At 36.7% G+C, this 87,427-nt stretch carries 85 protein-coding genes, 1 pseudogene and 1 riboswitch (1 of these 87 running past the window's edge); of the genes and pseudogenes, 24 read left to right on the forward strand and 62 right to left on the reverse strand.

What is annotated here, in order from left to right; all coding sequences use genetic code 11:
• Positions 1-1,007: the 3' portion of a Na+/H+ antiporter NhaC family protein gene (locus ACFSFW_RS05470; protein ID WP_388035850.1), read on the forward strand. The gene continues 409 nt to the left of window position 1, outside the view; 1,007 of the gene's 1,416 nt are visible here — the last part of the coding sequence; its start codon lies off the left edge, out of view; the stop codon is at positions 1,005-1,007.
• Positions 1,008-1,045: 38 nt separating this feature from the next.
• Here ACFSFW_RS05470 and thiW read toward each other — a convergent pair whose 3' ends face one another.
• Both thiW and ACFSFW_RS05480 read right to left on the reverse strand, forming a co-directional pair.
• Positions 1,046-1,549 carry an energy coupling factor transporter S component ThiW gene (gene thiW, locus ACFSFW_RS05475; RefSeq protein ID WP_304214080.1) on the reverse strand — a complete coding sequence of 168 codons (504 nt, stop codon included), beginning with the start codon at positions 1,547-1,549 and terminating at the stop codon, positions 1,046-1,048.
• 21 nt (positions 1,550-1,570) lie between these two features.
• A complete protein-coding gene (locus ACFSFW_RS05480) occupies positions 1,571-2,332 on the reverse strand; it encodes a 3-oxoacyl-ACP reductase (RefSeq protein WP_388035853.1) in 762 nt (253 codons plus the stop codon).
• Positions 2,333-2,423: 91 nt separating this feature from the next.
• Positions 2,424-2,530: riboswitch (TPP riboswitch) on the reverse strand.
• Positions 2,531-2,666: 136 nt separating this feature from the next.
• Here ACFSFW_RS05480 and ACFSFW_RS05485 point away from each other — a divergent pair.
• Positions 2,667-3,065: a hypothetical protein gene (locus ACFSFW_RS05485; protein WP_304214082.1), complete on the forward strand. Its 399-nt coding sequence runs from the start codon at positions 2,667-2,669 to the stop codon at positions 3,063-3,065.
• A 20-nt stretch (positions 3,066-3,085) separates the two neighbouring features.
• On the opposite strand, the gene ACFSFW_RS05490 is transcribed toward ACFSFW_RS05485, so the two are convergent.
• Both ACFSFW_RS05490 and ACFSFW_RS05495 read right to left on the reverse strand, forming a co-directional pair.
• Entirely contained in the window at positions 3,086-3,748 is a 663-nt protein-coding gene (locus ACFSFW_RS05490; RefSeq protein WP_388035855.1) for a DNA alkylation repair protein, read from the reverse strand.
• A gap of 126 nt (positions 3,749-3,874) precedes the next feature.
• The gene (locus tag ACFSFW_RS05495) at positions 3,875-4,006 is read right to left on the reverse strand and encodes a hypothetical protein (RefSeq protein WP_257215736.1); all 132 of its coding nucleotides are present in this window, start codon (positions 4,004-4,006) and stop codon (positions 3,875-3,877) included.
• Between the two features lie 200 nt (positions 4,007-4,206).
• Here ACFSFW_RS05495 and ACFSFW_RS05500 point away from each other — a divergent pair, with 200 nt between their 5' ends.
• Both ACFSFW_RS05500 and ACFSFW_RS05505 read left to right on the forward strand, forming a co-directional pair.
• Entirely contained in the window at positions 4,207-5,259 is a 1,053-nt protein-coding gene (locus ACFSFW_RS05500; RefSeq protein WP_388035858.1) for an alpha/beta fold hydrolase, read from the forward strand.
• Between the two features lie 130 nt (positions 5,260-5,389).
• Positions 5,390-5,533, forward strand: coding sequence for a hypothetical protein (locus ACFSFW_RS05505; protein WP_309099527.1), 144 nt, complete (start codon positions 5,390-5,392; stop codon positions 5,531-5,533).
• A 44-nt stretch (positions 5,534-5,577) separates the two neighbouring features.
• Here ACFSFW_RS05505 and ACFSFW_RS05510 read toward each other — a convergent pair whose 3' ends face one another.
• On the reverse strand, positions 5,578-6,024 hold the full coding sequence (locus ACFSFW_RS05510; RefSeq protein WP_099363315.1) for an RlpA-like double-psi beta-barrel domain-containing protein: 447 nt from the start codon (positions 6,022-6,024) through the stop codon (positions 5,578-5,580).
• Between the two features lie 132 nt (positions 6,025-6,156).
• Positions 6,157-6,612 (reverse strand): RrF2 family transcriptional regulator, encoded by a 456-nt coding sequence (locus tag ACFSFW_RS05515; RefSeq protein ID WP_304214090.1) that lies wholly within the window; start codon positions 6,610-6,612, stop codon positions 6,157-6,159.
• Positions 6,613-6,786: 174 nt separating this feature from the next.
• Between ACFSFW_RS05515 and hmpA the strand changes: the two genes are divergently transcribed.
• The gene (gene hmpA / locus ACFSFW_RS05520) at positions 6,787-8,007 is read left to right on the forward strand and encodes an NO-inducible flavohemoprotein (RefSeq protein WP_388035863.1); all 1,221 of its coding nucleotides are present in this window, start codon (positions 6,787-6,789) and stop codon (positions 8,005-8,007) included.
• A 70-nt stretch (positions 8,008-8,077) separates the two neighbouring features.
• Here the strand turns inward: hmpA and ACFSFW_RS05525 are convergent, their stop codons facing one another.
• Complete coding sequence (locus tag ACFSFW_RS05525; RefSeq protein ID WP_388035865.1) at positions 8,078-9,412, reverse strand: uracil-xanthine permease family protein; 1,335 nt, start codon at positions 9,410-9,412, stop codon at positions 8,078-8,080.
• A gap of 252 nt (positions 9,413-9,664) precedes the next feature.
• Between ACFSFW_RS05525 and ACFSFW_RS05530 the strand changes: the two genes are divergently transcribed.
• Positions 9,665-10,642, forward strand: a complete 978-nt coding sequence (locus ACFSFW_RS05530) for a Rieske 2Fe-2S domain-containing protein (protein WP_388035867.1) — start codon at positions 9,665-9,667, stop codon at positions 10,640-10,642.
• A 56-nt stretch (positions 10,643-10,698) separates the two neighbouring features.
• Here the strand turns inward: ACFSFW_RS05530 and ACFSFW_RS05535 are convergent, their stop codons facing one another.
• A complete protein-coding gene (locus tag ACFSFW_RS05535) occupies positions 10,699-10,965 on the reverse strand; it encodes a phospholipase A2 family protein (RefSeq protein ID WP_388035870.1) in 267 nt (88 codons plus the stop codon).
• Positions 10,966-11,201: 236 nt separating this feature from the next.
• Between ACFSFW_RS05535 and ACFSFW_RS05540 the strand changes: the two genes are divergently transcribed.
• The 3 genes from ACFSFW_RS05540 to ACFSFW_RS05550 all read left to right on the forward strand — a co-directional run bounded on the left by ACFSFW_RS05540 (position 11,202) and on the right by ACFSFW_RS05550 (position 14,674).
• Positions 11,202-12,452, forward strand: coding sequence for an MFS transporter (locus tag ACFSFW_RS05540; protein WP_388035873.1), 1,251 nt, complete (start codon positions 11,202-11,204; stop codon positions 12,450-12,452).
• Between the two features lie 144 nt (positions 12,453-12,596).
• On the forward strand, positions 12,597-13,169 hold the full coding sequence (locus ACFSFW_RS05545; RefSeq protein WP_099363322.1) for a DUF502 domain-containing protein: 573 nt from the start codon (positions 12,597-12,599) through the stop codon (positions 13,167-13,169).
• A gap of 146 nt (positions 13,170-13,315) precedes the next feature.
• Positions 13,316-14,674 (forward strand): IS1182 family transposase, encoded by a 1,359-nt coding sequence (locus ACFSFW_RS05550; RefSeq protein ID WP_304219798.1) that lies wholly within the window; start codon positions 13,316-13,318, stop codon positions 14,672-14,674.
• A gap of 151 nt (positions 14,675-14,825) precedes the next feature.
• On the opposite strand, the gene glnA is transcribed toward ACFSFW_RS05550, so the two are convergent.
• Both glnA and gltB read right to left on the reverse strand, forming a co-directional pair.
• Positions 14,826-16,160: a type I glutamate--ammonia ligase gene (glnA, locus tag ACFSFW_RS05555; RefSeq protein ID WP_388036039.1), complete on the reverse strand. Its 1,335-nt coding sequence runs from the start codon at positions 16,158-16,160 to the stop codon at positions 14,826-14,828.
• A gap of 85 nt (positions 16,161-16,245) precedes the next feature.
• Positions 16,246-20,733, reverse strand: a complete 4,488-nt coding sequence (gene gltB / locus ACFSFW_RS05560; protein WP_388035877.1) for a glutamate synthase large subunit — start codon at positions 20,731-20,733, stop codon at positions 16,246-16,248.
• Between the two features lie 585 nt (positions 20,734-21,318).
• On the opposite strand from gltB, the gene ACFSFW_RS05565 reads away from it, so the two are divergent.
• A complete protein-coding gene (locus ACFSFW_RS05565; protein ID WP_388035881.1) occupies positions 21,319-21,534 on the forward strand; it encodes a hypothetical protein in 216 nt (71 codons plus the stop codon).
• A 29-nt stretch (positions 21,535-21,563) separates the two neighbouring features.
• Here ACFSFW_RS05565 and ACFSFW_RS05570 read toward each other — a convergent pair whose 3' ends face one another.
• The 5 genes from ACFSFW_RS05570 to ACFSFW_RS05590 form a co-directional block, all read right to left on the reverse strand.
• Positions 21,564-22,391, reverse strand: a complete 828-nt coding sequence (locus tag ACFSFW_RS05570; protein ID WP_388035884.1) for a hypothetical protein — start codon at positions 22,389-22,391, stop codon at positions 21,564-21,566.
• Positions 22,378-23,283, reverse strand: a complete 906-nt coding sequence (locus ACFSFW_RS05575; protein WP_388035887.1) for a WD40/YVTN/BNR-like repeat-containing protein — start codon at positions 23,281-23,283, stop codon at positions 22,378-22,380. The genes ACFSFW_RS05570 and ACFSFW_RS05575 overlap by 14 nt, the downstream gene beginning before the upstream one ends.
• Positions 23,284-23,405: 122 nt before the next feature.
• Positions 23,406-24,224: an NAD(+) synthase gene (gene nadE, locus ACFSFW_RS05580; RefSeq protein ID WP_388035890.1), complete on the reverse strand. Its 819-nt coding sequence runs from the start codon at positions 24,222-24,224 to the stop codon at positions 23,406-23,408.
• Between the two features lie 39 nt (positions 24,225-24,263).
• Positions 24,264-25,739 carry a nicotinate phosphoribosyltransferase gene (locus ACFSFW_RS05585; protein WP_388035893.1) on the reverse strand — a complete coding sequence of 492 codons (1,476 nt, stop codon included), beginning with the start codon at positions 25,737-25,739 and terminating at the stop codon, positions 24,264-24,266.
• Between the two features lie 28 nt (positions 25,740-25,767).
• Positions 25,768-26,316 (reverse strand): cysteine hydrolase family protein, encoded by a 549-nt coding sequence (locus tag ACFSFW_RS05590; protein ID WP_304214108.1) that lies wholly within the window; start codon positions 26,314-26,316, stop codon positions 25,768-25,770.
• Between the two features lie 197 nt (positions 26,317-26,513).
• Between ACFSFW_RS05590 and ACFSFW_RS05595 the strand changes: the two genes are divergently transcribed.
• A complete protein-coding gene (locus ACFSFW_RS05595; protein ID WP_304214110.1) occupies positions 26,514-26,801 on the forward strand; it encodes a hypothetical protein in 288 nt (95 codons plus the stop codon).
• Between the two features lie 48 nt (positions 26,802-26,849).
• Here the strand turns inward: ACFSFW_RS05595 and ACFSFW_RS05600 are convergent, their stop codons facing one another.
• Positions 26,850-27,128 carry a DUF1292 domain-containing protein gene (locus tag ACFSFW_RS05600; protein WP_099363330.1) on the reverse strand — a complete coding sequence of 93 codons (279 nt, stop codon included), beginning with the start codon at positions 27,126-27,128 and terminating at the stop codon, positions 26,850-26,852.
• A 418-nt stretch (positions 27,129-27,546) separates the two neighbouring features.
• Here ACFSFW_RS05600 and ACFSFW_RS05605 point away from each other — a divergent pair, with 418 nt between their 5' ends.
• Positions 27,547-28,428, forward strand: a complete 882-nt coding sequence (locus tag ACFSFW_RS05605) for a DMT family transporter (RefSeq protein ID WP_388035898.1) — start codon at positions 27,547-27,549, stop codon at positions 28,426-28,428.
• A 41-nt stretch (positions 28,429-28,469) separates the two neighbouring features.
• Here ACFSFW_RS05605 and ACFSFW_RS05610 read toward each other — a convergent pair whose 3' ends face one another.
• The 3 genes from ACFSFW_RS05610 to ACFSFW_RS05620 form a co-directional block, all read right to left on the reverse strand.
• Complete coding sequence (locus tag ACFSFW_RS05610) at positions 28,470-30,095, reverse strand: long-chain-fatty-acid--CoA ligase (RefSeq protein WP_388035901.1); 1,626 nt, start codon at positions 30,093-30,095, stop codon at positions 28,470-28,472.
• 112 nt (positions 30,096-30,207) lie between these two features.
• On the reverse strand, positions 30,208-30,882 hold the full coding sequence (locus ACFSFW_RS05615) for an N-acetylmuramoyl-L-alanine amidase (protein WP_388035904.1): 675 nt from the start codon (positions 30,880-30,882) through the stop codon (positions 30,208-30,210).
• A 126-nt stretch (positions 30,883-31,008) separates the two neighbouring features.
• The gene (locus ACFSFW_RS05620; RefSeq protein WP_388035907.1) at positions 31,009-31,815 is read right to left on the reverse strand and encodes an RDD family protein; all 807 of its coding nucleotides are present in this window, start codon (positions 31,813-31,815) and stop codon (positions 31,009-31,011) included.
• A gap of 102 nt (positions 31,816-31,917) precedes the next feature.
• Here ACFSFW_RS05620 and ACFSFW_RS05625 point away from each other — a divergent pair, with 102 nt between their 5' ends.
• Positions 31,918-32,898 (forward strand): stage II sporulation protein M, encoded by a 981-nt coding sequence (locus tag ACFSFW_RS05625; RefSeq protein WP_304214121.1) that lies wholly within the window; start codon positions 31,918-31,920, stop codon positions 32,896-32,898.
• On the opposite strand, the gene ACFSFW_RS05630 is transcribed toward ACFSFW_RS05625, so the two are convergent.
• The 6 genes from ACFSFW_RS05630 to ACFSFW_RS05655 all read right to left on the reverse strand — a co-directional run bounded on the left by ACFSFW_RS05630 (position 32,876) and on the right by ACFSFW_RS05655 (position 39,102).
• Positions 32,876-34,234, reverse strand: a complete 1,359-nt coding sequence (locus tag ACFSFW_RS05630; protein ID WP_388035910.1) for a DUF58 domain-containing protein — start codon at positions 34,232-34,234, stop codon at positions 32,876-32,878. The two genes, ACFSFW_RS05625 and ACFSFW_RS05630, sit on opposite strands and share 23 nt — an antisense overlap.
• Positions 34,185-35,114 carry an AAA family ATPase gene (locus ACFSFW_RS05635; protein WP_388035913.1) on the reverse strand — a complete coding sequence of 310 codons (930 nt, stop codon included), beginning with the start codon at positions 35,112-35,114 and terminating at the stop codon, positions 34,185-34,187. The genes ACFSFW_RS05630 and ACFSFW_RS05635 overlap by 50 nt, the downstream gene beginning before the upstream one ends.
• On the reverse strand, positions 35,111-36,238 hold the full coding sequence (locus tag ACFSFW_RS05640) for a DUF4350 domain-containing protein (RefSeq protein ID WP_388035916.1): 1,128 nt from the start codon (positions 36,236-36,238) through the stop codon (positions 35,111-35,113). Before ACFSFW_RS05640 ends, ACFSFW_RS05635 begins: the two co-directional genes overlap by 4 nt.
• Entirely contained in the window at positions 36,225-36,878 is a 654-nt protein-coding gene (locus ACFSFW_RS05645) for a DUF4129 domain-containing protein (RefSeq protein ID WP_388035919.1), read from the reverse strand. The genes ACFSFW_RS05640 and ACFSFW_RS05645 overlap by 14 nt, the downstream gene beginning before the upstream one ends.
• 13 nt (positions 36,879-36,891) lie before the next feature.
• Entirely contained in the window at positions 36,892-37,806 is a 915-nt protein-coding gene (locus tag ACFSFW_RS05650) for a hypothetical protein (RefSeq protein ID WP_388035922.1), read from the reverse strand.
• Positions 37,807-37,983: 177 nt separating this feature from the next.
• Positions 37,984-39,102 (reverse strand): NAD(P)/FAD-dependent oxidoreductase, encoded by a 1,119-nt coding sequence (locus ACFSFW_RS05655; protein ID WP_388035924.1) that lies wholly within the window; start codon positions 39,100-39,102, stop codon positions 37,984-37,986.
• A 187-nt stretch (positions 39,103-39,289) separates the two neighbouring features.
• Here ACFSFW_RS05655 and ACFSFW_RS05660 point away from each other — a divergent pair, with 187 nt between their 5' ends.
• On the forward strand, positions 39,290-39,418 hold the full coding sequence (locus ACFSFW_RS05660) for a hypothetical protein (RefSeq protein ID WP_304214131.1): 129 nt from the start codon (positions 39,290-39,292) through the stop codon (positions 39,416-39,418).
• A gap of 164 nt (positions 39,419-39,582) precedes the next feature.
• On the forward strand, positions 39,583-39,738 hold the full coding sequence (locus tag ACFSFW_RS05665; protein WP_304214134.1) for a hypothetical protein: 156 nt from the start codon (positions 39,583-39,585) through the stop codon (positions 39,736-39,738).
• A gap of 23 nt (positions 39,739-39,761) precedes the next feature.
• Here the strand turns inward: ACFSFW_RS05665 and ACFSFW_RS05670 are convergent, their stop codons facing one another.
• The 9 genes and pseudogenes from ACFSFW_RS05670 to desA form a co-directional block, all read right to left on the reverse strand.
• Complete coding sequence (locus ACFSFW_RS05670) at positions 39,762-40,577, reverse strand: nucleotidyltransferase domain-containing protein (protein ID WP_388035928.1); 816 nt, start codon at positions 40,575-40,577, stop codon at positions 39,762-39,764.
• A 113-nt stretch (positions 40,578-40,690) separates the two neighbouring features.
• Positions 40,691-41,128, reverse strand: coding sequence for a histidine utilization transcription antiterminator HutP (gene hutP / locus ACFSFW_RS05675; protein ID WP_099352951.1), 438 nt, complete (start codon positions 41,126-41,128; stop codon positions 40,691-40,693).
• A 172-nt stretch (positions 41,129-41,300) separates the two neighbouring features.
• Positions 41,301-41,704: pseudogene (locus ACFSFW_RS05680) on the reverse strand (MaoC/PaaZ C-terminal domain-containing protein).
• The gene (locus ACFSFW_RS05685; RefSeq protein WP_388036042.1) at positions 41,701-42,129 is read right to left on the reverse strand and encodes a MaoC family dehydratase N-terminal domain-containing protein; all 429 of its coding nucleotides are present in this window, start codon (positions 42,127-42,129) and stop codon (positions 41,701-41,703) included. The pseudogene ACFSFW_RS05680 and the gene ACFSFW_RS05685 overlap by 4 nt, the downstream one beginning before the upstream one ends.
• 186 nt (positions 42,130-42,315) lie before the next feature.
• Positions 42,316-43,155, reverse strand: a complete 840-nt coding sequence (gene pgoN / locus ACFSFW_RS05690; protein ID WP_388035930.1) for a glyoxal/methylglyoxal reductase — start codon at positions 43,153-43,155, stop codon at positions 42,316-42,318.
• A 423-nt stretch (positions 43,156-43,578) separates the two neighbouring features.
• Positions 43,579-43,752 (reverse strand): twin-arginine translocase TatA/TatE family subunit, encoded by a 174-nt coding sequence (locus tag ACFSFW_RS05695; protein ID WP_304214145.1) that lies wholly within the window; start codon positions 43,750-43,752, stop codon positions 43,579-43,581.
• A 93-nt stretch (positions 43,753-43,845) separates the two neighbouring features.
• Positions 43,846-44,445 carry a response regulator gene (locus tag ACFSFW_RS05700; protein ID WP_388035933.1) on the reverse strand — a complete coding sequence of 200 codons (600 nt, stop codon included), beginning with the start codon at positions 44,443-44,445 and terminating at the stop codon, positions 43,846-43,848.
• The gene (locus ACFSFW_RS05705; protein WP_388035936.1) at positions 44,442-45,575 is read right to left on the reverse strand and encodes a sensor histidine kinase; all 1,134 of its coding nucleotides are present in this window, start codon (positions 45,573-45,575) and stop codon (positions 44,442-44,444) included. The genes ACFSFW_RS05700 and ACFSFW_RS05705 overlap by 4 nt, the downstream gene beginning before the upstream one ends.
• A 254-nt stretch (positions 45,576-45,829) precedes the next feature.
• A complete protein-coding gene (desA, locus tag ACFSFW_RS05710) occupies positions 45,830-46,867 on the reverse strand; it encodes a Delta(5) desaturase DesA (protein WP_388035939.1) in 1,038 nt (345 codons plus the stop codon).
• A 307-nt stretch (positions 46,868-47,174) separates the two neighbouring features.
• Here desA and ACFSFW_RS05715 point away from each other — a divergent pair, with 307 nt between their 5' ends.
• Positions 47,175-47,765 (forward strand): guanylate kinase, encoded by a 591-nt coding sequence (locus ACFSFW_RS05715; protein WP_388035942.1) that lies wholly within the window; start codon positions 47,175-47,177, stop codon positions 47,763-47,765.
• Between the two features lie 46 nt (positions 47,766-47,811).
• On the opposite strand, the gene ACFSFW_RS05720 is transcribed toward ACFSFW_RS05715, so the two are convergent.
• Together ACFSFW_RS05720 and ACFSFW_RS05725 are read right to left on the reverse strand one after the other, a co-directional pair.
• A complete protein-coding gene (locus tag ACFSFW_RS05720; RefSeq protein ID WP_388035944.1) occupies positions 47,812-48,744 on the reverse strand; it encodes a manganese-dependent inorganic pyrophosphatase in 933 nt (310 codons plus the stop codon).
• Positions 48,745-48,833: 89 nt separating this feature from the next.
• On the reverse strand, positions 48,834-49,127 hold the full coding sequence (locus tag ACFSFW_RS05725; protein WP_388035947.1) for a DUF6509 family protein: 294 nt from the start codon (positions 49,125-49,127) through the stop codon (positions 48,834-48,836).
• 304 nt (positions 49,128-49,431) lie between these two features.
• Here ACFSFW_RS05725 and ACFSFW_RS05730 point away from each other — a divergent pair, with 304 nt between their 5' ends.
• A complete protein-coding gene (locus ACFSFW_RS05730; RefSeq protein WP_388035949.1) occupies positions 49,432-49,632 on the forward strand; it encodes a hypothetical protein in 201 nt (66 codons plus the stop codon).
• 35 nt (positions 49,633-49,667) lie between these two features.
• Here ACFSFW_RS05730 and ACFSFW_RS05735 read toward each other — a convergent pair whose 3' ends face one another.
• The 6 genes from ACFSFW_RS05735 to ACFSFW_RS05760 form a co-directional block, all read right to left on the reverse strand.
• A complete protein-coding gene (locus ACFSFW_RS05735) occupies positions 49,668-50,621 on the reverse strand; it encodes an ArsA family ATPase (protein ID WP_388035952.1) in 954 nt (317 codons plus the stop codon).
• Between the two features lie 14 nt (positions 50,622-50,635).
• Positions 50,636-50,899 (reverse strand): cory-CC-star protein, encoded by a 264-nt coding sequence (locus ACFSFW_RS05740; RefSeq protein ID WP_099352965.1) that lies wholly within the window; start codon positions 50,897-50,899, stop codon positions 50,636-50,638.
• Positions 50,900-50,970: 71 nt separating this feature from the next.
• Positions 50,971-52,716, reverse strand: coding sequence for a carbon starvation CstA family protein (locus tag ACFSFW_RS05745; RefSeq protein WP_304214164.1), 1,746 nt, complete (start codon positions 52,714-52,716; stop codon positions 50,971-50,973).
• Between the two features lie 225 nt (positions 52,717-52,941).
• Positions 52,942-53,736: an ABC transporter ATP-binding protein gene (locus ACFSFW_RS05750; protein WP_388035956.1), complete on the reverse strand. Its 795-nt coding sequence runs from the start codon at positions 53,734-53,736 to the stop codon at positions 52,942-52,944.
• The gene (locus ACFSFW_RS05755; RefSeq protein ID WP_304214166.1) at positions 53,711-54,739 is read right to left on the reverse strand and encodes an ABC transporter permease; all 1,029 of its coding nucleotides are present in this window, start codon (positions 54,737-54,739) and stop codon (positions 53,711-53,713) included. The genes ACFSFW_RS05750 and ACFSFW_RS05755 overlap by 26 nt, the downstream gene beginning before the upstream one ends.
• Positions 54,740-54,916: 177 nt before the next feature.
• Positions 54,917-55,936: an ABC transporter substrate-binding protein gene (locus ACFSFW_RS05760; RefSeq protein ID WP_388035959.1), complete on the reverse strand. Its 1,020-nt coding sequence runs from the start codon at positions 55,934-55,936 to the stop codon at positions 54,917-54,919.
• A gap of 311 nt (positions 55,937-56,247) precedes the next feature.
• On the opposite strand from ACFSFW_RS05760, the gene ACFSFW_RS05765 reads away from it, so the two are divergent.
• Positions 56,248-57,591, forward strand: coding sequence for a sodium-dependent transporter (locus tag ACFSFW_RS05765; protein WP_388035962.1), 1,344 nt, complete (start codon positions 56,248-56,250; stop codon positions 57,589-57,591).
• A gap of 36 nt (positions 57,592-57,627) precedes the next feature.
• On the opposite strand, the gene ACFSFW_RS05770 is transcribed toward ACFSFW_RS05765, so the two are convergent.
• Positions 57,628-58,977 carry a hemolysin family protein gene (locus ACFSFW_RS05770; protein ID WP_388035965.1) on the reverse strand — a complete coding sequence of 450 codons (1,350 nt, stop codon included), beginning with the start codon at positions 58,975-58,977 and terminating at the stop codon, positions 57,628-57,630.
• A gap of 221 nt (positions 58,978-59,198) precedes the next feature.
• On the opposite strand from ACFSFW_RS05770, the gene ACFSFW_RS05775 reads away from it, so the two are divergent.
• Complete coding sequence (locus tag ACFSFW_RS05775; protein WP_388035968.1) at positions 59,199-59,732, forward strand: YceI family protein; 534 nt, start codon at positions 59,199-59,201, stop codon at positions 59,730-59,732.
• A gap of 33 nt (positions 59,733-59,765) precedes the next feature.
• On the opposite strand, the gene dacB is transcribed toward ACFSFW_RS05775, so the two are convergent.
• The 5 genes from dacB to ACFSFW_RS05800 form a co-directional block, all read right to left on the reverse strand.
• On the reverse strand, positions 59,766-61,232 hold the full coding sequence (gene dacB, locus ACFSFW_RS05780; protein WP_388035971.1) for a D-alanyl-D-alanine carboxypeptidase/D-alanyl-D-alanine endopeptidase: 1,467 nt from the start codon (positions 61,230-61,232) through the stop codon (positions 59,766-59,768).
• Positions 61,233-61,392: 160 nt separating this feature from the next.
• Positions 61,393-62,223 carry an undecaprenyl-diphosphate phosphatase gene (locus ACFSFW_RS05785; protein WP_099363364.1) on the reverse strand — a complete coding sequence of 277 codons (831 nt, stop codon included), beginning with the start codon at positions 62,221-62,223 and terminating at the stop codon, positions 61,393-61,395.
• A gap of 72 nt (positions 62,224-62,295) precedes the next feature.
• A complete protein-coding gene (locus ACFSFW_RS05790; RefSeq protein WP_304214179.1) occupies positions 62,296-62,910 on the reverse strand; it encodes a DedA family protein in 615 nt (204 codons plus the stop codon).
• Between the two features lie 99 nt (positions 62,911-63,009).
• On the reverse strand, positions 63,010-63,762 hold the full coding sequence (locus ACFSFW_RS05795) for an exodeoxyribonuclease III (RefSeq protein ID WP_304214181.1): 753 nt from the start codon (positions 63,760-63,762) through the stop codon (positions 63,010-63,012).
• Positions 63,763-63,786: 24 nt separating this feature from the next.
• Complete coding sequence (locus ACFSFW_RS05800) at positions 63,787-64,521, reverse strand: glucose 1-dehydrogenase (protein ID WP_304214183.1); 735 nt, start codon at positions 64,519-64,521, stop codon at positions 63,787-63,789.
• A gap of 135 nt (positions 64,522-64,656) precedes the next feature.
• On the opposite strand from ACFSFW_RS05800, the gene ACFSFW_RS05805 reads away from it, so the two are divergent.
• Entirely contained in the window at positions 64,657-65,619 is a 963-nt protein-coding gene (locus ACFSFW_RS05805; RefSeq protein ID WP_388035976.1) for a hypothetical protein, read from the forward strand.
• A 66-nt stretch (positions 65,620-65,685) separates the two neighbouring features.
• Positions 65,686-66,102, forward strand: coding sequence for a transcriptional regulator MntR (mntR, locus tag ACFSFW_RS05810; RefSeq protein ID WP_099353213.1), 417 nt, complete (start codon positions 65,686-65,688; stop codon positions 66,100-66,102).
• A gap of 25 nt (positions 66,103-66,127) precedes the next feature.
• Here the strand turns inward: mntR and ACFSFW_RS05815 are convergent, their stop codons facing one another.
• The 5 genes from ACFSFW_RS05815 to ACFSFW_RS05835 all read right to left on the reverse strand — a co-directional run bounded on the left by ACFSFW_RS05815 (position 66,128) and on the right by ACFSFW_RS05835 (position 73,964).
• The gene (locus ACFSFW_RS05815) at positions 66,128-68,146 is read right to left on the reverse strand and encodes a DUF4179 domain-containing protein (RefSeq protein ID WP_304214186.1); all 2,019 of its coding nucleotides are present in this window, start codon (positions 68,144-68,146) and stop codon (positions 66,128-66,130) included.
• A gap of 118 nt (positions 68,147-68,264) precedes the next feature.
• On the reverse strand, positions 68,265-68,711 hold the full coding sequence (locus ACFSFW_RS05820) for a YndM family protein (protein WP_304214188.1): 447 nt from the start codon (positions 68,709-68,711) through the stop codon (positions 68,265-68,267).
• Between the two features lie 93 nt (positions 68,712-68,804).
• On the reverse strand, positions 68,805-70,601 hold the full coding sequence (locus ACFSFW_RS05825; RefSeq protein ID WP_388035980.1) for an ABC transporter ATP-binding protein: 1,797 nt from the start codon (positions 70,599-70,601) through the stop codon (positions 68,805-68,807).
• A complete protein-coding gene (locus tag ACFSFW_RS05830) occupies positions 70,585-72,324 on the reverse strand; it encodes an ABC transporter ATP-binding protein (protein WP_304214190.1) in 1,740 nt (579 codons plus the stop codon). The genes ACFSFW_RS05825 and ACFSFW_RS05830 overlap by 17 nt, the downstream gene beginning before the upstream one ends.
• A gap of 308 nt (positions 72,325-72,632) precedes the next feature.
• Positions 72,633-73,964 (reverse strand): MDR family MFS transporter, encoded by a 1,332-nt coding sequence (locus tag ACFSFW_RS05835; RefSeq protein ID WP_304214191.1) that lies wholly within the window; start codon positions 73,962-73,964, stop codon positions 72,633-72,635.
• 128 nt (positions 73,965-74,092) lie between these two features.
• Here ACFSFW_RS05835 and corA point away from each other — a divergent pair, with 128 nt between their 5' ends.
• Positions 74,093-75,043 (forward strand): magnesium/cobalt transporter CorA, encoded by a 951-nt coding sequence (gene corA, locus ACFSFW_RS05840; protein ID WP_304214192.1) that lies wholly within the window; start codon positions 74,093-74,095, stop codon positions 75,041-75,043.
• A gap of 81 nt (positions 75,044-75,124) precedes the next feature.
• On the opposite strand, the gene ACFSFW_RS05845 is transcribed toward corA, so the two are convergent.
• Positions 75,125-77,344, reverse strand: a complete 2,220-nt coding sequence (locus ACFSFW_RS05845) for a glycoside hydrolase family 3 protein (protein ID WP_388035987.1) — start codon at positions 77,342-77,344, stop codon at positions 75,125-75,127.
• Positions 77,345-77,815: 471 nt separating this feature from the next.
• Here ACFSFW_RS05845 and pepF point away from each other — a divergent pair, with 471 nt between their 5' ends.
• Positions 77,816-79,630 (forward strand): oligoendopeptidase F, encoded by a 1,815-nt coding sequence (pepF, locus tag ACFSFW_RS05850; RefSeq protein ID WP_304214195.1) that lies wholly within the window; start codon positions 77,816-77,818, stop codon positions 79,628-79,630.
• 47 nt (positions 79,631-79,677) lie between these two features.
• Here pepF and ACFSFW_RS05855 read toward each other — a convergent pair whose 3' ends face one another.
• The 3 genes from ACFSFW_RS05855 to ACFSFW_RS05865 all read right to left on the reverse strand — a co-directional run bounded on the left by ACFSFW_RS05855 (position 79,678) and on the right by ACFSFW_RS05865 (position 81,382).
• Positions 79,678-80,148: an NUDIX hydrolase gene (locus ACFSFW_RS05855; protein WP_388035990.1), complete on the reverse strand. Its 471-nt coding sequence runs from the start codon at positions 80,146-80,148 to the stop codon at positions 79,678-79,680.
• A gap of 73 nt (positions 80,149-80,221) precedes the next feature.
• Positions 80,222-80,611, reverse strand: coding sequence for a VOC family protein (locus ACFSFW_RS05860; RefSeq protein ID WP_304214197.1), 390 nt, complete (start codon positions 80,609-80,611; stop codon positions 80,222-80,224).
• A 15-nt stretch (positions 80,612-80,626) separates the two neighbouring features.
• Complete coding sequence (locus tag ACFSFW_RS05865; RefSeq protein ID WP_388035993.1) at positions 80,627-81,382, reverse strand: class I SAM-dependent methyltransferase; 756 nt, start codon at positions 81,380-81,382, stop codon at positions 80,627-80,629.
• Between the two features lie 150 nt (positions 81,383-81,532).
• Here ACFSFW_RS05865 and ACFSFW_RS05870 point away from each other — a divergent pair, with 150 nt between their 5' ends.
• A complete protein-coding gene (locus ACFSFW_RS05870) occupies positions 81,533-81,973 on the forward strand; it encodes a GNAT family N-acetyltransferase (protein WP_304214201.1) in 441 nt (146 codons plus the stop codon).
• A 57-nt stretch (positions 81,974-82,030) separates the two neighbouring features.
• Here ACFSFW_RS05870 and ACFSFW_RS05875 read toward each other — a convergent pair whose 3' ends face one another.
• The 5 genes from ACFSFW_RS05875 to ACFSFW_RS05895 all read right to left on the reverse strand — a co-directional run bounded on the left by ACFSFW_RS05875 (position 82,031) and on the right by ACFSFW_RS05895 (position 87,199).
• Positions 82,031-82,477 (reverse strand): hypothetical protein, encoded by a 447-nt coding sequence (locus tag ACFSFW_RS05875; protein WP_304214203.1) that lies wholly within the window; start codon positions 82,475-82,477, stop codon positions 82,031-82,033.
• A 159-nt stretch (positions 82,478-82,636) separates the two neighbouring features.
• Positions 82,637-85,009: a polyprenyl synthetase family protein gene (locus ACFSFW_RS05880; protein WP_388035998.1), complete on the reverse strand. Its 2,373-nt coding sequence runs from the start codon at positions 85,007-85,009 to the stop codon at positions 82,637-82,639.
• 86 nt (positions 85,010-85,095) lie between these two features.
• Entirely contained in the window at positions 85,096-85,572 is a 477-nt protein-coding gene (locus tag ACFSFW_RS05885) for a DinB family protein (protein WP_388036001.1), read from the reverse strand.
• An 18-nt stretch (positions 85,573-85,590) separates the two neighbouring features.
• The gene (locus ACFSFW_RS05890) at positions 85,591-86,295 is read right to left on the reverse strand and encodes a class I SAM-dependent methyltransferase (RefSeq protein WP_388036004.1); all 705 of its coding nucleotides are present in this window, start codon (positions 86,293-86,295) and stop codon (positions 85,591-85,593) included.
• Positions 86,296-86,317: 22 nt separating this feature from the next.
• Positions 86,318-87,199, reverse strand: a complete 882-nt coding sequence (locus ACFSFW_RS05895) for an aminoglycoside 6-adenylyltransferase (protein WP_388036006.1) — start codon at positions 87,197-87,199, stop codon at positions 86,318-86,320.
• Between the last annotated feature and the right edge of the window lie 228 nt (positions 87,200-87,427).

Genomic DNA, 87,427 nt, shown 5'->3' on the forward strand with positions numbered 1-87,427 from the left:
ACCTATCAAAACAGAAGGTCGGGATGACATTAGATATTTCAACCGAATCGGTTATTGTTCTATTACCTGTCGCAACTGCATTTGTTGGATTTATGGTTTCACTTGTCGAAGGTGGCATTAAAGGACTTGATTTAGGGATGTCAGCCTATCAAGTATTTTTATTGAGTATTTTGTTTAATTTTTATGCGATTGTGATGCTTCTTATTGGAATCATCCAAACGTTTTGGCCATCAAAAAAAAGCCATAAATCCCAACACCACGCAGATGAGGAAGAACATGATCATGAATTTCACCGAATGGGAATTAAGAAAGAACTTTCTCTTGTAAAAGCGCAACCTTGGCATTTAATTGTACCGGTGTTTTTACTTTTAGGATTATCTCTCTATCTACTATGGGAAAACGGCAGATCACTTGGTGCTCAAACGGTCTTTGAAGCTTTTTCAATGGCCGATGCAACTTTTGTCATGCTGCTGGCTGTATTTATCACACTCATTTTCACTTTTGTGTTTTATGTGATCCGAAAGCAGAAATTACATGAAATTATGTATCATTTTTACGATGGTGGAAACCAAATGATGCAGGCGATTACCCTTCTCATTCTTATTTGGGCTCTTACTTTATCTGCTGAGGAACTCGGATTTTCCGAATTTATTAGTTCCACTTTAGGGTCATTTTTACCAGGATTTTTAACACCTGCGACGATTTTTCTAATCGGGTCAGTTGTTGGGTACTTTATTGGTTCCTCTTGGGGAACTTGGGGGTTATTTATGCCGCTTGGAATTGCTTTGGCCCTATCAACTGGTGCCTCCATCCCACTAACCGTCGGAGCTGTTTTTGCGAGCGGTGCATTTGGAGCTTTGACTTCCCCACTTGGTGACACAACGATAACTACGGCATCAATTTTAGATTTAGATCTAGTTGAGTATGCACAATATAAATTGAAGGTTTCATCAATAGGGGGAATCATCGCTGTTGTGTTATATATCATTGGTGGATTAGTGTTCTAAAAAAGACTAAACATACAAGTTTAGTCTTTTTTTAGGTATTAGAAGTTTCGTTCTTGATATGTTTTGAAGGCGGGATTTTTTAATACGATTCCAACAATGATAAATCCAAAAATAGATCCCACAATTGAGCTGAAAATAAACGAAGGTATGAAACCAAAAATGGCTGCATCCTGTCCAAGAATAAGTGTGGCAATTGGGTAACAAGCTATTGCCCCTAAGAACCCTGTTCCAATTATTTCACCTGTCATTGCCATTGAAGCCTTCCCCGTTTTGGAATATAGGAATGCTGCTAAAAAAGCCCCTATCATACTCCCTGGAAAGGCAAACAAAGAGCCAGTTCCAAGCATGTTTCGAAGTAAGGACACAGAAAAAGCTTGAAGCACGGCATATGCTGGACCTAAGATAACCGCTGACAAGACATTAATAAAGTGCTGCATAGGAAATACCTTTGTGAAGCCTATTGGTATGGCAAATAAATGACTTGTAACTGTTCCGATAGCGACAAGCATTGCTGTTAACGTCATTTTTAGTGTTTTACTCAAGATGAATCCCCCATTACTGATTTAATTCATTACCAAACCGCCGTCAACAATAAGGTTTTGACCTGTTACCCCTTTACCCCAAGGTGATGCAAAGAAAAGAACTGCGTTTGCTACATCTTCTGGTGTTGTTACTTTTTGAAGTGGTGTAGATTCCTTAATCAATTGGAAAACTTCTTCAGATGTTGCAGAACTCGCATCAGTTGTTTGAAGTAATCCTCCAGAAATCATGTTTACGTTTATTCCATATGAACCAAGGTCTTTTGCCATGTTCCGAGTGAATCCTAAAAGTGCTGCCTTGCTTGTGTTGTAATCATGGTAAGCAACAACAGGATTTTGAAAGAGATTCGTACCAATTGTTACAATACGTCCAAAACCAAGTTCCTTCATGTCTGGAAGGGCTGCTTGTGTTGTGTGTAATGCTCCTTTTATTGCTCCTTCGAGTTGTGCGTGAAAATCCTCCCAAGAAATATTTTCTGCGTTCTTTCTTGCGATTGGGTCAAAACGAAAATTGATTAAGGCATTATTTACAACGGTTGTTATAGGTTGATCAAAATAATTTTTCGCTTTAACAAATAGGCTCTTTACTTGTTCACGATTCCTTACATCAGCTTGAATGGCAATCGCATTTTTACCAATTTCTTCTTGTAGAGAACGAGCTTTGTCTTCACTTTGAAAATAGTTAATTACCACCTTTGTCCCTTCATTAGCAAAAGCTTTTACGATTTCCTTTCCTAATCCACGTGCACCACCGGTAACGAGAATAACCTGATTTTGTAGTTTCATTCAAGTAGCCTCCTCATATAGTAAATAAGAACAACGCAAAAAAGCCAGTTCCACATAAATGGACCTGGCTTAAGGTATCAAGAGAAAATGGACATTTTCCACTCTACTTTCCTCCGCCGGTATAATCCGGATCAGGTCCAAAGGGTTAAAAAACGCACGCTTTTCTCTCAGCCCAGTCGGGCACCCCTAGTAGTTTACGAATATTCTTTCTATAAGGATAGTATGTACTTGCAAAAATGTAAAGGTATTTGATGGTTTCAAGATTCTAAGATTCATTATATGGTATAATATGGATAACAGTCTGAATATTCTATTTATAGAAAGGAGTGCTGGGATGTTATTTTACTTAATGATAGCTCTATTTGCAGTAGGAATCGGCGCGGTTGGTTGCGGTATCTTTATGTTTTTTGTGAAAATGGAAAAGAAAAAGGCGTTTATTATAAGTTTAATAGGATTATTCATTATTGTTGTGACCATGAGTTCTGGTAATCTTCGCCCCTCCTATGAGAAAGAAACTTCAATAATTATTCAGGAAGTATCAGTATCATCCGAAAAAAATGGAGATGGAAAGTACAGTTGTAATGTTAGTGATCCTTACTCCGTGTATCAGTTTTATAGCGAAGATAAAAAAGAGGTAGAGGATTTTTGTGCTCAATTTAGTAAAGGTGAAACTTATGAAATCAAATACCAGTTTAAATCTGGTAAGTACACCATTTTAGGAGTGATTAAGTAAAGGCCGGGAAATTCCTGGCCTTAAATATATTTACTACCTTCTCTAACACTTAGCTTTGGCAATGTTGTATCATTTATAAAGTGACGGACTGAATTAGGGTTTGTCTTTGAGTACTCGCGCAAAGCCCAGCCAATTGCTTTTTGGATGAAAAATTCTTTACTATTAGCGTTGGCTTTTATGTATTTGTAGAGGATGGTTTCATTTGTTTCTTCCTTATATTTTAACTGAAAAAGAATGGATGAACGTGTAAGCCATAAGTGTTTCCCAAAAGCCCAACCTTCAATTTTTTCTTCTATTATACTAGGTGTTACTTTAGCTATATTGCCAACTAGATGTGGAGAAAGAACATCGACAGTATCCCACCAGGATTTTGTAATAATGAGATTCTCTATAAAAGGTAAATGGCTACTATCAATCCTTTTAATAGATTTAACTAAGTAATCCTGTGCAGCATATTGGTATTCCCGTTCATCCTTCATCCACAACTGTGTGACAAGTTCAAGATTTAAATCCTGTTTTAAAATACCTGTTTCTTTATAGAAATCACGTGTTAATTGTCTTCTTAAAGGTGTTTTTATCCCAAGGAATGGAAAATGGTTTTTCATATACTTTTGCATCGGTACTGCGTTTTCGGGATTACTATGTTTTTCGAATATCGTAACGAGATGGTTTAAATCGTCCATTGTATTGCTCCTTTAAAAGATTCGATATCCTAATTGTACTTGAAGCTCCTTTTATTACAAAATAAAAAAACTATCTTTTCTATGTAAGAATACGTACGAAAAGACAGTTTTTTGAATTCGTTACTGTTACTGCATTTTAATAGGAGTTACGACTGCAAATAGGTTTTCTGTTGGATTGTTGAGGTTGACTTCAATTACTTTATACCCTTCACTATCCTTGTAATCATTTGTCACTGGTGTTTTAATCTCGTTGCTCATTTTCCGTACTTCCCTTCTAACATTTTTCTCACACAATAAGTAGTATATGATGAGGTTATGAAAATGTGCTTCCTTTTGAAAAAAATTTTTTTCACCTCACAAATTTTATTTAAAGGTTTGTCCATCTAGTAGTTCTTAATAACAGATTTCACCTATATATTGTATTAATAGATTTCATTAAAAGAAAGGTGGTTGCTATATTGATCGAAAATTCATTTTATACACAAGAATTCCATGGACCCTATGAACTATTTAATTTAGGAGATTTCAAACTCGAGGAAGGTGGCATCATTCCAAACTGTCAACTCGCCTATGCTACATTCGGAGAACTTAACGAAGCAAAAGATAATGCTATTGTCATTCCTACTTGGTTTTCTGGTACAAATAAAGCCTATGAACCATATATCGGCGAAGGACGAGCATTGGACCCTTCTAAATACTTTATCGTAATCATTAACCAAATTGGAAATGGTCTTTCAAGCTCACCTCATAACAGCCCTGCTCCAATAAGTATGTCAGATTTCCCAGATGTAAGAATTGCTGATGATGTACGAGCTCAGCATCAATTCCTTACTGAAAAATATGGTATCAATGAAATTGAGTTAGTTGTTGGCGGGTCAATGGGAGCACAACAAACATACGAATGGGCAGTTAGATATCCCGATATGGTTAAACGTGCTGCTCCGATTGCTGGTACTGCCAAGAATACGACACATGATTTCATCTTTACGGATACACTAATCGAAGCGATTACTTCAGATCCCGGCTGGAACCATGGAAACTACAAGTCTTGTACAGAAGTGGTCGACGGATTAAACAGGCATGCTAAAATATGGGCTGTTATGGGACTTAGTACAGAATTTTACAAACAGGAAAAATGGCGTCAATTTGGTGTCAATTCTGTCGATGAATTCGTCAACGGCTTTTTACAGCCACTTTTTGCAGCGATGGATCCAAACGCCCTATTAACAATGGCGTGGAAATGGCAACGAGGTGATGTAAGTCGAATGACAAATGGAAATCTTGAAGTAGCACTTGGAAGAATCCAAGCCAAAACATTTGTTATGCCAATTGATGAAGACATGTTCTTCCCACCGCGTGATTGTGAAGCAGAACAAAAATTGATAGCTAACAGTGAACTTCGTGTAATTAACAGCAATTGTGGTCATTTTGGCTTATTCGGTGCAGATGGTCCTGCCTATTTTGAGCAGATTGATAAACACCTTAATGAACTTTTAGCGACTCCAGTATAACAGAATTTAATTATAGTAAGAGAATCCCGCCATCTACCTGCTAGATGGCTTTTTTTGTTGAGTGCAATGTGTAAAGTAAGCTTAAAAGAGCCATATTAGTATCATAATAAATGGGAAAGGATGGTATTTCATGAAGAAGGATGAACATCTGAAGAATCAGGTACTTTATATCACGAACCCCGCTTATGATGCTTTGCATTCGGAAAATCTGCTTGAGGATCATGATGATGAAATTGATCGTGAACAGTTGTCCCTATTGAATAGAGAATTATAAAATAAAAAAGGAGGACAATTTAGACATTGTTCTCCTTTTGTCATTTAATCAATAGGTGTAATTTCTACATTTAGCACACCGACACTAGGCGCTGCACCCAGTGCTTCAAACGCTTTACGGTGAAGATTGATTCGATTCGCTGGGAACTTCTTCACTTCATCAACAACTGTTACGATGATATCTTGATTCGGGACAAACGAAACATTTCGGATTCGTAAACGTTGGCCACATTTAAAGGGGCTATTTTCTCCTACGGCAACAGTCATGTTGTTATCATAGGACCAACCAATTTCACATTTTGTTGGCGTACCTCCCCATGTCCAAGTGGCCTTACCTAAGATAGTTTCAGGATTTCGATTCCAATCCCACCCATAGTAAGGTGCTGGATACTGTGGTACGTATTGTTGGAAATAATACTCATCATACATATTCCGTGGTTCTAAGTATCCATGACAATAAGGGCAGTAATAACCAGACGTATGTCTTATCATCTCACTTCTACTCCTTTGAAACCATTATTTTACTAATTACTTCGTCTACTTAAATGTATGTTAAACGACTAGTATTGGTTCCTATTAGAGTAATACTTAGGTTTTATCGTTCGAAGTGGTTAAGACACCTTTTTAATTTCCGTCTTCTTGGTTTTGTAAGCGAAACAAATCAAGTAAATCATTCTTATTCGTAACAAGGTCATCTAATGTATATCCATATAGCACATTTATGAAAGCCTGTAATGCTTCGTGTAGGGCTCGTTTTAGTTTACAAGATGGTGAAATGGCGCAATAGCCTCCACCCTCTTTAAAGCATTCAACGATGTTAAAGTCGTCTTCTGTATTCGATACGACTTCCCCGATATTAATCTCCTTTGGATGCTTAGCAAGCTTAAAGCCTCCATTACGCCCTCTAATTGTTTTGATATATTCCAGTTTTCCTAGATGATGAATGATCTTCATTAAATGATTTTTTGATATATTATAAGCTTCCGCAATTTCCTGTATTGTGGTTAATTCTTCGTCTTTTTTCATTGCCAGATACATTAAAACACGAAGTGAATAATCCGTATAATTTGTTAACTTCATTATAAAAAACCCCTTATATTGGTGAGTTCATTATAAGTATAGCATGAAAGTCCTATTTCTACTGTAAATGTGACAACTTTTCAAAAGATGTATTATAAGGGTATCTTTTATTATCACTGTCATTATATTATAAACATGTATTTAAAATATTGGTTTAGGAAAGGACGTTATATCATGCTTAGCCAAAAAACAATTGAAATCGTGAAAAGCACAGTTCCAGTACTAGAAAAATATGGAAAAGATATTACTACTCATTTTTACAAGCGTATGTTCACTAATAACCCTGAATTATTAAATATTTTCAACCATGCAAATCAAAGACAAGGCCGTCAACAAACTGCATTAGCAAACGCAGTTTACGCAGCAGCTGCAAATATTGATAATCTAGCGGCGATTATTCCAGTTGTAAAACAAATTGGTCAAAAACACCGTGCATTAGGAATTCAACCAGAGCATTACCCAATCGTTGGTGAAAATCTTCTTGGCGCAATTAAAGAAGTATTAGGCGATGCGGCAACGGATGAAATCATCAATGCTTGGGCTGAAGCTTATGGTGTAATTGCGGACGCATTCATCGGTGTAGAAAAAGAAATGTATAATGAAGCGAAGGAACAACCTGGTGGCTGGGAAGGTTTCAGAAACTTTGTTGTTGATCGTAAGGTAAAAGAAAGTGAAGTGATTACCTCTTTCTACTTAAAGCCTGAAGATGGAAAAGAAATTGCCTTTTATCAAGCTGGTCAATACTTAACTGTTAAAGTTCAGCCTGAAGGTGATGAATATACTCATATTCGCCATTATAGTCTGTCAGATGCACCTGGAAAAGATTATTACCGTATCTCTGTAAAACGTGAAGAACATGGTGTTGTTTCAAATTTCTTACATCAAGAAATGAATGAGGGCGATGTGATTACTGTAAGTGCACCAGCTGGTGACTTTGTCCTTGAATCAAAAGAAACTCCGGCTATTCTAATTAGTGGTGGTGTTGGATTAACGCCAATGGTCAGCATGTTAAATACGATTGTAGAACAACAACCTGAACGTGAAGTTATGTTCATCCATGGTGCTCTTAACAGTGAAGTTCATGCATTAAAGGATGAGGTTGCAAGCCTTGCGGCAAAACATGATCATGTAAAGAACTTTGTTGCTTACTCTGCTCCTACTGAACAAGATCGTCAGGATATGAATTTCGATAAGGAAGGCTTCATTGACCTTGAGTGGTTAAAAGCAACTGTAGATACAAAGAAAGCAGACTTCTATTTCTGCGGTCCTGTTCCATTCATGAAAATGATGTATCGTTCACTCAAAGAATGGGGAGTTGCATCTGAAAACATTCACTTCGAATTCTTTGGACCAGCAAGTGAATTAGAAGAACCAACTGAAGCAGTAACTGCGTAAGAAAAAATTAGGATCAAGAAGTACACCATATAAAAGGCCATCTAGTATAGTAATCTAGATGGCCTTTTTTTTAGGTCAATGATTCTGTTTTAGACACTTTCTTCTCTTCTGGAATGATCAAATTGAGTATTAATACTGCAATTGCTCCAACAGCTGTACCAGAAGATAGAATGTAGTTTGCAAAATCAGGTACACTGTAAAGAATATCTTTTGGTAGCACAATTGTACCAACCGTTAAAAGAATTGGAACGCCAATTACAATCATATTGCGGTCATCAATTGTAACGTGTTGAATAACTTTAAGACCGTTCATGACAATTGCCACACAGACAACTCCAAAGATACCTTGGATTACTGGTTGAGGAATACAAGTAATGATTGCAGAAAGCTTTGGAATTAAGCCTAAAACAATTAAAATAATCCCTGCTGCAATAATTGCCATACGACTTGCAACACCAGTAATTGCAAGAATACCAGCATTCGAAGAATAACCCGTCACTGGTGTTCCACCAACTAAAGAACCTACAAAACAGCCAATCCCCTCGCCTACAGATCCACGATTCAATCGTTGGTCATCTAACTCTTCACCCGTAACGGTTGAAACAACAAACCATGTACCTGTCGTCTCAATTAGAATAATCATATAAATAAATACCATGGTTAAAATGGCTTGAAGATCAAAAACTGGTTGTCCAAATGGAAAGAAGCTTGGTAATGAGATCCACTTTGCTTCTTTAACAACTGAAAAATCAACATTACCAAAGAATGATGCTGTGATTGTTCCAATTACAATGGCTAAAATAACAGAAACTAAACGGAAAAATGTACCATATCCGGTCTTTTTACGACCGAGTAACATAAAAACCAATAAAACCCCTGCCGAAACAGCAGCAACAATAACATTATGTCCGATATTTCCTGGTGAAGTGTATATGCTGTTGAACGCACTTGGCATTAATGAGATCCCAACAATGACAATTACGGTCCCACCGACTAATGGAGGGATAATTTTTCTAACAGTTTTTGCAAACACTTTTAAAGGATAGCCTAAAATCGCAATTAAAATAGCACCTGGAATTAAGCTTCCAAATACTGCTCCCAACCCAAGCTTACCACCTATTGCAGCAAGGGCACCTATTGGTACATAAGAAGGACCTTGGACAACAGGTAATTTTAAACCACCGATTGTTTGAATGAGCGTAGCAATACCAGCTGCAAGAAAACACATCTGAATAAAGTAAGTTGTATCCATTGTGTTCAATGCGAGTAAGCCAGCAATAATAATTGGTGCAATATAGAGATCCATTGCAAGTACGTGTTGAAAACCTAATAGTAGAGATTTACTTACACTAATCTTGTCATTAACTCCAATGGTTAAGTTTGGATTTTGCTTCGTCTGTTCCACTTTTCTTCCTCCAATATTGAAATAAGTATAAGAGCATAACTCTAGTTAATATTGTTAAACCATGAAATAAATCATTAACACTATTAACATGTTGCATAACATATTTGAATTATAAAGAAGGTTTCTAAAAATGTAAATATAAAATACGAATATTTTTCATAAACGTTTTGTTAATGTTCGGTTTTTGTTGACTTCATAACCACTCCTATATAAAATGTAATGAGGGAATACAAGAAATAAGGAGGATTGGTCATGCTAGTTGAGGACCAAGTATTAAGAAATCAGTGGGTTGTTGCAGCAAGAGCAGAAAATATTAAAGAAGAACCACAACAAGTGATTGTATTAGGTGAAAGAATCGTATTATTTAGAACTGAAGAAGGAATCCATGCGTTTAAAGACCTTTGTATCCACCGCGGTGCTGCTCTTTCACTAGGATGTGTAAAAGACGGACAGCTTGTTTGTCCATACCATGGCTGGGAATATAACTCTGAAGGAGATTGTACAAAGATTCCACAGTTACCTGAAGGAAGAAAGATTCCATTAAAAGCAAAGGCGATTAAGTATTCATGCAGAGAAGAATATGGATATGTTTGGGTGAATTTAAATAATAATAATCCTAAAATGTTTGCGTATCGTCCATTCCTTGATGATAGTTATCATAATGTCATTTGGGGACAAACAGAAATAAATGCGAAGCCACCAAGGGTTGTAGAAAACTTTCTTGATGTTGGTCACCTTGCATTCGTTCACGAGGGCTTTCTAGGTGTTCAAGAAAAACCTATTATCGGTGATTATAATGTCCACGAAGCTGAAGATCGCATCTATTCTGACGAGATTGCCATCTTCCAACCAGATCCAGACGGAACGGGGGTTGCTAAAGATGTGTATTATACGTACGAAATATTCAATCCTCTTGTTGTCCAATTTACAAAACGAGACCCTGAAAGCGATAATAAAATGACAATTGTCCTGATGATTCAACCTGTTACGGAAGAAAAATCAATTGCACATGGAATCATATCATTTAACTATGATACTGGATCAACTGATGAAGAAACCGTTAAATTCCAAGATATGATTTTTGCACAGGACAAGCCGATTGTTGAAAATCAAAAGCCTGAAGATCTTCCTTTGGATTTACAAGTAGAGCTTTCTTTAAAGTCAGACCGTATGAGCATTGCGTATCGTCAATATTTGAAAAAAATAGGTGTTACATTAGGAACAGCTTAAATAAAATAAAAAAGTGCCAATCGTCTACTATATGAAAGAATCGATTGGCCCTTTTTTTATAATCTAAATAGAGTACGAAGTCTCATGACATTATAAAAAAATGCTGCATCCCTGCCCTCTTTTGTATATCGATTTCGCTGTTGTCGTAAGCACTCCATAAAAGCTAAGTCACATTCCCGTGACGGGCCATATACTTGATAACAAAGGTCATGTCTCATACAACATGAATCAACCTGATTTGTCGGTGGACCCGAACCGCCACAACCGGGACCACACCACCTATATCCAGGCATACAAAAACCAATCCCTCTTCTCCTGCTCATGAACACTCCCTCCTTTTATTGTAATGAACTATATTCATAAAATATGTTCTGATTCTATGAAAGGAAGGGCAATTGACATGATTATCTATAAGACAATTAAAAAATAATTGAAATATCTGATAAAAGTTTGATACTATTATTCTAATATATTGACCACTAATCAAGGCCAATGAAATATTCATTTGGCTTTTATTATTTGTTCTATCTAATTTCTACTACCTTAGAAGGAGATTATAATGAAGAAAAACTTTCATTATGCGTGGATGATTGTATTTGTCACATTCCTCGCATTCTTAGCTGTCCAAGGTGGAAGGCTTGCATTCGGGGCATTCGTGGAACCTTGGGAAAAGGATTTACATATGGACCGGGCAACAACTTCACTTATTTCCACACTAAGTTTTGTTATTTATGGATTATCGCAGCCTTTTATTGGTAGATTGATAGATAGGTATGGTGCACGCCTTATTTTATCAATTAGTACCCTACTTGTCGGGGTTAGTTTCTTTTTTATCACTTTTGTTACACAGCCATGGCAATTATTTGTCCTCTACTCCCTTGTATCAGTTGGAGTTGGTGGTGCTTCGAATGTGGCCGGTACCGTTCTTATTACGAATTGGTTTACTAAAAAGCGTGGGCTTGCGCTAGGAATTATGGAAGCAGGCTTTGGTTTTGGACAAATGCTTCTTGTTCCTGGATCATTAATGTTGATTCATTGGTTTGACTGGAGAACAACCATTTTCATATTAGGGGCATTGTTGATTATAATCGTGTTCCCTATTGTTCTACTCTTTTTACGGAATCACCCGAATGAAAAAGCAATGGAGCCTTTAGGCGGAAAAGTTATCGAGGAAGAGGAAACAAAGACAGACTCCTCAAAGAAATCTGTTTCACTTAAGATGCTTTTTAAAATGCGTCAATTTTGGTTCATAATGCTCCCATTTGCTATCTGTGGGTTTACGACAACAGGTTTAATGGATACACATTTAATACCTTTATCCCATCACCATGGCTTTTCACCAACTGTGACGGGTACAGCAGTAAGTATTTTAGCAGCTTGTAATATAGTTGGAATCCTTCTTTCTGGTGTTATCATTGATTATTGGAGTAGCCGTAAATTATTAGTGTTCATTTATTTTACGCGAGCATTATCAATTGGGATTCTAGTCTACTCACATAATACTGTGTTGCTATTACTATTTGCAGCCATTTTTGGATTCGTTGATTTTGCTACAGTTGCACCAACTTCATTATTGGTAACCCAATATTTTACAGATTATTCAATTGGTTTTATTGTTGGGTGTCTGTCTCTCAGTCACCAAATTGGCTCAGCACTGGGTGCTTATATTCCTGGTCTTTTATTTAGTAATTATGGGAATTACAACTTATCTCTATATTTTTCAATCTTTATTGTTCTAATTGCAGCGGTTATGAATCTCTTATTACCTGAACCAAATCAAATAAAAGTAGTTGAAAAAAGGGCAAGCTAACTTCTCAAGCTTTGCCCCTTTTTTATTATTCTACCTATTTATGAAGAAATAGAACCATTTTCATTTGTATTCTTATTTGGCCATGGTGTAAAATCTTTAAGCAGTACTAATTATGTGCGAAAAGGTATACGAGGAGAAAAAGATATGAAAAGCATTTTACGAAACTTCATTAATGGTATTTTGACAATTGTTCCGATTATTTTAGTTGTGTACGTTATTTTTAAAGTGTTTTTGTTTTTAGATGGGATATTGGGAAATTTCCTGAAACCTTATTTAAGAGAAGATTATATTCCTGGAATTGGGCTTTTACTCACGTTTGTAGTCATCACAATCTTGGGATGGTTATCAACGAGAGTATTTGCCGGGGCTATCTTTCGGTTGGTTGACAGACTGTTAGAAAGGATTCCGTTAATCAAAACGCTCTACTCTGTTATAAAAGACACATTTAACTCGTTTCTAGGAGAAAAGAAATCATTCTCAAAAGTCGCACTTGTAACGATACCGGGTACGGATGTAAAAGCAATTGGTTTTATTACGACTGAAGATGTCGAAAGTTTTTATGATCCATTAAAGGATTATGTAGCTGTCTATATTCAACAAACATTCCAAATCGCTGGCTTCACCTTCCTAATACCGAAGGATGAAATCGAAATTATTGATGTCAAACCAGAGGATGCAATGAAATTTGTCGTATCTGGTGGAATGACCTCTAAATAGATATCCCTCATTTTTGAATTCAAGAAAAAGGAACGCATATAAAGTGCGTTCCTTTCAGACTGTAGACAAACTCGAAAAATTTCGAGTTTGCCTACAGTCTTTTTTAATTTACAATATTTATAGAGAAAATTAGGGGTGATGGGAACATGATGTCGAGAAATAATAACTCAGATAGGGAACAATTGGAAATGATTACACTAGATCAAATCGTACCGCAAGAGCACCTTGTGAGAAAGCTTGAAGCAGCTATTGATTTCTCCTTCATATACCCATTGGTTGAAAACCTTTATTCAACTTTAGGTCGTCCAAGTATCGATCCAGTTGTGCTGATTAAAATGACTTTTATTCAGTATGTATTTGGCATACGTTCAATGAGGCAAACAATCAAGGAAATTGAAACGAATGTAGCTTACCGTTGGTTTTTGGGTTTTGGATTTCACACGAATGTTCCCCACTTTTCTACCTTCGGTAAAAATTATGAACGTCGTTTTAAGGATACTGATTTATTTGAACAAATTTTCTACCGTATTTTAAAAGAGATTACCGATAAGGACTTATTAAGCGCTGATCATGTATTTATTGATTCAACACATGTAAAAGCGAGTGCCAATAAACGTAAATTTGAAAAGAAAGTCGTACGAAAGGAAACTCGCGCTTATGAAGCGAAGCTACAAGAAGAGTTAAATCAGGATCGTATAGACAATGGTAAGAAACCATTCTCTCCTGAAAAATTTGAAAAAGAAGAAACTAAGGAGATTAAGGAAAGTACAACCGATCCTGAAAGTGGATATTACGTAAAAGATGAACGAACAAAACAATTTGCCTATTCATTTCATGCAGCTGCAGACCGAAATGGTTTTGTATTAGGGTCGATTGTAACACCAGGGAATGTTCATGATAGTCATATGCTTCAACCGTTGGTCGAATCGATTATGGATAAAGTGATAAAACCCTTTGCTGTTGCTGCCGACGCTGCGTATAAAACACCTGCAATTTGTAATTTCCTTATAGAGAATGGTATTACCCCTGCTCTTCCTTATACACGTCCCAAAACAAAGGAAGGATTCATGCGTAAACATGAGTATGTTTATGATGAGCACTTTGATTGCTATATCTGTCCGCAAGGACAGACATTAGCTTACACTACTACAACGAAGGAAGGATACCGACAGTATAAGTCCGATCCTTTAAAGTGCATAAATTGTCCTTTACTAGAACAGTGTACTCAAAGTAAAAATCACCAGAAGTTAATACAGCGACACATCTGGGAAGGTTATGTGGAAGAAGCTGACCACCTTCGACACACTGAAGAGGTAAAAGAAATATATGCTCGTCGTAAAGAATCTATAGAACGCGTCTTTGCTGATGCAAAAGAAAAGCATGGTATGCGATGGACAACCCTTAGGGGAATTAAAAAAATGTCCATGCAGGCGATGCTAACTTTTGCTGCAATGAATTTAAAGAAACTAGCAACTTGGACTTGGAAAGGTCCAGTACTTGTATAAAATATAAGCAAGTTGGACCGTATATAATCAAAAATGATGGCCATTCTTATGAAAATAGAAAAAAATAAAAGGCATTTGGGAATAAGAGGATTCCCAAATGCCTTTTGTCTACACTCTGAAAGGAACGCATATAAAGTGCGTTCCTTTTATTTTAATAATTCTTCATATATTGTTCCCTTTCCCAAGGGTGAACAGATACTCTAAATTGATCCCATTCTATTTCTTTGGCTTCAATAAAGTGCTCTAGTAGGTGGATCCCTAATGCATTTTTTATGACCTCATCTTGTTTTAGATGTTCCAATGCTTCTGATAAGGTTGCTGGTAAATCTACAATTCCATTTTCAATCCTTTCCCCTTTTGACATCACATAAATATTTGAGTCAACAGGTGCTGGTGGAGTTAATTTATTCTTAATCCCATCTAAACCTGCAGCTAGAAGTACAGCCATTGCCATATAAGGGTTTGCGGATGGATCAACACTACGAACTTCAACGCGAGTACTTAAACCACGGGACGCTGGAATCCGTATTAGTGGACTTCGATTTCTAGCGGACCAAGCAACATAACATGGGGCTTCATAGCCAGGTACTAAGCGCTTGTAGGAATTTACTGTAGGATTTGTAACCGCAGTAAAGCTAATTGCATGCTTCATAATTCCTGCAATAAATTGTCTAGCTGTTTCACTTAGTTCCAAATCTCCATTTTGATCATAAAAAGCATTTTCTCCATTGCTGAATAATGATAGATTACTATGCATTCCTGAACCGTTAACCCCAAACAAAGGTTTTGCCATAAAAGTTGCATGGAGACCGTGCTTTCGAGCAATGGTTTTAACGACTAACTTGAATGTTTGGATGTCATCACACGCTTTTAAAGCATCCTGGTATTTAAAATCAATTTCGTGTTGGCCGGGTGCTACTTCATGATGAGAAGCCTCAATTTCAAATCCCATTTCTTCTAGTTCAAGGACTATGTCCCGACGGCAATTTTCTCCTAAATCAGTAGGTGCTAAGTCAAAATAGCCACCTTGATCATTTAATTCGAGAGTTGGATCGCCGTGTTCATCCAATTTAAATAAGAAAAACTCAGGTTCAGGACCAACATTGAACTCTGTGAAGCCAAGTTCCCTCATTTCATGTAGCATTCTTTTTAAGTTACTACGAGGATCTCCTTCAAATGGAGTTCCATCTGGATGATAAATGTCACAAATGAAACGGGCTACTTTTCCTTTTTCTGCTGTCCATGGGAAAATAACAAATGTATTCAAGTCTGGGTATAAATACATATCAGACTCTTCGATTCGAACAAAGCCTTCGATAGAAGAGCCATCAAACATCATTTTATTATCTAATGCTTTTTCAATCTGACTAACAGGTATTTCAACATTTTTAATCTGACCAAATAAATCAGTAAATTGTAATCGAATAAACCGAACATTTTCCTCTTTCACGATTTGAATAAGTTGTTCTCTTGAATATGAATGTATGGGTGACATTTCAATTCCTCCTTTGAAATCTGGTGTGATAGAAAGATAGAATAGTATAATAATCACTTAAGCCAATGGAAAAGTGTTATTTTATTAATGTTTCATTCGGTAGTTCTTTTTGCTGTAATGCTTTTTTGTATTCTTTTGGAATGATTTTTACCCAATTTTCTAGATGATCATCCCAATGTTTCAGAATAATGGATGCTTTTGTACTTCCTGTGAATGTATAATGGTTCTCTAGAAGTTGTCGAAGCTTGTGCTCATCCTCTTCTCCAATTGATTCTAAATCCACTAGCGTAACATTGCACTGCTTTCGGAAATGATCAAAGTCGTCTGCGAAAACATAAGCCATACCACCGGACATTCCAGCTGCAAAGTTTTTCCCAATCGAGCCAAGAACTGCGACAACTCCGCCAGTCATATACTCGAGACCATGATCGCCAATTCCTTCTACAACAGCTTTCATCCCACTATTTCTAACAGCGAAACGTTCCCCTGCCAGACCGCGAATATAGGCTTCACCTGAAGTTGCTCCGTAGAAGGCGGTATTTCCAATAATCGTATTTTCTTCAGGAACAAAAATTGAGTTTTCAAATGGGTTAACTATGATTTTTCCTCCAGACAATCCCTTTCCAACATAGTCATTCGCATCACCTTCAAGAGCTAATGTCATTCCTTTAGGTATAAATGCACCAAAGCTTTGACCTGCAGATCCTTTGAACGTGAGTCGAATGGTATCCTCAGGAAGGCCTTCACGCCCATACTGCTTGGAGATTTCACTGCCAACTATCGTTCCAACTGCTCGGTCTGTATTTTGGATCGGAAATTGTGCTTCCACTTGTTGCTGCATGTCAAGTGCTGGTTTACATACTTTTAGTAGTTCCTTATAATCAAGAGAATGTTCAAGTCCATGGTCTTGTTTCTTCTTGTTATATTGTGGCCCTTTACCGGAAAATGGTTGAAAAACTATTTTAGATAAATCTAGATATTTTGCTTTCCAATGTGAAGTTGCATGATCACTTGGGACAAGTAAGTCAGTACGACCAACCATCTCGTTAATGGTTCTAAAACCTAGTTGAGCCATAATCTCACGTACATCTTGAGCAATAAATCTCATGAATGCTTCAACATGTTCAGGTTTACCAAGGAATTTCTTCCTAAGTTCTGGATCCTGTGTTGCAATTCCGACTGGACATGTGTCTAAGTGACACTGTCGAACAAGTACGCAACCAAGGACAACCAAAGCAGACGTTGCAAACCCGTATTCTTCTGCTCCTAATAATGTTGCCATTACGATGTCGCGTCCTGTCATCATTTTTCCGTCGGCTTCAAGTACCACACGATCACGAAGCCCATTTAAAACAAGTGTTTGGTGAGTTTCCGCCAGTCCAATCTCCCAAGGCATTCCTGCATGCTTAATACTTGACCTAGGAGCTGCACCGGTTCCTCCGTCTGAACCACTGATTAAAATGACATCGGCTAAACCTTTTGCAACACCGGCTGCAATCGTCCCCACCCCTGCTTTTGAAACAAGTTTCACGCTAATTCTTGCTGATGGATTTGCATTTTTCAAATCATGAATCAGTTGTGCAAGATCCTCAATTGAGTAAATGTCGTGGTGTGGTGGTGGTGAAATTAGGCCGACTCCCGGCGTTGAACCACGAACTTCGGCAATCCAAGGGTACACCTTATTTCCTGGTAGTTGTCCGCCTTCCCCTGGTTTTGCACCCTGTGCCATTTTAATCTGAATTTCATCAGCATTTACTAAGTAATGACTGGATACTCCAAATCTTCCAGAAGCTACTTGTTTAATTGCACTACGTCTGGAATCACCGTTGGAATCAGGGGTAAAACGGTCATAATGTTCGCCGCCTTCTCCACTATTGCTTTTTCCTCCAAGTCGATTCATTGCAATTGCTAACGTTTCATGTGCTTCCTGACTTAATGAACCATAGGACATCGCACCGGTTTTAAAACGGCGAACAATTGATTCCACAGGCTCTACTTCATCAATTGGAATCGGTGTCGTTACGTTAAATTTAAACAAGTCACGAATGAAAATAAGTTGCTCCTGATTTGCTTTTTCTGCATATTTTTTATAAAGTTCATAATCATTTTTTCGGCAAGCCGTTTTTAATGCGTGTGTCGTTGCTGGGTTGAAAGCGTGGAGTTCTCCATCCTTCCGATATTTGAACTCATTTCCTGGTTTTAATTGTATTTCTTCTTCATTAAAGGCGAGTTGATGTCTCATCAGGACTTCTTTTGCCATAATATCTAGGGTAATCCCACCTAAACTTGAAGGTGTTCCTGTAAAATATTGATCGATTACACTTTCTGCTATCCCAACTGCCTCAAATATTTGCGCACCACGGTAGCTCTGAATCGTTGAAATTCCCATTTTTGACATAATTTTCACGATACCTTCTGTTATGGCATTTGTATAATTATGAATCGCTTTATCAAAAATGATTTCTTCTTGTAGATCTCCATTTTTTACTAGTTTCAAAATACTTGCCATTGCAAGATAAGGATTAATTGCATCTGCTCCAAAACCAATTAGCATGGCTAGTTGATGAACGTCTCGTGCTTCACCTGTTTCGACAATAAGGCTAACATTTGTTCTAGTTCCCTGTCGTACGAGGTGGTGATGAAGTCCACTCACTGCAAGGAGTGCTGGAATCGGTGCCCATTCTTGAGTGACATGCCTATCAGATAATTGGATAAGGGTGTGGCCTTTTTGAATCGCCTCATCAACCTGACTAAATAGGTCTTGTAAAGCTGTTTCCAGTGTACCTTCAACATCCTCTGCTCTAAACAACATTGGAATTTCTTTTAGTCTGTAATGTTCTTGAAGTCTTGCAAGTTCATTATCTGACAAAATGGGTGTTTCCAATCGAATACGTTGACAGCTACTCTCAGTTGGATTGAGTAGATTTCCTTCTGCACCTAGAAGAGTTGATGCTGATGTCACAAATTTCTCCCGAATTGCATCAATTGGAGGGTTTGTTACTTGTGCAAATAACTGTCTAAAATAGTTGTATAAGAGCTGTGATTGATTTGAAAGAACGGCTAATGGCATATCATTCCCCATTGAATTGATAGGATCCTTTGATTCGACTGCCATTGCACCAACTACTTGCTTAATTTCCTCTAAGGTAAATCCGAATACTTGCTGGTACTTTGAGATAGGAAACTCTTTTTGTTTATAAGATAAGGATTTTAATTGATTGATATGAATACGATTAGTCTCTAGCCATTCTTGGTAGGGATACTCATTAGCAATCTCGCTTTTGACTACTTCGTCTTGAATTATTTTTTGTTTCTTTAAATCAACTAGAAGCATTTTCCCTGGACTTAATCTTCCCTTTTCAAGAATTTGGTCGGGTTCAATGTCGATTACACCTGCTTCTGAAGCAAAAATGATGGTATTATCAACTGTTACATAATATCGCGCAGGACGTAGACCGTTTCTGTCTTGCATAGCACCAATTTGCAATCCATCTGTGAATGCAAAGGCTGCTGGTCCATCCCATGGCTCCATTAAATGGCTATGAAACTCGTAAAAAGCTTTTAACGATTCATCCATAGAAGGATTATTCTCCCAGGGTTCAGGGACCATCATCATAGCTGCATGTGGTAATGATCTTCCGGAACGTGTTAGAAATTCTAGACTGTTGTCAAAGGCAGCGGAGTCGCTTCCATTCTTATCAATGATTGGAACAAGTTCCGCTAATTTTTCTTTCCAAATAAGTGATTCCAGCTTTTTTTCTCTTGCCTTCATCCAATTTACATTGCCATTAAGTGTGTTAATTTCACCATTATGGACTAACATTCGGTTTGGATGTGCTCTTTCCCAGCTAGGAAAAGTATTTGTGCTATAGCGAGAATGAACGAGTACAAAGGATGATTGGAAGTCGTTGTCTTTTAGATCAAGATAATATTGATCAAGTTGCCCTGGAGTAAACATTCCTTTATAAACAATGGTTCTTGCTGAAAGACTGGCTACATAAAACGTTTCATTCTTAGATAGCTGTGCTTCTCGTATCTTTTTTTCCGTTCTTTTACGGATTACATAAAGGAGTCTTTCAAATTCCTCGACGTCTCCTACATTGTTACCTATAAATAGTTGACAAATAAAAGGTTGACTCTTTCTTGCGCTTTCACCGATGGTCTTATCATCTACAGGAACCGTCCGCCATCCTAGTAATTCCTGTCCTTCTTCCTCGACAATCGTTTCAAAAGCATCCTGACATTGCTTTCTTAAGACAGGATTTTGAGGTAAAAATACCATAGCTACACCATAGCTACCTGGTTCCATCATGCTCAGTTTTGAACAAGACTTTTGGAAAAACAAATGTGGGATTTCAGTTAAGATACCTGCTCCATCTCCTGTATTTGAATCACCAGCTTGTGCGCCACGATGTTCCATACGACAAAGCATGGATATACCTTGTGTTACCGTTTGATGTGCGGCTTCTCCTTTCAAATCAGCAATAAAGCCAATCCCGCAAGCATCATGTTCAAATTGCGGATCGTATAATCCCTGTTTATTTGGTTGTCTAATTTGTTGCATCCAATCACCCTTTCCATTTGTTTATTCGTTGTGAATTTGAATTTCAGGTTCTGAAATCGTCTTTTTCTTGTTTTTTATTTTATACCGTTTTTATCCATCTAATCAATACTAATTTTTCATAAAATTAATCTAATTTTGATATTAATTAAAAGTAATCATAACAAAACCCTTAATCTTCCTACTTTGAATATGTATATATAAGTGGATTTTTAGTAGGGTTTTTCTATTTTAGGTTGTGCAAGCCAAGAGTGGAAAATGATAAATATAGAAGCTTTTTATTGTTTATATCAATTTTTGATAAGATTAATCTAATTGTGAGATAGATTAATTCATAATGAAGTGATTATTGGATTAAAAAAAGAACGCACAAAATGATTGTGCGTTCAAATCGATTCATTAGTTAACATAATATTATTATGTTCTACTACAATGTTTTTTCATAACAAATACATTCATATGCTTGAAAACTTCCCCCCCTCTCCCCCTAAAAATTCTTATATTTTATGGACCAAAAGAGTTTTCGCACATATATTATCAAGTGAATATTTGGGCTCTTATAAATCAATTTCTTATGAGGTGATATGTATGTTTGTTGTTCATTACTTTGAAAATAAAAATCTCTTATTAACACAACTTGTACAAAATGTTCCGGCTGTTGAAGATGCAATTAAAATAAAAGGTCGAAAAGGAAAAGTAATCAATGTAACAGACATTGATGGAAGAAATATTCATGTGCAGATTGAATTAGATCGTATTGTTAAAAAGAGTGCAGTTGTTGATCCAAAGAAGAAAAGAAGATAAACTCTACTAGAGCGCACCCAAGTGCGTTCTTATCTTTTTAATATCTGGATTTCATTATCCTCCATCGATGCCTGAAAAAGAGAGATTGTTCCAGCCACACCTATTCCAGAACTCGAATCTATTTCAAAATCGTCATTTAATGCAATGGTCCATTTAGCTTCATAATCATCAACTAAAACAACAGCTAGTGTGCCAAATTGAACGATTTGGTCCCAGTTAAAGGTTTCCTTACTCCCGCCATGTTCAACTGTAATTCCTTCTGTGTGTGTAGATATCGAACTATCGTTCCCTCTCCAATCACCATGTAAGGCTGATCCTACATAATAATAAGAAATTCCACTTCCTCGGTCGCCATAAGTTCCAATATATTGGTGGAGTGAATCATCCATAGCCTTATATGTCATCACAGCAACATCATTTGTTAACCAGTCAATTTTATATTCGCCCTTCAGTTGATATGGAAGCGCCTCCTTTTGACGTGCGAAAATGCCATAATAGCTCCGATAATACTTGGCTTCTCCATTTATTTCTTTTACAACGAAGATATTCTTAAAATCTGGGGAAACACTTACAATTTGAAGGATTGGATGTTTAAAAAGCAATGTAGCATTAATCACAATAAATAAAAGTAACATGGAAATGCTTATCATTTTACCCTTCCGTTTAATGTTAAATAGTACGATCATTGAAAGACCAAATAATATAGCTATTGCAATATTGAACACATAAAATAGACGATTGTCACTATACTCCACAAAAAATTTAGCATGGAGGTAAAAATAGACCATTTGGAGACAAAATAAACCGATAGCCATTACAAACGAGATCCAACCAACTAGTTTTTTACGGTTCTTCATTTGGGGCTACCTCCGATTCAAACTCCCAGGATAAACCTTGGTCAAATGAAATGAATTTTCCTTTTACTTTTCCACCCATATAATCTCCATTTGGCCCTTGATTAAGAAGCACGGAAAGATGTTCATCTTCTTTATAAGGTACCTCTGCCGTAACGAAGACCTTATGATATTTTTCTGGAATAGTAAAGCTTGCTTGTTTCCATGAGTGTCCGGTATCCTTGGTTACATAAAAGTCAGGCTCTTCTGGATTAATGACTCCGTATGATAAAAAGCCAATATTCTCATCGACAAAACCTCCATTATAAAGAAGTCTTGTTGTACCAGGATAAGCTGCTTCTCGGAAGGAGTTACCTCCATCATTTGTGATGAAAATAGCCGACCATTCCTGAGACATTGTTCTGTCACCGGATAATATGACATAGCCAAATTGGTCATTAAGGAAATCCACCTTTCGAAAACGAATACCCGGTGCATTTTCATATACAATTGATTCCTGCCAGGTAACACCATTATCCAGTGAGGTAATTAATTTTGTGGGACCTAGAGTAGTTAGAAATGCTGCTCTTTTATCGGAAAGAATATAACTGTCAAGAATGAGTTCTGTTTTATTTCCGTTATATTCACCACTAAAAAGGTGATCGAATTCAACTGGAACTGTAACCCAGTTCTTCCCATTGTCATATGTAATGTTTAATTCATTATTTTGCAATGAATATCCAATACTGTCAGTGACAAGTGTTGGCTGCAATGGGGCTGGTTTCTGTTCTGAAACTGGAGGATCCACAATGTTTTTTGATGGTGGAGAGTTCTTAAATGATTTTTCATAATTAAAAATTGAAATTACCAAGATTATGACTACTAAACTAGAGACAAAAAAGAACAGTTTTTTCAAAAAGGTAGACTCCTTTGCTTGATTAGTCTGTTTAATTTTAACAAAAGTTCCCAAGATGCAATAGCAAATTATAGAAAAAAGCCTGTCCCAAATGTTTTTCACATTTTAGAACAGGCTCTATCCTATTTCCACCAATTATCGAACATGCTTGCTGGGACTTGTCGTTTATGCTGAGTAATGAGATAACGTTTCTCAATTTTATCTGCAGCTTCTTGCGAAATTTGTTTTCCTTCTAGATAATCATCAAGAAGATCATATGAGATTCCGAGCTCGGTTTCGTCTGCTTGCTGTGGTGTATTGTCTAATAAATCTGCAGTCGGGACTTTCAAATACAAACGTTCCTCTGCTCCTAATTCCATTAAAAGTGCACGTCCTTGTCGTTTGGTTAGCCCTGTTAATGGCAATACGTCAGCACCACCATCACCGTACTTCGTAAAGAATCCAGTAACGGCTTCAGCGGCATGGTCTGTTCCAACAACTAATAAATTGTGCATGCCTCCAACTGCATATTGGGCAATCATTCTTTCACGTGCTTTTACATTACCTTTGTTGAAGTCACTAATCTCTTCACCTGTTGCTTGCTTGTATTGTGAAACAAATGCGTCCACTGTTGTTGCTATATCAAAGGTTAATGCGCGGTCTGGTTTGATAAATGAGAGTGCAGCCTTGGCATCATCTTCATCCTTTTGAATACCATAAGGCAAACGAACAGCTATAAAGGTCGCCTCTTGTCCTTCATTTCGTAATTCTTCTACAGCCATTTGACATAGCTTGCCCGCTAATGTAGAATCCTGACCACCGCTGATTCCTAATACAAATCCTTTTGTCTTACTTTTTAACAGATACGCTTTTAGAAAAGCTATTCTGTGTTTTATTTCCTCTTTTGGATCAATACTAGGCTTTACATGTAAATCATTTATAATCTGTTGTTGAATACTCATGAAAGTTCCCTCCTTTAATAGTTGTTTAGGAACAAACTCTTATCCGTTTACCTTACCAATTTTTTCTTCAATATTTAATTTTACTTCTTCAATTCGGTTCATTTTATTATTCCAGCATTCTTGACTGAGGTCTACTGGATATTCTTCCGGCATCGTCGTACGCTTATACTCGTCCCAGAGTAATTCCAAACCTTCATTTAGATATTCACGAATTTGTTGTAGGGTTGGAACCTCATATACGAGTGTTCCATTTTCATAAATCGTGTGCTGTAATTCCCTTGCCTCAAAGTTCGTAACAAACTTGCTGATAAACGTATGAACAGGGTGGAACATTTTAAGACGTTCTTCGTGTTGTGGATCTTCATGTTCAAGTGTAATATAGTCACCTTCAGACTTTTGACTGCTCTTATTAATTATTCTATACACGCGCTTTAAGCCTGGTGTTGAGACCTTTTCAGGATTTCCACTTATTTTGATAGTGTCTACCATATTTCCGTTTTTATCTTCAATGGAGACAAGTTTATAGACTGCACCTAATGCTGGCTGGTCATAGGCCGTAATCAGCTTTGTTCCAATGCCCCACGAGTCGATCTTGGCGCCTTGAGATTTTAAGTTGATAATCGTATGTTCATCAAGATCATTCGATGCTACAATTTTTGCATCTTTAAACCCGGCTTCATCCAGCATTTTGCGTGCTTCTTTTGATAAATATGACAAGTCTCCACTATCTAAACGGATACCAATAAAATTAATATTGTCTCCTTCTTCCTTTGCAACCCTAATCGCATTTGGAACACCGGATTTCAATGTGTCATATGTATCAACGAGAAACACACAGTTTTTATGCGTTTTTGCATAATGTTTAAATGCTTTATATTCATCGCGATATGCTTGTATCATGGAGTGTGCATGTGTACCGGAAATAGGGATATCAAATAATTTACCTGCTCGAACGTTAGAGGTTGAATCAAAGCCAGCAATATAGGCAGCTCTTGTACCCCAAATCGCTGCATCCAATTCATGTGCTCGTCTTGTACCAAATTCCATCGCAGTTTGATCGCCAACAACCTGTTTGATACGGGATGCTTTAGTCGCAATCAATGTTTGGTAATTAATAATATTTAAAATAGGCGTTTCTAATAAAACGACTTCACAAATCGGGCCCTCAATACGAAGAAGTGGTTCATTAGCAAAGACGATTTCTCCTTCCTTCATTGACCGAAGCGTACCTGTAAAACGTAAATCTTTGAGATAGTCCAGAAAATCCTCCTTATACCCCTCTTCTCTTAAATATGCAATATCGGTTTCACTGAACGAGAAATTTTCAAGAAAATGAATGATTCTCTCAAGACCAGCAAAAACGGCATACCCATTCCCAAATGGAAGTTTCCTGAAGTTTACTTCAAAAACGGCTCTTCGGTTATTTAAGCCTTCCCTCCAATAAATCTCAGCCATATTAATTTGATATAGATCTGTATGTAATGCAAAGCTGTCATCTTTATAATATTTATTCATCCAAAAATACCTCCAGTAATTGAACCGCTTAACGTACTTCTGCGCCTATGGAATCTTTAAAATGGCCTAATGCCCATTCATGACCAGCCTGGTTGAAGCTTGCAACTGCTGAGCTATGAATGACAATTTTAAAACCACGATTATAGGCATCAACAGCCGTATGAAGTACACAAATATCTGTACAAACACCTACAATATGAACCTCAGTGATTCCACGCTCACGTAATTTAATTTCGAGATTCGTTCCTGCAAAAGCAGAATATCTCGTTTTATCCATCCAGTACACATTTGAATTGGTTTGTTGCTCATTAAACACACGCTGTAAATCACCATACAGCAATCTTCCTGACGTATCCTCAATATTATGGGGTGGGAAAAGTTGCGTTTCAGGATGTAATTCATCGCCTTCTTTATGAAGATCAATTGCAAATACAACAAAGTCATCATTTTTGATAAACTCTTCGGTGATGCGAACAATTTCTTTTTCGATTTCTTGACCGGGTTCTCCACAAGTCAATGCACCATCACGAGCCACAAAATCATTTGTATAATCTACATTTATTAATGCCTTTTTCATTTGATTTCCTCCTTAATATGAACATTCTCTTGATTTCATATCATAACGATTCGATTCATCCAGGTTGATGTTACCTCTAGTGGAAAATTTTTATTAGGCTATAACGTCCATTTTATATGAACTTTGTTTATTTTTGAATAGAATTGCTCTTTTTTGTAGAATCTTAAGTAAGCAATTTGGTTAATGGAGTTGTGTATATGTTTAAAACAATCACTGAACAGGATTGGGTGTATGAGTACATAAGCAATAGAAAAAAACCGCTTCCAGTTGTCCTAGGGACGAAAGGTACATGGACAGGAAACAGGAAGCCGATGATTATTTTAATAGGATTTACAATGATGGATGTTTTAGTCCTTGGCGATTTGTACGGTGTATCACATCATCCCGTAAGAAAAATGAAAACGAAAGAAATTATCTACTATGCCATTAATATTATTGAAAAAAAGAAGGTAAAAGAAATTATCAAAGAATGGAATGAGGAATAGAAAAATAACTCCACGCTTTCACGTGGAGTTAGTGGTTACCATTTAATTTTAGTCTTCTTCTAATTCCTCGTCGAAAATCTCATCGAAAGCAGAAGACACTTTTTCGAATTCCTCATCACTTTCAATTGCAGAAAAATCGCCCTCTTCATCGATTTTCAAAAAGAAGATATCGATATCATCTTCAGTATCCTCTTCTAAGTCTTCAAGAAAGCCTACTGCCACATATTCTGTCTCTTCAATTGTAACGACGCCAAGAACTTCTACGTCTTGCTCTTCACCAGTTTCATCACTAATTGAAAATACTTCTCCAACTTTAATCTTTTCCATAGTTGAACCCTCCCCAAAAAAAGTTATGTACTCTTTTATCTTTCCAGTGAAAAGATAAAACATACCTGTACACATTAATAATACTCGATTAGGAAACAATAATCCTGTGATTCGTTTTATAATCACAAAATATCAATGTGGAGGGAAATACGATGAATATTCTATTTCGCTTATTCCCAGAGTTATTTTTTACGTTCGTAAAACTAACAATTTCCATAAGAAGATTAACTTCTAAGATTTTGTATTTGTTACGAATTCCAGCTTTAGCGTAGGAAGGATATTCAATCAGTATGTTCGATTTCTCATTGATGACGAAAGAGGTAAGCAAATCGTGCTTGCCTTTTTCTTTGTTTTCGATGAAATTCAGGTATTTACATTTAATTTATGGTATGATGAGGAAAAAAGTGGGAGTAATAATATGAATCCATATCTATTTGCTGTACTTGTTGTGACCACTACTGCGTTAATGGGCTCATCTTTTGCGGTTGGTAAAATCGGATTGGATTATGTGTCACCGCTTCTTCTTGTTGGATTACGTTTTACAATTGCTGGTATTCTTATGGCTGTGTTCGTTTGGAAAAAACCACTTCCCAAAAAGGTACTAGATTGGATACGTATTTTTACAATCGGTGTTTTTCAAACAGCAGGTGTCATGGGTTGTATTTTTTTAAGCCTACGAACGATCTCTGCTGGGGAATCATCAATCCTCACATTTAGCAATCCATTACTCGTTGTCATATTAAGTACCATCTTTCTTGGAATCCGCTATCAACTCTTTCATTGGATTGGCGTAACCGTTGGTTTTGCAGGAGTCTTTATTACACTTGGCTTTCATCTTCATTTAGAAATTGGAATTTTATTAGGCCTTGGCGCCTCACTATCATGGTCGATTGGCACAGTGTTAATTAAAAAATGGGGAGCACGTTTTAATATTTGGGTATTAACGGCTTATCAGATGCTTTTTGGTGGCCTTCTGCTTCTCTTAATGAGTTTTACACTAGAAACACCCGCTTTAACTATAGCGCCTACATCGATTTTTATTATTTTATGGCTTGCAATTATGGCTTCAATCGTGCAATTTGCCATTTGGTTTTATTTAATAAATATCGGCGACCCAGGAAAAACGTCAGCCTTCTTATTTCTTGCCCCCTTCTTCGGAGTTTTATCTGGATGGCTTCTTTTAAAAGAAGTAGTAGAATGGTATGTATATGCTGGTTCACTGTTTATTTTTCTAGGTATCTTTCTAGTGAACTGGACTTTTTCAAAGGATAAAAAAATCGTGCAAAAGCTTGGCGCATGAAAAGACCCCGTTATCCAACTGAGGAAAATGGGGTCTTTTTATTAGTTAATAAACTTTTCTTTTTCCTGCCAGTATTCTTTGCGAAGATGGACTTTTTGGATCTTACCAGAGGCTGTTTTTGGTAATTCAGTCTTAAAGACAATCTTTGTAGGCGCTTTAAAATGTGCCAAACGACTGCGAGAAAATGCAATTAACTCTTCTTCTGTTACCTCATAGCCATCGCGTTTCACTACGATTGCCTGTGGCGTTTCTCCCCATTTCTCATGGGGTATAGAAATAACCGCAACCTCTAAAACGGCGGGATGGTCGTACAGTGCACTTTCAACCTCAATCGAAGAGATATTCTCACCACCACTGATAATGATATCCTTCTTCCGGTCAGCAATTTCAATATTTCCTTGTGCGTCTACAATCGCCATATCTCCTGTATGATAATAGCCATTTCGAATGACTTCGTCCGTGCCTTCTTTATTGTTTAAGTATCCTTCCATAACAGTGTTACTGCGAACGATGACTTCCCCAATTTCTCTTCCATCTTGAGCAACATCTTCTCCAAATTCATTAACAACGCGTACGTCGGCTCCTATAAATTCATAGCCAGCTTTTGCTTTTAGACGATATTTTTCACTTTGGGAAATATCACTCTGTGTATCCCGTATGATAGAGGTTGTAATCAGTGGCGCAGCTTCTGTCATGCCATACACTTGGATAAACTCCCACTCTAGCTCTTCTTCTACCCGTTTAACAAAAGCTGGTGGCGGCGCTGAGCCGGCGATCACAATTCGTACTTCTTGGTCCTGGTGTGCTACTTCATTGGAGGCAGCATATTGTAATAAGGTATTTAAAACAGTTGGTGCCATATGCATCACAGTTACTTTATAGGTATCTATTTTTCTGAAAATCTCATCAGGCTTGACCCTTCGTAAGCAAACCTGTGTAGCACCGTTCGCTGTATAGTAAAATGGTGAGCCCCAGCCATTTACATGAAACATGGGTAAAATATGTAGTAATGTATCACGGTCTGATACACGGAGGTGATGCATGGTTGTTAATGCATGGAGGTAATTACTGCGATGTGAAAGCATAACACCCTTTGGTTTTCCAGTTGTTCCACTTGTATATAGTAATGTCGCAATGTCATGCTCATCCATCTCTGGACGCTCAACAGCTGTTTTTTCAAAACGCGCTAGCCATTCTTCATAAGGAACAGACCATTCTGCGTCACCCTTTTGTCCATGGACAATGATCTTTTCAACCGTTTTTAGTTTATCCCGAATGGGTTCAATGTTACCGATTAGCTCATGGTCGACAAACAATATTTTTGTTTCACTGTGGTTTAATATATACTCGTAATCCGTTGGAATTAATCTTGTGTTTAAAGGAACAATGATGGCTCCAATTTGAAATACACCATAAAAGCCTTCAAACATTTCAGAGGTATTCGGAGCTAAGTACGCGACGCGGTCTCCTTTTTCCACACCAAGATGTATTAATCCACGTGAAAGCTGGTTCACCCTTTCGTTTACTTCTGCATACGTAAAGCTTTTGTCGTCATCAATTAACGCCGTTTTTGCACCATACAGTTTGACAGCTCGATCTAGGAATTGTGATAAAAGCAAAGGCACGTACAAATTGTTCTCCCCCTTTAGTAAGTTAAAACGAAGCATGTATACGTTTTCATTATAATGAATATTTCCAAAGTTTTCAAACTATTTCAAATGAAAAAACCTATACTCTAAAGGAAACTTTCCTTTAAAAAAGTATAGGTTTAGTGACAACTCAGAATCGGATTCTAGACCAATCAAATAATGACCCAGGATCTGTTTTTCTTCCCGGAGCATATTCATCATGGCCAATGATATGTTGTCTGTCATGTAAAATCGATGGATTTCTTTTTACTATGTTATGTACTAAGCGGTTGAGAGATTTATATTGAGCATCCGTATATCCAGCCAATGATGGATCGATTTGATTATAGGTGTCTTCAGGTATAATTGCTGTCATTTCCTCTTTTGTTCCTATCGCCATGAGTTCGATGCCTATAGAGTACTGATTCATTTTATTTTCATACTCTGGAAAATCACGCAAATTTCCTTTTCCAGCATGATAAGCAACCCTGTTCTCAGGGACTAGACTGTAGATTTCTCCGTCTCGATCAATTAAATAATGAACAGAAACATTATAATCCTCAAAAAGGGAGTAGACATCGTCTACATTATAAGGATCTTCGGGCTTGAGTGCGGCATTGCTAATAAAATGAATCATAAGATGTGTGATTTGGTTTGTACGATTCTCTGAATAATCAAGCGGTAATGATTTATTAGTTGTCGCAATGATTTCTTCTGAGTCCACCTTTACCTCCGTATTTTCAATTTTTACTTCCTTCGCGTGTGCTGAACACCCTGAAAAAAGGCTGATGATTAAAAGTCCAATGCTAAAAGTTTTCCATTTCATTTTCCGAATCTCCTGTACGATCTTAAATCCTAACATTTATAGTTCGTTATGCCTATTGTTATGATAAGTAATCTGTAACATATATTATACATAGGATAAGCTAAGATGTCAGTCTAAAGTAGGAGATTATAATTCAAATTCCCATTCATCCTTCAAAATTATGTATAGGGCCAATAGCTCATTTTCTAATTGTTCATATGTTTTCCCTGCTATTTCGATTCCTGCCTTTGGTAGCAAAATGTCTGCAATTTGTTTTGTTCTTCTGTCTTTTACATCATCCTTCAATTGTAAAAAACGATTGCAATATGTTTGTAACAGCTTCCATTCCTTATTTCCAAATGATTTCAATGCCCATTGATCAACTGTAAGAGAATTCTTTGTAAGTCCCCTTTTCCAAATCTCTTTTTCAAGTGGACTTTGTTTTTTATGATTTTTAGCTCTTCTTTCGTGAATAACGATTGTACCGGCAACTAAATCGCCAATACGCTTATGTTTCGAGTGAAAGAAAACCATTATGATGCCTACAAAATAGGCCGCTGGCATGGAATCAATAATGCGAAGAAAATTACGAATAAAGCTTGATAGCAATGTAATACTGTGCCCATTTTCTTGGATAACTCGAATTCCTACGACTTTTTTTCCAATCGTCTTCCCTCCTGCAAAAAATTCAAGCAGAAAGAAATAACCCCAGTTTAAGATAAATAAAAGAATGATAGTAATGGCGATCGGTCCAGAAGAAAAGCTTTCTCCGAGCAACCAAAGATCGGAGCTTCCATGTAAAAAAAGTAATAGAGTGAGTAAAACAAGAAGACTTGCTGTTGATAATATTAATGTATCTAGAAAAAAAGCTGCAGCTCGGCTACCTACCCCTGCTAACTGAAATTGGATGGAAACAAACTCGGGTGTTTTTATATTGGTCTGTTCTTGATTCAAAAAGAATCCCCCTTTTCTAGGTAGTTTTTTACATATGATGTTTCTATTTTTCCCTAAAATTACTATAATAAGGATATTGCTATTTCAAGAGGTGATTACATATTGAACATGAAGCAATTTGTCAATCAGCATCGTGATGAATGGAAGCAGCTTGAGCAATTGATTTCCATCTTACATAAGCGTCGAAAATCGCGTAACAGTACCGAAATTAATGAGTTTCATAGACTTTATCAAAAGTGTGCCGGGCATCTTTCGTATAGCCAGACCTATTTTCCAAATGAGGAGATTACGCCTTATTTAAATGGTCTTGTTTCGAAAGCTCATAATCTCCTGTACAAAGACCAAGTATCCAGTTTTCAACAGATTCGTTATTTTTTCAGTACGAAATTCATTGGACTACTACTCGAACAATGGAAATTTGCGGTAGCAGCTTTTATATTATTTACTTTAGGCGGTGTAGGAAGCTTTTTTTCAGTTCAACAGGATCCCCTTCATATGTTTTCCATATTGCCCGCAGAAATAGCCCAAGGGGTTGACCCAGACTATTTAGGAAGTGCAGATGGTGAAGTGGATTCATCCCTTATGTCCGCAAGTATTATGACAAATAATATTCAGGTTGCTATCCTTGCGTTCGCCAGTGGAATCACCTTTGGTCTCTTAACCGTCTATATTTTAATCTACAATGGCATCATCGTTGGTGCATTGGCTGGATTATATTGGCATTACGGGAAAACCTATGATTTTTGGGCATATATCGTCCCTCATGGAATGATTGAGCTTACAGCTATCTTTATAGCAGGTGGTGCTGGGTTGTTAATGGGCTATAAATTGCTCGTTCCTGGCCAATATACAAGAGGCTATCAGCTCAAGTATCAGGCAAAACGCTCTGTGCAATTGCTGTTAGGTACGATACCTTTATTCATAATAGCCGGTATTATAGAAGGTTTTATCACACCTGCTGCGATTTCACTTGAAGCTAAATATGCTGTTGCAATCATAACGGTTATTGGATTGATTCTTTACGTTGTAACAGGAAAACTCTTTTTACTAAAAAAAGAAGCTACAGCAAGTTCCGATTCATGATATTGATATAGTAGGAAACAGCTGTAACTGCTAATTTATCCTCATCGGCCTCAACCATCATGAGGCCTTTTTTTTCCCATTTTTGTTTCTCCTTCTTTTTCACAAGCATCTGTTGCTGTGCCATACTTTTTAGCATGGCTGTTTGGACAGTTGTAGGCTTCTCATCGATTCTTTGGGTTAATGTGGCATCCCGGATACCGATCATTAGGAAATAATGCCTTTGTCTAAGTTTTCTTAAATAGATTAACATGCTTTCTTCCCTTAAAAATGTATGCACATCACTAAACAACAAGAGAAGACTTCGCTTTTTCTGCATCGTTTCCAAATAAGATAAGACGGCACCATAATTCGATTCTGCAGCATCTACTTTCAAATTATAAATTGAATGCAAAATCGTTTGGAGATGTGCTATCCCTTTTCCGGCTGGGACAAAAACCTTTACATCTGTTGAAAAGGCTAAAAAAGAAACATAGTCTCCATTTTGTAGTGCTGCTGTTGCAACTGTAATAGCGGATTCCATCGCTCGTTCAAGTCGATTTCCCTTCTCTAACTCAGCACCCATCATTCTCCCACAATCTATTAATATCGTAATATACTTCCCATGCTCTGGTTCATATTCATTCGACATCACTTCATGGAGCTTAGCGGTTTGCCTCCAATTGATTGTTCGGGGGTCATCACCTATGACATAACTTCGTATTTTTGAAAACTCACCAACACCTGTCTGTTGTTTTCGGATTTTTACACCTTCATATAATAAAAATTTCTGTGCATTTTCAAGATACTGCCTTGTTTCGGATAAATCTGGTATGACCCTTACTTCGTTACTTATTGTAAATGTGAGTTGTTTTTCCCATAAGCCTAGGATGCTTTTGTAGCGGAAATACATTTTGTTCATTTGATAATTACCGCGCTCCATAGCTCGTGTAACATATGTGATTCGGGAGGTCGTTTCACCAGATATCCTTCCACTGATCGGAAAAGGCTGAGTAAAGGAAACGGGAATTCCGTCTATTAAACGGTATGTTAGCCCATAAGTTGAATGGTTTGTTACTTCAATCTCGATGGTAGTGGGTAGCCCACGCTCCATTTCAGCTTGTAGTTTGCGTTTTGCAGAAAGCTGTTTTTTCCTCGGTGAAAATAACAAATCTACTAAGCTACCTATGATAATAAAGAGATTTAACCCAATCATCAGCTCCCAAGAAAGCTTTAATGAAAGACTTAACAAAAAGCCAATAGAAAGGATTAGTAACAAAATAATCAATCGTTTTGTAGGTAGGATGCCTCTATCTAGGAACAGGAACCGATCCCACAAGCTCTTCAATGATCTCGTCAATGGTGATTCCCTCCAATTCTGCATGTGGAGATAACTGAATTCGGTGCCTAAGTGCAGGTTTTGAGACCATTTTTACATCATCAGGAGTCACATAATCTCTTCCCGCTAAATATGCCCAAGACTGTGCAGCTTTTCCGATTGAAATTGCTGCTCTGGTACTCGCACCAAATTGAATCGTTTCAGATTCTCTTGTTTTCCGAACAATCTCGATTATGTAATTTAGTACGCCTTCACCTAAGGTCACTTTTTCAATTTCCTTTCGAATAGATACAAATGTTTGAAGGTCAAGGACTTTTCTAGCATCGTATTGAATGAAACTTTGCTCGATTACTTGCTTCACAATATTTTTTTCTTCCTCGGAAGCTGGAAAATCAATATGCAGTTTAAATAAAAAACGGTCCTGTTGGGCTTCTGGCAAACGATAGGTACCCTCAAATTCAATTGGGTTTTGGGTGGCAACAACGAAGAAAACGTCTGGTAACGGATACGTTTCGCCCTGTATGGTTACTTGTTTTTCTTCCATCGCCTCTAATAGTGCTGCTTGTGTTTTGGCAGGCGTGCGGTTAATTTCATCGGCTAAAAGGATATTTGTGAAAACCGGCCCTTTTAATGTTTCAAAGCGGCCTTCCTTCATGTTGTAAATCATACTACCTGTAATGTCACTCGGTAAAAGGTCGGGTGTAAACTGAATACGTGTAAAATCACCACCAAGTAAAGTTGCAAGTGTGCGCACCATTTGAGTCTTCCCAGTTCCAGGTACACCTTCAATTAAGACATGGCCTCCAGCTAAAATGGCAGATAATAAAAGTCGTAAATTTGTACTTTGACCTAAGATTCGTTGCTCGTATTTCTCAAGTAAGGATGTCAGTTCTGGTCTCATCCTTTCTCCACCTCAATTCGTAATTCATCTAAGTATTTTGACCAAATTAAATAATCTTGTTTGGTTAGTTTTTCATTTTCTAAGATTTTTGTGAGATTGCGTAGATACTGCTTCACTTCGCTTTCTTTTTTTTCTGACCATCGATGTGCAAGCTTCGTCGAAAGGTCTGTCCAGTCCCGATGAGAAGGAACCCCCCATTTTTCCTGAATCAGCTGTTTGACATAATCTGCTTGAATGTTTAACGATTCATGATAGTACCGGCCTCTTATATACCATGCACTTAAAGCACGAATACCTTCATCACTAAAACGAACATTTTCTTCGCGGGGTACAATAATCTGCCCAAATCGTTTTCCTCTGTACCAAAGCCAAAGTAGGACGATTAGTCCACCCTGTAAAAGCAACACTAAAAACCAGCTTGGGTACAATGTTGTCAAATTAGAAGCATTTTTAGAACCATGTACATATTCATCAAAGTAATAAATCGACGCCTCCTTATCCTCAATTAACGATAATACAAGTGGGATGTGATCATAGTCTGATAGATTGCCATTTAACATCCACTCTGGTGTAATAGTTGTAATCAATTCACCGTCTCCGATTTTTTGGATTGTTGCAATTACACCTGCTTCATCCTCAAAAAGTACCTTTTCTTTTTTGCTTGGAATGATTCGGGTTGTAGCTTGAAAAAACGCATCATATTCTAAACCGTTTTTATCCCTGATAGTAATCGCCTCATCAAGAAAAGGGTCAATATCTGCTGGAAGAGTCTTTATATCAAACATTCCTCTTGGATTTGCCTTAAACAAAATCATCTTGTTTCCAGCCTTTATAAAATTCAGATAACCTTCTATCTCTTCTTGTTCTGGTGTAAAATAAGGCTCTACCATAATCAGAATTTGATTCTCATCTTGTTTGGTGAGAAGATTTGGAGAGTGTGACCAACTTTTTACGGTATTTTCATCTTTTAAATATGTATAGATTGCCTTTACGCCTGTTGGAGAAGGAGAATCAGACACATAATGTGGATACGCTTTTGGGTTATAGGATTCAATAAAGTAAGTTAGAAAGACTAGGAGCCCAATAAGCCCAATTAAGGGAATCCATACTTTAGCTTTGCGCATGATTGTTCTCCCCTCCAACTTTTGCATCTAACCAGATAAAAGCTTTTTCCCGAAATTGACTGTACTCCGCTCGGTCAATCTCATATTCTCCATAAGTAACTTCATCAAACACGAGTGCTAAATCATAAAACTGAACGGCCCACGATAGATTTACTTTGCGCAGTTCATCATAATACTCCCAATTTGTTTTCCATACTCTTGCCTCAAGCCATTCTTTTTCATGAAAAAATAAGAGCAGTGCCAAAAATAGATGGCGCGTTGCAGGTGAAAAATGTTCGTTTTCTTCATGCTTGATCGCTTCACGTAAATGCTTTTGATAGGTCCAGTTTAATTCCTCAACTGAATGAAGAGGTTTATGTTTATTAAACTTTGCCTTTCTTGTTTGATTTCGAACAAGTAAAAAAACCGCAATTCCTACTAATAAAATGGCTGCAAGAATAACCATAATTAGCACCACATCTGCGGCGCCACTTCCCGATTCAATTGCAGGGAACAAACTTTCTAGTAGATCGGCCAGCCATTCTTTTACTTTATTCCACCATTCCTGAAACACATTCCTGGACTCGTCATAGTAAATCCGGTATTCTTTTTCATTTAATATTTCATCAATCCGATCTCTTGCATCATTTATTTGTGCCATTATTGATCACCACTTATCTAGGTTCATTGAAACCCTCAATCATCTCATCTAAGTCCTCTGCATCATGTCTAACCCTTGCATCAAGGTACATTACACCATATCCTACTGCAAACAGTAAGGTTGTAAAAATGGTTGTTAAGTTAACAATTAAAGTTAATAGAACACTATTGCCCATAAAGATTCCGAAAGTTGCTTCAACAGCAAAGCTAATCGCACTGATAATTAAAAAGAAAACAACATATAGACAAAACAGGACCCATCCACGTTTCTTTGATAAATGCCAACTCCTAGAAAATCCAGGAGATTCATAGTCTAGTACCACAGAACCAAAATAAAAGCCCCAACGTGTAAGTAGATAACCGATCCCAACGAACAGCCCTAAGCCTAAAGCAATTGCAAAAAGAATCCCGATAATAGGTATGGCAATGGCCCCAAAGATACCAATTGGAACTAAGATCATAACGGCTACAAAGAAGAAACCAAATACAATGAGACCAAATAAAATGTTACTTCCAAGCATTGCCCAAAAACGTGTAAATGCCTTTTTTATAACCGAACTTATTGTATATTCTTCGTTTTTACGAATATGATTTAATGCTATTAGTATTGCAGCCTCAGCAACAGGAAATAAAACCACACCTACTAGACCGACAAACATGGATCCTAATGCTGCGCCAAATCCAATCTCCTCGGCTACTACTGTTTCATCAAAGCTATTTAGCACTTGAGTAAACCAATTATCCCCCGGACCAACTTCTCTAAAAAAGCTTGTTCCCGAAGCTAATAAAATAAGCGCCTCAAGTATGTATACAGGTCCCATGAAAATAAGTAAGATTGTAAAAAAGTCACGAAATCGATTTTTACTCAAACTAAATGTAAGATCCAGAATTTCCCCAAATCCCTTTGGTCGTGAAAATTTTGTGTTCAAGCTGCCATCCCCCTGTTTTGTGTTGAAAAAGATTGTATGCTAATAACGCCTATTTTAACATTATTCTGGAAATTATTCTCTACAAATTTAGAAATAATTTCTAAATTAGGTATGAGGAAATAGAAAGACCTGACCCCTATAGGAATCAGGTTATAAAAGTGTATAGTATTCTTATTTTTATGATTTAATTGCCCCTTCAATCTCATAGAGACTTAGGTCGATTTCAAGTGTTTTTCCCATGGCAAGCTTCGCTAATTCGCCACCTAAAAATGGGCCAACTGTTAATCCCGAAGCACCGAGTCCATTAGCGACATAAAGATTTTCGAAGCCAGGGATTGCACCAATCACTGGCAGAAAATCTGGTGTGAACGGTCGATAGCCAACTCTTGTTTCTACTACCGTTCCCTCCGATAACCCAGGAGCAATATGTAAAGCTTTATCGAAAATTTCATGAAGTCCTCCTGCTGTTACTCTGTAGTCCAGTCCTTTATCATTTTCATGTGTTGCACCGACAACCACTTTCCCTCCATCAAATGCCAAGATATATTGATCATTTGGTGGCATTACAACTGGCCAATTGGCTGTGTTTGAATCTTCAAGACCTAAATGAACGATTTGAGCTTTCTGTGAGGAAACTAGAAAATCAATACCGAGAGGCTGAAGTAAATCATTTGCCCAAACTCCTGCTGTTACAATAATCTTATCAGCCTTAATTATTTGATTTTCTATTTTTACACCGGTTACGTGTTTATCCTTTATTACGAGACTCGCACTTCCATTTCGTTCAATGGCACCATAATGTTTGGCAGCACGAATCAATGCATTTCGAAGCTCCCGTCCATTCACTCTGGCGGCCCCACTTACGTGTACAGCTGAAAATTCTTCAGATAACGGCGGAAACAATTCGGTTGTCTCTGTGGAACTTAAACGTGTAATTTCACCAATTTCCGGAGCATCTTTCCGACGGGTATGCGCCCGCTCTTCCATATTATCTAGTTTGTTTTCATCAAAATGAAGACTAATCGCTCCTACCTTTTTATAACCAGTATCAGTTTCACCTAATGCTTCAAGCTCACCTATTAACGTTGAGTAATATTTTGCGCCTGCTTTTGCTAAACCGTACCATGCTTTATTTCGACGTTGGGAAAGCCATGGACAGACAATTCCCGCCGCAGCATCAGTTGCCTGACCTTGATCCTTGCGGTCGACAATGATTACTTTTTTACCCGTTTTTGCTAGATGATAAGCAGTTGACGAACCAAGTATCCCTGCTCCAATAACAAGATATGATGTCATTATTTCAAAATCCCTTCTATGCTCACGATGTTATATATTTTACTAAAAATGTGCTTAAGAAACATCTTTTTGTCGAAATTTGTATAAAATTCTTTTTATTACCCATGATATAGATAACGCTGTAAAATATAGGAAAAAAGAAGAATGTATAAAACAGCGGAAATAAGTACTGAAAGGAGGCTTACAATTGGCTAAAAGGAAAAATAACCAGTCTCAAACAGGAGCAAATAGTATGGACACGGAATTTGGCGCAGAACAAGGCTTGAGCAAAAAGGCAAGGAAGAAAGCTGCACGAGAAAATAAGAAAAACAAATAAATAACCTACTTTTATTTAGTAAAATACATTCGCAAAGTTTCGTACCGGTACATATTTGACCTGTTCCTAAGCTAGTAATTAATTGGAACGGGTTTTTTCTTTTTATACGTGGTTATTGGACAACAGTATCTGCTCGTATACTTGTTTAGAGGGGGAGATATAAAGTGAAACAACTAGAAATTCAATTGATTTTATTTGTCGGAGCAACTTTAGCTCATGAATATTGGCAACATTGGGGCCTTCCAAGAGTCTATTATTGGGATGTTAGACACTCTCATCTGAAAAAAATAGAAGATGATTCAGATGAAAAAATTGCATAGAAAAAGGGATAACTTTGTTACCCCTATTGCTGGTAGCTTTTTCTTATTTCGTCAGGTTTCCAGGCTTCGGTTAATAGGTCTCTAAAAAGTTGATTTAGGAGGCCAGTTGGATTAAGGGTACTGGATTTTAATTTCGAATTATAGAGTTCTAGGTGATGAATTTCCTTTTCGATAAATCTGTCTAGTTCCGATAGTTGATTTACTAATTTTTGACCAGAAGTTTTAGCTCTTATCAGTTTCTCAATGTCCTGTTTTAGCTTGTCCTCTTTTATCGCTTCAGCAACAAGTCTATTCAGATCAAGAGTACCCATTTTGTTATGTTTTTCTATAGATTTTGCCATCAACAATGGCCGAATCACATTGATATACGTTTTGACATGTGCACCCTTTTCTTGAATGGTTTTAAAATTGCCTTTTGCCATTTTTACATAGTGGTACATGCTAGGAATAGGTGAAAAAACGGTAGGTTCCAATTGTTGAATTCTTTCAAAGAAAGAGTATGCTTTGAGATAAGTGATTTTCGAGTGCAACCATTCCAGAAGCGCGGGATTAGATTTACGAAATAGCCGAAGTGCCTTTGTAAGTTCCCAACCACTCATATCGACTAATGGACGGACAGGGATGCCGACTTTATCATGTTTCGGAATTTCAAGGACATCTCGCTTTGGATCAATTGAAAGGTACCAATCGGGATGATGAATATAAATAAACCGAACATCAAAATCACTTTCTTCAGATGAAATTCCCCAAGTCCTGCTTCCAGCTTCACAAGCGTAAAGAATTTTAACGTTATATTCTTTTTCGATTTGATTAAGAATCTCTACAATGTGTTCTTTCAATATGACTCCCCTCCCTAACATAAGAAAAGGAGATGCTCTTGTCATCTCCATTTAGTAAGTAGTATTCTCAATTTACGTGCCCATAAAACTGATCATCGAATGCCCTACAAGCTTTAAATGTGATTTATCCCGAGACCAATTGTTTCATGTTCTAGTCCTTTAATTGGCGCACCAATTGTTCCGTAAAAAGCAACGGCTATCCATTCTCCCTCTTCCTCATTGGTATAAGGAGCACCTCGGACGATAGCAAATCGTAGACCGACTGTTCGACTGATTTCACCTATTGCCGTTTGCCCTCTTGTCACACCTTCGATTCCTTCAATAATCGCATGATACAAGGCATGGGTTTCACGATACTGTGACTCATGTATAAGGCCATGACGCTTCGCAGCTGTTTCTACAGCAGCAATTACCTTCTGCATGTTCATTGATCCGACTTTTCCTTGGCAGTAATTAACATCCTTCAATGTAAATGATAAAGTTTCCATCTCGTTTTCCGTTAATGTTGCTAAAAGTACAGCAATCTTTCCAATTGCTATTTTTTGAGTCATAACTAAAAACCTCTAATTTCTGAATTTTCTTGTTATCTAGTATCTTATTAAGATTGTAAACTTGAGTTAAATCGATTGTCAATGGATTTGGAAAATTTTAGTATAGTAGTATAGTAGTAATCTACCTTAATAAAGTATCGGGGAATGGGGAAAAACCCATTTGTAAATGGGTTTATTTGTATGTTTCAAAAAAGACTTTTCCTTTGATTACGTGTTTGTCATGCTGATTGTATGAGCAACATCAAAAGTTAATACGTTTTCATTTATTTCTTTTAATGTAGCGTTTAACGTTATCACATCGTTCAAAAACACCATGTTCCGAAAACGGATGGAATAGGTTTGAATAAAGCCTTGCTCATAAAAAGGTGTAAATAGTTTTGCTAGATTTCCCATTGTCCACATACCATGCGCAATTACCCCTGGTAATCCAGCTTTATGTGCTTCATCATCTATGGTATGGATTGGATTGTAATCATTGGATGCACCAGAATATTTAATTAAGTCCATTCTAGAAACTGGCGGGAGTTGGAGATTTTGTAATGAATCACCGATTTGAATATTTAGTAACGAATTCATGCCAACATCTCCTTTCTAACCGCCTCCGTGATAATAACGACTAACTTAGATGAAAAAATGAGCCCGCCCTTTTCATCTTCTCCATTTTCACTAATTGTTAGAAACCCCATTGTTCCCGTAGAACCTTTTTTCTCCACGTAGTTTTCGACCTTTGAATAGCAATATATCACTTCGCCAACACGTATTGGTCTTTCATACTTGAATATTTGTTCACCATGGATAAGGCCTTTTTCCGGTAAAACAAGTCCTTCAATACTTCCAAATTCTAATACTCTAGGAAATGTTGGTGGCGCAATATTCGCTTTATATCTGGAAGCCTTCCCATACTCTTCATCAATGAAAATAGGATGAGCATCACCAATGGCCTTAGCAAAATTTTTGACCGCTCCTCTTTCAATCACATTTTTCACTTTTACTGATTGCATACCGATAAAATCTTTTAGCACCTACAACACCCCTTTAGACAATTGGAAAAGCGATTTGAGAAAAACAAATATTATTGCATTGTTTTTTCATCATTTAGCATATCTTCATTTTATTTTGAAAGTTTAGGTAATACAAGAGCTATTAATAAAGCCACACAGTATAAAACCGTGTGGCTTTCTATTGAATCACTCAAATCCAGTTGTCATTTCATCAGGGTGTGATCCGATTCGGTCATTCTTGTTGAGTGCGCTTATTTTTTCCATATCTTCATGGGTTAGTTCAAAATCAAAAACATCTGCATTTTCTTGAATGCGGTGCTCTTTTATTGATTTAGGAATGGTAACAACACCGTTTTGTAGGTCCCAGCGTAAAATGACCTGTGCTACTGACTTATTGTGTTTTTGACTGATTTCTACCAATGTTGGGTCGTTCAGTAATTCTCCTCGTTTGAGTGGAGACCAAGCTTCTAACTGAATACCTTCCTTTTTACAGAATTCATGCAATTCTGTTTGTGTCAGATGTGGATGGTATTCAACTTGGTTTACCATTGGCGTAATCTCTGAATTTTTCATGAGATTGTCAAGATGATGAACTTGGAAATTGCTAACACCAATTGCACGTACGCGCCCTTCTTTATATAGCTTTTCTAGGGCATGCCATGTTTCGATATACTTGTCTTTTCCTGGCCAGTGAATTAAGTATAAGTCTAAGTAGTCTAGACCTAATTTTTGTAGGCTTGTTTCGTAAGCTTGTAGTGTAGATTCATAACCTTGGTCGCTGTTCCAAACTTTTGATGTAACAAATAAATCTTCTCTGTTAATGCCAGATTCGCGAATTGCTTGTCCAACACCTTCTTCATTTCTATAAACAGCAGCAGTGTCAATACTTTTATAACCATGTTTGATTGCCCATTTGACAGAATCAATAACCTCTTGGCCTTCTTGTACCTTAAAAACCCCTAGGCCAAACCATGGCATTTTCACACCGTTATGTAATGTTGTTGTATCCTGAAGACTTTTAACCATAAAGCTCCTCCTCATTTCAAGAAAAATTTACCACTAACAGTTTCTCACACGATAAACGATTTTTCAAATGTGAAGGTTGTTAAAAATAGAAAAAATTGAAAGTCTGACTTATTTTGGAATAAAGTATTTCGTTAGTTTTTGTGCAGATATGGTGGAGAAAACTAGAAGTAATAAAGGTCCAAAAAATAGGAATGCGACATTATGAAGTCCGTGGACACTTAATGGCAAAATGCTTATTAGAAACTGTATACCCTTAAAGTAAATATAGAAAAAATTTACGAACAGAATACAAAATAAGAGTTTGCTTTTATTCAAAAAGTCCCCTCCTTACTCATTTTTCTATATTTTACCATGAACTATATATGGTGGGGACTGTAATAGGCAAAATAAAAAAGAGAGGTGTATCCCTCTCTCATTCGATACTTATTTTGATTTTGATTCAACATCGTCATCATCAAGGATTCCCTTTGTTGCTTTTTTAAACTCGCGAAGTGTTGTTCCTGCTGCTTTTCCCAACTCAGGAAGCTTTTTAGGTCCGAATACAAGTAGTGCAAAAAAGATGATTAATATTAATTCTCCGAAACCGAGGTTTCCCATATTCATTCCACCCTAAAACGAAATGTATTGCACCCTTATTTTAGTCCTACTCCACACATTTTTCAATTAGAGTTTTTCAGGGACATTTTAATTTTATTTAAACCAACCTTTTTCTTTCGATTGGGTGATGGCTTCAATGCGATTTTTGACTTCGAGCTTATCCAAGATAGTAGAAATATAATTTCGGACAGTACCTGTTTTAATTCTAAGTTCATCCGCAATCTCTTTTGTATTTTTACCGTCCGCCACAAGCTCTAGTACTTCTCGTTCACGCTCGGTTAATGGATTTTCGTCTGCATACAAATCATCCATTAATTCAGGAGCATAGACACGTTTTCCACTCATCACACTACGAATCGAATCTGCCAATTCATCACTAGGACTATCTTTAAGGAGGTACCCTTTCACACCAGCCCTTAAAGCACGTTGGAAATATCCTGTACGAGCAAATGTTGTTAAAATAATAACCTTACAGTCTGTTTCTTTTAATTCTTCGGCAGCTTCAAGTCCAGTTTTAAGTGGCATTTCAATATCCATCATGCATATATCCGGCTTGAGCTCCTTTGCAAGTGTAATCGCTTCTTGTCCATTATTGGCCATTCCAACAACTTCCATATCGTCCTCTAAGTTTAAAAGTGAACCAAGCGCTCCAAGGACCATTCGTTGATCTTCAGCAATTATGATTCGTATCATAAAAGTCCCTCCACTTCGACCTGTTTTCGTACATTTGGAATTTTAATAATTAATGTTGTGCCATCATTTGACTGAATTTCTAAGCTGCCATTTACAAACTCTAAACGTTCTCTCATTCCTTGAAGTCCATGACCACCAACTACATCTTTATTAGGATTCGTACCAATCCCATTGTCTTCGATCTTGACAGTGATTTCATCTTCAATCTGGATTATTTCAATTTTACAGTGGCTTGCTTTGCTATGTTTCACAATATTGTTGATGCCCTCTTTGATTAACATGCTGATGATATTTTCGTAAAATAGTGAAACATCTTTTAGTGAGTTGTCCTGTATATATTCAAATTCTATGCCCGCGGCACCTAATATTTGTTGAACTCGGACAATTTCTTCCTTAATTCGGATACCACGCATTTGTGAGACCATTTTTCGAACTTCATTCAAAGCTGTTCGTGCTGTTTGTTGCACATCTTTTAATTCGTGACGTGCTTTTTCCGGGTCTTTATGTATGAGTTTTCTAGCTAAATCACTTTTTAAACCAATCATCGAAAGCTTTTGACCCAATGTGTCATGAAGATCCCTTGCGATCCGTTGTCGTTCTTCTTGTTTGACTAGTTCCGCAATTCGTTTATTTGCATCCTCTAGTTGTTCCTCGAGCTTCTCTTGTTTCTTTTTGTTATAGATATTAAATGGTAATAGAATTACGCTGATCCAAATAATAATAACGAATGGGATTTGGGTTAGAAATATCTCTTCTTGTAATACGAGATTGTAGTTTATTGAAAATGTGGTAGCCACAAGATGTATGATGTACAACGTTAAAAAGGCTACACGGTTCTTGATGTGTCCATTGTAATAGGCAATATAAAAAGCAAAATAAATAAATGCAAAGAGAATAGACATGGTTAATGAAATGCCAATTAGGATTGACGTCCATAGATAAACAGGCCATTTTCTCGAAATAAAGGCAAATCTTAGTGAAATGAAAAAGATGACCGTTAGAATGATGCCGGTGATTATTTCCGCTGTCGATGACGATTGAAAGATAAAATAAAACGGCAGGATACTTATTACTGCCCAAATATATGGTGAGACTCCTGACCATTTTTGAAAAAGTGAGTATTTCTTCATAGAACCTACCCTCATTTAGTTCAAGATTATTTTGTATCTTATCATAGCATAATCAAATGCGCCCATGGCGTATTTGAGCCCGATTTTTTTCGAGCAAGCTCGAAAAATTACATCTGAAAAATCGTGGCATCCGCCGGAGGCTTTAACTTTATTCAGCCGGGTTTTTCCCACTGAATTGTTTAGATTTTAATAAATCATACTACAGCATAATGAAGTAGCATACTTGCTGAACAAAGTTAATAGGAAAACCCAGCTTATTTTTCTAAGCTGGGGATTTTTTTAATCTCTTTTTGTTCTGCAACCATTTCTTTAATTTTACCATAGCCAACAAACACTTTTTCATCTTCATCCCACAAACGGAATTTAAGTGATTTTAGACTAGTTTTTAATGTGATGGTTGGGACCTTTTGAAGTGGTTCAGTTTGATTGTGAACCTCTTCTAGCTTGTAATTCGGTACTCGTGGGCTTAAATGATGCACATGGTGATACCCGATATTTCCTGTTATCCACTGTAATGGCTTTGGTAGCTTATAAAATGAGCTTCCTTCAACTGCAGCTTTTACATATTCCCAATTCTCATCTTCTTCAAAATAGGAATCCTCAAATGTATGCTGTACATAAAATAACCAAACACCAGCAATCCCTGAAACCATAAAAATGGTTCCCTGAACGATTAAAAATGCCTGCCAACCAATTGTTAGACTTACTATTACAGCGAGTGAGACGATGCCTAAATTTGTAATATACGTGTTCCAACGTTCCTTCTTTTTCGCTTTTCTTCTGTTAAAACGGTTTTCAATTAGGAATACAAAGATAGGTCCTAAAATAAACATCACAAATGGATTTCGGTAAACTCTGTAGGACAGACGCTTCCATGCTGATGCTTCTAAATACTCTTCAACCGTCATAACCCAAATGTCTCCGGTACCACGCTTATCAAGATTTGAGCTTGTTGCATGGTGGACAGAATGATCATGCCCCCATTTGCTATAAGGAAATAATGTTAATATCCCAGTAATTGTACCAACGATTTTATTTGCCGTTCGGTTTTTAAAGAAGGAGTGATGACAACAGTCATGGAAAATGATAAATAATCGGACAAGAAACCCCGCTGCAACTACGCCAATCACAAGTGTCAATAGATAAGAAATGTTTAATGAATAATAGGCAAGTACCCATAATCCAAGATAAGGAATTAAGGTATTGCAAAGCTGTAATACACTTGCCTTAAGGTTTGATTTTTCAAATGGTGCCACTTGTTTACGCAAGCTTCTTTGATCTAATTTGTTCATTTAATCCTATCCTTTCTAAATTCTCATTTCATATTTTAATCAGATTTTTAAATTTAATGAGGAAATTGCTGACAAATCGCCAACAGTTTTCTACATTTCCAATGTTACAAAAGAAAAAAGGTTTGCACTAGACATAGGTGTCATGTGAAATACATGATAAATGTCATATACCATGTCCAAAAATTTAAAATACACAAAAAATTAACATTCTAATATGGGCTAAAATGCAATTTTTATGCTATACTTAAAAAACAGAATATTTAAACTAATATTCATTCTAAAAGTTTCTTATAGAAGGAGGAAACCTATGTACAGATTAAAAGACAAAGAGAGGATTTTCATTTATACTGGCCCAGATGGTTCTGGCAGAAAGACATTAGGAAAGATGGTTGCAACAGCATTTGATATGCAGACCGTTCCCTCATTCACAACTCGAAGCCCCCGCCCTTTTGAAAACAACGGAGAAGATTACCACTTTGTAAGTAAAGAAACATTTCGCCAAATGATGCAGCAAAAAGAATTTCTTGAGAGTGTCGAAATTGATGGACACTTTTATGGAATACGTGAAATTGATATTGTAAATATTTTTAAGAAGAATAAGGTAGTTTATTTAACGTTAAACGCTGAAGGTGCGGATGTTTTGAAGCAAATGTATGGAGATAAAGCAGTTCGAATCTTTGTGTATGCTGATCGAGATACTGTACTAGAACGTCAGATGAAACGTGGGGATAGTCCAGAGGACATTGAGCGCCATATGAAGCATTATAATGAAACAATGGACTATAAGTCTGCTTGCGAGCATGTATATGAAAACTATGATCTACCTCAGGTCTCATATCAGATAAGTGAAATGATTGAAACGTATTTAGATAGACAATTAATTGCGGATGATTATTAAAAAATAAAGCCCTAAGAGGCACTAACCTCTATAGGGCTTTTAGATTTTATAGGTTATTGAAACTCTCTGTAAGAACTGGAACAACTTGTTTCTTACGAGAAACAACACCTTTTAATTCTGCTGTTTTGTTATCAAGTGTAACATTAAATGCTTTTTCAACTGCTTCTGTTTTTGCACCCACTGCAAGCCCTACAGAATCATTGTTTAGAATGTCTGTAATCACGAGTAAGAATAAATCAAGTCCGTTATCATTAACTTGTTGATTCATTACTTCTTCTAGCTCACTCTGTCTTGTAAGAACGTCTTGAGGGTCCACAACATTAACCTGTGCAATTTGAACTTTGTTACCATTCATTGAGAACTCTTTAGAATCTAGAGAAACTAATTGTTCTGCCGTTTTGTCACTCACATTAGCACCAGCCTTTAACATTTCAAGACCGTAGCTATCAGCATCAACACCTGCAATCTCAGCTAATTCACGCGCAGCTTTTACATCTTCATCTGTACAAGTTGGTGATTTAAATAGGAGTGAATCCGAGATGATTGCAGAGAGCATTAAACCAGCAATTTCTTTTGTAATCTCAACATTATTTTCCTTGTATAGCTTATTAAGGATTGTAGCTGTACAACCAACAGGCTCAACGCGGAAATATAATGGATCGCTTGTTTCAAAATTTGCTACACGGTGATGGTCGATTACTTCTTTTATTTTTACATTCTCAAGTCCGTCGGCACTTTGTTGACGTTCATTGTGATCAACTAAAATAACGGATTGAACTTCATTTGCTACATTTTCTACTAAACGTGGTGCTTCTGCTTTAAAATAATCCAATGCATATTGAGTCTCACTGTTTATTTCACCTAAGCGAACTGGCTCAGCATCCAAACCAAGTTTGTTTTTTAATTCTGCATATGCGATCGCTGAACAAATTGTATCAGTGTCTGGGTTCTTATGACCAAATACAAGTACTTTTTCCATTTATACATTACTCCTTATTGCTTAATATGTATGATGTACTCTCTCATTTTACACAAAGATTCGCAGAGATTAAACAATTTTGGACATTTTTATTCATTTTCTTCCCCTAAATATGTTTTACAAAATTCTTTTACAATTGTTTCTTCCTCTTCTTCAAGTTCAAAATCAAGTACTTTTTGAGTGCTTTTTTCATAAATATGATATTGGGCAATTCGCTCACTATTTGTGTCAACCGCATAAATCACTTTTAATTCAATTCCATTTTCTGAATATAAATCGTCATCCTCTGGTACTTCAATGTCCAAAAAGAACTCGTAACGATCGCCCTCTAGTATCCCAGTAGGATCCTTTAATTTTTCAACTGTATATCCAGTAATATTCATATAAATCTGCCACCCTTCAAAATGAATTAAGTCCGTACCTATTATACACATTCTATCCTTAATGGTGAAAAATTTGCCACTTATTCCTTGTATTTTTACGAACCGTACACATTTTGACACATAGGACTTCCTGTAAACAAATAGAATAATAATACATCCCAAAAAAGCGCAAGGTGACCGTCTATCGGCGACAAGCACAAGAAAAGCGCTGACAGAAGGCGTCTGTTGCCTTCAGAACCGATTGGCTTGTGACCTCGAGCCGATGGCACCTGGAGCTAGACATTGGAAAAGGAGTTGTTGTTGAATGACACTACTAAATAAAATCGCATTATTCTTTGTCATATTATACTCCGGTACTATCTTGATGAATACGTATTTAGGGGAAACAGAACGAGTACAATCAAATGTTGTCATCTTTATGTTAAATGGATTTGCTTATATCGTGTCTGCAATGGAAATGGAAAAAGAGAAAAATCAACTTCGTGGGAGTCAATCTACAGCATAAAAAACGACCGCTTCGTTATTTAAGCGGCCGTTTTTTTATTTATTCGTTGATTTCCTAACGATTTTTGTTTTGATATGTTCTGCAAAATCCTCTAACAACTTAACTGAGTTTATATCCGTTTCAAATAACGGGATATAAACTTTTTGTTGAGTTGGAAATTCTTTTTCAATCTTCGATATATATTCTTGTTCATTACTTTTGCGCTTTTTCAGAAAATCTCCATCAATATTTTCTGCTAAGAATTTATTAATAAACAGCGTATCGACTCCTATATCATGCCTATCGAGTAATCTTAAAGCATTTGCTGTTTCAATGATTGGCAGTCTTTCTGGGTTAAGGACGAAAATATATCCGGTCATGTCTTTATTTAAAATGAGTTCCCTCACAGCACTAAAGCGTTCTTTCCTTCTCTGCAATACTTTATAAATTGGATCATCTATTGGTTCCCCGTCATTTAACAACTGTGTATAGGTATCATTTCTCTTTTTTCTTCTTTCAAGCATTCCATCAATCCAAACACTCATTAATTCAGGAAGAGTAAGTAACCGAATGGTGTGTCCAGTAGGTGCCGTATCAAAAATTATAGTATCATAGTGTCTTCCTTCATCAAGAATGATAGAAACGATACGATCAAATAGAGCCGCTTCTTCTGCGCCTGGGGAGGAACTAGCAGCATCAATTTGCCGATTAACCTCATCTTGCATATGTGAACTAACTACACCCTGGATGTTTTCTTTTACAGTTAGAATATACTTTCTTGATTCAATTTCTGGATCAATTTCAATTGCCTCCATGCCTGGATATACCTCAATTGCTTGGTTTTTCAATGCTTTATGAAAAATATCTCCTACATTATGTGCAGGATCAGTTGATACAAGTAACGTTTTAAGGCCCTGTTGGGCATGTAAAATCGCTAATGCTGCAGCACTCGTCGACTTTCCTACCCCTCCTTTTCCACCAACAAATACAATATTTCTATCTCCAATCATGTTGTTCCCTCCATTTAACAGCAGCGAATTCCTGTAAGCGGAGATTTTTCCATCCCCATTCGCAAGTGCCAGTCATGAAATTTTTCAAGCATATAAGGATAAAGCTCTAATGTATAGTAAAAAGCTGGGTTTGGGAGTCCAAGAGTTTCAGATAAACATAGAAGTAAGAAAAGGTCATCCTCGTCTCTTAATTCCCGTGCAATTTCTGTCCGATGATTTACAGAGAGTATCTCATCATATAATTGGAGCATCCTCTTTAATGCTTCTATTCCCTTCATTCTTTCACCTTCTTTACATAAAGTGAAAAAGGAAGCCCACTACATGAAGGGTTCCTTTTCCAAACGGGTATTTACATGTTTGAATCAAAATTTTGTGGTGAATCCTTTTTACTTAATTCTTTAAAGGCAATTAGCACGATCCAAACGGCAAAAATTAAAATGATGCTTCCTAGAATAAATAACAGTAAATTTGCATCTGTCCCCCCTACACCTGCCCAGTCAAATATAACCTGTTGGACCATTGCCCAGACGGTCATAACAAGAAGGAAAAGCATTGGGATCAGGGTAACAAGATAGTTTCGACCTAATCGTTTTAACCACACGGAAATTAACATTAAACTTATTGCCGCTAATAATTGGTTAGAGGTTCCGAACAAAGGCCATAATACATATCCGCCAGAACCAAACCCGTTTGGCCCCTTTGGTAAAAGAACTAATGCTGCACTTGTAACAACGGCAACTGTTGTAGCAACATGGGCTTTTTGAAGTGCTGGAACTTTATATTCAGAACCTAGCTCTGCAATAATATATCTCATTAGTCGAACTGACGAGTCTAACGTAGTTGCAGCAAAGCTAACAACAATTATCGCAATAATGGTGGCTGCAATATCAGTAGGTATGCCAATACCAGTAGATAATTGTGCGCCACCGGAAATGAAGTTTCCTAGTCCGCCAGAATTCGCTGTTGCAAAACTACTGTATGCTGCTTTAAAGTCTCCAGCATTTGCAAACAATGTGACACAGGCAATGATTGAAATTAAGGCTAGGAATCCTTCCCCTACAGCCCCGAAATATCCTACAAAGCGAGCGTCAGTCTCTTTGTTTAATTGTTTTGATGATGTACCTGACGACACAAGTCCGTGGAAACCAGAGATTGCACCACAGGCGATGGTAATAAACATGAGTGGTAACCATGATTTATCTGTAGCCTCTGAATTCAACATAGGTGCAGTTACTTCTGGATTTAAAAATACAAGACCCAAATACATGATAGCTAATCCGATTACGAGTTGGTGAGAGTTGATATAGTCTCTCGGCTGAAGTAATTTCCATACAGGTAGTGTGGATGCAAAATAGCAATATACCATGAGGATGACAATCCAAACAAAGAAAGCCATAGAAACTCCGCTTAGACCAAATAGGGTCGTTGCCTCTGCTCCACCAAAATAGCTTACAAGATCTATTTGTAATGCGGGTATCTTACTTGTAAGAATGGCTGAACCATACATGATAATTAGTGCCACAATGGATGGAAGTAACATGCTTCCTTTTTTTCTGTAGACAGCGTATCCAATCCAAATTGCAAGCGGTATTTCAATAAAAACGGGAATGACACTTGCCGGAAATTTAATAAATAGATTTGAAATAACCCAAGCAAAAACAGCGTTAACCATCAACACCAAAATCAGAATGATAAATAAAAATAAGAGCTTTGCTTTTTTACCGATTAATTTATCTGCAAGTGTACCTACAGATTGCCCTTTGTTTCTGACAGAGAGGACAAGTGTACCAAAATCATGAACGCCTGCAGCAAAAACCGTACCTAATACTACCCATAACAACGCAGGTCCCCAGCCCCAATAAACAGCTATGGCAGGTCCTACTATTGGTGCTGCACCTGCAACGGAAGTAAAATGATGCCCCCATAAAACATGTTTCTTAGTTGGTACAAAGTCGACCCCATCATTAAACTCATGAGCAGGTGTAACAAAATTTGGATCAAGGCGATAAATCTTCTCAGCAACAAATTTTGAATAATACCGATAACCTAAAATAAAAACAACGGTACCAAACACTGCTAACCATATTGCACTCAAGCTACTCCCTCCAATACAATTTTTTATTAGTGGTAATCAACCTTAATGCTCATTTATATGTTAAGGGCTAGTTGTAAGCGTCGTCAATACTATTATCTAAAAAATCGATATATTCAAAAATCGACAAAAGTAGTAGTACTAATTTTTCAAAACACTCTCCCAATCTTTTAAGTTCATGCAAAAACCCGCGAAAGATTGATGCTCCTTCGCGGGCTTTTATGTTCGTTATGAAAGCAATGCACGATCATTTGTCATTTTCGCGCCTCTGATTCGTTGGAACTCATTTAGTAATTGCTCAATCGTTAAACTCTCTTTTTCTTGTTCATTAACCTCTAAAATGATTTGTCCCTTATCCATCATGATCAAACGATTCCCTAAATCTAGAGCTTGTTGCATATTATGTGTGACCATTAATGTTGTTAAATTGTATTTTTCGACGATTTCTTTGGTTAAGTTTGTGATTAACTTAGCACGAGCTGGATCGAGTGCTGCTGTATGTTCATCGAGTAACAATATTTTCGGTTCAGTGAAGGTGGCCATCAATAGCGATAATGCCTGCCGTTCCCCTCCTGATAACAATCCCACTTTTGCAGATAAACGGTTTTCTAACCCTAAGTTAAGAGATTGGAGCACTTCTCTAAAGTAGTCCTTGCGCTTTTTTGTTACTCCTTTTCGTAAGGTCCGAGTTTTATTTCGTGAATACGCCATCGCGAGATTTTCTTCAATGGTCATATTTGGTGCTGTACCTGCCATTGGATCCTGGAATACACGTCCAATGAGCTTAGCCCGTTTATGTTCTGGTAAGAATGTAACATCTTTACCAGCAATGTCAACAGAGCCTGCATCCGGAATGAGCACACCCGATATTACATTCATTAACGTTGATTTACCAGCACCATTGCTACCAATTACAGTTACAAAATCGCCTTCTTTTAACTGTAGATTGGTCCAATCAAGAGCAATCTTTTCGTCTGGTGTACCTTCATTAAAGATTTTATGAATTTGATTTAAGTGTAGCACTTGTTTCACCCTCGCTTTCTGAAGGTACATTCTTCATTCGTACAAGTTGTTGTCGTTTTGCTCGTCTGCTCTTCTCTTTTGTTCCTTCTAGAATTTTTGGTAGGACAAGTGCAATGATTACGATGATGGCAGTAATCAATTTCATATCTCCAGGCTGTAGGAACTCAACACGTAATGCTAGTGAAACAACGATACGATAAATAATCGCACCACCGATTACCGCAAGTGTTGCTCGTGCAATCGTTTTGGCACCAAAAAGGGCTTCTCCAATTATGACGGAAGCTAAACCAATAACGATCATCCCAATACCCATTCCAACATCGGCAAATCCGCCTTGTTGTGCAATTAGTGATCCTGAAAATGCTACAAGCGCATTTGATAGACCTAATCCAAGAATCGTCATCAAGTTTGTATTAGCAGAAAAGCTGGAAATCATTTTTTTATTATCCCCTGTTGCTCTTACTGCAAGACCGATTTCTGTTCGTAGGAAAAGGTCAATTAAAAACTTAATTAAGAATGTAACAACAATCATAAACAATAAGATACCCCATGTTTTTGGAAAGCTATCTCCTAAACCGATTGCTGTTAAAATAGAATTAAACAATGAATCGATTCCTAATGAAGCAGATATATCAGATACGTTTGTAAAAGTTGTATCAATATTTAATAACGAAACATTTGATTTACCCATAATTCGTAGATTGATTGAATAAAGGGCGATCATCATTAAAATACCAGCTAGTAATGCATTAATTTTTCCTACCGTGTGTAGTAATCCGGTGATACTCCCTGCAATAAATCCAGCAACAAGTGCTAATAATGTTGCGATAAAAGGATTTACTCCATTTGTTATCAAAATGGCGGAAACAGCAGCTCCTGTAACGAAGCTGCCGTCAACCGTCAAGTCGGGAAAATCTAATATACGGAAGGACAGGTAAACACCAATTGCCATGATTGCATAGATGATTCCTGATTCAAATGCCCCAAATAATGCTGTAAACATGTTGAATCATCCTTTCTTTAAGTACTGTTCAAAAATGAGGATGAAAAGGACCAAGAAGTTCGAGGCGGTGAAGTTTTGAGTACCGGAACGTATGTAGTTGATACGTGAGGAACGCAAAAACAAGCCAACGAAGAAATTCGATGTGTCATTTTCACCGGACTTTTTGAACATCATTGTTTATTCACCTTCGTAGATGTCAGCCAATTCTTCCCATTCAGGTTTTATTTCGATTCCTTGCTCTTCTGCTGCTTTTTTATTTATGATAAGCTGTAGGCTATTTGGAAGTTCAACTGGAATTTCAGATGCTTTCTTTTCACCTTTTAGAATCTTTGCAGCCATAAGTCCAGATTGGTATCCAATATCGTAGTATTCAAATCCACTAGCTGCAAATCCACCGGCTTTCATTGAATCAAGCTCACCAACGAACAATGGAATATCCTTTTCATTTGCTACTGCAATGATTGAATCTAAAGCTTGAACTGCAGTGTTATCAGTTGGAATATAAATTGCATCAACACGGTCAACTAAGCTTTGAGCAGCTTGATTAACCTCAGCAGTTGTAGACACAGAGACTTCTACTAATTCCGCACCATCTTGTTCAGCATATTCCTTTACTTGCTCAACCTGTACAACAGAGTTTTGTTCTCCAGAGTTGTAGATGACTCCAATCTTCTTCGCTCCCATTTCACCTGTGATGAAGTTAATTGTTGTTTTAGTAGCATCTGGATGGTTATCAGTTGTACCCGTAATATTATCGCCAGGCTTATCGAATGCTTCTACTAATCCTGCACCAACTGGGTCTGTTACTGAAGTGAAGATAATAGGAATTTCACTTGTTGCATTGAGTGCAGCCATTGCACTAGGTGTTGCGTTTGCAAAAATTAAGTCCACTTTGCTACCAACAAGGTTTTGTGCAATTGTTGCTGTGTTACTTTGCTCACCTTGCGCATTTTGGAAATCAAACTTTAAATTTTCGCCTTCCTTAAATCCTTCATCTTCTAACGCTTTTTTGAAACCTTCTGTTGCAGCATCTAAAGAAGTATGTGGTGCATATTGTGTAATACCAACTACAACTTGATTTTTTTCACTGCTGCCACCAGCATCCTTTGAAGTGTTTTCAGTAGCATCACTTCCACATCCTGCTAAAGCAAGGAAGCCAGCTAATACCACTCCTAACATTTTTGTTGAACCTTTCATGCATATCCCCCCAAAATCTCTTTACTCTTTTTTGATTTTCTAGTAATCTATTACTTTACTAGAATAATAATATTCACGCACTTTCACTTTATCACATAAAAGCGAAAAAGCGTTAATGCATGCCATTAGTTAATCGTAATATTATCATTCTAGACGCTTTCCGTCAATTATTTTCTGAAGATTTTACACTTTCAGCTTATAATTTTTCTCGAACAGCGTAAAAAGATTTTTTGTTTTCGTATGATAATACGTTTTATTTTATTTCACTTAACAAAAAATAGAGTAATATGAGTTGCGATGGAGGTATTTATTTGAAGCAATCTGCACAATGGTCATCAAAAATAAGTTTTATTTTAGCGGCAGCAGGATCTGCTATCGGATTAGGGGCGATTTGGAAATTCCCTTATGTAGCAGGTACAAGCGGTGGCGGAATATTTTTCATTATTTTTCTTATATTTACTTTGCTAATCGGTTTACCACTTTTATTAGCTGAATTTGTAATTGGGCGAACGACCCAAAAAAACGCGATTCAATCTTTCAAAGAATTAGCACCACGAACGAATTGGCATCTCGTTGGTCGATTAGGTTTTTTTACAAATGCGGTTTTACTTTCTTTTTATAGTGTTGTTGGTGGCTGGATATTAATTTATTTAGTAAGTGGTAGTATTGGTAATTTAAATGGTTTGACGGAGTCAGAGTACGGAGCATATTTTGGAGAAACCATTGCAAATCCATTCCTTGTTGTGCTCGCACAACTATTATTTATGTTAATTACCATTATTGTAGTTGCAAAAGGAGTCCAAGCTGGTATTGAGAAGGCGAGTAAATGGATGATGCCTGCACTTTTTATTCTTTTCATCGTTATTATTTTTCGTTCAATCACGCTTGAAGGTTCCCTTGAAGGAATCCTGTTTATTTTAAAGCCTTCTCTTTCAACACTAACTTCTGAGACCATTCTTTTTGCACTAGGTCAATCCTTTTTTGCTCTTAGTGTTGGTGCCTGTACAATGTTAACTTATAGCTCCTATCTTTCGAAGAAGGAAAATATGGTACAGTCGGCATTCTCAATTGTGGTGTTAAATATTCTTGTTACACTCTTGGCAGGGTTAGCCATTTTTCCGGCCGTATTTGCATTTGGCTTAAAGCCTGATGCTGGGCCCGTTCTTTTATTTAATGTGTTACCAACCGTTTTTGGAAAAATGCCTTTTGGCATCGTATTTCTATTAGCATTCCTGCTTTTGTTTTTATTTGCAACTCTTACGTCTGCTTTTTCGATGCTTGAATTAATTGTAGCGATCTTAACAAAAAAGAACGAACAAAATCGAAAAAATATTGCATGGATCGCAGGACTAGTAATCTTTTTACTTGGTGTTCCTTCTGCCCTTTCTTTCGGGGTATTAAGTGATGTTAGTTTATTTGGTAGATCCATTTTTGATCTTGCTGATTTTCTCGTTAGTAATATTCTTTTACCTGTTGGGGCTTTCTTTATATCTATTTTTGTATCATTTATATTTCCACGAGAAGCACTCTATAAAGAATTGCAAATGGGCAGCAAATTTCCGATTATCATAGTACAGGTTTGGTTCTTTTTAATTCGCTATGTCGTTCCAATTGTAATTATCATTGTATTTTTAGATAGTTTAGGTATCATATAAAAAAGGTGTTCCGATTTTAATTGGAACACCTTTTTCTTACTCTTTTTCTTCGTCCTTATTTTCTAGCACTTGTACTGGAGCAAGATTGTTAATCACCTTTATTCTCATGATGCGTTTCTCATCCATTTCAACAACCTTAAAAGTATGATTTTCGTACTCAATCTCTGGAAATGCATCTCCAGAAGGTATATATCCCAATTGTCCTATTACAAAACCGCTTAATGTATCGTATTCATCTATTGGAAGGTTAATCTTTAGAATATCTTCCACCTCATATAAATTAATCGTTCCCACCATGGAGTATGTCCTATCATCTAACTGAATATATTCTTCATCCTCAATTGTATATTCATCATATTCATCAAATATATTACCAACGATTTCTTCAATTAAATCCTCAATTGTAACAATTCCATCTGTTCCACCATATTCATCGATCACTATGGCCATATGGATATTATTTTTTTGTAATTCCTTAAATAATTCATTCGTGTGCTTCGATTCCAATACAAAATAAGGATCCCTTAGCAGATCTTTTAAGTTAAATGAGACATCATCACAGTCATCTACAAACTTTATTAATTCTTTGGAATGTAGTATCCCAACAATCTGATCAATACTATCATCATAAACAGGAAAACGTGTGTATTTTTCTGTAGTAACAAGATGAATAATTTCTTTTAGTGTGTAATCGAGGGGAATTCCAACAATATTCGTCCGGTGTGTCATAATGTCCGAAACTGTTTTATTATCAAACTCAAAAATATTGTTGATCATAATTTTTTCTGATTCTTGTATGGTCCCTCTTTCTTTACCAACATCGACCATCATTCGAATTTCTTCTTCTGTTACATTTTCATCCTCAGCATTGGGATCTACACCGAATAACCGTACAAGACCATTAGTTGATACAGTTAAAAGCCTAACAAAAGGAAGCGTAACCTTGGATAAAAGGGTTAAAGGTCGAGCAGCAATCAGTGAGATTTCTTCTGCTTTTTGTAACGCCAGCCTTTTCGGAACCAGTTCCCCTATAACTAGTGTAAAGTATGAAAGTATGAGTGTTATTACTACAACTGAGATTGTATCGAGAAGAGCTGGTGCAATAGGAACTTCCATGTCAATTAACCAATTTGTTAAATATGTTGCAAAGCTTCCAGCGGCGAAGGCACTCGCTAAAAAACCTGCTAATGTAATACCTATTTGGATTGTTGCTAAAAATCCACTTGGGTTTGATAGAAGTCTATGTAACAAAATCGCTTTCTTATCTCCACTGTCAGCCATCATTTTTACTTTATTATCATTTAATGAGACCATTGCCATTTCAGATGCAGCAAAAAATGAATTTATTAAGATCAAAACGACAAGGATTAAAATCTTAGCAAGCATTTTTAGTACCTCCAAGCATTGGAAAACACATATATTTATTTTATTAAATTCCCCTTCTTTTATTAGCATTATGCTTTATATAAAAGTAATAGCTTTTTTTGAAAAAAATGTATTCATTTTTGATTGACAGGGAGTTAAAAGGATATTATAATTTATCTTAAAGTAATATATCTTGAATTTAAGATAAATGATTCTAAAATAACTTTTTGGGGGATTTTAAAATGGCAAACACAAAATGGGCAGTAGACGCATCACACAGTAGTATTGATTTTTCAGTAAAACATATGATGATTGCAAAGGTAAAAGGTTCTTTTGAGAACTTTGAAGCTACAATTGAAGCAGATCCTGCTGATTTAACATCTGCAAATATTGAATTCAAAGTTGATCTTGCGAGTGTAAATACAAAGAATGGAGATCGTGACAACCACCTTCGTTCTGCTGATTTCTTTGATGTAGAAAACCATCCAGCAATGACTTTCAAATCTAATTCTATCGTAAAAACAGATGATGATGAATACAATGTAACTGGTGATTTAACAATTCATGGTACTACTAAAACTGAAACGTTCCAAGTTGTATTTGAAGGTGCAGGTAAAGATCCATGGGGCAATGAAAAAGTTGGTTTCAGTGCAACAGGAAAGATCAATCGTAGCGATTATGGTTTAGTGTGGAATGCTGCACTTGAAACAGGTGGCGTTCTAGTTGGGGACCAAATTAAAATTTCAATCGAAATCGAAGCTGGAAAAGCTGAATAAACTAACTATTAAAGCAGGCCTCAGTGGCCTGCTTTAATAGTTGTATAATAATGTAACGATTTTATCCTCAATTGGTTTTCCGTGGGCATCGTTCATTAAGTTGTTTAAAAGAATCGAAAAGATAAGGTCTTCCCCACTCTTCGTCTTAATAAATCCAGATAATGAACTCACTGTCCGAATTGTTCCAGTCTTCGCTTTTACCTTTCCTGCCATTTCAGGATTTTTCATTCTATAACGCAATGAACCACCTACTAGTCGCTCGCTATTACCTGCTACAGGTAATGATTGTAAGAATACAGGAAACCAGGTTTGTTTTTGAGCGGTAAAGAGTAGTTTTGAGATGTCGTTGGCAGACACTAGGTTAACATGTGAAATTCCTGAACCGTCCCTAATGACCATACTGCTTGGATCCACTCCGATTTTTCGAAGCTCATCTTTTACAACAGCAATCCCTTTATCCCAACTCCCTTCTCCATTACGAATACGGCCCATTTCCTTTACAAGTGTTTCACCATGTCCATTATTACTTAACTTCATAAAAGGAATGAGGAGTTCTTTTAATGGAATGGATTTATCGGTTGCAAGTAGTTCTGCATTTTTGGGAGTTTTTGCAATCCCATCTGTTCCAATGACATGGATTCCGTTCTTCGCTAATGCATTCTTAAACAAATCTAATGTATAACCTGTAGGTTCCCACACCGTCATCCATTCTTGAACCGATTTCGCATTAACAGGTATTGTCCCTTCAATCGTAATCACATTCTCGCCATGCTCGCGATTGATATCGATGTCTTTTTTCTCTTCTTTTTGAACCGTTTTTGTGTTATTGATGATTTTGACATAATTGTTCATAGGTTGTACTGAAATTTCAGCTTTGTTTCCCGCTTTCTTTCCAGGTGCCACCTCGACAATTAAAGTACCTGAATCATAATCTTTATTGGGAGAGGCTGTTAAACCTGAAACGGCTGAACCATAATAATAGGTCTCATCGCTCCACGTTAAATCGATTGAATAACGCTCATCATCATACCAAGAATCATCCGCTATTATATTTCCAAAAATCACATCTACTCCAGATTTCTTGATTTTTTTGGCGAGTAAATCTAAATCTTGCTGGAGTAAGGTTGGATCTCCTTTTCCTTTCAAATAGAGATTTCCTGATAATTTGTTCCCAACAAGCTTCCCATCTGTGAGAACTTCAGTTGAAAACTGGTAATCTTCACCAAGAGCCGATAACGCTGTTGCTGCTGTAATCAGTTTTAAATTGGATGCTGGTCGAAGTCTAACATCTCCAGCATGTTGATATAAGATTTCTCCACTTTTTGCTGACCTAATACTAATTCCAGCAATGGCACCTTGGAGGTTAGGTTCATTTAGAACCAGTTGATTAAGTTGTCCAAGGACTTGATTTTGGTTTACGTTAGCAATTGCTTTTTCTTGTTGTGGGTGGATGGAAGGCATAATGGTTATGGAAAGTAAAAGTACAGCAAATAGTAACATTTTTTTAGTTCGAATAATGGTTTTCCTCCCTTTTTCTTTTTCTATTGTACAAGTATGGAATCTTTACCATATTTTATACAAAAATACAGGTAATATGAAGAACGAAATGTGATTTATTTTGCATAAAAAAAAGCATCCCACACTTGAGATGCTTTACAACTTATAAGAATACAAAGTAAATAATAGCTGCTAGTACAATGCGGTAAATCGCAAATGGTAATAGCTTGATTTTATCAATGAGGCGTAGGAAGAAGCGAATTGAAATGAGAGCAAACACGAATGCACTAATAAATCCTGCAATAAACACTGGAAGTGCGTCCACTGAAAAATACTCTATGTTTTTTAGAAGTGAAATTCCACTTGCTCCTGCCATGATTGGAACAGCCATGATGAATGTGAAATCAGCAGCTGCTCTATGGCTAAGTCCTACAAGTACACCACCGGAAATGGTTGCACCTGAACGTGAGAATCCTGGCCATAGTGATAAACATTGAATGAGACCAACTGTTAATGCTTGCTTATACGTAATTTGATCCACAGTTTGCGTATTTGGATGTTTAGCACTATATCGGTCTGCGACAATCATTAGGATTGCACCAATTACTAGTCCAATTAATACAGTTTCAGTTGTGAACAAATATTCATCAATTGTATCTTCAAATAATACTCCAAGGATACCTGCAGGAATTAATCCTACAATAATATGTGTTAAACGTAAGTGTTTAGCTCCAACTGGAACAATTTTATTTTTTCGATTTAGTCCAAGTAAATCAATAAACCGATCTTTAAATACAACAACTACAGCTAATATAGAGCCGAGTTGGATCACAACTTTAAATGTGTTTGCTGGATACTTTCCAAGAAACTCCTCTGTTTTTAGCCACATATCATCGACGATAATCATGTGACCTGTTGAGGAAACTGGCGCAAATTCTGTTAACCCTTCAACCAGTCCTAAAATAATCGCTTTAATTAATTCAATTATATCCATTAGACGTAAAGTACTCCTTTTTTAAAATGTCTATTTCAGGCGCCGATTGACGTGCGCCCGAAGCATTTCTAATTATCTTGTTTTTGATCTTCTCTTGGTGAAAAATATAACAAGAAACCCAATTCCTGCTAATGCAATTAATGCATAGGTGATATTGGAGTAGATATCCATGTAATGAACAATTGTATCCCATGATTCACCAAATGCGGCACCAAGCATAACGAGTATTACATTCCAAATTAATGTTCCAAGTGTTGTAAAGAAAATGAACATCCAAAAGTTCATATTGGACATCCCTGCTGGAATGGAAATCAAGCTTCTGATTAATGGAATCATGCGACAGAAAAATACTGTCCAGTATCCATATTTATCGAACCAAGCATCTGCTTTATGGATATCCTCTTTTGTTACACGTAATATACGACCATAGCGGTCAACAATTTTCTCTAATCGCTCGACATCAAGTAAGCGGCCAATTCCGTATAGTATAATCGCACCTACAACTGATCCCAGTGTTGCAGCAATGATAACCCCCGTTACGGTTAATTTCGTAATAGTGGTCATAAATCCACCTGCAGTCAAAATAACCTCAGATGGAATGGGTGGGAAGATGTTTTCTAGTGCAATTAATAGAAAAATTCCAACATACCCAAATTGATCCATAAAATCTGTTATCCAATTATCCATTTTTACCTCCAAAAAGATGCTATTACCAATCTTTCGATAGCATTCTTATTGTAATCTATGTTTGTCCTTCTTTAAAGTATTCCTTTAAATTTTTTCCAATCAATGAATTTCCAGAACAACCGGACAGTGGTCACTCCCCATGATGTGTGAGTGAATATGAGAATCTTTTAGTCGATCTTTAAATTTCTCAGATACGATAAAATAGTCGATTCTCCATCCAATATTTTTTTCACGGACATTCCGCATGTAACTCCACCATGTATATTGATCGGTCATGTCTGGATAGAAATATCGGAAGGAATCAATGAATCCAGAATTGAGTAGATTGGTCATTTTTCCACGCTCTTCATCAGTGAATCCAGAATTTCCTCGATTTGCTTTTGCATTTTTTAAATCTGATTCGGAATGAGCGACATTTAAATCGCCACACAGAATAATCGGTTTGCTCTCATTTAATCGAGTGAGATATTCAAGCATTCGGTCTTCCCAATCAAGACGGAAGTTAAGTCTTGCTAGATCCCTTTGCGAATTTGGTGTATAGACATTGATTAAATAAAAATCTTCAAATTCTAATGTAAGAATTCGCCCTTCTGATTCTTCGTTTTCATCTCCAACGCCATATGAAACGGAAAGTGGCTTTATTTTTGAGAAAACAGCTGTTCCTGAATAGCCCTTCTTAAGCGCATAATTCCAATATTGGTGGTAGCCTTCAAGGTCTAGTTCAATTTGACCTTCCTGAAGCTTTGTTTCCTGCACGCAAAAAATATCAGCGTCCATTTCATGAAAATAATCTAAAAACCCTTTTTTTACACAAGCACGTAATCCATTCACATTCCAAGATACAAGTTTCATAATCTATAAAGCTTCCTCTCTTTGTTACTCCTCATATATCATTTTTCTCGTCATACCTCCATCTACAACGAGATTAATCCCTGTTACAAAATTATTTTTAGAATCGGTTAAATACAGGCATGCATTTGCAATGTCAGTTGGAGTACCGACCCGCTTAGAAAAGTGTTGGTCATGGTCTTCTTTACGAAGTTCCTCATAATTACCTGTTTCAATCCAACCTGGTGAGATTGCATTTACTGTTATTTGATATTCCGAAAATGAAGCAGCAAGTGCGTGAGTAATCGCAACGATTCCACCCTTCGTAGCTGCATATCCTTCTGAATGTGCTTCAGACATCATGGCCCTTGTTGACGCAATATTAACGATTGAGCCACCAGATTGCTTCATATATCTTGCAGCTTCTCTCGAACATAAGAACACACTTCGTAAATTCGTTTGAATCACGTCATCCCATTCTTCAACCGTAACATCGAATGGTGATTTGAATAAGCCTTTGCCGGCATTGTTTATTAAAATATCAATTTTACCATAGGTTTGATAGGTTTGGTTTATTAAATTTTTGATATCCTGTTCAATTCTTACATCTGTTTTTATAAAAAAAGCTTCCTTACCTTGTTCCTGAAGTTCAAGGGTTTGTTTTGTTCCTGCTTCTACATCAATATCTGCTAAGATCACTTTATCTCCATTATGTGCGTAACGATTCGCTATTCCTCTGCCAATTCCATTTGCCGCTCCTGTAACAATAACAACACGATTCATTTATTTCACCAGCCTATTATTCATAGTTTCAAAAACTTTCCTAATCCATTATAAACGACGAAGCCAATCTGGCAAAATAAAACAGAGATTCAGGTGTTATAAGAATGATAAACTAGGTATTGGGGAGTGAGGTTTTTGAGGAAAAAGATTATTGCATTGCTATTCGTATTATGTAGCCTTCCAATTCTACTAAGCTTAGACCCTATCACGTATAATTCTTCATATTATGCTAAATACGAGTCACCAAAAGGAATTCTTTTTCTAAGCTATTCAGAAAACTGGAATGAGCAACAATTAGAAGAGCTTTATCAGGAACTAATAAAAAATAAACATGGTGAGGAAATTACCCTGTTACAAGAAGTTCGGGTCATGGATGGTCCATCACCTTCAAATAATAGGATTACAGGAATCTATCATCCATTTATAAGCACCATTACCCTTTATAATGGAAATGAACATACAAATGCTCGAGAATATCGAGATACGTTGTCACATGAGTACGGTCATCATTTTGCTTATTATTATTTTCCTTCGCACCATTTTCCATTTTCAAAATGGGCGAAGTTAAGAGGGTTAGATGATATACCTATTCATTGGAATTCATTTTTAAATTACTCCGTATCAGCACATGAATGGTATCCGCAGGAGATTTTTGCAGATGATTATGTCTTATTATATGGGGCAATTAATGAAGTAGATCGAGATGATGTCTATTCGAATGAAGCGTTTTATATGCGAACAGAACATGAAAATCAGCAACTTACGAATGTCTTGGGGAATCAAGAATTGCAACAATTTATAGAAGGAGAAACAGGAATAAAGATCGATGATGACCGAAAATTAAAAACTCCTAAGTTGTCTTTAGTTACAGATGACAGTTTGACTTTTGATATCGAAAAAAAGGAGAATGTTGCATATCGGTTAAATCTAGCAGACTATGAATATTATGAAATTACAGATGACAAGAGTGGTTCTGTTACTTTTTCAATTGATCAAATCGATTTGTCTGAAAAAGAAGTTGTATCTATAGATGTTATTGATTTAGAAACGTCAATCGGCTTTCTTACTGATGATATCCGACTTCATTTGGAAGATTAGATAGAAAATTATCCGCATTTCATTATATAATATAAGTAGAGAGTTTTTTGAAAGGCGGTAATGACGATTCCGACACCGAGTATGGAAGATTATTTAGAAAAAATTTATTTATCGATTCAGCAAAAAGGCTACGCTCGAAGCGTGGATATTGCTTCTTCATTAAATGTTCTCCCTTCCTCCGTAACAAAGATGATGCAAAAATTGGACGAGGAAGGCTATGGGATTTACGAGAGATACAGAGGCTTTGTGCTTACCGAAAAAGGATCCACAGTCGCAAAAAAACTAGTCGAAAAACACGAGATGCTTGAAGACTTTTTGAAAATGATCGGCGTCCAGGACCACAATATATATGAGGAAGTTGAAAAACTTGAGCATTATATAAGCAAGGAAACTTCTCTATGCTTATCAACCCTAATTGACTTTTTTGAAGAAAATCCTTCTGCTAAAAAAGAATACCTGCAATATCGAAAAGATAAGATGTAAAAAGCTCAGGATATCCTGAGCTTTTCTATTTCAATTTAATATTGACCTTATCATCTAGATAAGTAGTTCCCCAATAACCTTGAATTTGCAACCATCCAGGAATATAGTCTTCAGTAGAACTACCACCATAGACTTCAAGTAACACTTCCGTTTGATAATGACGTGGATGCTCTCCCCTATACATATACGCATTTTGGACATACTCATCACGGTTGTATATTTTTCCATTTCGATCAACAAATACACCATCACTATCCATCATCCCGATAGACATAGGTAAATCGTTATTTCTTCCTAGTACATCAAACCGAAGTGATTCAAAACTTCTACCTTCATTCATTTCAGCTGTTAGTTCGATTTTTGTAGGCTCACCAAGTTCAACTTTATTAATTGAAATATTACTTCCTTGATAATCAAAGGTTTGTGGAAATGGTTTGTTCATATCTATTTCTACTTTATAGTAATCATTCTCCGTATAGTACAATGAACTTAATTGAAGACTAACTTCCTTTGGCTTCTCAAAATAAAGCGAATCAAAAGGGGATTGAAAAGTGTTGTATTGCCCATCCCCACCTTGAATTGGAACACTCCATCCAAACATCGCTGGTTTTGCCTTCTTTTTCTTTGTTTGGATTCCTTCAAAAAACAGTTCATTAATATGTTTATCACCTGTAGCTTGCTCAAACCGGTATTGAAGAAGCGTTATCGTTGGAGCTATAATTAACTTCTCTATCTCGATAGGAAACCCATCTACTGTGAATTTTTTATGGACTACATGTTTGAACGATTCTTGTTTTTTAACAGGTATCTCAAAATTCCATTCACCTGGGAAAAACGAACCTTCTCCATAGACATCCATCCATTCAAAGTTTTCAGCATCCTTTTCCATCTTTTGCAGTTTTGATAAATTAAGTTTTATCGTTTTTGTTTCGGATGAAACGGGTAAAAAACTTAGTATCCCCTTAAAAACATTTCCTTCACTTTCGAGAGGTTGAACCGGTAAAGGGTTGATGGGAATGGCCTGTTGATCGAAAGTTTGCATTTCCTCTTCTACGAATACACCATTCCAAAAATTAATTCCATATTGTTCACTATTTTCAAGATTTTCAACTTCATAATAAATTAACGTTTGAAAATCATCGGCGATGGCGCTTTTTATCGTAACCTTAATTCCATTGTTTTCTTGAACAAGATTAAGTGGCTCCGCTAAACCACTTTTTAAATAAGCTAATAGTTGCTCATCCTCTTCATCACGCAAGTCAAGCCATGAGTAATACATATAAGCAAATCCATTGGTCACATAACCTATTAAGAGTAGTAGAATGAGTGAAGATGCAATTCCAATACTTATTTTGGATCGTTTCTGTTTCTTCTTCCTTTTAAATTCTTCAATTTCAATTAATCTTGTCTTCACCTCATCAAAAAACTGTGCAGGAACTTCAATCGCATCAGCCTCATCGATTAGTGAATGAATTGTAGCTTGGAACGCTGCTAGACTGTTTTGACAGCTTTCACAGCTGTGTAAATGAATTTCAAATTCTATTTTAGAAGGACGGTCTAAAGTTCGGCTTAGATAATCAATGTATTTTTCTTGATAATGGCCTTCTTCTTCTCCACTCAAAATCTGGATACCTTTATGTAAATGTGCTTTTACTGTTTCGACAGGAATTTCTAGAATGTCGGCTGCCTGATTATGGGTAAGGCCAAGAACATATGTTAAAGCGAGAGCATCTTTGTTAATTTCATCAAGCATCTCTAGGACACCCTCAACTGATACTAGCGTATTTCTATGCTTACATTCTTGAATAAATAGGGAAGTAACCCAATTTTCAAAGGGAGCCTTCTTTTTTTTCTTATGTATTTCCGCCTGCACCTTTTCCATCACATTGTAAAAAATCTCTTGGATGTCTTCCGTTTTTCTTATATATACAGAGGCAAGCTTGTACAAGCTTGTTTTTCTTTGTTCAAACCAATCGATGATTGAATCCATGTTTTTTTGTTGCAACTTCTTTATTAAAAGAGGGTCTGTTTCCGTTTTGATCACAATTTATGTCGCTCCCTTACCTTTCCTTCTCTCACTATTTCAACATAAATCGTGCGAATCCTCTTTTCTAGAACAATAAAAAAGACTAAATCAGTTTTGATTTAGCCATAAAATACATTTATTTCTTTTTTATATCCTTTGTTTCTTCATCATATTCTTCAGCAAACTCAGTTTGAAAATTTGGTCTAAATTGCGTTCTATTTTCTACTTGTGGCTCTCCTTCAAGTACCTTATTCTGCATATAAGCATGGAACAGGACTTCGCTGAGAGCAATTGCACCTGCCGCAACAAGAGAAGCTGTGATTAACCCTGATGTATTATCCATAAACATGTAGCTCAATATCCAAATTGCAAAGAAAGATAAGCCGAAATCCGCAATAGTAGCAACGGTATTACCCGCTCTCGGTAGCGTAAATAAATCTCCAACAACGTATGCTAGCCCCGTGACAATTATACTCATGAGTAGTATCTCTCCAAAGGAAGCACCTCTAAATATTCCAAAAAGGGACAAAAGTACAATTGATATCACGATAAACTTGATTCCTAACGCCTTAAAGTGCCTCATGATTTAACATCACCCTTAATTCTTATTTAGGTTTATTTTTTGATGATCCCCTATAGAATATAAAAGGTAATTTTTGGTCAGTGAAAATGTGATTCAGATAACCTGATTCTCTAATTGACTATGATATAGGTTGTGATAATACCCTTTTTGTTGTAAAAGAGATAGATGATCTCCTTTTTCGATGATTTCACCGTCTTTTAACACAATAATTTGGTCTGCTTTTTCAATCGTATTTAAGCGGTGGGCAATGATGAAGCTTGTCTTCCCCTTCATTAATCTCTGTAGTGCTTCTTGAATTTTCATTTCTGTTTCAGTATCAATGCTACTTGTCGCTTCATCTAGGATAAGAATAGAAGGACTTGCAAGAATTGCTCTTGCGATCGAAAGTAGCTGCTTCTGTCCTTGACTAATGCCACTACCATCTTGGCTTAGAATCGTGTTATATAGTTTTGGAAGTTTCATGATAAACGAGTGTGCATTTGCCAATTTTGCAGCTTCGATCACCTCTTCGTCTGTTGCATCTAATTTTCCATAACGAATATTTTCCATGATAGAGGCTTGGAACAGATAAACATCCTGAAGAACAAAGCCCATATTTTGACGAAGGCTTTCCCTTGTCATAGAGGAGGTATTCACTCCATCAATCCTTATCGAACCTTCGTTCGGTTCGTAAAATCTCGATAATAAATTAATGATTGTTGTTTTCCCAGCACCGGTCGGGCCGACAAAAGCAACCGATTCTCCTGCCATTACTTCAAATGATACATCTTTAATTGTATTGCCACCCTTGTCATAAGCGAAAGAGACATGGTTGAATTCGACATTTCCATTAACTACATCCATTTTTTTCGCATAGGTCTCGTCCTTAGCCTCTACTTCTTCATCTAAAATATCAAATACACGTTCAGCACCTGCAATAGCTGATAGCAATGTATTGAATTGATTGGCTAAGTCATTCAGTGGGCGGGTAAATTGTCTCGAATACTCTGCAAAAATGACAATCGTTCCAATGGTGATATGTCCATTTAAAGCAAGGATCCCACCAATCCCGGCAATGATTGCAAAGCTTAGGTTATTTAATACGTTCATAAGTTTCGGGATAAAACCAGAATAAGCTTGAGCAAAATAGCCTGCTTTCTTTAGTTTTTCACCCTTTTCTAAGAATTCATTGATTACTTTTTCTTCTTGTGAAAAGGTCTTTACAATTCTTTGACCAGAAATCGTCTCTTCGATATAACCGTTCAGTTCCCCTAAATATCGCTGCTGTTCCTTAAATAGCTTCCCTGTTCGTTTTGTAATCCACTTAATCCCGATAAACATGATAGGGATGATCATCATCGTAATCAAAGTTAACAGGGGGCTTAGCCAGACCATTATCGCTACAGTACCAACCAATGTAAGTAGACTTGAAAAGATTTGAATGACAGACGTATTCAACGTCGAACTTACATTTTCAATGTCATTTGTAATTCGGCTCATCAGTTCCCCATGTTGGCGTTTATCAAAAAAGTGAATCGGTAACCGATGTAATTGCTCGAAAAGCTCAGTTCTCATAGAAAAGACTGTATTTTGAGCGATCCCTACCATCCAATAGTTTTGATACCACAGGGAAATGGAATGAAGAATATACACAATTCCTAAACTAAGAAGTAAAATGAGGATTCCATAATTGTCTTTTGTTACGATATATTCGTCAATTCCTCTTCCTAACAAGTACGGCCCTAGGAGACCAAGCCCTGAACTCACTACTACCATAGCTAGGACCGCAATTAATAACTTATGATTGACCGCCAAATAGGACCAAATTCTTTTGACAGTTCCAATTCTGTCCTTAGCCTGTTGTGGCTTACTCCCATCATTTTGTTTAGGTCGATTAATTCGCGTTGACATGAGTTTGTCCCCCCTTTCCAAACTGTGTTTCATAGACCTTTTGATAAAAGGTTGAGGTTTGAAAAAGCTCTTCATGGTTTCCGGTAGCAAGTAATTTTCCGTCTTCAAGCAGTAAAATCGTATCAGTTGCCATGGCTGTGTAAATCTTGGATGTAATGATCAATGTTGTACAGGTATATTCTTTTAATGCCGTTAATAATTGGGCTTCTGTTCTTAAATCTAATGCACTTGTACTATCATCTAATAGCAGAATTTTAGGGCTACGAACAAGTGCTCTTGCTATTGAAATCCGCTGTTTTTGGCCTCCCGATAGGTTAACCCCTTTTTGACCAATGATGGTATCGTATTGTAATGGAAGCTTTTCAATGGTTTCGTGAATTTGGGCTACCTTTGATGCTTCTATGATTTCTTCCATCGTCGCATCTTGTTTACCCCAGCGGATGTTCTCCTTGATTGTTCCAGTGAACAACAATGCCTCTTGAGGAACATAGCCAATTTGTTTTCTCAATTCATCAAGTTTTCGATTCTTCACATCTATCCCATCAATCACCACACTTCCATGAATAACATCGTATAATCGTGGAATTAACTGAAATAAGGATGTCTTACCTGAACCGGTTGCCCCAAGGATTGAGACTGTTTCCCCTGGCTTTATTAAGAAAGAAATATCCTGTAATACCTTTACGTTTGTTCCAGGATACTTGAAATCAACATGAGAAAATTCAATGCTACCTTCCGGGTTTTTAATACTTTTGACATTCTTTGTTGACTCTATTAAGTCAACCTCAGTATCAAATACATCAATGACACGTTCTGATGAAGCTTTTGCCCGTGAAAAATGCATGATAATCCATGAAAAAACACCAAGTGCACCCGTAATCCTTGTCGTATAATTGATTACCGCAACAACTTCCCCTACTTGAACATTTCCATTACTCACATCAATACTCCCAAACCATAGAATCGCAATGATGCTAGCGTTCATCAAAAGTAAAAGTACTGGCATTGTCAATTCGATAAGGCGAAGCGATTTTATCGTTTTCTCCTTTAAGTCTTCATTGGCATGTAAAAAACGGGAGGTTTCATGCTTCCATCGTACAAATGCTTTGATAAGTCGCATTCCCGATAGATTTTCCCTCATCACTCCATTGACGGTATCTAGCTTCTGTTGAACAGATTGAAAAAGCCTTCTCGCTTTCGTCATGACAAAAATAAGAAATAAAATTAAAAAAGGAGTCGTAATAATGAGCATCATCGCAAGCTTGGCATTAACGATAAAAGCCATAACCATTCCAAAAATGATGAGCATCGGTGCCCGAATAGCGATGCGCAGACTCATAAATACAGTATTTTGTAACTGGGTGACATCATTGGTCATTCTCGTAATTAATGTTGCTGTATCAAATTTTTGAAGATTTGCAAAGGAGAAGGATTGAATTTTCCCGAACAATTCTTTCCGAATGTCAAAAGCAAAACTTTGACTGGCATGTGAAGCAAAAAAGGAATTTATAATACCTGATATAAAAGCAAGTAGCGAGATTCCGACCATAATTCCTCCCCACTTCATCACAACAGAAAGATCATTTTGTAAGATACCATCATCGATCACTTTTGCGATTAAAAGCGGTTGCAAGAGTTCCACCGTGAGTTCCACAAAAGTCAAAACAAGAGCAATCGAAATGGCTAGTCGATAGGGTTTCAAATAAGATAGTATTCTAAACATAAGAGCCTCCAAAATATGTACCAGAACAATTATTTCAATTTCCGAATTATTTTAATCATACAATATAATCCATTATTATTATAGAAAAAAAACACCAAAAGCATCCGCCTTTGATGTTTTACTTTATTCAGTAGTAGTCAATATTAATAAGTAGGTTAAAATAAAAACTAGTAATCCATTGAAGTGAGAGTTCAAACAACGGCTGAATAAAATTAAAGCCTCCGGCGGATGCCACGATTTTTCAAATGAATCTTTTCGAGCAAGCTCGAAAAAAATCGGGCGCAAATACGCCAATGCGTATTTGATCATTAGTTTTGTAGTTTGTGAGAATATAATTTTTGGCTGACAAAAAAGCTGATAGCAGTTGCAAGAGTGACTGTAATTAACATATATAGAATCAAATGATGCATTCCCTTTCCTACATCAACTTGACTTGTAATAAGCATTCCCATGATACTTGCTCCAAATGTGGTTCCAATGTTTCTTGCAAAGAATTGAAGACTTGTTGACATTCCCTTTTGATGAGCTTCTGCCAATTCCTGTGATCCAATTGTACCAATCGTAACGACTATACCGAATGCAAAACCTTGAATGGTTAAAATCGTAAAGATATACCAGAAACTTGTGTCTTTATTCATAAAAAGCGCAAGAACTGCTGATAGTATGAGAAGGCCGTTCCCTAAAAAGATTGTTTTTCGATATCCATATTTTAAGATGAGGTTTCCTGAAGGAACAGATGCAAGCATCCAGGCAACACTCATTCCGAATAGAACAAGTCCACTAACAGTTATTGAAATCCCTTGAACTTCCTGCATAAACAATGGTACATAGTTAGAAAACGCAAAAATACTTAAAAAGATTAAAAAACCATTAATATTTAACCAAGAAATATTCTTATTCTTCAATATTTCAATTGGGATGAATCGTTTATCAGATTTTTTCTCGGCGTATAAAAATGCAATTAAAAAGAGGATCCCAATTATATTGTAGATTACAAGATTTTCAGTTGTAATGGTGTTCATTAAAAACGCAAGCATACTTCCAGTAAAAAGAAGTGCGCTAAGATAATTAAGTGGGTTTTTATCCTTAGTAATGCTTTCTTTGTAAGGAATTAAACATAAAAGTACAATGATTCCAATTGGAATATTAATAAAAAATATCCACCGCCATGAAAGTGTCTCAACGAAATAGCCCCCGACAAGCGGTGCAATGACAGCAGCAACTCCCCACATGGCTGAGAAGAACCCCTGAATTTTTCCGCGTTTTTCGATCGAATAAAGGTCACCGGCAATAATCATGGTTAATGGTGATACTCCACCAGCCCCCAAGCCCTGGATTCCACGGTATACGATTAGTTCTACCATCGAGTCTGCTAATCCACAAAGTAATGAACCGATTGTAAATAGAATGATAGAAATACTAAAAATTTTTTTCCTACCATAAATATCGGCAAGTTTCCCGAATATTGGTAAGGAAACAGTAGAAAATAAAACATATATGGCAAACATCCACCCATAAAACTTATATCCACCTAGTGTTTCTGCAATCGTAGGGGCAGTTGTCTGGAGGATTGTTGTATCCATAGCACTGATAAGCATCGCAAGTACAATACTTACTAACACAAATGGTCTAGATTTCATTATTGTCTTCCCCTTTTTAGCTTTGAATTACTCCATTATACTACAGGAATTGGAAATAATAAGCTATATGATATTTTTATAAAAATACTTTACGTACATGATTTTATTAATAAAAATGAGGTTATTTAATGATTCGCATTCTTGCAATTAGTCATCAAAACGAACGTCTAACTGATATCCCGATTACAGAAATAAAAAACACAGATTGTAAATGGTATTGGATTGATTTTAACCGTCCGACTGAAATAGAAATTGAGGAATTATCTAAAACACTTCAATTTCACCCACTGGCTATTGAAGACTGCATCCATGTGTTGCAACGACCTAAATTAGATTTTTACGAAAAAAATACGTTCTTTGTTTCACACAGTCTTCATCGATTTACACTGGAAAAAGAAGAAATCAATATGTTTCTAGGTGAAGGATATATAGTGACCTTTCATTTATCAGAATTAGGTGAAATAAATGATGTGTGGAATCGATTAATGGTTACTGAAACGATTGAGAACTGGGACCCCTCTCTCGTGTTGTATCACATCATTGATAAGCTGGTTGATAATTATTTTCCAGTTGTGTACCAACTGGAAGATACCTTAAATGAAATTGAAGACAATTCTAATGAAAAATCGATGGAAGAGCTACTTGATGAACTTTTTGATACGCGTCATAATTTACTTACCTTAAGGCATACGGTGATACCAATGCGGGATTTGGTTTATCGAATCGTTAACTCACATCGCCTTGACCTATTGCAGCATCGAATTGAATATTTTCATGATATCCATGATCACCTTTTACGTCTAACGGAAAAAATAGATGCGAGCCGGGAGCTTACTGCGGATATTCGCGATAGCTATTTGTCGCTAAATTCGCATCAAACCAATAAAGTGATGCGCATCTTAACTGTTATAACGACAATCTTTATGCCACTAACGTTTATTGCCGGCATCTATGGAATGAATTTTAGTCATATGCCTGAACTTACATATAGATATGGGTATTTCGTAATTCAAGCAATTATGATTGTAATTGGAATTGGTATGTTTGTGTGGTTTAAGAAAAAAGGTTGGTTTCGGTGAGGTTTAGGTACGGTTGTTTGTCGGATAAGGGAGATAGTATTTGAGCCGACCAAACATAAAATTTGGCCGGCTCTCTTTTAATTATTTCTTTTTACCATTATTAGATTTCTCTTGTTCGTAAGATAGTCCAAATCCGTATTCGTATTTGACACCCGCTTTTGTTTTATAAGTGAAGTGCTTATATTCTTCAGGTGCAAAGCTTGGAACATCTCCTACTTCTCGCTCTACTGCTTTCGCGCTAGCTGGTATAGCGAATGGAAGTTTACCAACCGGATTGAATTCTCCAGTGATTACGTCAAATACTGCTTCTTGTTGTGTACCAAAAGTACCAATAAATGCAGCTGCTTTTGGTTCAAGCTTATTGATTAGCCATTGGTTCGTAAAGTTTACAGCAGTGATAGTTGGAACCGCTTTTTGGATCTCAACAATTCGGTCTATATCAGATATTCCAGTTTCTGGACCAACCGTAATTCGTGGGTTATTATCCCAGTTTGATTGAGTTGGTTTCACATATACATATGCATGTGTTGCTTCCTTTACACTATCAACTATTTCAATGTTAGGGAATTTTTCGTTAAGTGTATGCTTTAAATCTGCAGTAAATCCTTCAGATTGTTTTTTAGATTCCTCAATTACATACTGTTCAGGATTATCATTACTTCTAGGTGCTGCAACTCCAACAAATCCTTCAACATAAAGCTTAACATTTTCTAATTTCTCTTCTGATAACGGCAATAGTTTTTCACCTTTCACCTTATCATTACGCATTAGAACAACTGATTTTTGATGTGCTTCATAAGCTAAAGCTCTGTGTTCTTCATCGTTGGCCAAAGCAATCGCTTCTTCAGGATTTACATAAGGATCTTCAAACAGTCCCAATGTCATCATTTCAGAAAGAGTATAAGTTAATGATTCGTCTACTTTTTCAATGTCTAGAAGGCCATTGTTAACTGCCTCGATTAAGTACTCTGGTGTTGCACTACCTGAGATAATGTTGGTACCAGCATTTACAGCTTTTGCAACTTTTTCTGCTGCTGTTTTATCATTGTATCCCCATGCACTACCTGCAACTGCACCTGAGTCAGAGTTAACATAACCTTTGAAACCAAGTCCTTCACGTAAGTAACGAATTATCCCTTCATTTAATGTCATACCCACTTCTTCAAATTGCTGATCCTCTTGATTTACATATGGTGGTAACCCCTGGTCAGAACTATCATTACTTGGATATGCATAATAAGGCATTACAGATGAAACTCCTGCTTCAATCGCTCTTTGGAACGGAGGAATGTGATACTTTTCCATACTTCCCTCTGTCGGATAAATGTTAAAGCTACCGTTTTCAAAGTGAGGATCTTGTCCATCATCACGAGCTCCGCCACCAGGGAAATGTTTTACTGTGATCGCTACACTGTCTTTTCCTAGTTCTTCACCTTGGAATCCTCTAATAATTTCATAGTTCATATCTCCAACAACTTTTGGATCTTCCCCGAATGTTTCTTCAATTCTTGCCCATAGTGGATCAGTTGCAACATCGGCCATATATCCATACACTTTACGAATACCTGCTGCTCTCCATTCTTGACGGGCAATATCGGCGAATTCACCAACAGCTTCTACATCTCTCGCTGCGGCTAAACCTAATGTTCCAGGCCAGAATGTGTGTTGATCTTGAGCATTGGTGATATTTGTATAATCCGTTGATGCAGAGTTTCTAGGATTTGAAGTGATAACAACTGGAATACCTAACTCAAGATCTTCTGCTAATCTTTGCATTTGGTTATTATAATTTGCAATATCTCCTAAGTTTTGAGACAAACGATAAATAACATGGCGCAATTTTTTATCAGTAACAATTTTACTGTTTTCAGGTGTTACAAAAGTTCCATCTGCTGGATCTGCTTCTGGAGTATGTGTAGCGATATACATCAATCCAGCCTTTTGCTCAAGACTCATTTGACTAATTAAATCAGCCACACGTTCTGATACTGGCTTTCTCCAGTCTTCGTAGACATCTAAGCTTTGATCTCCATTTGCATCTCTAAAATACTTATCGCTAATTTTTAGTATTCTATCTTGAGTTGCTACTTCAATTTCTGGTTGACCTTCAGCTTTTTCAACTTTATAGGTTGTGATTGCACCTCTTCCGTCATACGGAGTAGCTTCTCCCTCATTACCTGTGTACCCCTGCTCATCTGCAAAACCAATTGTAGGCGCTACAAGTGAGAGTGCAAGTGTACTTGCTAAAAGTTTCTTCCTTAATTTTGAAGACTTTCTGATTTGCCTTGATACTGATGCCATTTTTCTTCCTCCCTAATAAATGTAAGTTTTCACATAAAAATAGTGTGATTTATAGAAAAATACAACCCACCCAAATCGTTTTTTGTGCGGTTTGTATTTATTCTCTAGCTCATTTCCTGCTTGATCGAATTGTTAATAGAAGGAATGATTTTGTAACCTCATTTAGTTAACGCTTTCAGAATACGCTTCCATTTTTGTGAAAAAAATAATTAATTAGACTACTAAACAAATTAATTACTAATATATTACCATTCTAATAAGTTCATCGTCATGAGTCTTAGTTACTTATTTGCCACGGGACTTTAGGTGGTAATTATTTCTAGTAGGTATAGTAAAAATGTATGAGCTTTGACTAAATAATCAGATGTATTTTAATTTTTTATAAAAACTTTATGAAAATACTATTTAATCCCCCCTCATTTCAGATATAATAATACTTAGAGTGCCGAAATAATTTTAGGGGGTAAATTTATGACAAAGGTTAAAGAAAAACTATTAACTCGTGCTGAGGTCCCTGTTGAACAAACTTGGAAACTGGAAGATTTGTTTCAATCAGTTGAAGCATGGGAACAAGAACTAGCTTCAATTGAGTCTGATGTATCAACTGTCACAAAATTTAAAGGGCAACTAGGAAATGATGCAAAAACATTCTTAGATTGTTTACTTGCAAAAGAAGAACTTCAAAAGCGTATGGTTTTACTAGGTACATATGCGAGTCTACGATTCAATGAGGATGCGACCAACCCTGAGAATCAAGGAAATGCAGCAAGAGTTTCGTCTATTTTTTCAGCAATTGGTGCAGCTCTATCATTTATTGAGTCTGAAACACTTGCATTACCGGATGGAACAATTGAACAATACATAAAAGAAGAAAAAGAATTAGAAGTATTTCAGAATAACTTAAACGTCATTTTGGAAAAAAAGCCACATACCCTTTCGCCTGAAACGGAAGAAGCGCTAGCTGCTCTTGGTGAGGTTCATGATGCACCATATATGATTTATCAACGAAGCAAAGCGTCTGATATGACATTCCCTTCATTTAATGATGAGGAAGGCAATGAACTACCCCTTTCCTTTGCTTTATTCGAAGATCGCTACGAGCTTTCTGAAAATCCGACAATTAGACGAAATGCATTCAATACTTTTTCTGAGACATTGAAAAAGTACCAAAATACGTTTGCGGCTGCCTATGGTACAGAAGTAAAAAAACAAGTGGCATTATCAAAATTACGTAACTATGAATCTGTTACTCATATGCTCTTGGATCCACAACAGGTTACTCTTGATATGTACAATAATCAATTAGATATAATTCAAACTGAACTTGCTCCACATATGAGAAAATTTGCGAAACTGAAACAACGCGTTCTCGGCATAGACAACATGCATTTTAGTGATTTAAAAGCACCAATGGATCCTGATTTCAATCCAAAAACAACCTATGAAGAAGCTTCAAAAACCATTCTTGAGGCTTTACAAGTGATGGGTCCTGAATATAGTGCAATCATGGAAAAAGGTCTTACTGAGCGTTGGGTTGACCTCCCTGCTAACGTTGGAAAATCAACAGGTGCCTTCTGTTCTAGTCCATATGGTGCACATCCTTACATTTTAATTACTTGGACGGATACAATGCGTGGTGCCTTTATTTTAGCTCACGAACTTGGTCATGCGGGTCATTTTTACTATGCAAATGAACATCAACGAGTTGGCAATACTCGCCCATCCACTTACTTTATCGAAGCACCATCAACTATGAATGAGTTGCTTTTAGCTGAACATCTATTATCGAAAACAGATGATAAGAGAATGAAGCGTTGGGTGATTCTTCAATTGCTAGGAACTTACTATCATAACTTTGTGACTCATTTACTTGAGGGTGAATATCAACGTCGAGTTTATGCACTAGCTGAAGCGGGTAAACCAATTACAGCCCCTGCCTTAAGTGGTATTAAAGGTGAAGTTTTAAAATCATTCTGGGGAGATGCGGTTGAAATTGATGATGCAGCAAGCTTAACATGGATGCGTCAGCCACATTATTACATGGGACTATATCCATATACGTACTCTGCTGGATTAACTGCTTCTACTGCTGTAGCCCAGTTAATCAAAGAAGAAGGTCAACCTGTAGTTGATCGTTGGATTGAAGTATTAAAAGCTGGTGGTACAATGAAGCCACTAGAATTAATGAAATATGCTGGTGTTGATATGTCTCAACCAGATGCAATCCGCAAAGCAGTTGCTTATGTTGGGGAATTAGTTGCAGAATTAGAAGGACTTTACGAATAATAGTGAAATGCCCAGATAAATTCTGGGCATTTTTTTATTATCCTTTATTAATACGAACTCTCCAATTTCCACAATCGTTCCCCTATTTCCTCAATCAATGCCTTCGCTCGTTTTTCAATATTGTTTGGAAGGGTGTCTTTGGTAAAAAACTCTAGATTTATACTTTCTCCATCGTTCATTTCTAGATTACCGCTAACGTTTATAGCATGAAATAAGTTAATTACACTGTAAGTTTCATCCCCATTTGGATAACGAAAATAATATCGGGGGCCAGAAAAGACACCAATTAAACTGAAATTATTTGCTATTAGTCCTGTTTCTTCTTTTAGTTCACGGATTGCAACTTCTTCAATTGTTTCCCCAAGTTCCATAGAACCACCCGGTAATCCCCAATCCAATGTGTCCGATCGATGCTGAAAAAGAAGCTCTCCTTTATCATTAATTACAAGAATTGTAGCTCCTACTGTTATGATAGGTTGAGTACCGATAAATTTTCTTAATCTAGAAACATAGCCCATATATGTACTCCTCATCATTTTGTATTTATACTTTGAAAAATTGACGAAATGCCTCTCTATTTATATTTTTTTGTTAACACATACAAGCCATGATGACGTTTCCATCTGGGTCTTTGAAATTAAACCAGGCAAAGTTCTCTCCCACTCTTTCAATTTCCCTTACGATTTCGATATCATGTGATTTTATAAAATCATAAGCAACGTCAATGTCGTCAACTAGAAAATTAAAGATCGGGTTTGGCGATGGTTTGTGGATGAAAGCAGGGTCAAAGGCATGGTCATCTAAGGTTAAACCCGTTCTTCCATTAATCGGAATGTTATAAACCGGTGATTGAACACTTTTAAGATCTGGTTCAAATCCTAATATCTTGCTGTACCATTCAACTGATATTGTTAAATCTGTAACGTGAATGAACACCCCACCCATTGTGTTTTTAATTGGAGTTTGGTCCGTTTTATTCATTTTTTACACATCCTTTTATAGTTTACGAGCTTTTATGATCATCGTTGTTGGAAATTTTCGTGCTTTGTATAACGAATAATAGCGATCTGAAACCTCATCCTCAATTGAAGTTAGTGACGATGGAGTATCACTTTCTATAACCTGCTCTATTGTAAAACCTGCTTTTATTAATTCATTTATATATGTGCTCATTTTTCTTGTTGGAATAACCATCGGTGCATTTTCACCTTTAAAGTTATTGTATGTAACTGTTCCTTCATTCTGATATGAGCCGTCTAGATAAATACGGCCATCTTCACTTTTTAAATGAGGATATAATGGATGATCCCAACTAAATAGGAAATAACCGCCAAATAGCAAATAGTCATAGATTAATTTAAAAGTTGCTGATAAATCTGTCGACCAACCAATTGCATAAATAGAATAAACTAAGTCAAAATATTCCTTTGGTATGCCAACATCCTTCTCCATTGGAGCACAATATAAGTGTGGATTCAAACCTTTTAGTGTTTCATTCGCAGTTGCTATTTGAGATACTGACAAATCTACTCCCCATATTTCACTTGCTCCTTTATCTGACATATATTTTAATGAATGCCCACTTCCGCAACCAATATCAAGCACTCTCCTAAGTGATATATTCTCAAGTAGTCCCAGTTCATCCTCTGTTTGTGTAAATGGACCATAACTAGGAAGAGCATCTTTTCCATTAAAATGATGTGCTACAATGTCCCAGCTCTTTTTATTGTTTATCAGAATGTCATTTGTCATAACCTTTACCTCCTCTAAAACATACATTCTATAAAAAATGGAAATATCCTTTTCTTCACACACCAAAAAATTTACAAAATTTTGAAGGGGATTGTCTAATAGAAAAGAATTAATAGTTATCAAAAGTTTTTAATAAGCGGAGGAAAAAACATGCTAGAAGTGATAAAAATTGAACCTGAAATGACTTACGAATTAAGACATAGCATCTTACGGCCTCATCAGCCAATGGAAGCGTGCATGTATGAATCAGATTATCAAAAAGGCAGTTTCCATATTGGGGCATTTTTTGAGGGTGAATTAATAAGCATTGCATCCTTTTGTGCTATGGTGAACCAAGATTTTTCAAGTGCAAAGCAATATCGTCTTAGGGCAATGGCCACAGTTGAGGAGTTTCGAAAGCTAGGTGCAGGACGAGAAGTAGTAAATTATGCAGAAAGTATTTTAAAAGAAAACGAAACTGAACTTCTATGGTGTATGGGAAGAACGAATGTTCAGGGATATTATGAGAGGTTAGGTTTTACGTCGCATGGAGCAGTTTTTGATTATCCACCGATCGGACCGCATATCGTAATGGTAAAGAAGTTATTTTAACTAAAAAGAGGAGAGTAGAGAATCAATAGTTTTTCCTCTACTCTCCTCCATTCTAAGTTAAAAACACGTAAATGATTGGATTTGTCTTAAGCTGATTCCAAAGTATAACCATCTATAGCCATTCCATCTATACCCTGATACGGATCTTCTGCCAACAAATGTTGGGTAGAACCAGAATTGCCCAGGCCCTCGTAGCCATACATAGGTATATCTAAATAGACATCCTCTGATGCTACCTGGATCGACTGCAAATGCTTGAGCTTGTTGAGATTGCGTTGGAACAAACGATGGTGGTGGTGCAGTTGGTGGTCCTCCTCCCTGTCCTTGGCCGGGTGTACCAAATGGTGGCCCACCTCCAGGTCCTTGGCTTGGTGGTCCAAATGGTGGTCCCATCGAACCTCCGCCAAATGGCGGGAAGAATGATCCCATCTGTCTTTCATATTCGTAGTAATTATCTAAATCATTGTGGTATGGTGGTAGACCGTTTGGGTCGTAATAATACATATTTTTATACACTCCTTATTCATAGGCTACTAGCATCCTATTCCATAGGCTTACGCCTTTCAACTTGTACCTCTAAAATGTGCTATTTACCTAGAATTTTAGGAATTAAAAAACACCTGTCTCTGATACGTATATAGTATCCGAAGGCAGGCTTACGTGTTAGTGGTCTCTATGTACAAAATAATTTAATATTTGTTTTAAGAAACTAGTTTTTAGTTGAATATCTTGTAAAACTTCCAGCGCCTTACAGTAATGTTCCCACATTTCTTTTTTAGCACCCTCTAAACCAAGGATGGTGACAAAAGTTGATTGATTGTTAATGGCGTCCTTTCCAACCATTTTACCAAGTAATACGGTTGCTCCTTCAACATCTAGTAAATCATCTTTTATTTGAAAGGCTATACCAGCATGATATGCAAACTTTTTTAAAGCTTCGATTTCTCTTTCGTTCACTTTCGAGAGTATGGAAGGCATGATGAGAGCTGCCTCAAATCCTTTACCTGTTTTTAAATGACACATAAGATTTAATTCTTCAAGAGATAATTGTTTGCCCTTGGAATTTAAATCCATCACTTGCCCTTTGCACATATCTTCCGTACTTTGTGTCGAGTATTGAATTAACTTGAGTACCACTTCAGCATCAAACTGAGTAAGGGATGCTTGCTCGAAGGTTGCCCTTTGAGTCAGAAAGAGACCAGTTAATTCCGCAATGGCGGTATTATACACTTGATGGACCGTTTCCTGTCCTCTTCTAAAGGATGCATTATCCTGTGATGGAAGATCATCATAGATTAAAGATGCCGTATGCATATATTCTAATGACTTCAGCAATGGAGCAATCGTGCTTTCTTTTAACCCATATTCTTTTACACCCATCATCCAAGTTACGATCGGTCTCAGCCTTTTTCCGCCTCCATCTAGACTATAATTTGCAGCGTTTATTACTGGTGAAACATCATTGTTATGGTGGTGGATGTATAAAAGGTTATTTATCTTTGGGCGCACTTCTTCAACTAGTTCAGTAAATTCTTCTTTTTCTTTCTGTTCATTTTTTATGTTCGTAACCATGTGATCTCGTAAAAGTTTATCAAAGAAATCGACATCTTCCGCCTTTCGAACCATTTTCTGAACTACATGATTAAAGGCTGGATTACCCGAAGCGAATGTCTCCATTATTTCTTCATACACCTTGTTTCCTACCCGCTTTTTAAATCGTTTCAATCCATTAATTGCACGATTTAAAATGATTTCACAGGCTTTTGGATCAGAATTGTATATGTTATGAATCAGATAAGAAATGACAGTCCAATATAATTCATATGGGTTTACTAAGTCGGTTCGCTTCTTGTGATGTGTTAAATAATACGTATATGGGGTTACAGCACTGTCCTCCATGTCAGAAAACATATCAGAAAAATCATCTGCAAGTTGATTATAAATCCCATAACAGAAAATCCGCTTGTCATGACCTTCATCTTCAGGAGCATTAATTAAAGAACGAACAATCAAACGTGAAGAGGATGATTTAATAATTATTGGTATATATAAATCTTCATTCGTATACGTTGCATTTGAAAGAACTTTATCACGGTCAATTTCTTGTGATTTAAAAAAGACATAGGATTGTTCAAAAAAAGAGTGCAACTTCTCTTCGGGTTGCTGATTCTTAATGTACTGGAAGGCTTCTGAAAGTTCCGATTGAACAAATTCTAGTAAATTCTTATTTTGCCCTGTCCACTTCCCTGGTTCAGGTACAGTTTCAGTAAGTAGTGTTGTACGTATCATATCGGAATATTGACGCTGTTCTTTGTCAGTCAGTATCTGTGCATCCAAAAGGTCATCGATAAATGGATAGGTAAGACCATAGGCAAAGCCAAGTCGAAGGGCAGTATCTAGTTTATTAGTACGAACTTCTGGAGAGAGGTCCTCCTCCATTTCCTCAATCTCATTAATGATGACGCCCGCAATGATTTTGATTAATTTCCTCTGAGCATGGGTTCCGTCCATTCCTTCTGGTATATTCATAGATACAGTCTTTAATTTTTCCAACAACCAAATAATCGTCGATTCAATACCTTCCTTTTGGCCCCATCTGTATAATCCTGCCGTACTAAAAATATCAATTTCTTCATTTTGATCTTTGGATACTGTTTTGAGCAAATGTTCTTTCAAACTAGTAACAACGTTATCAATCCTTGATTGAGTATTAGGCGCTTTAAGGTCTTTTCCCATATCTCTCATAAATATATAGGAAATACTTCTGTCCAGGTATTGATTTAATTTCCCAGTATAATTTAGCCATCTTATATAACTATTATTATCCTTCGTATCCGAAGGTCTTTTCCCCCCTGTCAGAAAGGGAAATGGCGAACGATGAATATGTTGATGCTTCCAAGTTTTGAAGTCTTTTGTTAGTGTTGGAATATAACTTTTGTCATTGACATCTTTGTACAGTATTTGAAAATATTGAGCGGCTTTCTTCTCAGCCTGTTGATAACATCTTTCGGCATTGTTTCTTAATCCAACATTCATTTTTATAGATACCTCAACTTAAGTTCATTACCTTATATTTATGATAATAAGGTGGATTCATAACGTTTAGCATTCCATAATAATAACTAAAAATCCATAGTAGATGTTATCTTTCTGCCAATAAAGTTTGCAGATACAGGACTTTTTCCTAATTCTCTAGCCCATACTGAGAGTTGCCCAATATGGTGTATTTCATGTGCAACGATATGATGTAGGATTTCATCAACTGTATATAGCTCGTTGTCCCATGCGACTTTTATTTTTTCGTCTTTTATTTCTTCCAAACCTGATTTTAAAAAACTATTAAATTCTTTTCGGTATTGGTCAGAAAGGAGCTTAACCTTACCTAGACTGTTATATTCTGTGTACTGAACGATTACATCGTCCATTCCCCGAATTCCCCTTAACCAACTATATTCCACATCAATAATATGAAATAATGTATATAAAATACTACCTACTCCACCTGTGCGCTCCTTTACCAAATCATCAGATGAAAGCTCGTTACACCATTCAAACCATTCATCTCTTACCTGCCAGTTATACTCAAAAAACTTTATCAATGGAAACACCCCGAAACCTTACTGTTTTTGAAATAATGCGGTTAAAAGTCCAGGTACACCAAAAACTTCACTTGGCTGTTCAAATACCTTCATTTCTCTTATTTCAATATCTTTAAACTCTCTAAAAATAGATTTTAATTTTTGATCGGTGTAGCCTAATCCACCTTTTAGACTCCGTAATCGATAAACCTCCCAGTCGGAGATATCGGACCCTCCAAATTCTCCGCCCTCGGTAAAGCAAGTAAGGGCAAAAAAGCCATTTGGTTTTAATGCCTTTTTCACTAAATTTATGTATGATATCCTTCGATGAGGAGCAATATGGTGAAAGCAACCCGAATCATATACAATATCGTAAGTTCCTTCTTCAAACTCATAATCAAAAATATTTTTATGTATGTACTGTATTTGTAAATTACTTTCAGTAGCACGTTCTTCGGCCCACTTAAGCGATTCTTCAGATAAATCGACAGCATCAACGGTACATCCCTTTGCTGCAAAGTACATTGCGTTTCGACCTGGCCCACATCCTAATTCCAAAACTCTGCCTCCAGTGAAGAAATTTCTATCAAAGTATGAAACTAAGTTTTCGTCAGGAGAGTTCACAAAGAAAGGTATGCTTTTTTCTCTGTCAGTATAAAAAGTATCCCAAAAATGGGTTGGCTCACGCAGTAACGAATCTAACATTTTCAATACGTCTTCAAAATCATATATTGTTTCTGACAAAAGGTATTACCCCTTTCCAATTTTAAAAGATTTCTGTTGCATCCGACGGTAAATTTCTCACATGCATCAAATACTCACTCATTTTCCGATCATCCTCAATTGGATATGTAAACGATAGCTTTTCTGCAACTTCTAAGGCTAACGTTCTAAATAAATGGCAAGTGATAAAAATAGAATCCCAAAAGTTCTCATAGTTATGGTCTGAATATGTTTTTTCGTACTGCAGCCAATAGAATTTAGGTAGAAATTTTTTAATATACTTTCCCATCTTCCCAACAGAAACTTGAAAATCAGTATTGCACCCAATCCACCATTCGACCATTTCATCCAAGCGTTGCCTAATAACTACTTCAAACATTTGTTTAGCATAGGGTAACTCGTCTCTCCAAATCCCTTTGGCCACATTTTGTAAACACCACCAAAAATCATTACAACTACTATAAAAAATTGCTTCAGTGGGTGATTTGACTTGATAATCAATATCTGTTGGAGCAGGAATGGATGGTAAGATATTATCTTTATCCAATAAAGGTACTGTCAGTTTATCACTACCATATTCTTCAAGCATTTTTTCTTTTGTTTCAATGTGAAGATCGATTCGATTTCCATCTTTAAAAAGCATTAAATAACCATAAGAACGACTAAAATCTAGATTAGCGCTGCATAATTGGTCATTCCTATCTGGTTCCTGTAACATGAGTAATTCACCAAACATGTTAATCCAGTTCTCATCTTCTATAAAAGATTGAGTATTCGTAACTACGTATACAATATCGTAATCTTGAAAAATATCTTTAGGAACATTTGAATTAGTCCGTGAACCATTCATGTAAACAGCCCGAATTCGTTCGTCTCCTTTTGCAATATTCAGGATTAGGTCCATCATCACTTGTTCGTTTCTCATGAAATAACTCCTTGAAATATACTATTGATAATACTTATTTCGATTTTCACCATAAAATTACCTGCATGGAACCAAATAAAAAATGCACCATCACAGCTATTACTACAAAGTCGAAGGAAAGATAAAAAATATGAAGAAACCTGAGTCTATTCTAGACTCAGGTCAGACTGTAGACAAACTCGAAAAATTTCGAGTTTGCCTACAGTCTTTTTTAATTTACAATATTTA

Source organism: Ferdinandcohnia salidurans, from assembly GCF_042680725.1.
GTDB lineage: Bacteria > Bacillota > Bacilli > Bacillales > Bacillaceae_L > Ferdinandcohnia > Ferdinandcohnia salidurans.

Excerpts from the sequence above, each read along its gene's own strand:
- ACFSFW_RS05585 (WP_388035893.1), bottom strand. The coding sequence starts at position 25,739 with ATGAATAAATATTATAAAGATGACAGCTTTGCATTACATACAGATCTA.
- ACFSFW_RS05590 (WP_304214108.1), bottom strand. The coding sequence starts at position 26,316 with ATGAAAAAGGCATTAATAAATGTAGATTATACAAATGATTTTGTGGCT.
- dacB (WP_388035971.1), bottom strand. The coding sequence starts at position 61,232 with ATGTTACTATTTGCTGTACTTTTACTTTCCATAACCATTATGCCTTCC.
- pgoN (WP_388035930.1), bottom strand. The coding sequence starts at position 43,155 with ATGGTTAAAAGTCTTCAGGATACAACAACATTACATAACGGTGTGAAA.
- ACFSFW_RS05510 (WP_099363315.1), bottom strand. The coding sequence starts at position 6,024 with ATGATAAGACATACGTCTGGTTATTACTGCCCTTATTGTCATGGATAC.
- ACFSFW_RS05570 (WP_388035884.1), bottom strand. The coding sequence starts at position 22,391 with ATGAAGAACCGTAAAAAACTAGTTGGTTGGATCTCGTTTGTAATGGCT.
- ACFSFW_RS05870 (WP_304214201.1), top strand. The coding sequence starts at position 81,533 with ATGCTAGAAGTGATAAAAATTGAACCTGAAATGACTTACGAATTAAGA.
- corA (WP_304214192.1), top strand. The coding sequence starts at position 74,093 with ATGATTCGCATTCTTGCAATTAGTCATCAAAACGAACGTCTAACTGAT.
- pepF (WP_304214195.1), top strand. The coding sequence starts at position 77,816 with ATGACAAAGGTTAAAGAAAAACTATTAACTCGTGCTGAGGTCCCTGTT.
- ACFSFW_RS05740 (WP_099352965.1), bottom strand. The coding sequence starts at position 50,899 with ATGAAGGGAATAGAAGCATTAAAGAGGATGCTCCAATTATATGATGAG.
- ACFSFW_RS05755 (WP_304214166.1), bottom strand. The coding sequence starts at position 54,739 with ATGTTTACAGCATTATTTGGGGCATTTGAATCAGGAATCATCTATGCA.
- ACFSFW_RS05830 (WP_304214190.1), bottom strand. The coding sequence starts at position 72,324 with ATGTTTAGAATACTATCTTATTTGAAACCCTATCGACTAGCCATTTCG.
- ACFSFW_RS05700 (WP_388035933.1), bottom strand. The coding sequence starts at position 44,445 with ATGATACGAATCATAATTGCTGAAGATCAACGAATGGTCCTTGGAGCG.
- nadE (WP_388035890.1), bottom strand. The coding sequence starts at position 24,224 with ATGAGTATTCAACAACAGATTATAAATGATTTACATGTAAAGCCTAGT.
- ACFSFW_RS05655 (WP_388035924.1), bottom strand. The coding sequence starts at position 39,102 with ATGACATCATATCTTGTTATTGGAGCAGGGATACTTGGTTCGTCAACT.
- ACFSFW_RS05865 (WP_388035993.1), bottom strand. The coding sequence starts at position 81,382 with ATGACAAATGACATTCTGATAAACAATAAAAAGAGCTGGGACATTGTA.
- ACFSFW_RS05785 (WP_099363364.1), bottom strand. The coding sequence starts at position 62,223 with ATGGATATAATTGAATTAATTAAAGCGATTATTTTAGGACTGGTTGAA.
- ACFSFW_RS05715 (WP_388035942.1), top strand. The coding sequence starts at position 47,175 with ATGTACAGATTAAAAGACAAAGAGAGGATTTTCATTTATACTGGCCCA.
- ACFSFW_RS05545 (WP_099363322.1), top strand. The coding sequence starts at position 12,597 with ATGAAAAGCATTTTACGAAACTTCATTAATGGTATTTTGACAATTGTT.
- ACFSFW_RS05485 (WP_304214082.1), top strand. The coding sequence starts at position 2,667 with ATGTTATTTTACTTAATGATAGCTCTATTTGCAGTAGGAATCGGCGCG.
- hmpA (WP_388035863.1), top strand. The coding sequence starts at position 6,787 with ATGCTTAGCCAAAAAACAATTGAAATCGTGAAAAGCACAGTTCCAGTA.
- ACFSFW_RS05615 (WP_388035904.1), bottom strand. The coding sequence starts at position 30,882 with ATGAAATGGAAAACTTTTAGCATTGGACTTTTAATCATCAGCCTTTTT.
- ACFSFW_RS05880 (WP_388035998.1), bottom strand. The coding sequence starts at position 85,009 with ATGAATGTTGGATTAAGAAACAATGCCGAAAGATGTTATCAACAGGCT.
- ACFSFW_RS05610 (WP_388035901.1), bottom strand. The coding sequence starts at position 30,095 with ATGCTTCGTTTTAACTTACTAAAGGGGGAGAACAATTTGTACGTGCCT.
- ACFSFW_RS05770 (WP_388035965.1), bottom strand. The coding sequence starts at position 58,977 with ATGCTTGCTAAGATTTTAATCCTTGTCGTTTTGATCTTAATAAATTCA.
- ACFSFW_RS05605 (WP_388035898.1), top strand. The coding sequence starts at position 27,547 with ATGAATCCATATCTATTTGCTGTACTTGTTGTGACCACTACTGCGTTA.
- ACFSFW_RS05530 (WP_388035867.1), top strand. The coding sequence starts at position 9,665 with ATGCTAGTTGAGGACCAAGTATTAAGAAATCAGTGGGTTGTTGCAGCA.
- ACFSFW_RS05600 (WP_099363330.1), bottom strand. The coding sequence starts at position 27,128 with ATGGAAAAGATTAAAGTTGGAGAAGTATTTTCAATTAGTGATGAAACT.
- desA (WP_388035939.1), bottom strand. The coding sequence starts at position 46,867 with ATGAACAAATTAGATCAAAGAAGCTTGCGTAAACAAGTGGCACCATTT.
- ACFSFW_RS05640 (WP_388035916.1), bottom strand. The coding sequence starts at position 36,238 with ATGCGCAAAGCTAAAGTATGGATTCCCTTAATTGGGCTTATTGGGCTC.
- ACFSFW_RS05705 (WP_388035936.1), bottom strand. The coding sequence starts at position 45,575 with ATGAAGAAATACTCACTTTTTCAAAAATGGTCAGGAGTCTCACCATAT.
- ACFSFW_RS05730 (WP_388035949.1), top strand. The coding sequence starts at position 49,432 with ATGACACTACTAAATAAAATCGCATTATTCTTTGTCATATTATACTCC.
- ACFSFW_RS05490 (WP_388035855.1), bottom strand. The coding sequence starts at position 3,748 with ATGGACGATTTAAACCATCTCGTTACGATATTCGAAAAACATAGTAAT.
- ACFSFW_RS05775 (WP_388035968.1), top strand. The coding sequence starts at position 59,199 with ATGGCAAACACAAAATGGGCAGTAGACGCATCACACAGTAGTATTGAT.
- ACFSFW_RS05685 (WP_388036042.1), bottom strand. The coding sequence starts at position 42,129 with ATGCAATCAGTAAAAGTGAAAAATGTGATTGAAAGAGGAGCGGTCAAA.
- ACFSFW_RS05845 (WP_388035987.1), bottom strand. The coding sequence starts at position 77,344 with ATGGCATCAGTATCAAGGCAAATCAGAAAGTCTTCAAAATTAAGGAAG.
- ACFSFW_RS05825 (WP_388035980.1), bottom strand. The coding sequence starts at position 70,601 with ATGTCAACGCGAATTAATCGACCTAAACAAAATGATGGGAGTAAGCCA.
- ACFSFW_RS05505 (WP_309099527.1), top strand. The coding sequence starts at position 5,390 with ATGAAGAAGGATGAACATCTGAAGAATCAGGTACTTTATATCACGAAC.
- ACFSFW_RS05535 (WP_388035870.1), bottom strand. The coding sequence starts at position 10,965 with ATGAGCAGGAGAAGAGGGATTGGTTTTTGTATGCCTGGATATAGGTGG.
- ACFSFW_RS05895 (WP_388036006.1), bottom strand. The coding sequence starts at position 87,199 with ATGAGAAACGAACAAGTGATGATGGACCTAATCCTGAATATTGCAAAA.
- ACFSFW_RS05820 (WP_304214188.1), bottom strand. The coding sequence starts at position 68,711 with ATGAGGCACTTTAAGGCGTTAGGAATCAAGTTTATCGTGATATCAATT.
- ACFSFW_RS05540 (WP_388035873.1), top strand. The coding sequence starts at position 11,202 with ATGAAGAAAAACTTTCATTATGCGTGGATGATTGTATTTGTCACATTC.
- ACFSFW_RS05760 (WP_388035959.1), bottom strand. The coding sequence starts at position 55,936 with ATGAAAGGTTCAACAAAAATGTTAGGAGTGGTATTAGCTGGCTTCCTT.
- ACFSFW_RS05550 (WP_304219798.1), top strand. The coding sequence starts at position 13,316 with ATGATGTCGAGAAATAATAACTCAGATAGGGAACAATTGGAAATGATT.
- ACFSFW_RS05835 (WP_304214191.1), bottom strand. The coding sequence starts at position 73,964 with ATGAAATCTAGACCATTTGTGTTAGTAAGTATTGTACTTGCGATGCTT.
- ACFSFW_RS05720 (WP_388035944.1), bottom strand. The coding sequence starts at position 48,744 with ATGGAAAAAGTACTTGTATTTGGTCATAAGAACCCAGACACTGATACA.
- ACFSFW_RS05855 (WP_388035990.1), bottom strand. The coding sequence starts at position 80,148 with ATGGGCTATGTTTCTAGATTAAGAAAATTTATCGGTACTCAACCTATC.
- ACFSFW_RS05725 (WP_388035947.1), bottom strand. The coding sequence starts at position 49,127 with ATGAATATTACTGGATATACAGTTGAAAAATTAAAGGATCCTACTGGG.
- ACFSFW_RS05795 (WP_304214181.1), bottom strand. The coding sequence starts at position 63,762 with ATGAAACTTGTATCTTGGAATGTGAATGGATTACGTGCTTGTGTAAAA.
- ACFSFW_RS05695 (WP_304214145.1), bottom strand. The coding sequence starts at position 43,752 with ATGGGAAACCTCGGTTTCGGAGAATTAATATTAATCATCTTTTTTGCA.
- ACFSFW_RS05480 (WP_388035853.1), bottom strand. The coding sequence starts at position 2,332 with ATGAAACTACAAAATCAGGTTATTCTCGTTACCGGTGGTGCACGTGGA.
- ACFSFW_RS05860 (WP_304214197.1), bottom strand. The coding sequence starts at position 80,611 with ATGAATAAAACGGACCAAACTCCAATTAAAAACACAATGGGTGGGGTG.
- hutP (WP_099352951.1), bottom strand. The coding sequence starts at position 41,128 with ATGACTCAAAAAATAGCAATTGGAAAGATTGCTGTACTTTTAGCAACA.
- ACFSFW_RS05635 (WP_388035913.1), bottom strand. The coding sequence starts at position 35,114 with ATGAGACCAGAACTGACATCCTTACTTGAGAAATACGAGCAACGAATC.
- ACFSFW_RS05515 (WP_304214090.1), bottom strand. The coding sequence starts at position 6,612 with ATGAAGTTAACAAATTATACGGATTATTCACTTCGTGTTTTAATGTAT.
- ACFSFW_RS05875 (WP_304214203.1), bottom strand. The coding sequence starts at position 82,477 with ATGTATTATTACGACCCAAACGGTCTACCACCATACCACAATGATTTA.
- ACFSFW_RS05800 (WP_304214183.1), bottom strand. The coding sequence starts at position 64,521 with ATGAATCGTGTTGTTATTGTTACAGGAGCGGCAAATGGAATTGGCAGA.
- ACFSFW_RS05645 (WP_388035919.1), bottom strand. The coding sequence starts at position 36,878 with ATGGCACAAATAAATGATGCAAGAGATCGGATTGATGAAATATTAAAT.
- ACFSFW_RS05595 (WP_304214110.1), top strand. The coding sequence starts at position 26,514 with ATGTTTAAAACAATCACTGAACAGGATTGGGTGTATGAGTACATAAGC.
- gltB (WP_388035877.1), bottom strand. The coding sequence starts at position 20,733 with ATGCAACAAATTAGACAACCAAATAAACAGGGATTATACGATCCGCAA.
- ACFSFW_RS05565 (WP_388035881.1), top strand. The coding sequence starts at position 21,319 with ATGTTTGTTGTTCATTACTTTGAAAATAAAAATCTCTTATTAACACAA.
- ACFSFW_RS05790 (WP_304214179.1), bottom strand. The coding sequence starts at position 62,910 with ATGGATAATTGGATAACAGATTTTATGGATCAATTTGGGTATGTTGGA.
- ACFSFW_RS05495 (WP_257215736.1), bottom strand. The coding sequence starts at position 4,006 with ATGAGCAACGAGATTAAAACACCAGTGACAAATGATTACAAGGATAGT.
- ACFSFW_RS05735 (WP_388035952.1), bottom strand. The coding sequence starts at position 50,621 with ATGATTGGAGATAGAAATATTGTATTTGTTGGTGGAAAAGGAGGGGTA.